The sequence below is a fragment of the Mesorhizobium qingshengii genome (assembly GCF_900103325.1).
Classification (GTDB): Bacteria; Pseudomonadota; Alphaproteobacteria; order Rhizobiales; family Rhizobiaceae; genus Mesorhizobium; species Mesorhizobium qingshengii.
On the sequence record NZ_FMXM01000003.1, the window covers coordinates 389,897 to 500,668 of the forward strand.

General features: G+C 64.4%; 112 protein-coding genes and 2 pseudogenes (2 of these 114 only partly in view). 73 read left to right on the plus strand and 41 right to left on the minus strand.

What is annotated here, in order from left to right; genetic code table 11:
- Window positions 1–828: the 3' portion of a cell division protein ZapE gene (gene zapE, locus BLS48_RS05655; protein WP_091576010.1), read on the plus strand. Its footprint begins 372 nt before the window's first position; 828 of the gene's 1,200 nt are visible here — the last part of the coding sequence; its start codon lies beyond the left edge, outside the window; its stop codon occupies window positions 826–828.
- A gap of 11 nt (window positions 829–839) precedes the next feature.
- Here the strand turns inward: zapE and BLS48_RS05660 are convergent, their stop codons facing one another.
- Window positions 840–1,268 carry a GNAT family N-acetyltransferase gene (locus BLS48_RS05660; RefSeq protein ID WP_091576011.1) on the minus strand — a complete coding sequence of 143 codons (429 nt, stop codon included), beginning with the start codon at window positions 1,266–1,268 and terminating at the stop codon, window positions 840–842.
- A gap of 215 nt (window positions 1,269–1,483) precedes the next feature.
- On the opposite strand from BLS48_RS05660, the gene mdh reads away from it, so the two are divergent.
- The 11 genes from mdh (at window position 1,484) to BLS48_RS05720 (ending at window position 14,021) form a co-directional block, all read left to right on the plus strand.
- The gene (gene mdh / locus BLS48_RS05665) at window positions 1,484–2,452 is read left to right on the plus strand and encodes a malate dehydrogenase (RefSeq protein WP_091576012.1); all 969 of its coding nucleotides are present in this window, start codon (window positions 1,484–1,486) and stop codon (window positions 2,450–2,452) included.
- Window positions 2,453–2,483: 31 nt separating this feature from the next.
- Window positions 2,484–3,677 (plus strand): ADP-forming succinate--CoA ligase subunit beta, encoded by a 1,194-nt coding sequence (sucC, locus tag BLS48_RS05670; protein ID WP_091576013.1) that lies wholly within the window; start codon window positions 2,484–2,486, stop codon window positions 3,675–3,677.
- 4 nt (window positions 3,678–3,681) lie between these two features.
- Window positions 3,682–4,053, plus strand: coding sequence for a cupin domain-containing protein (locus tag BLS48_RS05675; protein WP_091576014.1), 372 nt, complete (start codon window positions 3,682–3,684; stop codon window positions 4,051–4,053).
- Window positions 4,054–4,055: 2 nt separating this feature from the next.
- A complete protein-coding gene (locus tag BLS48_RS05680; protein ID WP_091576015.1) occupies window positions 4,056–4,553 on the plus strand; it encodes a DUF1579 family protein in 498 nt (165 codons plus the stop codon).
- An 11-nt stretch (window positions 4,554–4,564) separates the two neighbouring features.
- A complete protein-coding gene (gene sucD, locus BLS48_RS05685; protein WP_027031912.1) occupies window positions 4,565–5,467 on the plus strand; it encodes a succinate--CoA ligase subunit alpha in 903 nt (300 codons plus the stop codon).
- A 204-nt stretch (window positions 5,468–5,671) separates the two neighbouring features.
- Window positions 5,672–8,659 (plus strand): 2-oxoglutarate dehydrogenase E1 component, encoded by a 2,988-nt coding sequence (locus BLS48_RS05690; protein ID WP_091576016.1) that lies wholly within the window; start codon window positions 5,672–5,674, stop codon window positions 8,657–8,659.
- A 30-nt stretch (window positions 8,660–8,689) separates the two neighbouring features.
- Window positions 8,690–9,976, plus strand: coding sequence for a 2-oxoglutarate dehydrogenase complex dihydrolipoyllysine-residue succinyltransferase (gene odhB, locus BLS48_RS05695; RefSeq protein WP_091576017.1), 1,287 nt, complete (start codon window positions 8,690–8,692; stop codon window positions 9,974–9,976).
- A 119-nt stretch (window positions 9,977–10,095) separates the two neighbouring features.
- Entirely contained in the window at window positions 10,096–10,554 is a 459-nt protein-coding gene (locus tag BLS48_RS05700; RefSeq protein WP_425284657.1) for a hypothetical protein, read from the plus strand.
- Window positions 10,551–11,306: an SDR family oxidoreductase gene (locus BLS48_RS05705; protein ID WP_091576019.1), complete on the plus strand. Its 756-nt coding sequence runs from the start codon at window positions 10,551–10,553 to the stop codon at window positions 11,304–11,306. The genes BLS48_RS05700 and BLS48_RS05705 overlap by 4 nt, the downstream gene beginning before the upstream one ends.
- Window positions 11,307–11,330: 24 nt before the next feature.
- A complete protein-coding gene (gene lpdA, locus BLS48_RS05710) occupies window positions 11,331–12,737 on the plus strand; it encodes a dihydrolipoyl dehydrogenase (RefSeq protein ID WP_091576020.1) in 1,407 nt (468 codons plus the stop codon).
- 801 nt (window positions 12,738–13,538) lie between these two features.
- Window positions 13,539–14,021, plus strand: coding sequence for a DUF2867 domain-containing protein (locus tag BLS48_RS05720; protein WP_091576022.1), 483 nt, complete (start codon window positions 13,539–13,541; stop codon window positions 14,019–14,021).
- On the opposite strand, the gene BLS48_RS05725 is transcribed toward BLS48_RS05720, so the two are convergent.
- Complete coding sequence (locus BLS48_RS05725; protein ID WP_091576227.1) at window positions 14,018–15,091, minus strand: TraB/GumN family protein; 1,074 nt, start codon at window positions 15,089–15,091, stop codon at window positions 14,018–14,020. The two genes, BLS48_RS05720 and BLS48_RS05725, sit on opposite strands and share 4 nt — an antisense overlap.
- 135 nt (window positions 15,092–15,226) lie before the next feature.
- Window positions 15,227–16,165: a tyrosine recombinase XerC gene (locus BLS48_RS05730; protein ID WP_091576023.1), complete on the minus strand. Its 939-nt coding sequence runs from the start codon at window positions 16,163–16,165 to the stop codon at window positions 15,227–15,229.
- 172 nt (window positions 16,166–16,337) lie between these two features.
- Here BLS48_RS05730 and rimM point away from each other — a divergent pair, with 172 nt between their 5' ends.
- Both rimM and trmD read left to right on the plus strand, forming a co-directional pair.
- Entirely contained in the window at window positions 16,338–16,937 is a 600-nt protein-coding gene (gene rimM / locus BLS48_RS05735) for a ribosome maturation factor RimM (protein ID WP_091576024.1), read from the plus strand.
- Entirely contained in the window at window positions 16,934–17,632 is a 699-nt protein-coding gene (trmD, locus tag BLS48_RS05740) for a tRNA (guanosine(37)-N1)-methyltransferase TrmD (protein ID WP_091576025.1), read from the plus strand. The genes rimM and trmD overlap by 4 nt, the downstream gene beginning before the upstream one ends.
- Here trmD and BLS48_RS05745 read toward each other — a convergent pair.
- Entirely contained in the window at window positions 17,614–18,366 is a 753-nt protein-coding gene (locus tag BLS48_RS05745) for a sulfite exporter TauE/SafE family protein (RefSeq protein ID WP_091576026.1), read from the minus strand. The genes trmD and BLS48_RS05745 overlap by 19 nt on opposite strands.
- Before the next feature lie 311 nt (window positions 18,367–18,677).
- Here BLS48_RS05745 and rplS point away from each other — a divergent pair, with 311 nt between their 5' ends.
- The 9 genes from rplS to BLS48_RS05800 all read left to right on the plus strand — a co-directional run bounded on the left by rplS (window position 18,678) and on the right by BLS48_RS05800 (window position 27,288).
- Entirely contained in the window at window positions 18,678–19,199 is a 522-nt protein-coding gene (rplS, locus tag BLS48_RS05755; RefSeq protein WP_091576027.1) for a 50S ribosomal protein L19, read from the plus strand.
- Between the two features lie 137 nt (window positions 19,200–19,336).
- Window positions 19,337–19,771 (plus strand): organic hydroperoxide resistance protein, encoded by a 435-nt coding sequence (locus BLS48_RS05760; protein ID WP_091576028.1) that lies wholly within the window; start codon window positions 19,337–19,339, stop codon window positions 19,769–19,771.
- Complete coding sequence (locus BLS48_RS05765) at window positions 19,768–20,268, plus strand: MarR family winged helix-turn-helix transcriptional regulator (protein ID WP_091576029.1); 501 nt, start codon at window positions 19,768–19,770, stop codon at window positions 20,266–20,268. Before BLS48_RS05760 ends, BLS48_RS05765 begins: the two co-directional genes overlap by 4 nt.
- A 172-nt stretch (window positions 20,269–20,440) precedes the next feature.
- The gene (locus tag BLS48_RS05770; RefSeq protein WP_091576030.1) at window positions 20,441–21,238 is read left to right on the plus strand and encodes a transporter substrate-binding domain-containing protein; all 798 of its coding nucleotides are present in this window, start codon (window positions 20,441–20,443) and stop codon (window positions 21,236–21,238) included.
- 83 nt (window positions 21,239–21,321) lie between these two features.
- Window positions 21,322–22,134, plus strand: coding sequence for an amino acid ABC transporter permease (locus tag BLS48_RS05775; protein ID WP_091576031.1), 813 nt, complete (start codon window positions 21,322–21,324; stop codon window positions 22,132–22,134).
- A gap of 102 nt (window positions 22,135–22,236) precedes the next feature.
- Window positions 22,237–22,872, plus strand: a complete 636-nt coding sequence (locus tag BLS48_RS05780; RefSeq protein WP_091576032.1) for a class I SAM-dependent DNA methyltransferase — start codon at window positions 22,237–22,239, stop codon at window positions 22,870–22,872.
- Window positions 22,873–23,189: 317 nt separating this feature from the next.
- Entirely contained in the window at window positions 23,190–24,599 is a 1,410-nt protein-coding gene (gene leuC, locus BLS48_RS05790; protein WP_091576033.1) for a 3-isopropylmalate dehydratase large subunit, read from the plus strand.
- A gap of 199 nt (window positions 24,600–24,798) precedes the next feature.
- Complete coding sequence (locus BLS48_RS05795; protein ID WP_091576034.1) at window positions 24,799–25,995, plus strand: GGDEF domain-containing protein; 1,197 nt, start codon at window positions 24,799–24,801, stop codon at window positions 25,993–25,995.
- A 75-nt stretch (window positions 25,996–26,070) separates the two neighbouring features.
- Window positions 26,071–27,288: a GGDEF domain-containing protein gene (locus BLS48_RS05800; protein ID WP_091576035.1), complete on the plus strand. Its 1,218-nt coding sequence runs from the start codon at window positions 26,071–26,073 to the stop codon at window positions 27,286–27,288.
- 114 nt (window positions 27,289–27,402) lie between these two features.
- Here the strand turns inward: BLS48_RS05800 and BLS48_RS05805 are convergent, their stop codons facing one another.
- The gene (locus BLS48_RS05805) at window positions 27,403–27,765 is read right to left on the minus strand and encodes a hypothetical protein (protein WP_091576228.1); all 363 of its coding nucleotides are present in this window, start codon (window positions 27,763–27,765) and stop codon (window positions 27,403–27,405) included.
- A gap of 343 nt (window positions 27,766–28,108) precedes the next feature.
- On the opposite strand from BLS48_RS05805, the gene BLS48_RS05810 reads away from it, so the two are divergent.
- The 7 genes from BLS48_RS05810 (at window position 28,109) to BLS48_RS05840 (ending at window position 33,315) form a co-directional block, all read left to right on the plus strand.
- On the plus strand, window positions 28,109–28,546 hold the full coding sequence (locus BLS48_RS05810; protein WP_091576036.1) for a hypothetical protein: 438 nt from the start codon (window positions 28,109–28,111) through the stop codon (window positions 28,544–28,546).
- Window positions 28,547–28,792: 246 nt separating this feature from the next.
- The gene (gene sdhC / locus BLS48_RS05815; RefSeq protein WP_091576037.1) at window positions 28,793–29,212 is read left to right on the plus strand and encodes a succinate dehydrogenase, cytochrome b556 subunit; all 420 of its coding nucleotides are present in this window, start codon (window positions 28,793–28,795) and stop codon (window positions 29,210–29,212) included.
- Between the two features lie 2 nt (window positions 29,213–29,214).
- A complete protein-coding gene (gene sdhD, locus BLS48_RS05820) occupies window positions 29,215–29,610 on the plus strand; it encodes a succinate dehydrogenase, hydrophobic membrane anchor protein (RefSeq protein WP_091576038.1) in 396 nt (131 codons plus the stop codon).
- Window position 29,611: 1 nt separating this feature from the next.
- On the plus strand, window positions 29,612–31,450 hold the full coding sequence (sdhA, locus tag BLS48_RS05825) for a succinate dehydrogenase flavoprotein subunit (protein WP_091576039.1): 1,839 nt from the start codon (window positions 29,612–29,614) through the stop codon (window positions 31,448–31,450).
- 2 nt (window positions 31,451–31,452) lie between these two features.
- On the plus strand, window positions 31,453–31,890 hold the full coding sequence (locus BLS48_RS05830) for a DUF3052 family protein (RefSeq protein ID WP_091576040.1): 438 nt from the start codon (window positions 31,453–31,455) through the stop codon (window positions 31,888–31,890).
- A complete protein-coding gene (locus tag BLS48_RS05835) occupies window positions 31,890–32,669 on the plus strand; it encodes a succinate dehydrogenase iron-sulfur subunit (RefSeq protein WP_091576041.1) in 780 nt (259 codons plus the stop codon). Before BLS48_RS05830 ends, BLS48_RS05835 begins: the two co-directional genes overlap by 1 nt.
- A gap of 13 nt (window positions 32,670–32,682) precedes the next feature.
- Window positions 32,683–33,315 (plus strand): YceH family protein, encoded by a 633-nt coding sequence (locus tag BLS48_RS05840; protein WP_091576042.1) that lies wholly within the window; start codon window positions 32,683–32,685, stop codon window positions 33,313–33,315.
- Window positions 33,316–33,394: 79 nt separating this feature from the next.
- Here the strand turns inward: BLS48_RS05840 and BLS48_RS05845 are convergent, their stop codons facing one another.
- Window positions 33,395–33,820 carry an OsmC family protein gene (locus BLS48_RS05845; RefSeq protein WP_091576229.1) on the minus strand — a complete coding sequence of 142 codons (426 nt, stop codon included), beginning with the start codon at window positions 33,818–33,820 and terminating at the stop codon, window positions 33,395–33,397.
- Window positions 33,821–34,041: 221 nt separating this feature from the next.
- Between BLS48_RS05845 and BLS48_RS05850 the strand changes: the two genes are divergently transcribed.
- Together BLS48_RS05850 and BLS48_RS05855 are read left to right on the plus strand one after the other, a co-directional pair.
- The gene (locus BLS48_RS05850) at window positions 34,042–34,260 is read left to right on the plus strand and encodes a hypothetical protein (protein WP_091576043.1); all 219 of its coding nucleotides are present in this window, start codon (window positions 34,042–34,044) and stop codon (window positions 34,258–34,260) included.
- A 2-nt stretch (window positions 34,261–34,262) separates the two neighbouring features.
- Complete coding sequence (locus BLS48_RS05855) at window positions 34,263–34,619, plus strand: YciI family protein (RefSeq protein WP_091576044.1); 357 nt, start codon at window positions 34,263–34,265, stop codon at window positions 34,617–34,619.
- Window positions 34,620–34,628: 9 nt separating this feature from the next.
- Here BLS48_RS05855 and BLS48_RS05860 read toward each other — a convergent pair whose 3' ends face one another.
- Window positions 34,629–35,888, minus strand: coding sequence for a ubiquinone biosynthesis hydroxylase (locus tag BLS48_RS05860; RefSeq protein ID WP_167364956.1), 1,260 nt, complete (start codon window positions 35,886–35,888; stop codon window positions 34,629–34,631).
- 98 nt (window positions 35,889–35,986) lie between these two features.
- On the opposite strand from BLS48_RS05860, the gene tesB reads away from it, so the two are divergent.
- The 7 genes from tesB (at window position 35,987) to BLS48_RS05895 (ending at window position 44,240) form a co-directional block, all read left to right on the plus strand.
- Entirely contained in the window at window positions 35,987–36,847 is an 861-nt protein-coding gene (tesB, locus tag BLS48_RS05865; RefSeq protein WP_091576045.1) for an acyl-CoA thioesterase II, read from the plus strand.
- Window positions 36,848–37,156: 309 nt separating this feature from the next.
- On the plus strand, window positions 37,157–37,495 hold the full coding sequence (locus BLS48_RS05870) for a P-II family nitrogen regulator (RefSeq protein ID WP_013892292.1): 339 nt from the start codon (window positions 37,157–37,159) through the stop codon (window positions 37,493–37,495).
- 31 nt (window positions 37,496–37,526) lie between these two features.
- Complete coding sequence (locus tag BLS48_RS05875) at window positions 37,527–38,882, plus strand: ammonium transporter (RefSeq protein ID WP_091576046.1); 1,356 nt, start codon at window positions 37,527–37,529, stop codon at window positions 38,880–38,882.
- A 330-nt stretch (window positions 38,883–39,212) separates the two neighbouring features.
- Window positions 39,213–39,488: a hypothetical protein gene (locus BLS48_RS05880; RefSeq protein WP_091576047.1), complete on the plus strand. Its 276-nt coding sequence runs from the start codon at window positions 39,213–39,215 to the stop codon at window positions 39,486–39,488.
- A gap of 211 nt (window positions 39,489–39,699) precedes the next feature.
- Window positions 39,700–42,354: a DNA translocase FtsK gene (locus BLS48_RS05885; RefSeq protein ID WP_091576048.1), complete on the plus strand. Its 2,655-nt coding sequence runs from the start codon at window positions 39,700–39,702 to the stop codon at window positions 42,352–42,354.
- A 153-nt stretch (window positions 42,355–42,507) separates the two neighbouring features.
- Complete coding sequence (locus BLS48_RS05890) at window positions 42,508–43,188, plus strand: outer membrane lipoprotein carrier protein LolA (RefSeq protein ID WP_091576231.1); 681 nt, start codon at window positions 42,508–42,510, stop codon at window positions 43,186–43,188.
- 245 nt (window positions 43,189–43,433) lie between these two features.
- The gene (locus BLS48_RS05895) at window positions 43,434–44,240 is read left to right on the plus strand and encodes an exodeoxyribonuclease III (RefSeq protein WP_091576049.1); all 807 of its coding nucleotides are present in this window, start codon (window positions 43,434–43,436) and stop codon (window positions 44,238–44,240) included.
- Here BLS48_RS05895 and BLS48_RS05900 read toward each other — a convergent pair.
- The 3 genes from BLS48_RS05900 to BLS48_RS05910 all read right to left on the minus strand — a co-directional run bounded on the left by BLS48_RS05900 (window position 44,227) and on the right by BLS48_RS05910 (window position 46,106).
- On the minus strand, window positions 44,227–44,739 hold the full coding sequence (locus BLS48_RS05900) for a GNAT family N-acetyltransferase (protein WP_091576050.1): 513 nt from the start codon (window positions 44,737–44,739) through the stop codon (window positions 44,227–44,229). The two genes, BLS48_RS05895 and BLS48_RS05900, sit on opposite strands and share 14 nt — an antisense overlap.
- Before the next feature lie 6 nt (window positions 44,740–44,745).
- Entirely contained in the window at window positions 44,746–45,201 is a 456-nt protein-coding gene (locus tag BLS48_RS05905; protein ID WP_091576051.1) for a cyclic nucleotide-binding domain-containing protein, read from the minus strand.
- Between the two features lie 221 nt (window positions 45,202–45,422).
- Window positions 45,423–46,106 carry a response regulator transcription factor gene (locus tag BLS48_RS05910; protein ID WP_091576052.1) on the minus strand — a complete coding sequence of 228 codons (684 nt, stop codon included), beginning with the start codon at window positions 46,104–46,106 and terminating at the stop codon, window positions 45,423–45,425.
- Between the two features lie 144 nt (window positions 46,107–46,250).
- Between BLS48_RS05910 and BLS48_RS05915 the strand changes: the two genes are divergently transcribed.
- Window positions 46,251–46,787: a L,D-transpeptidase family protein gene (locus BLS48_RS05915; RefSeq protein ID WP_208604592.1), complete on the plus strand. Its 537-nt coding sequence runs from the start codon at window positions 46,251–46,253 to the stop codon at window positions 46,785–46,787.
- A gap of 38 nt (window positions 46,788–46,825) precedes the next feature.
- Here BLS48_RS05915 and BLS48_RS05920 read toward each other — a convergent pair whose 3' ends face one another.
- Window positions 46,826–47,083 carry a hypothetical protein gene (locus tag BLS48_RS05920; protein WP_091576054.1) on the minus strand — a complete coding sequence of 86 codons (258 nt, stop codon included), beginning with the start codon at window positions 47,081–47,083 and terminating at the stop codon, window positions 46,826–46,828.
- A 163-nt stretch (window positions 47,084–47,246) separates the two neighbouring features.
- Between BLS48_RS05920 and gcvA the strand changes: the two genes are divergently transcribed.
- Complete coding sequence (gene gcvA, locus BLS48_RS05925) at window positions 47,247–48,179, plus strand: transcriptional regulator GcvA (RefSeq protein ID WP_091576055.1); 933 nt, start codon at window positions 47,247–47,249, stop codon at window positions 48,177–48,179.
- Between the two features lie 25 nt (window positions 48,180–48,204).
- Here gcvA and BLS48_RS05930 read toward each other — a convergent pair whose 3' ends face one another.
- The 7 genes from BLS48_RS05930 to tsaD form a co-directional block, all read right to left on the minus strand.
- Window positions 48,205–48,969: a glycosyltransferase family 25 protein gene (locus BLS48_RS05930; RefSeq protein ID WP_244529520.1), complete on the minus strand. Its 765-nt coding sequence runs from the start codon at window positions 48,967–48,969 to the stop codon at window positions 48,205–48,207.
- Entirely contained in the window at window positions 48,970–49,386 is a 417-nt protein-coding gene (locus tag BLS48_RS05935) for a DUF1761 domain-containing protein (protein ID WP_091576056.1), read from the minus strand.
- Window positions 49,387–49,438: 52 nt separating this feature from the next.
- Window positions 49,439–50,137: a class I SAM-dependent methyltransferase gene (locus BLS48_RS05940; protein WP_208604586.1), complete on the minus strand. Its 699-nt coding sequence runs from the start codon at window positions 50,135–50,137 to the stop codon at window positions 49,439–49,441.
- Window positions 50,092–50,517 carry an EVE domain-containing protein gene (locus BLS48_RS05945; RefSeq protein ID WP_091576058.1) on the minus strand — a complete coding sequence of 142 codons (426 nt, stop codon included), beginning with the start codon at window positions 50,515–50,517 and terminating at the stop codon, window positions 50,092–50,094. The genes BLS48_RS05940 and BLS48_RS05945 overlap by 46 nt, the downstream gene beginning before the upstream one ends.
- A 100-nt stretch (window positions 50,518–50,617) precedes the next feature.
- On the minus strand, window positions 50,618–50,914 hold the full coding sequence (locus tag BLS48_RS05950; RefSeq protein WP_091576059.1) for a YciI-like protein: 297 nt from the start codon (window positions 50,912–50,914) through the stop codon (window positions 50,618–50,620).
- Between the two features lie 25 nt (window positions 50,915–50,939).
- Window positions 50,940–51,971 (minus strand): NAD(P)H-dependent glycerol-3-phosphate dehydrogenase, encoded by a 1,032-nt coding sequence (locus BLS48_RS05955; protein WP_091576060.1) that lies wholly within the window; start codon window positions 51,969–51,971, stop codon window positions 50,940–50,942.
- A complete protein-coding gene (gene tsaD, locus BLS48_RS05960; protein WP_208604593.1) occupies window positions 51,968–53,053 on the minus strand; it encodes a tRNA (adenosine(37)-N6)-threonylcarbamoyltransferase complex transferase subunit TsaD in 1,086 nt (361 codons plus the stop codon). The genes BLS48_RS05955 and tsaD overlap by 4 nt, the downstream gene beginning before the upstream one ends.
- A 226-nt stretch (window positions 53,054–53,279) precedes the next feature.
- Here tsaD and hemC point away from each other — a divergent pair, with 226 nt between their 5' ends.
- The 7 genes and pseudogenes from hemC to BLS48_RS05995 all read left to right on the plus strand — a co-directional run bounded on the left by hemC (window position 53,280) and on the right by BLS48_RS05995 (window position 60,434).
- Window positions 53,280–54,206, plus strand: coding sequence for a hydroxymethylbilane synthase (hemC, locus tag BLS48_RS05965; protein ID WP_091576062.1), 927 nt, complete (start codon window positions 53,280–53,282; stop codon window positions 54,204–54,206).
- Between the two features lie 2 nt (window positions 54,207–54,208).
- Window positions 54,209–54,925: a uroporphyrinogen-III synthase gene (locus BLS48_RS05970; protein ID WP_091576063.1), complete on the plus strand. Its 717-nt coding sequence runs from the start codon at window positions 54,209–54,211 to the stop codon at window positions 54,923–54,925.
- A gap of 110 nt (window positions 54,926–55,035) precedes the next feature.
- A complete protein-coding gene (locus BLS48_RS05975) occupies window positions 55,036–56,490 on the plus strand; it encodes a COG4223 family protein (protein ID WP_091576064.1) in 1,455 nt (484 codons plus the stop codon).
- Between the two features lie 10 nt (window positions 56,491–56,500).
- Window positions 56,501–58,099: a heme biosynthesis protein HemY gene (locus BLS48_RS05980; RefSeq protein ID WP_091576065.1), complete on the plus strand. Its 1,599-nt coding sequence runs from the start codon at window positions 56,501–56,503 to the stop codon at window positions 58,097–58,099.
- A 36-nt stretch (window positions 58,100–58,135) separates the two neighbouring features.
- Window positions 58,136–58,615: a tellurite resistance TerB family protein gene (locus tag BLS48_RS05985; RefSeq protein ID WP_091576066.1), complete on the plus strand. Its 480-nt coding sequence runs from the start codon at window positions 58,136–58,138 to the stop codon at window positions 58,613–58,615.
- Window positions 58,616–58,630: 15 nt separating this feature from the next.
- A pseudogene (locus tag BLS48_RS05990) lies at window positions 58,631–59,338 on the plus strand (glutamine amidotransferase); the annotation flags it as partial.
- Window positions 59,339–59,543: 205 nt separating this feature from the next.
- Window positions 59,544–60,434, plus strand: a complete 891-nt coding sequence (locus tag BLS48_RS05995) for an adenylate/guanylate cyclase domain-containing protein (protein ID WP_167364957.1) — start codon at window positions 59,544–59,546, stop codon at window positions 60,432–60,434.
- A 130-nt stretch (window positions 60,435–60,564) separates the two neighbouring features.
- Here BLS48_RS05995 and BLS48_RS06000 read toward each other — a convergent pair whose 3' ends face one another.
- The 7 genes from BLS48_RS06000 to BLS48_RS06030 form a co-directional block, all read right to left on the minus strand.
- Window positions 60,565–61,803 carry an MFS transporter gene (locus BLS48_RS06000; protein WP_091576068.1) on the minus strand — a complete coding sequence of 413 codons (1,239 nt, stop codon included), beginning with the start codon at window positions 61,801–61,803 and terminating at the stop codon, window positions 60,565–60,567.
- Window positions 61,804–61,964: 161 nt separating this feature from the next.
- A complete protein-coding gene (locus BLS48_RS06005; RefSeq protein ID WP_091576069.1) occupies window positions 61,965–63,065 on the minus strand; it encodes an aminotransferase class I/II-fold pyridoxal phosphate-dependent enzyme in 1,101 nt (366 codons plus the stop codon).
- A gap of 215 nt (window positions 63,066–63,280) precedes the next feature.
- Window positions 63,281–63,751: a Ros/MucR family transcriptional regulator gene (locus BLS48_RS06010; protein ID WP_091576070.1), complete on the minus strand. Its 471-nt coding sequence runs from the start codon at window positions 63,749–63,751 to the stop codon at window positions 63,281–63,283.
- A 215-nt stretch (window positions 63,752–63,966) separates the two neighbouring features.
- Window positions 63,967–64,671 (minus strand): ROK family protein, encoded by a 705-nt coding sequence (locus BLS48_RS06015; protein ID WP_091576071.1) that lies wholly within the window; start codon window positions 64,669–64,671, stop codon window positions 63,967–63,969.
- 12 nt (window positions 64,672–64,683) lie between these two features.
- On the minus strand, window positions 64,684–66,060 hold the full coding sequence (gene zwf, locus BLS48_RS06020; RefSeq protein WP_091576233.1) for a glucose-6-phosphate dehydrogenase: 1,377 nt from the start codon (window positions 66,058–66,060) through the stop codon (window positions 64,684–64,686).
- A 22-nt stretch (window positions 66,061–66,082) separates the two neighbouring features.
- The gene (gnd, locus tag BLS48_RS06025; RefSeq protein WP_091576072.1) at window positions 66,083–67,099 is read right to left on the minus strand and encodes a phosphogluconate dehydrogenase (NAD(+)-dependent, decarboxylating); all 1,017 of its coding nucleotides are present in this window, start codon (window positions 67,097–67,099) and stop codon (window positions 66,083–66,085) included.
- A 49-nt stretch (window positions 67,100–67,148) separates the two neighbouring features.
- Window positions 67,149–69,566 carry a glucan 1,4-alpha-glucosidase gene (locus BLS48_RS06030; protein ID WP_091576073.1) on the minus strand — a complete coding sequence of 806 codons (2,418 nt, stop codon included), beginning with the start codon at window positions 69,564–69,566 and terminating at the stop codon, window positions 67,149–67,151.
- Between the two features lie 239 nt (window positions 69,567–69,805).
- On the opposite strand from BLS48_RS06030, the gene BLS48_RS06035 reads away from it, so the two are divergent.
- The 9 genes and pseudogenes from BLS48_RS06035 to BLS48_RS06075 all read left to right on the plus strand — a co-directional run.
- Window positions 69,806–71,086, plus strand: a complete 1,281-nt coding sequence (locus tag BLS48_RS06035) for a sensor histidine kinase (protein ID WP_091576234.1) — start codon at window positions 69,806–69,808, stop codon at window positions 71,084–71,086.
- On the plus strand, window positions 71,086–71,820 hold the full coding sequence (locus BLS48_RS06040; protein WP_091576074.1) for a response regulator transcription factor: 735 nt from the start codon (window positions 71,086–71,088) through the stop codon (window positions 71,818–71,820). The genes BLS48_RS06035 and BLS48_RS06040 overlap by 1 nt, the downstream gene beginning before the upstream one ends.
- Window positions 71,821–71,989: 169 nt before the next feature.
- A complete protein-coding gene (locus BLS48_RS06045; RefSeq protein ID WP_091576235.1) occupies window positions 71,990–72,880 on the plus strand; it encodes an SMP-30/gluconolactonase/LRE family protein in 891 nt (296 codons plus the stop codon).
- 93 nt (window positions 72,881–72,973) lie between these two features.
- Window positions 72,974–73,987, plus strand: a complete 1,014-nt coding sequence (locus tag BLS48_RS06050; RefSeq protein WP_091576075.1) for an ABC transporter substrate-binding protein — start codon at window positions 72,974–72,976, stop codon at window positions 73,985–73,987.
- Window positions 73,988–74,036: 49 nt separating this feature from the next.
- The gene (locus BLS48_RS06055) at window positions 74,037–75,506 is read left to right on the plus strand and encodes a sugar ABC transporter ATP-binding protein (RefSeq protein ID WP_091576076.1); all 1,470 of its coding nucleotides are present in this window, start codon (window positions 74,037–74,039) and stop codon (window positions 75,504–75,506) included.
- 1 nt (window position 75,507) lies between these two features.
- Window positions 75,508–76,488 (plus strand): ABC transporter permease, encoded by a 981-nt coding sequence (locus BLS48_RS06060; RefSeq protein WP_167364958.1) that lies wholly within the window; start codon window positions 75,508–75,510, stop codon window positions 76,486–76,488.
- A 4-nt stretch (window positions 76,489–76,492) separates the two neighbouring features.
- Window positions 76,493–77,440, plus strand: coding sequence for an ABC transporter permease (locus tag BLS48_RS06065; protein WP_091576078.1), 948 nt, complete (start codon window positions 76,493–76,495; stop codon window positions 77,438–77,440).
- 401 nt (window positions 77,441–77,841) lie between these two features.
- A complete protein-coding gene (locus BLS48_RS06070) occupies window positions 77,842–79,914 on the plus strand; it encodes a 3-hydroxyacyl-CoA dehydrogenase NAD-binding domain-containing protein (RefSeq protein WP_091576236.1) in 2,073 nt (690 codons plus the stop codon).
- A gap of 31 nt (window positions 79,915–79,945) precedes the next feature.
- Window positions 79,946–80,154: pseudogene (locus BLS48_RS06075) on the plus strand (SDR family oxidoreductase); the annotation flags it as partial.
- A gap of 24 nt (window positions 80,155–80,178) precedes the next feature.
- Here BLS48_RS06075 and BLS48_RS06080 read toward each other — a convergent pair.
- The 9 genes from BLS48_RS06080 to BLS48_RS06125 all read right to left on the minus strand — a co-directional run bounded on the left by BLS48_RS06080 (window position 80,179) and on the right by BLS48_RS06125 (window position 88,116).
- On the minus strand, window positions 80,179–81,687 hold the full coding sequence (locus tag BLS48_RS06080) for an aldehyde dehydrogenase family protein (RefSeq protein ID WP_091576237.1): 1,509 nt from the start codon (window positions 81,685–81,687) through the stop codon (window positions 80,179–80,181).
- Between the two features lie 20 nt (window positions 81,688–81,707).
- Window positions 81,708–82,052: a cupin domain-containing protein gene (locus tag BLS48_RS06085; protein WP_091576238.1), complete on the minus strand. Its 345-nt coding sequence runs from the start codon at window positions 82,050–82,052 to the stop codon at window positions 81,708–81,710.
- A 23-nt stretch (window positions 82,053–82,075) separates the two neighbouring features.
- A complete protein-coding gene (locus BLS48_RS06090) occupies window positions 82,076–82,417 on the minus strand; it encodes a cupin domain-containing protein (protein ID WP_091576079.1) in 342 nt (113 codons plus the stop codon).
- 21 nt (window positions 82,418–82,438) lie between these two features.
- Entirely contained in the window at window positions 82,439–82,789 is a 351-nt protein-coding gene (locus tag BLS48_RS06095) for a cupin domain-containing protein (protein WP_091576080.1), read from the minus strand.
- Window positions 82,786–84,060 carry a glycosyltransferase gene (locus BLS48_RS06100; RefSeq protein ID WP_091576081.1) on the minus strand — a complete coding sequence of 425 codons (1,275 nt, stop codon included), beginning with the start codon at window positions 84,058–84,060 and terminating at the stop codon, window positions 82,786–82,788. Before BLS48_RS06100 ends, BLS48_RS06095 begins: the two co-directional genes overlap by 4 nt.
- A gap of 12 nt (window positions 84,061–84,072) precedes the next feature.
- Window positions 84,073–85,146, minus strand: coding sequence for an ABC transporter ATP-binding protein (locus BLS48_RS06105; protein ID WP_091576082.1), 1,074 nt, complete (start codon window positions 85,144–85,146; stop codon window positions 84,073–84,075).
- Complete coding sequence (locus tag BLS48_RS06110; protein ID WP_091576083.1) at window positions 85,143–85,934, minus strand: ABC transporter permease; 792 nt, start codon at window positions 85,932–85,934, stop codon at window positions 85,143–85,145. Before BLS48_RS06110 ends, BLS48_RS06105 begins: the two co-directional genes overlap by 4 nt.
- A gap of 183 nt (window positions 85,935–86,117) precedes the next feature.
- Entirely contained in the window at window positions 86,118–86,960 is an 843-nt protein-coding gene (locus BLS48_RS06120; protein WP_091576085.1) for an ABC transporter permease, read from the minus strand.
- A gap of 91 nt (window positions 86,961–87,051) precedes the next feature.
- The gene (locus tag BLS48_RS06125; RefSeq protein ID WP_091576239.1) at window positions 87,052–88,116 is read right to left on the minus strand and encodes a polyamine ABC transporter substrate-binding protein; all 1,065 of its coding nucleotides are present in this window, start codon (window positions 88,114–88,116) and stop codon (window positions 87,052–87,054) included.
- A 239-nt stretch (window positions 88,117–88,355) separates the two neighbouring features.
- On the opposite strand from BLS48_RS06125, the gene BLS48_RS06130 reads away from it, so the two are divergent.
- Genes BLS48_RS06130 through BLS48_RS06145 form a run of 4 tightly spaced genes read left to right on the plus strand, consistent with a single transcriptional unit; the run spans window position 88,356 to window position 93,280 of the window.
- On the plus strand, window positions 88,356–89,294 hold the full coding sequence (locus tag BLS48_RS06130; protein WP_091576086.1) for a GntR family transcriptional regulator: 939 nt from the start codon (window positions 88,356–88,358) through the stop codon (window positions 89,292–89,294).
- A 10-nt stretch (window positions 89,295–89,304) separates the two neighbouring features.
- Window positions 89,305–90,588, plus strand: coding sequence for a nucleotide disphospho-sugar-binding domain-containing protein (locus BLS48_RS06135; RefSeq protein ID WP_091576087.1), 1,284 nt, complete (start codon window positions 89,305–89,307; stop codon window positions 90,586–90,588).
- Window positions 90,589–90,593: 5 nt separating this feature from the next.
- A complete protein-coding gene (locus BLS48_RS06140) occupies window positions 90,594–91,976 on the plus strand; it encodes a glutamine synthetase family protein (protein WP_091576240.1) in 1,383 nt (460 codons plus the stop codon).
- 2 nt (window positions 91,977–91,978) lie between these two features.
- A complete protein-coding gene (locus tag BLS48_RS06145) occupies window positions 91,979–93,280 on the plus strand; it encodes an NAD(P)/FAD-dependent oxidoreductase (protein WP_091576088.1) in 1,302 nt (433 codons plus the stop codon).
- 253 nt (window positions 93,281–93,533) lie between these two features.
- Here BLS48_RS06145 and BLS48_RS06155 read toward each other — a convergent pair whose 3' ends face one another.
- Window positions 93,534–94,304 (minus strand): IclR family transcriptional regulator domain-containing protein, encoded by a 771-nt coding sequence (locus BLS48_RS06155; RefSeq protein WP_091576089.1) that lies wholly within the window; start codon window positions 94,302–94,304, stop codon window positions 93,534–93,536.
- A 117-nt stretch (window positions 94,305–94,421) separates the two neighbouring features.
- Here BLS48_RS06155 and BLS48_RS06160 point away from each other — a divergent pair, with 117 nt between their 5' ends.
- The 7 genes from BLS48_RS06160 (at window position 94,422) to BLS48_RS06190 (ending at window position 102,236) form a co-directional block, all read left to right on the plus strand.
- On the plus strand, window positions 94,422–95,279 hold the full coding sequence (locus tag BLS48_RS06160; protein WP_091576090.1) for a CoA transferase subunit A: 858 nt from the start codon (window positions 94,422–94,424) through the stop codon (window positions 95,277–95,279).
- Complete coding sequence (locus BLS48_RS06165) at window positions 95,276–96,082, plus strand: CoA-transferase subunit beta (RefSeq protein ID WP_091576091.1); 807 nt, start codon at window positions 95,276–95,278, stop codon at window positions 96,080–96,082. The genes BLS48_RS06160 and BLS48_RS06165 overlap by 4 nt, the downstream gene beginning before the upstream one ends.
- Window position 96,083: 1 nt before the next feature.
- Entirely contained in the window at window positions 96,084–97,289 is a 1,206-nt protein-coding gene (pcaF, locus tag BLS48_RS06170) for a 3-oxoadipyl-CoA thiolase (RefSeq protein WP_091576092.1), read from the plus strand.
- Between the two features lie 130 nt (window positions 97,290–97,419).
- Complete coding sequence (locus BLS48_RS06175; RefSeq protein ID WP_091576093.1) at window positions 97,420–98,451, plus strand: BMP family protein; 1,032 nt, start codon at window positions 97,420–97,422, stop codon at window positions 98,449–98,451.
- 277 nt (window positions 98,452–98,728) lie between these two features.
- Entirely contained in the window at window positions 98,729–100,240 is a 1,512-nt protein-coding gene (locus BLS48_RS06180) for an ABC transporter ATP-binding protein (RefSeq protein ID WP_091576094.1), read from the plus strand.
- Window positions 100,240–101,295, plus strand: a complete 1,056-nt coding sequence (locus BLS48_RS06185) for an ABC transporter permease (RefSeq protein WP_091576095.1) — start codon at window positions 100,240–100,242, stop codon at window positions 101,293–101,295. The genes BLS48_RS06180 and BLS48_RS06185 overlap by 1 nt, the downstream gene beginning before the upstream one ends.
- Window positions 101,292–102,236 (plus strand): ABC transporter permease, encoded by a 945-nt coding sequence (locus tag BLS48_RS06190; RefSeq protein ID WP_091576096.1) that lies wholly within the window; start codon window positions 101,292–101,294, stop codon window positions 102,234–102,236. Before BLS48_RS06185 ends, BLS48_RS06190 begins: the two co-directional genes overlap by 4 nt.
- 100 nt (window positions 102,237–102,336) lie before the next feature.
- Here the strand turns inward: BLS48_RS06190 and BLS48_RS06195 are convergent, their stop codons facing one another.
- Window positions 102,337–103,104, minus strand: coding sequence for an SDR family NAD(P)-dependent oxidoreductase (locus tag BLS48_RS06195; RefSeq protein ID WP_091576097.1), 768 nt, complete (start codon window positions 103,102–103,104; stop codon window positions 102,337–102,339).
- 201 nt (window positions 103,105–103,305) lie between these two features.
- On the opposite strand from BLS48_RS06195, the gene BLS48_RS35575 reads away from it, so the two are divergent.
- Entirely contained in the window at window positions 103,306–103,551 is a 246-nt protein-coding gene (locus BLS48_RS35575) for a hypothetical protein (RefSeq protein WP_167364937.1), read from the plus strand.
- Window positions 103,552–103,660: 109 nt separating this feature from the next.
- Window positions 103,661–104,608 (plus strand): LLM class flavin-dependent oxidoreductase, encoded by a 948-nt coding sequence (locus tag BLS48_RS06205; protein WP_091576098.1) that lies wholly within the window; start codon window positions 103,661–103,663, stop codon window positions 104,606–104,608.
- A gap of 23 nt (window positions 104,609–104,631) precedes the next feature.
- Here the strand turns inward: BLS48_RS06205 and BLS48_RS06210 are convergent, their stop codons facing one another.
- Window positions 104,632–105,306, minus strand: a complete 675-nt coding sequence (locus BLS48_RS06210; protein WP_091576099.1) for a cysteine hydrolase family protein — start codon at window positions 105,304–105,306, stop codon at window positions 104,632–104,634.
- A 268-nt stretch (window positions 105,307–105,574) separates the two neighbouring features.
- On the opposite strand from BLS48_RS06210, the gene exbB reads away from it, so the two are divergent.
- Genes exbB through BLS48_RS06225 form a run of 3 tightly spaced genes read left to right on the plus strand, consistent with a single transcriptional unit; the run spans window position 105,575 to window position 107,927 of the window.
- Entirely contained in the window at window positions 105,575–106,513 is a 939-nt protein-coding gene (exbB, locus tag BLS48_RS06215) for a tonB-system energizer ExbB (protein ID WP_091576100.1), read from the plus strand.
- A 26-nt stretch (window positions 106,514–106,539) separates the two neighbouring features.
- Complete coding sequence (gene exbD, locus BLS48_RS06220) at window positions 106,540–107,001, plus strand: TonB system transport protein ExbD (protein ID WP_091576242.1); 462 nt, start codon at window positions 106,540–106,542, stop codon at window positions 106,999–107,001.
- Window positions 106,998–107,927, plus strand: a complete 930-nt coding sequence (locus BLS48_RS06225) for a TonB family protein (protein ID WP_091576101.1) — start codon at window positions 106,998–107,000, stop codon at window positions 107,925–107,927. The genes exbD and BLS48_RS06225 overlap by 4 nt, the downstream gene beginning before the upstream one ends.
- Before the next feature lie 23 nt (window positions 107,928–107,950).
- Here the strand turns inward: BLS48_RS06225 and BLS48_RS06230 are convergent, their stop codons facing one another.
- The 4 genes from BLS48_RS06230 to BLS48_RS06250 all read right to left on the minus strand — a co-directional run.
- Window positions 107,951–108,271: a hypothetical protein gene (locus BLS48_RS06230; RefSeq protein WP_091576102.1), complete on the minus strand. Its 321-nt coding sequence runs from the start codon at window positions 108,269–108,271 to the stop codon at window positions 107,951–107,953.
- Between the two features lie 142 nt (window positions 108,272–108,413).
- Entirely contained in the window at window positions 108,414–108,665 is a 252-nt protein-coding gene (locus BLS48_RS06235) for a hypothetical protein (RefSeq protein WP_091576103.1), read from the minus strand.
- Between the two features lie 71 nt (window positions 108,666–108,736).
- Complete coding sequence (locus BLS48_RS06240) at window positions 108,737–109,795, minus strand: SagB family peptide dehydrogenase (RefSeq protein WP_244529522.1); 1,059 nt, start codon at window positions 109,793–109,795, stop codon at window positions 108,737–108,739.
- Between the two features lie 420 nt (window positions 109,796–110,215).
- A protein-coding gene (locus BLS48_RS06250) for a helix-turn-helix domain-containing protein (RefSeq protein ID WP_091576104.1) crosses the window boundary here: on the minus strand, window positions 110,216–110,772 show its 3' portion. The gene runs 193 nt beyond the window's last position; only the last 557 of its 750 coding nucleotides appear in the window; its start codon lies off the right edge, out of view; it ends in the stop codon at window positions 110,216–110,218.

The following is a 110,772-nucleotide window of genomic DNA, read 5'->3' on the forward strand; positions in this document are numbered from 1 at the left end:
AAGAATGGCAACGTCAAGGAGGACGATCCGATCCCGCCCGTGGCCAAGGCCCTCGCCGAGCAGGCCTGGGTGCTGTGCTTCGACGAGTTCTCGGTCACCGACATTGCCGATGCGATGATCCTGTCGCGGCTGTTTGCGGCGCTGTTCGCCAGCGGCGTGGTGCTGGTCGCGACCTCGAACGTGGCGCCGGAAAATCTCTATGGCGACGGGCTGAACCGCCAGCTTTTCCTGCCGTTCATCGGCATCCTGGAGCGGCACGCGCATGTGCTGTCGCTCGACACCGACAAGGACTACCGGCTGGAAAAGCTTGCCCGCACGCCGGTCTATGTCACGCCGGCCGATGCTGCGGCCGACCAGGCACTCGACGAGGCGTGGCAGGCCATGACGCACGGTGCGCCGACGGCCGAGACGTCCCTGACCGTCAAGGGCCGGCATGTGGCGATCCCGCGCTCTGCCGGCGTCGCGGCACGCTTCTCTTTCGCCGATCTTTGCGAAAAGCCGCTCGGGGCACGCGACTACCTGGCCATTGCCGGCCGGTTCTCGACCATCTTCATCGACCACGTGCCGGTGCTGGGCGAAGGCAGGCGCAACGAGGCCAAGCGCTTCATCCTTTTGATCGACACGCTCTACGATCACCATGTGCGGGTGGTCGTAAGCGCCGAGGCCCCGCCGCAGCAGCTTTACGTGGCCAAGCGGGGCGTCGAGGTGTTCGAATTCGAGCGCACGGCATCGCGATTGATCGAGATGCAGAGCCGCGACTGGCTGGAAGACTGGGCGGAGCGGCAGATGGCGAAGGCGCTGCCGGAAGCGCAGCAGGCGCAAGCCTGAGACGCCATTGCCTAAAGCTCATACACATACATGACGAACTCGTCCGCCGGCCCATGCGGCTCCTTGCGCGCTTCGTAAAGAGCACGGGCGGCGATGTTGTCGGGCTCGGTGCCGACCCAGGCCTCCTCGCAGCCATGCTCCCTGCCGATCGCGAACATCGCGTCGAGCATCTTTCGCGCGATGCCCTGGCGCTGGAAGGCCGGCGAAACGCCGACCTCGTCGACATAGAGTTCGCTCACCTTGTCTGGATGACGATGGAGGACCGCGGCGCATTGACCGACGACCACGCCGTCGGCCAGCGCCACGATCATGAAATGGCCGGGTTCGGCGAGGTAGGCAGCCAGCCGATCCGGCCTGACCGGCGCGTCGAACACATTCTCGGCGACCTTCATCACAAGGGCGTCATCGCCCGCCTCAAGCCTTATGATTTCCATCTTCATCGTGTAAATACTCCCAAGTCGGCTTATGAATTTTGACGTTTACGTAAATCCCAAACAGTCTAACCGATTGAAAATACTCGCTCCAAAATAATCGTTTGAATTTATCGCGCACCGGAGCTATTGGGTGCGGCGAAATCTCGCGGGTCCCCGCAACATTCCGGCCTCTTCCTCGACGCCGTATGGCGCCGTCACAGACAAAGGGAAAACATCCTCACATGGCACGCAACAAGATAGCGCTCATCGGCTCTGGCATGATCGGCGGCACGCTCGCACACATGATCGGCCTCAAGGACCTCGGCGACGTGGTGCTGTTCGATATTGCCGAGGGCATCCCGCAGGGCAAGGGGCTCGATATCGCGCAGTCGTCGCCTGTCGACGGGTTCGATTCCAGGCTGACCGGCGTCAACGACTATGCCGGCATCGAGGGCGCCGACGTCTGCATCGTCACCGCCGGCGTGCCGCGCAAGCCGGGCATGAGCCGCGACGACCTCCTGGGCATCAACCTGAAGGTCATGGAACAGGTCGGCGCCGGCCTGAAGAAATACGCGCCCAAGGCCTTCGTCATCTGCATCACCAATCCGCTCGACGCCATGGTCTGGGCGCTGCAGAAGTTTTCCGGCCTGCCGAAGAGCCATGTCGTCGGCATGGCCGGCGTGCTCGACAGCGCGCGCTTCCGCTATTTCCTGGCCGAGGAGTTCAAGGTCTCGGTCGAGGACGTCACGGCCTTCGTGCTCGGCGGCCACGGCGATTCCATGGTGCCGATGATCCGCTATTCGACGGTATCGGGCATCCCGCTGCCCGACCTGGTCAAGATGGGCTGGACCTCGAAGGAAAAGCTCGACCAGATCGTCCAGCGCACCCGCGACGGCGGCGCCGAAATCGTCGGCCTGCTCAAGACCGGTTCGGCTTATTATGCGCCGGCCGCCTCGGCGATCTCGATGGCCGAAGCCTATCTCAAGGACAAGAAGCGCGTGCTGCCCTGCGCCGCGCACCTCTCCGGCCAGTATGGCGTCAAGAACACCTATGTCGGCGTTCCCGTGGTGATCGGTGCCGGCGGCGTCGAGCGCATCATCGAGATCGACCTGAACAAGAGCGAGCAGAAGATGTTCGACAGTTCGGTGGCGACGGTGCAGGGCCTGACCGAGGCCTGCGTCAAGATCGCCCCGCATCTCGCCTCGAAGTGAACCCCCAGCAGTTGATCTGGAGACAATCCATATGAACATCCATGAATATCAGGGCAAGGCGCTGCTGAAGAGCTTTGGCGCGCCGGTGGCCGAAGGCGTGCCGGTGTTCAAGGCGAGCGAGGCGGAAGCCGCCGCCAAGGCGTTGCCCGGCCCGCTCTATGTGGTGAAGAGCCAGATCCATGCCGGCGGCCGCGGCAAGGGCAAATTCAAGGAGCTCGGCCCCGACGCCAAGGGTGGCGTGCGGTTGGCGAAGTCGGTGGCCGAAGTGGTCGCCAACGCCAACGAGATGCTCGGCCACACGCTGGTGACCAAGCAGACAGGTCCGGCCGGCAAGCAGGTCAACCGCCTCTACATCGAGGACGGCGCCGATATCGACCGCGAGCTCTATCTGTCGATCCTGGTCGACCGCTCGGTCGGCCGCGTTGCCTTCGTCGTTTCGACGGAAGGCGGCATGGACATCGAGGCGGTCGCGCATGACACGCCGGAAAAGATCATCACCGTCGCCATCGATCCGGAAAAGGGCGTGACGGCAGCCGATCTCAAGGCGCTCAACGGCGCCCTGAAGCTCGACGGCGACGCTGCCAAGGACGGCAATGCGCTGTTCCCGATCCTCTACAAGGCCTTCGTCGAGAAGGACATGAGCCTGCTCGAGGTCAATCCGTTGATCGTCATGAAGAACGGCCGGCTGCGCGTGCTCGACGCAAAAGTGTCATTCGACAACAACGCGCTGTTCCGCCACCCGGACGTGCTCGAACTGCGCGACACCACCGAAGAAGACGAGAAGGAGATCGAGGCGTCGAAGTACGACCTCGCCTATGTCGCGCTCGACGGCAATATCGGCTGCATGGTCAACGGTGCGGGCCTTGCCATGGCGACGATGGACATCATCAAGCTCTACGGCGCCGAGCCCGCCAACTTCCTCGATGTCGGCGGTGGTGCGTCCAAGGAAAAAGTGACGGCGGCGTTCAAGATCATCACCAAGGATCCGGCGGTCAAGGGCATCCTGATCAACATCTTCGGCGGCATCATGAAGTGCGACATCATCGCCGAGGGCGTGATTGCCGCGGTCAAGGAAGTCGGGCTGACGGTGCCGCTGGTGGTGCGCCTGGAAGGCACCAATGCCGAGCTCGGCAAGAAGATCATCAACGACAGCGGCCTGAACGTGGTTTCGGCCGACGATCTCGACGATGCAGCCAAGAAGATCGTGGCGGCGGTGAAGGGCTGATCTGGTGCCTCCGCACAAGATAAACCTGGTCGAGGCGGCGGATGCGAAGATCAAGAAGGTCTTCGATCCGCATATCGCCGGCGACGTCAACGAATCCCAGGTCAAGATCGCCAAGTTCGGCGACGTCTTCGACTGGCATGCGCACGATAATGAAGACGAAGCCTTCCTCGTGCTGCGCGGTCGCATCGCCATCGATTTTCGCGACGGCACGGTGGAGCTTGCCAGCGGCGAGTTCATCGTCGTGCCGCGCGCTGTCGAACACCGGCCGCGTTCGCTGAGCGAAGAGCCTGTCGTGCTGATGTTCGAGCCGGCGACGACGCTCAACACTGGCAATGCCAAGAGCGACCTCACCGTCGCCAACCTGAAGCGGCTCTGACCATGAACGCGGCGCCCTTCTCTTCGCTCTCGGCCGATCACCAGCGCCTGCAGGCACTGGTCGGCGCGTGGCGTGGCGAGGAAGAGGTGGCGGAAACACAATGGGCTGATCGCGGCCCAGCGAGTTCGGACGTGCTGGCAGAGGTACAGTTTGGCGGTCTGTTCGTGGTGCAGCGCTATCGTCAGCGCCGCGATGGCACGATTTCGTTCGGCGCGCACAACGTCTTCGGTTTCGACCAGCCGAACAGTCTCGTCACCATGCACCAGTTCGATTCGATGGGCTTTGTGCCGGCCGCACCCGCCACCGGCGCGTGGAACGGCAGCGAATTGGTCCTGGTGCGGTCGTCGCCACGCGGATCGGCCCGTGTCACCTACACTTTCGATACTGACAGCAACTATCGCATGCGGCTGGAATTCCAGCCGATCGGCAGCGACATTTGGCAAGACATGGTGAGCGGTGTCTACCAGCGCGTTTCACCTTCCTCGATCAACGGTTTTTAAAAAGGGCTCCCATGTCCATTCTCGTCGACAAGAACACCAAGGTGCTGGTGCAGGGCCTGACCGGCAAGACCGGCACGTTCCATACCGAACAGGCGCTGGCCTATCACGGGACCAAGATGGTCGGCGGCATCCATCCGAAGAAGGGTGGCGAGACCTGGACCGGCTCGAAGGGCGAGAGCCTGCCGATCTTCGCCACCGTCGCCGAGGGCAAGGCGAAGACCGGCGCCAACGCCTCCGTCGTCTATGTGCCGCCGGCGGGTGCCGCCGAAGCGATCCTGGAAGCGATCGAGGCCGAGATCCCGCTGATCATCTGCATCACCGAAGGCATACCGGTGATGGACATGATCAAGGTCAAAGCCAGGCTCGACCGCTCGACCTCGCGGCTGATCGGCCCGAACTGCCCGGGCGTGCTCACCCCCAATGAATGCAAGATCGGCATCATGCCCGGCAACATCTTCCGCAAGGGCTCGGTCGGCGTTGTTTCGCGCTCTGGAACACTTACCTATGAGGCTGTGTTCCAGACCACCAATGTCGGCCTCGGCCAGACCACCGCCGTCGGCATTGGCGGCGACCCTGTCAAGGGCACCGAGTTCATCGACGTGCTCGAGATGTTTCTCGCCGACGACGAGACCAAGTCGATCATCATGATCGGCGAGATCGGCGGTTCGGCCGAGGAAGACGCCGCGCAGTTCCTCAAGGACGAAGCCAAGCGTGGCCGCAAGAAGCCGATGGCCGGCTTCATCGCCGGGCGCACAGCGCCGGCCGGCCGCACCATGGGCCACGCGGGCGCGGTCATCTCCGGCGGCAAGGGCGGCGCCGAGGACAAGATCGCGGCGATGGAATCGGCCGGGATAAAAGTTTCGCCGTCGCCGGCCCGTCTCGGCACGACGCTGGTCGAGGCGATCAAAGGGTGAGAAACGATTGGCCGCTGGCCGACGAAAAGCCAATTGCTTGGCTTTTCGAGTTTCGAGCGCCCGGAGCGAAAGCGAAGGGCCGGAAATGGAATGAAGGCTGGCGACGGTTCGTTGGCCTTGAGGGGAAAAAGGACGGGTGAACCGTTCGACATCGCGGCAATGCCGCAAACGTAAGGAGACGGAGCACGGGCTCCGCTAAGTGACATGGCAAGACAAGATCAGGCCAACGACCAATTTTCGCTCACGTCTTTCCTCTATGGCGGCAACGCCGACTACATCGACGCGCTCTATGCCGCCTATGAGGACGATCCCGCCTCGGTCAATCCCGAATGGCAGGAGTTCTTCGCCGGGCTGAAGGACGACGCCGGCGACGTGCGCAAGAACGCCAAGGGCGCTTCCTGGGCCAAGCCCTCCTGGCCGCTGCAGGCCAATGGCGAGTTGGTGTCGGCGCTCGACGGCAACTGGGGCATCGTCGAGAAGCACCTGGAAAAGAAGGTCAAGGACAAGGCGGTCACCAGCGGTGTCGTCCTGTCCGACGCCGACGTGCACCAGGCGACGCGCGATTCGGTGCGCGCAATCATGATGATCCGCGCCTACCGCATGCGCGGCCATCTGCACGCCAATCTCGACCCGCTCGGCATCGCCAAGCCGCTCGAGGACTACAACGAATTGTCGCCGGAGAATTACGGCTTCACCGCCGCCGACTACGACCGGCCGATCTTCCTCGACAATGTGCTCGGGCTCGAATTCGGCACCGTCCGGCAGATGCTGGAGATCCTGACCCGCACCTATTGCTCGACGCTCGGCGTCGAATTCATGCACATCTCCGATCCCGAGGAAAAGGCCTGGATCCAGGCGCGCATCGAGGGCGCCGACAAGGAGATCACCTTCACCGCCACCGGCAAGAAGGCGATCCTGCAGAAGCTGATCGAATCCGAAGGTTTCGAACAGTTCGCGGACATCAAATACAAGGGCACCAAGCGCTTCGGCCTCGATGGCAGTGAAGCGTTGATCCCGGCGCTGGAGCAGATCATCAAGCGCGGCGGCCAGCTCGGCATGAAGGAGATCGTGCTCGGCATGGCGCATCGCGGCCGGCTGAATGTGCTTTCCCAGGTGATGGCCAAGCCACACCGCGCCATCTTCCATGAGTTCAAGGGCGGCTCGGCCGCCCCCGACGAGGTCGAAGGTTCGGGCGACGTCAAGTACCATCTCGGCGCCTCGTCGGACCGCGAGTTCGATGGCAACAAGGTGCATCTGTCGCTGACCGCCAACCCCTCGCATCTGGAAATCGTCGATCCGGTGGTGATGGGCAAGGCACGCGCCAAGCAGGATTATCTGTTTGGCCGCAGCCGCGAGGAGATCGTGCCGCTGGAGGAGCGCGCCAAGGTGCTGCCGCTCTTGCTGCATGGCGACGCCGCCTTCGCCGGCCAGGGCGTGATTGCCGAAATCCTCGGCCTTTCGGGCCTGCGCGGCCACCGCGTCGCCGGCACGCTGCATTTCATCATCAACAACCAGATCGGCTTCACCACCAATCCGCGCTTCTCGCGCTCGTCGCCCTATCCGTCCGACGTCGCCAAGATGATCGAGGCGCCGATCTTCCACGTCAACGGCGACGATCCGGAAGCGGTGGTCCATGCCACCAAGGTGGCGATCGAATTCCGCATGAAGTTCCACAAGCCGGTGGTGGTGGACATGTTCTGCTACCGCCGCTTCGGCCACAATGAGGGCGACGAACCGGCCTTCACCCAGCCGATCATGTATCGCAACATCCGCACCCACAAGACGACGGTGCAGATCTATGCCGACCGCCTGATTGCCGAAGGCCACATCACCCAGGCCGAATTCGACAAGATGAAGGCGGACTGGCGGGCGCATCTGGAATCGGAGTGGGAAGTCGGCCAGCACTACAAGCCTAACAAGGCCGACTGGCTCGACGGCGCCTGGTCGGGCCTGCGCACGGCCGACAACCAGGACGAAACGCGGCGCGGCAAGACCGCCGTGCCGGTCAAGACGCTGAAGGAAATCGGCAAGAAGCTGACCGAGGTGCCGAAGGATTTCGAGGCGCACAAGACGATCATCCGATTTCTCGAGAACCGCCGCCAGGCAATCGAGTCCGGCGAAGGCATCGACTGGTCGACGGCCGAGGCGCTGGCCTTCGGCGCCATCCTGCTCGATGGCAACCCGATCCGGCTGTCGGGCCAGGATTCCGAACGCGGCACCTTCTCGCAGCGCCATTCCGTGCTCTACGACCAGCGCGACGAAACCCGCTACATCCCGCTCAACAACCTGTCCGCCGCGCAGGCCGGCTACGAAGTCATCAACTCGATGCTGTCGGAAGAGGCGGTGCTCGGCTTCGAATATGGCTACAGCCTTGCCGAGCCGAAGGCGCTGACGCTGTGGGAAGCGCAGTTCGGCGACTTCGCCAACGGCGCCCAGGTGGTGTTCGACCAGTTCATCTCGTCGGGCGAGCGCAAGTGGCTCAGAATGTCGGGCCTCGTCTGCCTGCTGCCACATGGCTATGAAGGCCAGGGTCCGGAACATTCCTCGGCGCGGCTCGAGCGTTTCCTGCAGCTTTGCGCCGAAGACAACATGCAAGTGGCCAACTGCACGACGCCGGCCAACTACTTTCACATCCTGCGCCGGCAGTTGAAGCGGGACTTCCGCAAGCCGCTGATCCTGATGACGCCAAAGTCGCTGCTACGCCACAAGCGGGCGGTGTCGACGCTGCCGGAAATTTCCGGCGAGAGCTCGTTCCACCGGCTCTTGTGGGACGACGCCCAGCTGCTTCCCGGCCAGGCGATCAAGCTGGTCAAGGATTCGAAGATCCGTCGCGTCGTGCTGTGCTCGGGCAAGGTCTACTACGACCTCTACGAAGAGCGCGAGAAACGCGGCATCAACGATATCTACCTGCTGCGCGTCGAACAGCTCTATCCGTTCCCGGCCAAGGCGCTGATCACGGAACTGTCGCGCTTCCGCAACGCCGAGATGGTGTGGTGCCAGGAGGAGCCCAAGAACATGGGCGCCTGGTCGTTCATCGACCCGTATCTGGAGTGGGTGCTGGCGCATATCGATGCCAAGCATCAGCGGGTGCGCTACACCGGCCGTCCGGCTGCAGCCTCGCCGGCGACCGGACTGATGTCCAAGCACCTTGCCCAGCTCGCCGCCTTGCTCGAAGACGCGCTCGGCGAATAAACAGAACCCGACAAGAAACGGACAGGCACAATGGCTACCGAAATCCGCGTTCCCACTCTCGGCGAATCCGTCACCGAAGCCACCATCGGCAAATGGTTCAAGAAGGTGGGCGACGCCATTGCCGCCGATGAGCCCCTGGTCGAGCTCGAGACCGACAAGGTGACGGTGGAGGTGCCGGCCGCCGCCGCCGGGACGCTGAGCGAAATCACCGCCAAGGAAGGCGAGACGGTCGGCGTCGGCGCATTGCTGGGTTCGATTTCGGCCGGCGGGGACGCCGCCGCACCAGCGACCAAGCCGCAAGCGGTATCGCAGGCCTCGAGCCCCGACGCGGCGTCCACCGTCAAGCAGGCGGCAGTCGAAACCGCCAAGATCGCCGGCGACGCCGGCGCGGTCGAGGCACGCAGCATGCCGCCGGCACCGGCGGCGGCGAAGCTGATCGCCGAGAACAATCTGGCGGTCGACCAGCTCTCGGGTTCGGGCAAGCGTGGCCAGGTGCTGAAGGGTGATGTGCTCGACGCGATCGCCAAGGGCGCGCCGTCGCAGCCGGCCGAAACGCCCAAGGCGGCACCGGCGCCCGCACCGGTCACTGTCCGTGCGCCGTCCTCGGGCGACGATGCGTCGCGCGAGGAGCGCGTGCGCATGACCAAGCTGCGCCAGACGATCGCGCGTCGCCTCAAGGAAGCGCAGTCGACCGCCGCCATGCTGACCACCTTCAACGAGGTCGACATGTCAGCGGTGATGGCGCTCAGGACCAAATACAAGGACGTGTTCGAGAAGAAGCATGGCGTGAAGCTCGGCTTCATGGGCTTCTTCACCAAGGCGGTGACGCATGCGCTGAAGGAGATCCCTTCGGTCAACGCCGAGATCGACGGCACCGACATCATCTTCAAGAACTACGCGCATATCGGCGTCGCCGTCGGCACCGAAAAGGGCCTCGTCGTGCCTGTCGTGCGCAATGCCGACCAGATGTCGATCGCCGAGATCGAGAAGGATATTGGCCGGCTGGGCATCGCCGCGCGCGACGGCAAGCTGTCGGTCGCCGACATGCAAGGCGGCACGTTCACGATTTCCAACGGCGGCGTCTACGGCTCGCTGATGTCGACGCCGATCCTCAACGCGCCGCAGTCGGGTATTCTTGGCATGCACAAGATCCAGGACCGGCCGGTGGTGGTCGGCGGCCAGATTGTCATCCGTCCGATGATGTATCTGGCGCTGAGCTACGATCATCGCATCGTCGATGGCAAGGAAGCCGTGACCTTCCTGGTGCGCGTCAAGGAGAGCCTGGAGGATCCCGAACGGCTCGTGCTCGATCTCTGAGGTCTGGTGCTGATCCGGCCGTTGGGCTTGGGGCCGGAGGAAGGGATCTGCGCGGCAGAATGACGACTCGCTCCCTTAGCCTTTCCAAGGTGTTTTCGATCTCATCGATCGCGGCCGGCATGGCGCTGGCCGCGGCGAATGCCCATGCCGCCTGCCCGATCGAGCTTGCCGTCTATGGCGATGCGCAGAGCGGCAGCGAGATCGATTTTGCCCCGACCGGTACCTCGGCCACCGTCACCAACACGTTCCGGATGATCCTCGACAACAATGTCGTGCTGAACGGCATCGTCATGTGGAACGAAGGCGTGTCGCGGCCGAACGGCGCGCTGATGTACAAATGCCCAGAGGGCGATGTCACCGGCGGAGAGCTTGCCGCCTGCACGCCCTGGCATGGCGTCATCTATACGTCGGACGACAAGGGCAGCATCGGGCTGCTGCCGGCCGAAGGTGTCGATGCGCCGAAGACTCTGATCCTGCCGGATCTCGGTCCGGCGCTGCGTCAATCCTCGGCCTATGGCGGCAGCGGTTTTTCGAAAGTGCCTTGGGATGTGTTTGCCTTGAAGGGATGCCAGGAATGAGCGAGGCGCAAAAGGTGCTGCTGGTCACCGGCGGCAGCCGCGGCATCGGCGCCGCGATCTGCAGGCTCGGGTCGAAGGCCGGCTACCGCGTGGCGGTCAACTACGCCTCGAACCAGGCTGCCGCCGACGCGTTGGTCAGCGAAATCGAGGCGGCCGGCGGCGAAGCTTTTGCCGTCAAGGGCGATGTCGGTAGCGAGGCCGATGTCGTGGCCATGTTCGGCGCCGTCGACCGCGCCTATGGCCGGCTCGATGCTTTCGTCAACAATGCCGGCATCGTCGACGTCAAGGCGCGTGTCGACGAGATGGATGTTTCGCGACTGGAGCGCATGATGCGCATCAATGTCGTCGGCTCGTTCCTCTGCGCGCGCGAGGCGGTCAAGCGCATGTCGACCCGCCACGGCGGGCCGGGCGGATCGATCGTCAACATCTCGTCGGCAGCGGCGGTGCTGGGTTCACCGGGTGAGTATGTCGACTATGCCGCCTCCAAGGGCGCCATCGACACCTTCACCATCGGGCTCGCCCGCGAGGTGGCGTTGGAAGGTGTCCGGGTCAATGCGGTGCGGCCCGGCCTCATCGACACCGAAATCCACGCCTCCGGCGGGCAGCCGGACAGGATAGAACGGTTCCGCGACATACTGCCGATGAAAAGAGCTGGCACGGCGGATGAAGTCGCCGGCGCGGTTCTCTATCTTCTATCCGACGCCGCGTCCTATACGACGGGCGCGATCCTGAATGTAAGCGGCGGCCGCTGAGCCCCAATCAAGAAGGACAGTATCATGGCTTATGACGTCGTTATCATCGGATCGGGACCGGGCGGCTATGTCTGCGCCATCAAGGCGGCGCAGCTCGGGCTGAAGGTCGCGGTGGTCGAGAAGAACGCGACCTTTGGCGGCACCTGCCTCAACATCGGCTGCATTCCGTCGAAGGCGCTGCTCCATGCCTCCGAGATGTTCGCCGAGGCCGGCCATTCCTTCGACACGCTAGGCGTCGAGATATCCGCGCCGAAATTGAACCTGAAGAAGATGATGGCGCACAAGGATGCGACGGTGTCGTCGAACGTCAACGGCGTCGCCTTCCTGTTCAAGAAGAACAAGATCGACAGCTTCCGCGGCACCGGCAAGGTGGTTGCGGCCGGCAAGGTGTCGGTGACCGGCGAGGACGGCAAGGTCGAGGAGATCGAGACCAGGAACATCGTCATCGCCACCGGTTCGGACGTCGCCGGCATTCCCGGCGTCAAGGTCGACATCGACGAGAAGGTCATCGTGTCGTCGACCGGCGCGCTGTCGCTGGAGAAAGTTCCCGGCCATTTGGTGGTGGTCGGCGGTGGTGTCATCGGGCTTGAGCTCGGCTCGGTCTGGGCACGGCTAGGCGCCAAGGTGACCGTGGTCGAGTTCCTCGACACCATTTTGGGCGGCATGGATGGCGAGGTCTCCAAGCAGTTCCAGCGGCTGCTGTCGAAACAGGGTTTCGAGTTCAAGCTCGGCGCCAAGGTGACAGGTGTCGCCAAGGCCAAGAAGGGTGCGACCGTCACCTTCGAGCCGGTCAAGGGCGGTGCCGCCGAGACCATCGAAGCCGATGCGGTGCTGATCGCCACCGGGCGCCGCGCCTATTCCGACAGCCTTGGCTTGAAGGAAGCCGGCGTCGAGGTCGACGAGCGCGGCCGGGTCAAGACCGACGGGCATCTCAGGACCAATGTATCAGGCATCTACGCCATCGGCGATGTCATCGCCGGGCCGATGCTGGCGCACAAGGCCGAGGACGAGGGCGTCGCGGTGGCGGAAACCATCGCCGGCCAGGCCGGCCACGTGAACTATGACGTCATCCCGAGCGTCGTCTACACCAGCCCGGAAATCGCCTCCGTCGGCAAGACCGAGGAAGAGCTGAAGAAGGCCGGCATCGACTACAAGGCGGGAAAATTCCCGTTCAGCGCCAATGGCCGGGCACGCGCCATGCTGCACACCGATGGCTTCGTGAAGATCCTCGCAGACAAGACGACCGACCGCGTGCTCGGCGTGCACATCGTCGGCTTCGGCGCCGGTGAAATGATCCACGAGGCGGCGGTGCTGATGGAGTTCGGCGGCTCCTCGGAAGACCTCGCCCGCACCTGCCACGCGCATCCGACAATGTCGGAAGCGGTGAAGGAGGCCGCGCTGGCTACCTTCTTCAAGCCGATCCATATCTAGGGCGACTTCGTCATCCCAGGGCGGAGCAGGAGCGAAGCGACGCCACGGAGACCCTGGGGTCCATGCCGCGACGTCAGAGCGTCGCCGCGGTGCAGAATTCTGTCCTGCGGCATTCCTCGGCAGAGGTAGCGGCATGGCTCCTCGGGTCAAGCCCGAGGATGACGAACGCGTGGAGCCTCAGCCCAAAGCAAAACGGCCCGCTTTTCAGCGGGCCGTTTGTATTTGATGTCGAGCCTATCAGTTGGCCGGTGCGGCAGGAGCCGGTGCGGGGGCTGGCTCTGCCGGAGCAGGGGCCGCCGGTGCCGGAGCTGCGGGAGCCGGTTCGGCTGGCTTTGCCGGCTCGGCTGGCTTCATCGGTTCCGCAGGCGCGGGCGCGGGGGCCGGTGTGCTGGCCGCGGGCGGCTCGGCGGGTGCCGGATTCTCGCCGCTTCTTCCGAAAACATAATACGCGACAATGGCCAGAATAACGACGACCAGCGCAATCAGCCAGGGACTGCCGCCCCCGCCACTTGGCCTGGGAGTGTCGTTTGATGGATTCGCCATAAAAGTGTCCTCCGTGGATGAAAATGATCAATCAACAGCCATCAACGCGCAACCGTTGAATGGGTTTCACGCTAGGGGAGGAAAACGCCGAAAAGGCGACGCCTCGATCCCCCGCTGCCATGCGACTCAATTGACAGCGGTCACAGTATAGCTGGCTTTGCGGAAATCCTCGACCAGCCCCCGACGGACAGGCGGCGTTTCGCCACGCAGCGAGCCAAACCGACCGGTGCTATCGTCGGTTGCGAGGGATTTGCCGGTATGACGCCCACTGCACAGACTTTTCCCGACTCCGAAAGGGCTCTTGCCGGCGCCCAGTTCGCCGACCGATACGTGCTGACAACCGATGGTCTCGCACTGACCGCGATTGGCGCGGCAGAACGCGTCCTAGGGCGAACACCGCGATGGGTCGGCCGGCTCATGCTGCTACGCAACCTCGCCGTCAGGCCATTTGGGCTGAAAACGGGGCCAGAACCCGACGTCCCGCCGGAACGCAGGATCGGCATATTTCCGCTCATCAGCCAGGCACCCGGCAGGGTCGTCCTTGGTCTGGACGACCTGCATCTCGATTTCCGTATCCTGGTGGAGGTGAACGACCTCGGCGCGGGCCGGCAGGAGGTGGCCGCGTCGACGATCGTGAAGACGCACAACCTGCTTGGGCGGACGTATCTCGCCATCATCAAGCCGTTTCACCGGATCATCGTTCCGGCGATGCTGGCTCAGGTTTTGATCAAGGAGGGTTAAAGCCCCACCGCCGTGACAGTATAGCCTGCTTTGCGGAAATCCTCGACCAGCCCGTCCGGGCCGGACAAATGCAGTGCGCCGACCGCCATGAAGGCATTGCCTTTGGCAAGGATCGGTCCGGCATGGTCGACCATCACCTTGTTGCGGCTGGTGATCATGGTTTCCTCGAACGCCGCGTAGCTGCCGGCCTGGTCGCCTTTCGCGTCGGGAAGCACGGCGCGAAACAACGGCCAGAACATGCCGGTCTCGCCGTGCTGGTAAAGCACGATCATGGTCTCGTTGACGTCGTTGACCTTGTCGCCAAGCTTCACTGTATCGACGAGCCCTTTCATGTGAAAGGCGAGCGGCAGGGAGGCCATGGCGCGGAGCTGGCTGGCAGCCGTTTCCAACCCTTCCACCGGCTTGCCCGCGGCCTTGGCACTTTCCGCCAGCTTGACGTCGAGCACCGGTGCGCCGCCCGACTGGCGGGCGAGTTCGCATGCCGGCAGTGCCAGCATCGCCGACAGCAGCCACGGCTTCATCTTGGCGACCGTCAATGGCGGAATACCGCGCGCGTCGAGCGCGCTGTTCATGGCCGCGGCATCGTCCGGCGACAGCAACGACGACAGCGTCGTGTTGTCGGTGAACATCATCAGGTCCGGCTCCTTGAGCATCGCAGCCATCATCTTCTGCTTGTCGAGCACGTCGGTGGTCTCGATGACGATGGTGCCGGCGGCATCAAAGGCCGTCTGCGCGGCGGGCGGCAGCGCTGTCACGCGCGGGTCGGTCATGTGCATGGTGCCAAACAGGAAGGACGGCTTTTCGCCCGGCCTCTCCAGCTTCCACAGCAGGCCCTTGCCGTTCGGCGTGGCGGCGGCTTCGGCTTCGATCTTGCGGTAGGTGGCCGGATCGTCCTTCTGCAGGGCCGACAGCATGTCGGCGCCGGTGCAGGTCGGAATTTCGGCATGCGCCCTGCCGACTGCAAACAGCAGGGCGGCGAGGAAGGACAGGAAAAAAAGCACGTTGAGCGCCACGAGCAGCTTCAGCGAGATGAGAGCCGCGCGGTCGGCGACGGCGATGACGCGTTTCATGGCTCTATTTTCGCGCTCGACCATGATCTCTTCCCGAAAACCGGTCCACTTTTCCGGATCATGGTCTGGTCTAGGATCAAAAAGCGGCGAAACGGTTAACCTGCGTGGCGAAATTGTCTTGGACGAAGCCGCCGGTCACGCGCGGGGATGGGCGGACTCGTAGATTTCGAGCAGCCTCGCGGTGTCGACGCCGGTGTAGATCTGCGTCGTCGACAGGCTGGCGTGGCCCAGGAGTTCCTGGATGGTGCGCAGGTCGCCGCCGCGGCCGAGCAGATGCGTGGCGAAGGAATGGCGCAGCGCATGCGGCGTCGCCGTGTCGGGCAGGTTGAGCGCGGAGCGCAGTTTCGCCATGTCGCGCTGGACGATGGCCGGGTTGAGCGGACCGCCGCGGGCGCCGCGAAATAGCAGCCCCTTCGGGTCGAGATGATATGGACACAGCCGTCTGTATTCGGCAATCGCACGCAGCGCCACCGGCAGCACCGGCACCAGCCGCGTCTTGCCACCCTTGCCGGTGACCCGCAGCACGGTGTCGGCCGCCGACGCCAGATCGGCGCCGGCCAGGCCGAGCGCCTCGGAAATGCGCAGGCCCGAGCCGTAGAGCAGTGTCAGCACGGCGGCGTTGCGAGCAGCGATCCAGGGTTCCTCGGCCAGTTGGCCTTCGACGGACACGACATGCTTTGCATCGCTCGCCGTCAACGGTTTCGGCAGCGACTTGGGCTGGCGCGGGGCGCGCAGGGCCGTGGCGCCAGCGGCATTGACGAGGCCGCGCCGCTCGAGGAAACGCAACAGCGAACGGATGCCGGCCAGCCCGCGACCAAGCGTGCGGGCGCCGGCGCCGGCGTTGCGCCGGGCAGCGAGGAAGCCGCGCAGGTCGGCCGGGCGCAGATTGGCGATGTCGGCAATGCCGGGCGAGCCGCCGCAATGGCCGGTTAGAAAATGCAGGAACTGGCGGGTATCGCGCTCATAGGCTTCGACGGTCTCGGGCGACAGCCGGCGTTCGCGCGCCAGCATCTTCAGCCAGCTTTCGCGCGCCGCCTGCAGATCGGGTTTTGCCGGGATGAGGAATTCCTGCATGACATGCTTTCATTCTTTGTCTCATGCATGTCGTTGTCGCCAAAACCGGAGCCACTTTTGGGCGACATGCATTCCCGGCCACTTTCCTGCGGCCGGGTTAGGAAGCGGTGAAGAGCGCGTCATTGAAATGACAATCGGGGAGCGTTAGAGCAAAGCCAAAGGATTTCATGCCATGAACAAGCCCCAGAACCCTGTCCAGATGGCCGTGATCGGCGCCGCCCACGGCATCAAGGGCGAGTTGCGGGTGAAAACCTTCACCGGCGAGCCGCTGGCGCTGGCCGACTATGGACCGCTCTACGCCAAGGATGGCCGCGCCTTCCAGATCGTCGACATCCGACCCGCCAACACCGTCGTCGTGGTCCGCTTCAAAGGCATCAGCGATCGCAACGCCGCCGAGGCGCTGGCCGGCACGGAATTGTTCGTCGATCGCTCGGTGCTGCCGGACGATGACGAGGAGGACGAATTCTACCATGCCGACCTGATCGGGCTGGAGGTCCGGGACGACACCGGCGCTGACATCGGCAAGGTCGTCGCGGTGCACAATTTCGGCGGTGGCGACATCCTCGATGTGACGCTGGGCGGGCGCAAGGGCGTGCTGATCCCGTTCACGCAGGCCGCCGTGCCGCAAGTGTCGCTCGCCGAGGGTTTTGTCCGCGTTGATCCGGCAGCCGCCGGGCTCATTGAAGACGAGGATGGCGATGCGCCTGGCGAAGAAGGCTTCGACCCGAAGGGTAGGCCGCGCGGACCAAGGGACGCCGGGGGCAACCGGTGACGTTCAAGGCCTCGGTGCTGACGCTTTATCCCGAGATGTTTCCCGGCGCGCTCGGCCTGTCGCTGGCCGGGCGGGCGCTGGAGGCGGGCACATGGTCGCTTGAGGCGATCCAGATCCGCGACTTCGCCGCCGATCGTCACCGCACCGTCGACGACACGCCGGCCGGCGGCGGCGCCGGCATGGTGATGCGCGCCGACGTCCTGGCGAAAGCCATCGACCACGCCTCGCCGCCGGGCGATGCGCGGCCACGGTTGTTGATGAGCCCACGCGGCAAGCCGCTGACACAGGCGCGCGTGCGCGACCTGGCCGCCGGGCCGGGTGCGGTTATCCTCTGCGGCCGCTTCGAGGGTGTCGACCAGCGGCTGATCGAAGCTCGGAACCTGGAAGAGGTCTCGATCGGCGATTTCATCCTCTCGGGCGGCGAGCCGGCGGCCCTTGTTCTGCTCGACGCGGTGGTACGGCTGTTGCCCGGCGTCATGGGCAACGCGGTGTCTGGCGAGGAGGAAAGCTTCGAGAATGGCCTGCTCGAACATCCGCACTACACGCGGCCGCAGGAATTTGAAGGAAGGCCAATTCCCGAGGTGCTGATTTCCGGCAATCACAAGAAGATCGCCGCATGGCGGCGGGCGGAGTCGGAAGCGCTGACGAAGGAGCGGCGGCCCGACCTGTTGGTCGCTCAGCCTTTGGCAAAATAGTAAAAGGCGAGAAACAGGCCGACGGCGACGACGAAGCCGCGCACCACAGTCTGCGGCACGCGCCTGGCGATCCAGACGCCGGCATAGCCGCCGAGCGCGCCGCCCGGGATCATGATGATCGCCTGCGGCCAGGCAACGACGCCGCCCGAGACGAAGACGACGATCGCCACCGCGGCGATGACGATGGCCAGCATGTTCTTCAGCGCGTTCAGCCGGTGATAGTCGCCAGCCTGGGTCAGGCCGAGCGTGGCCAGCATCATCACGCCCATGCCGGCGCCAAAGAAGCCGCCATAGATGGCGGTGACGAACTGCGCCAGGGAGCCGGCCAGCGAGCCGACGGCCGCTTCGTGCCCCGGTTCTGGCGCCGGCTTCAGCCACGGCCCGGCGGCAAACAGCGCCGTCGCGCCCAACAGCAGCCACGGCACCAGGGCGCGGAAGGACGGGTTGTCGAGCGCCAGCAAGATCAGCGCGCCGGCCAGCGCGCCGGCCGCCGAAATCAGGCAGAGCAGCAGCGCGCCGCGCCAGAAATGCCTGATGTCGTCCGAGTAGGCGAGCGTCGAGGTGATGTAGCCTGGAAATTGCGTGACCGAGGAGGTGGCGTTGGCGACGATCGGCGGCAGGCCGACCAATGTCATGGCGCCGAAGGTGATGAAGGTGCCGCCGCCGGCGACCGCGTTGGCGGCGCCTGACAGAAAGCCCGCGAGGAAAAGCAGGATGGCATCGAAGAAAGACATGAGGAAGCCGCCGTGGAAAACTATGCCAGGCCCGGCTTAGGAAGCTTGGCACGTGGGCGCAACCCCGCACCGGAAGATTGCGATGATGGCACGCGCGCAAAAAAGACTCGGGCCAAGGCGTGACAAAGCGCTGAAATAGCTGTATGTGCCCGCCGAACCGGAAGAAGAATCTGCCGGACCCGTCAACAATGACGGTGTAGTCGCCCCTGCCCGATGTCTCAGGACAAAGGGCATAGCCGAGCGGTCAATGGAACTGCAAGGCGAGTGTCGGACGCTCTGACTGTCGGAAGAACAAGAAGTGGACTTTTGAGATGGATATCCTCCGTCAGCTCGAGGCCGAACAGGCCGCCAAGATCGAAGCCAAGCGCAAGCTTCCCGAATTCCAGCCCGGCGACACCGTGCGCGTCCAGGTCCGCGTGACCGAAGGCACCCGCACCCGCGTCCAGGCCTATGAGGGCGTCGTCATCGCCCGCGCCGGCTCCGGCTTCCAGGAAAATTTCACCGTCCGCAAGATCTCCTACGGCGAAGGCGTCGAGCGCGTGTTCCCGGTCTACTCGCCGATGGTCGAAGGCGTGGAGATCGTGCGTCGCGGCAAGGTGCGTCGCGCCAAGCTCTATTACCTGCGCGATCGCCGCGGCAAGTCGGCCCGTATTTCGGAAAACACCGGCGTGCGCGCCCGCAAGCTGAACGACGAGGAGCGCGATGCGCTGAACGCCGAGAAGGCCCGCATCGAAGCCGAGAAGGTGGCCGCCGCCGAGGCGCTGGCCGTCGAGAAGGCCGCCCAGGACGCCGCCGAGAAGAAGGCCGCCGCTGAAGCGACCCCGGCGGAATAAGGTTTTCGTCAGCATGTTCAAAAAGGCGGCTTCGGCCGCCTTTTTTCGTTTGAAGGCCATGCCTGGTCGGAATCGCTGGTTGACTCCAGTTACCTTGTACACTAATTAATCGTGTACAAGATAACTGGAGAAGCGAAATGCCCGCACTGTATTCCACCCAAGCCCGCGCCGTCGGCGGCCGCGCCGGTCATGTCCAGAGCGACGACGGCCTGCTCAGCCTCGACCTTGCCATGCCCAAGGAGCTTGGCGGCAAGGGCGGCGCCACCAATCCCGAGCAGCTTTTCGCCGCCGGCTACGCCGCCTGCTTCGAAAGCGCCATGCGCTTCATCGCCGGCAAGCAGAAGCTGCCGCTGCAGGACGCCTCGGTGACGGCCAATGTCAGCCTGCACGCCAACGCGCAGGGTGGCTTTGTGCTTGGCGTCTCGCTCACGGCCGAAACGAAAGGTCTTGATCAGGCGGCGGCGGAAGCGCTTGTATCGGCGGCGCACCAGGTTTGCCCCTATTCCAACGCCATCAAGGGCAACATCGAGGTGGCGCTTTCGGCAAAGGCGCTTCCAGCAAAGGCAGCATGACCACCAGAACGACACTCTCGCCCCTGGACGTCCCGGCGGATTTCGCCGGGATACCGAAGCTCGCGCAGCATCTCTGCTTCGCGCTCTATTCGGCGAGCGGGCTGATGACGAAGCTATATCGGCCGCTGCTCGAGCCGCTCGGCCTGACCTATCCGCAATATCTGGCCATGCTGGCGCTGTGGGAGCATGCGCCACGCACCGTCGGCGAGGTTGGCGAAACGCTGGGGCTGGATTCGGCAACGCTGACGCCGCTGCTCAAGCGCCTGGAGGCGAACGGCATGGTGACGCGCCGGCGCGATCCCGCCGACGAACGTCGGGTTCTGGTCGAGCCGACGCCCCAGGGCCAGGCGCTGCGCGAGAGCGCCAAGGCGGTGTCGGCGGCGATGCGGTGCCATTCGCCGCTCGATGACGACGAGCTCAAATCCCTGCATCACACCTTGACCCGGCTGATCGACGGGTTGCGTGAAGCCACTGCCTCCGCGCCGGACCACGATTGACGGGACCGCAAGGATCGTTCCGAAATCCGGGGAATGAAGGCACCGGAATCCGCTTTCGCATGAGCTGACGCAGCGGACCGTCTTGCATGGCGCTTGCGGAAAGCTAAAGTCGGCGCCGGATTTCCTGCAAGCCCGGCCCATGTCCGGGCCATTCAATTTCCGGGAGTGTGTCATGACCAAATCGAAACTGCTGCTGGCCGGCCTGCTTGCCCTCATCCTGGCGCCCGTCGCCGCCTTCGCGCAGGCGTTGCCCGATCTCGGCGGCAAGAAGGTGGTGGTGGTGACCGAAAACGCCTATCCGCCGCTGCAGTTCATCGACGCCAAGACGGGAAAACAGATCGGCTGGGAATATGACGCGATGAACGAGATCGCCAAGCGGCTAAATTTCAAGGTCGAGTACCAGAACACCTCCTGGGACGCGATGATCCAGGCGGTTTCCGACAACCAGTACAACATCGGCATGACCGGCATCACCATCAAGGACGACCGCAAGGAGAAGGTCGATTTCTCCGATCCCTACATGCGCTCGGAACAGTTCATGCTGGTGCGTGGCGACGAAAGCCGCTTCACCGACGCCAAGACGTTCGGCGCCTTCAAGGACGGGCTGATCGGCGCGCAGGCCGGCACGACGCCCTTCTACACCGCCGTCTACAGCGTGCTCGACGGCAATGAGCAGAACCCGCGCATCAAGCTGTTCGAGACCTTTGGCGCCACGGTGCAGGCGCTGAAGTCCGGCGACGTCGATGTCGTGCTGACCGACGGCACCGCCGGCAAAGGCTATGTCGACGCCTCGGAAGGCAAGCTGAAGCTGATCGGCGGACCGCTCGGCACCGAGGATTTCGGCTTCATCTTCCCGAAAGGGTCGGACCTGGTGAAGCCGGTCAACGCCGCGATCGCGGCGCTCAAGGCGGATGGGACGCTCGAGGCGCTCAACAAGAAATGGTTCCTCGACTACAAGATGGGGCAGTAGTCCGTCTTGTTGCGCGCATTGCATGAGGATCGCGCGCTAGAACTTGTAGCGGAACGCGACTGTCGTTTCGCCGGCAGCGCCTGATGGCAACGCCTGCATCTTCCTCCAAGGCCGACTTCCCGTGGTGGCTTGTCGTGGCCGGGGCCATCGCGATCGCGGCGGCCGTCTTCGTCGCGACGAGCAACCTCTACGCCCAGGTCTTCGCCACCGTCGCCAAGGGCATCGGCATCACCATTTTCGTCACGGTGGTCGCTTTCGCGCTGGCGTCGGCCATTGGTCTCGGCGTCGCGCTGATGGGGCTGTCGGGCTCGCGCTGGCTGCGCCAGATCGCCCGCTTCTATGTCGAGATCATCCGCGGCGTGCCGATCCTGGTGCTGCTGTTCTGGATCGCCTTCGCCGGCGCGCCGGCCTTCGTCGCGGCTTGGAACGCACTGACCGCGCCGCTGCAGAGTGCGGGTTTCTTCGGCGAACTTCTGGTGCGCGACGTATCGCTGTTGTGGCGCGCCATCATGGCGCTGACCATCGGCTATTCCGCCTTCATCTCTGAGGTTTTCCGCGCTGGCATCCAGGCGGTCGAGAAAGGCCAGATCGAGGCGGCGAAAGCGCTCGGGCTGAGCCGCTCGCAACGCTTCCGGCTGATCGTCTTTCCGCAGGCGATCCGCACCATCCTGCCGCCGCTCGGCAATGATTTCGTCGCCATGGTCAAGGACTCGTCGCTGGTCTCGGTGCTCGGTGTCGCCGACATCACCCAGATGGGCAAGATCTACGCCGCCGGCTCGTTCCGCTTCTTCGAAACCTATTCGATCGTCGCCTACATCTATCTCATCCTGACCGTCGGCCTGTCGCTTGCCTTGCGGGCGCTGGAGAAGCGGCTGCGCCGCCAGCATGAGGAATAGCGCGCGGCCAGGGATAGCGTTATCTTGGGGTTCATGCATGTCGTTTCTCCAAACCGCTGCGCACGTTTGGGCGACATGCATTCGCCGGGAGAAGCACGACCGATGATCGTCGACAAAGCCAATGCGGCGCTGGATTCCGTCTACACGGCCGATACGCCGGAAACGCTGGCCGAGGCCTACGCCGCCTGGGCGGCGACCTATGACAGCGAGACCGCCTCACTCGGCTATCTCCTGCCGTTCCTGATCACCGCCTGGGTGGCGCGTCATGTGCCGGCGGGCGAGGGGCCGCTGCTCGATGCCGGCTGCGGCACCGGCCTGTCGGGACCTTCGCTGAAGGCGCTCGGCTACGGCGACATCGCCGGGCTCGACCTCTCGGACGACATGCTGAAGATCGCCGGCAGCCGCAACGCCTACAGCGAACTGAAACAGGCGATGCTGGGCGGGCCGCTGCCATGGCCGGACGGCCATTTCCGCGCCTTCTTCTCGACCGGCGTGTTCACCATCAGCCACGCGCCGGCATCGGGCCTGCACGAGCTGGTGCGCATCACCAGAAAGGGCGGCCACGCCATCTTCACCGTGCGCGACCAGGTGTTCGAGAGCGGCGGCTTCCAGGCCGTGTTCGACGAACTGGCGCAAGCGAAGAAATGGCGGCCGGTCGAGCAAAGCCCGTGGTTCCGCTGCTATGCCATCGCCGAGCCGGACGCGCTGGTGAAGACGTTTGTGTTCGAGGTGCTTTGAGCGGAGCGTTCTTCCCTTCTCCCACAAGCTTCCCTTCTCCCACAAGGGGAGAAGGAAGAGCCACGCCAAGGCACGCCGCAATTGCCGAAAAGCCAAAACATTGGTATGAGCCACGCCATGGAAGAGCTTTTTGGCGATCCGGCCTACAAGGGTTTCGTGCTGCAGGACAGAAAACGCCTGCCGTCACGCTTCTCGGCGCGCGTCTGCGGCGCGCTGACCAGCCGACTTAGCTAGGCCGACCTGTCCAGGTCGTTGTGCCGGACCGAAGCTTGCCGGCGTCTGCTCTTTCCCATTCTCATATCGACGGATTTACGCACATGAGCGCACCGCGCACCCTCTACGACAAGATCTTCGACGACCACGTCGTCGACCGCCAGGACGACGGCACCTGCCTGCTCTATATCGACCGCCACCTCGTCCACGAAGTGACCAGCCCGCAGGCCTTCGAAGGCCTGCGCCTGAGCGGCCGCAAGGTCCGGCATCCGGAAAAGACGCTGGCCGTGGTCGATCACAACGTCTCGACCTCGCCCGAGCGCAAGTTCGGCATCAAGAACGAGGAAAGCCGCATCCAGGTCGAGGCGCTGGCCAGGAACGCCAGGGATTTCGGCGTCGAATATTATTCCGAAAACGATATCCGCCAGGGCATCGTCCACATCATCGGACCGGAGCAGGGCTTCACGCTGCCCGGCATGACCATCGTCTGCGGCGACAGCCACACCTCGACGCACGGCGCTTTCGGCGCGCTGGCGCACGGCATCGGCACGTCGGAAGTCGAGCATGTGCTGGCGACGCAGACGCTGATCCAGCGCAAGGCCAAGAACATGCTGGTGCGTGTCGATGGCCAGCTGCCGGAAGGCGTCACCGCCAAGGACATCATCCTGGCCATCATCGGCGAGATCGGCACCGCCGGCGGTACCGGCTACGTCATCGAATATGCCGGCGAGGCGATCCGCGCGCTGTCGATGGAAGGCCGCATGACGATCTGCAACATGTCGATCGAAGGCGGCGCGCGCGCCGGCCTGATCGCCGCCGACGAGACGACCTTCGCCTATGTCAAGGACAAGCCCCGCGCGCCCAAGGGCGCGGCCTGGGATGCGGCGCTCGAATACTGGAAGACGCTGCAGTCCGACGAGGGCGCGCATTTCGACAAGGTGGTCGTGCTCGACGCGGCGAAACTGCCGCCGATCGTCTCCTGGGGTTCCTCGCCCGAAGATGTCGTGTCCGTGCAAGGCATCGTGCCGAACCCGGACGATATCACCGATGAAAACAAGCGCACGTCCAAGCAGCGCGCGCTGGACTACATGGGCCTGACGCCCGGCACCAAGATCACCGATATCTCGCTCGACCGCGTCTTCATCGGCTCCTGCACCAACGGCCGCATCGAAGACTTGCGCGCCGTCGCCAAGGTGGTCGAAGGCAAGACGGTCAGCCCGCATGTCGATGCGATGATCGTGCCGGGTTCCGGACTGGTCAAGGAACAGGCGGAAGCCGAAGGTCTCGACAAGATCTTCCGCGCCGCTGGGTTCGACTGGCGCGAGCCGGGCTGCTCGATGTGCCTGGCCATGAACGACGACCGGCTGAAGCCGCATGAACGCTGCGCCTCGACCTCGAACCGTAATTTCGAGGGCCGGCAAGGCTTCAAGGGCCGCACCCATCTGGTGTCGCCGGCGATGGCGGCGGCGGCGGCGATCGCCGGTCACTTCGTCGACATTCGCGACTGGAAATAAGAGCGGATCCGCAAAGTCGATGCGCCTGCCAAACCCCGAACCGCCAGGCGGTTCGGGGTTTTCATTCGCCCGACACGGCGTTGCTGAGTTTTTATGGCGATTTCGGCTTGGTCTACCCCATCCATCGGCCTGCACTTAACCGCTTGTTGGGGCTTGCGCAGTAACATCTTCCCTACGTAAGCGGGGAAATCACAGTCGTTTGGACACGGGTCTGCTCATAGCGCTGCTCAACCCGATGATAGCGTTGGCGCTCGGCGCCGCGTTCCTCGTGCTGTGGTTCTATCAGCGCCATCGCCCCTATCTGGCGGTGCTGGCGGCGAGCTACGCGCTCGCGGCGGCCGGTTTCCTGTTCCAGCATTTCACCCTGCCCATTGGTTTGGCGCCGTCCAAGCTGCTCTCCAATCTATGCTTCTGCGTTGCCGGATCCTGTCTTTCCGGCGCCGTCGTGGCGCGTTATGGCCGGCGCGTGCCCTATGTCGGCATCGGCGTGCTGGCGGGTGGCGGCATTGCCGTTTTTTGCTGGTTCCTGTTCGTCCAGCCGGATCTGACATGGCGGATCCTTGCCATCAATTTCGCACTCGGCGGCATCAGCCTGCTGGCCGCCGCCGAATTGCGCACGGTGCGCGGCAATGGGCCGACGGAAAATATCCTGTTCGTGCTGGCGTTGCTCGCAGGGTTGAACTTCCTTGTGCGCACGCTGGCCGTCATCATCGCGCACGGACCTTTCGCGAACTATGACGATCTTTATGCCTCGTCCTACTGGACGACGGCGCTGCTGTCGCACGCGCTGTTGTCGCTGCTGATCGCGCTTTCCCTGTTCACGGCCGCCGCGCTCGACGTCATGAAGGCACTGAAGGTCGAGACTTACACCGACCCGCTGTCCGGTCTGCTCAACCGGCGCGGTTTCGAGGAGCGGGCGGGGCTCCTCCTGCAGCGTTGCGCCGCGGCCAAGGTTCCGGCCGCCCTGGTGCTGGCCGACCTTGACCATTTCAAGGCGCTCAACGATCTGCACGGCCATCCGGCGGGTGACCGGGTGATCGCCGACTTCGCCGCCAAGCTTCGATCGGCCGCCGGCGCGCGCGGCGCTGCCGGTCGCATCGGCGGCGAGGAGTTCGCCGTGCTCCTGCCATTGAGCGATCTCGCCGCCGCACGGTTGTTCGCCGAGGCCGTGCGCACGCTCTATTCGTCCGGCAGCGTCGACGGGCTTCCGCCCGGCACGCGGGTGACCGCCAGCTTCGGCGTGGCCGCTCGCAGCGGCGACGAGGCATTGGGGCCGCTGATGCGCCGTGCCGACGAAGCGCTCTACAAGGCCAAGAAGAACGGCCGCGACAGCGTGCGCCTGTCCTATGAGCGGCCGGAAACGATGTACGTGCAGGAGCCGCTCAAGACCGGCTGAGCCTGCACGGCAGGGCCGGCGTTAACGTCTTTTTCGCCCGTCGATGTTTAGGTGACGTACCGTGTGCGAAAAGATATGAGTGGCGCAAACTTCATCCTGTTGATCAATCTGTCGGTCGCCGGCCTGCTGGCAGCGTCGTTCATGGCGGTCGCGTTCCATGATGTCGGCCGCGCGCCGGCGCGCTGGCTGGCGTTCGGCTATCTCCTGGGCATGGCCTATTTCGCCGTCGAGTTCAGCATCCCCGCCTTCGCCAATGCGCGCCCGGTGGTCGTTGCCGCCTTCGCGGTCTTCCTTGGCGCCACCATCGCCTTCAATGGCGGGCTTGCCCGCAAATACGACGTGGCGCCACCGTGGCCGCCGATGCTGTTCTTCCTGTTCGTCACGACCGTCGCGGTCTACTTCGTGCAGGACTTGCCGCGCCAGTCGCTGGCCCGCATGATGGCCTACCAGCTTCCCTATGCCGTCATGCAGTTCGTCGGCCTCGCCATCGTCTGGTCGTCCAGGCAAAGGCTTGCCCGCCTCGACCGCATACTGATGGCCGTGCTGGCGGCAAGCGGCCTGCAGTTTGCCTCAAAGCCGTTCATCGCGCATGCTCTCGGCGGCTGGGGCGAAAACCCGCAGGCCTATGTGCAAAGCAGCTATGCGCTGGTGTCGCAGTCGCTCGGCACCGTCTTCGGCCTGGCGCTGGCGCTGCTGATGCTGGCCATCCTGGTTCGCGACGTGCTCGCCGAAGCGACATCGAAGTCCGAGACGGACACGCTTTCGCGTCTGCTCAACCGCGGCGGCTTCACGCGCCACGCGGAGCTGGCGGTGCTTGGCGCGGTGCGGCAAGGCGTGCCGGTCGCCCTGGTCATCGCCGATCTCGATCATTTCAAGAGTGTCAACGACAGTTTCGGCCATGCGTCCGGCGATCGGGTGATCGAGACCTTCGCCAGTTTCCTGCGCGAGGCCGCCGCCAGCCACCATGTCGCCGGCCGCATCGGCGGCGAGGAGTTCGCCATCATCCTGCCTGGAACCAACCTTGCCGCCGCGCGGCTGTTCGCCGAGGGCGCACGCAGTGCATTCGGCGCGCTTCCCATCGACGGCCTGCCGGTTGACAACCGCTGCACCGCGAGCTTCGGCGTTGCCGAACTTCATCCCAGCGAAGACTTTGCCGACCTGATGCGGCGTGCGGACCAGGCACTCTACCAGGCGAAGAACGCCGGCCGCGATTGCGTGCGTGTCTCCGCCGGACCGGTCAACGGCCAGTCGTCGGCCGCAATCAGCATCAGGGCCGATTCCGGCCGGAATTGATCCTGGCTCGCCCTGTCTTCCCGTTTGAGCATGATCTTTTTTGACGCAATTCCCAAGGGAAAGCGCTGTGCGCTTTTCCCGGGAAAACCGTTTCACACTTTTCCTGGGATTGCTCTAGCGGCAGGGGCTGAGTTCGGGCATCTCGCCTTCGGAGAGGCCATACATGTAGCTGCGGCCCTTCACGAACACCGGCGGCCGGTAGCAATCCCTGTAGCCGCTGATCTCGTCGGACTCGTTCTCATAGATTACCTTGGGCTGGCCGGCGCTGGTATAGTCCGACAACTGCTTGGCGAGCTTGCCCTCGCCGACCAGGATGCGCTTGTAGCCGGCGGCGCTGTGGATGACGAGATTGCCGAAGGAATCGGCGTAGACGTGATCCTGATGACGTGCCCCGGCGAGCGCTGGCGCCGCCTGGCCGACGACCGAAGCCGCCACAATGAGCGCCGCAAGGCGCGATCTGCCCGAGTTCGAACGCATGGCGTTCTCCATGTTAGAGGCCAAAGCGCGTCGCGACGCGCTTTCAGTCCTTGGTTGGATGCATGCCGTTGCCCCAGAACCGCTGGCGCGCCTTTGGGCGACATGCACGCCTCCTCGAATCAGAAATTAACCTTTTCTTAACCTTTGTTAAGAGGTTGGCGCGCTTCCCGGCCAGGTCTCATCAAACATGGTTAATTTCGGACTGGAGGGAAAACCGGGTGGCCATCATTCGGCCATGCTTGGCCGCACCATCGCGGCCGGCATCGAATGTAAAGGTGACGCTGGGGCAACCTTGATCTTGGCGTAGCATCGTGGCTAAGTCTGCCGCGCGGGAGGACAGCATATGGCGCTACGCCTGACGGTTTGGGTGTCCGTTTTCCCGTTGCTTGCTATCGTCGCAGCCTGTGTGCCGCAGGATGGCGCGCCGAAGGCGGCCAATACCCTATCGCCCGCGGTTTCTCCCGCGCCGGCCCAGCAGCCCATGGCAGCCGTGGCGCCCCCGGCATCCGCAACCAAGATCACCACCGACCTTACCACGCCGCGATCCACTGTGGGGATGGCAACCTATGGATGCGGCAATGGCAGCGCGATCACCATTCAGAATCTCGGCTCGTCGTTGCATGTGATCGAGCCGGATGGCGCGACCGAAGAGTTTGTAGCGTCGCCCGCCAACCAGTCCAGCCGCTACCAGGAGGCCGCCACGCATAACGCAATCGTGATCGACGGGCGTGAGGCGCTGGTGATGAAGAGGGGCTCGACGCCGCAGACCTGCAAGCGATAGGCCGCACGGCTAATGAGCAGCGTATGCTGCACTGCAGCGATATAGAACCGACTGCCGGCCATCAGCCCCTAATCGATTGAAGTCCGCGCCCGCCTTTTTGTCAGACTAAATGACGTTTCCAAAACGATTTTCTGGCTTTGACGCGGTGCAAAAAGAGCATTAGAAACCGGCTGTCCGAAGTCGCAACCGGAAGCGGCAATGCCGCATTCCAGCCTGAGGCTCCAGAGACGCCGAACTGGGGGAGCCATGAGCAAATCACCAGCCACCCGCGAATTTGCCAGACGTGAACGGCCGCTTTCGCCGCATCTGTCCGTGTACCGGCCGCCGATCACCATGACGATGTCGTTCATCCATCGCATCACCGGTGGGGCGCTCTATTTCGGCACGCTGCTGGTCGCCGTCTGGTTGATGGCGGCGGCAAGCTCGCAGGCGACGTTTGACTGGGTCGACTGGGCTTTCGGCACCTGGCTCGGCCGGCTCATCCTGTTCGGTTACACCTGGGCGCTGATGCATCACATGCTGGGCGGCATCCGCCATCTGGTGTGGGATACCGGCGCCGGCCTCGAGAAGCACACGGCCTCCAAGATCGCCTGGGCGACGCTGGCCGGCTCGATCCTGCTCACGCTGCTGATCTGGATCGTCGGATACATGGCGCGGGGAGCCTGATCATGGCCGGCAAAAACACTGACATGCGCACGCCGCTGGCGAAAGTCCGCGGCCTCGGCTCGGCCCGCGAAGGCACGCAGCATTTCTGGCGCCAGCGGCTCACGGCAATCGCCAACATTCCGCTGACGCTGTTCTTCGTCGGATTCCTGATCGCGCTGAACGGCGCTGGCTATACAGAGGTGCGGTCGGCGCTTGCTAATCCCTTCGTGGCGCTGGTGATGACCCTGGTGCTGGTCTCCGGGCTCTACCATATGCGGCTCGGCATGCAGGTGATCATCGAGGATTACATACATGGCGAGGGCATGAAGCTGGCGCTGATCGCGCTCAATACATTTTTCACCATAGCGGTCGGCGTCGCCTCGATCTTCGCCCTGCTCAAGCTGGCATTCGGAGGCTGAGTTGGCCAAGGACGCGAAAAACGCCAACACGGCATCGGCCTACACCTATGTCGACCACAAATTCGACGTGGTGGTCGTCGGCGCCGGCGGCGCCGGCCTGCGCGCCACGCTCGGCATGGCCGAACAGGGCCTGCGCACCGCCTGCATCACCAAGGTGTTCCCGACCCGCTCGCACACAGTGGCGGCGCAGGGCGGCATTGCTGCGTCGCTTGCCAATATGGGCCCCGACAACTGGCAATGGCATCTGTTCGACACCGTCAAGGGTTCGGACTGGCTGGGCGACATCGACGCGCAGGAATACATGGTCCAGCAGGCGCCCGCCGCCGTCTACGAGCTCGAACATTACGGCGTGCCGTTCTCGCGCACCGAAGAGGGCAAGATCTATCAGCGGCCGTTCGGCGGCATGATGATGAATTTCGGCGAAGGCCCACCGGTGCAGCGCACATGCGCCGCCGCCGACCGTACCGGCCATGCCATGCTGCACACGCTCTATGGCCAGTCGCTGAAGAACAACGCGCAGTTCTTCATCGAGTATTTCGCGATCGACCTGATCATGGAGCCGGACGGCACCTGCACCGGCGTCGTCGCCTGGAACCTCGATGACGGCACCATCCACCGCTTCTCGGCCAAGATGGTGGTGCTGGCGACGGGCGGCTATGGCCGCGCCTATTTCTCGGCCACCTCGGCGCACACCTGCACCGGCGATGGCGGCGGCATGGCCTCACGCGCCGGCCTGCCGCTGCAGGACATGGAGTTCGTGCAGTTCCATCCGACGGGCATCTACGGCGCAGGCTGCCTGATCACCGAGGGCGCGCGCGGCGAGGGCGGCTATCTCGTCAATTCCGAGGGCGAGCGCTTCATGGAGCGCTACGCGCCGTCGGCCAAGGACCTTGCCTCGCGCGACGTGGTGTCGCGCTGCATGACGCTGGAAATCCGCGAAGGCCGCGGCGTCGGCCCGAAGAAGGACCACATCTTCCTGCATCTCGACCATCTCGACCCGGCGGTCCTGCATGAGCGGCTACCCGGCATTTCGGAATCGGCCAAGATCTTCGCCGGCGTCGACCTGACCAAGGAACCGATCCCGGTGCTGCCGACGGTCCACTACAATATGGGCGGCGTGCCGACCAACTACTGGGGCGAAGTGCTCAATCCCACCGCCAAGAGCCCGGACCAGGTGTCGCCCGGGCTGATGGCTGTCGGCGAGGCGGGCTGCGCCTCCGTGCACGGCGCCAACCGGCTTGGCTCGAACTCTTTGATCGATCTGGTCGTGTTCGGCCGCGCGGCGGCGATCAGGGCCGGCCAGGTGATTGACCGCAACTCGGCGATCCCTTCGCCCAATGAAGCCTCGGTCGAGAAGATCATGGATCGTTTCGACCGGCTGCGCCACGCCAATGGCTCGACGCCAACCGCCGTGCTGCGCGAGAAGATGCAGAAGGCGATGCAGGAAGACGCGGCGGTGTTCCGCACCCAGGAATCGCTGGACAGCGGTTGCAAGCGCATTTCGCAGATCTGGACCGAGCTCAAGGACATCAAGGTGTTCGACCGCTCGATGATCTGGAATTCAGACCTGGTCGAGACGCTGGAGCTGGAAAACCTGATGGCCAACGCCATCACCACCGTCCATGGCGCCGCAGCGCGCAAGGAGAGCCGTGGCGCGCATGCGCGGGAAGATTTTTCGGCGCGCGACGACAAGACCTGGCGCAAGCACACGCTGGCCCGGCTCAACGAGGCCGGCAAGGTGACGCTCAGCTATCGGCCGGTGCACACCGAACTGCTGCTCAAGGAAGCCGACGGCGGTATCAACCCAGCCAAGATCGCGCCGAAGGCCAGGGTGTACTGACGATGGCGCTGGCGGCCTCTGGATATTCCGACACGCCCCTTCCGGCCAAGCTCGGTCTGAAGGACGGCATGACCGCCGCCTTCATCGCGCTGCCCCATGACCTCGACGATCTCGCCGACGCCGTTGACTTTGCTCGAGTCGACAGGCTGCCGGACTGGTCAGAGATTTCGGGCATTCGCCAGAAATACGATGCCGTTCATGCCTTCGCCCGGCAGCGTGCCGAGATCGAGGACCGCCTGGTCGATATCGAGGCGGCTATCAAGCGCGACGGCATGGTCTGGGTCTCCTGGCCGAAGAAGGCATCGAAAGTGCCGACCGACGTCACCGAGGGTGTCGTTCGCGCCGAGGCGCTGAAGCTCGACCTTGTCGACGTCAAGGTCGCCGCCGTGAATGAAATCTGGTCCGGGCTGAAGCTCGTCATCCGAAAGGACCGCAGGTAATGGTCGAACTGACGCTCCCCAAGAATTCGCAGATCAAGCAGGGCAAGACCTGGCCGAAGCCGGAGGGCGCCGCCAATCTGCGTGAATACCGCATCTATCGCTGGTCGCCCGACGATGACGAGAACCCGCGCATCGACACCTATTTCGTCGACATGGACGATTGCGGGCCGATGGTGCTCGACGCGCTGCTCTGGATCAAGAACAAGATCGACCCGACACTGGCCTTGCGCCGGTCCTGTCGCGAAGGCATTTGCGGTTCCTGCGCCATGAACATCGATGGCTCCAACACGCTCGCCTGCACCAAGGGCTGCGACGACATTTCCGGCGCCGTAAAAGTCTACCCGTTGCCGCATATGCAGGTGGTCAAGGATCTGGTGCCGGACCTTACCAATTTCTACGCCCAGCACGCCTCGATCGAGCCCTGGCTCAAGACGGTGTCGCCGGAGCCGGCCAAGGAATGGCTGCAGAGCCATGAGGACCGCGAGAAGCTCGACGGGCTCTATGAGTGTATCCTGTGCGCCTGCTGCTCGACCTCATGCCCGAGCTACTGGTGGAACGGCGACCGCTATCTCGGCCCGGCAACATTGCTGCAGGCCTATCGCTGGCTGATCGATTCCCGCGACGAGGCCAAGGGCGAACGGCTCGACAATCTGGAAGACCCGTTCCGGCTCTATCGCTGCCACACCATCATGAACTGCGCGCAGACCTGCCCCAAGGGCCTCAACCCGGCCAAGGCGATCGCCGAGATCAAGAAGATGATGGTCGAGCGGCGGGTATAGCGAGCCGATCATTATGACAGATACCGAATTGCCCGTTCTTTCTCCTGCCGAAGCGCGCGTGCTCGGTTGCCTGATCGAGAAGAAGGAACTGACGCCTGACGTCTACCCGCTGACGCTGAATGCAGCACTTGCCGCCGCCAACCAGAAGACGGCACGCGAGCCGGTGATGGCGCTGGAACAGACAGAGGTGCACCGGGCTCTGAAGCTGCTCGAGCAGAAGGGGCTGGTGCGGCAGATGTTCGGCTCGCGTGTCGAGCGCTACGAGCATCAGATGGCGCAGCGCTTCTCGCTGACCACGCCGCAGACCGCCTTGCTCGGCCTGCTCCTGTTGCGCGGACCGCAGACGGCGCATGAGCTCTTGGCGCGCAGCGAGCGCATGGCGCGGTTTTCGTCGATCGAAGACCTGCGCGGTGAACTCGACATGCTGATTGGCCGCCGGCCGCCGCTGATCCAGGAAATCCCGCGCGGGCCAGGCCAGCGTGAGGACCGCTACGTGCATCTCCTCGCTGGACCGGTGGACGTTGCAGCCCTTTCGGCGCAACGGAGTGCGCCGGCCACGCCTCACTCCGACCTGGAAGCGAGATTGGAGGCCCTGGAGCAGGAAGTCGCCGCACTTCGCGCCCGGCTCGACTCGCTGGGCGCCTAGATCTAGGTCATCCCTCTCTTCAGGATATCCGGCGCGCGCGCCGTTTATACGCGCCGGATTTCACACGGAATGCGCGTCCTCAGCCGAGCCTGGCGTCGAGCGAAACCTTGATGGCGCCGAGTGCCTTGGAGACCGGGCATTCGGCCTTGGCCTTCTCGGCCAGTTCCTTGAACTTGGTCGCATCGATGCCGGGCACCTTGCCGACCACCGTGAGGGCGCTGCCGGTGATGCCTGTGCCTGGGACCAGCGTCACCACGGCCTTGGCGTCGAGCTCGGCGGCGGGCGTGCCGTTCTCGGCCAGGAAATGAGAGAACTGCATGGCGAAGCAGCCGGCATGGGCCGCCGCGATCAGTTCTTCCGGATTGGTGCCGGATTTGCCGCTCTCGTCCTCGAAGCGCGCCTTGAACGAATAGGGCGTGCCCTTCAGGGTTCCGCTCTGGCTGTCGAGCGTGCCTTTGCCCTCTTTCAGATTGCCTTTCCAGACGGCGTTTGCGGTGCGGTCCATGAATTCCTCCTTGGCCTCGATTGCGCCGGCCCGGCGCCAGCGTTCCTCCCAACTATAGCGCGGGCGCGCGGGAAGGCCACCGCGCCATTCCAGCGAAAACCGCGACATCGGCGCGTCGGCGGCGAATCTTTTTCTGAAAATGCGCGTGCAAGAATGTCGACTTGCATCCAGCCCGACCGTCCTGCGGGCGGCCATAGTCTGGTGGCCGGATGGAGATTCACATGGACAGTCTGTTTTTCGCGCTGTGGAAGAGCCCATGCCGCAAGGCCGGGCGACAAGAAGACTTCTGGCTGCATCCGCCCCCGTCCGGTTTTGGCCGGCTGCTGGCGGCGGTCGCCATCATCGGGATCGCAGCATGCCTTCTCGACCATGCGGCGGGCAGCGCCCCGGCTGACACCTTGATCGCCTCAACCTATGGTTCGTCACAACAAGGGAGATAGAGATGCAGTATGTTTGCCTGGTCTATGGCGAGGAAAAAGATCTCTACGCGCTGACAGTCGAGGGATCGGCCAAGCTCGATGCCGACTCGCTGGCCTATGACAGGTCCCTGGAGCAGCGAGGCGTGCTGATCATCGCGCAGGCGCTGCAATCGGTGAGGACCTCGAAGACTGTGCGTCGGCGCAAGGGCAAGCGGCTGGTCACCGATGGCCCCTTCGCCGAAACCAAGGAGCAACTGCTCGGCTTCGTCATGATCGAGGCGAAAGATCTCGACGAGGCGCTGGACATTGCCGCCGGCATTCCGCTGGCCGAAATCGGCACCATCGAGGTCAGGGCGATCTACGAAATACCGGGATCATAGGCGAAGCGATCAGATCGCCTCGCCCTTCAAGAGGCGAGGCGTACCGCCGGACAGGCCCGATGCCTGGCGGATGAAGAACGCCTTCAGCCGCGGCATCCGTTCGACCAGACCGAGGCCGATGTCGCGGACGGTGCGCAGCGGGCCGATGTCGTTGGAAAACAGACGGTTCAGCACGTCCGTGGTGATGCCCATCTGCACGGTGTCGAAGCGGCGCCATTGCTGGTAGCGTTCGAGCACGTCGAGCGCGCCGATGTCCTGGCCGAGCCGGTCGGCCTCGACAATCACCTCGGCAAGCGCGGCGACATCCTTGAAGCCGAGATTGAGGCCCTGGCCGGCGATCGGGTGGATGCCGTGCGCGGCGTCGCCGGCAAGCGCGATGCGCGGCGCGACGAAGGCGCGCGCGAGGGTCAGGCCGAGCGGCCAGGCGCGTGGCTTGTCCGCGACGCGGATCTCGCCAAGCTTGAGGCCGAAGCGCTGCTCGAGTTCGTGCTCGAAGACGAGATCGTCGCCGGCAACCAGCTTGTCGGCATCCTGTGAGCGCTCGACCCAGACGATCGATGAGCGGTTGGTGCCGTCGTCGTCCGGTTTGAGCGGCAAGGTGGCGAACGGGCCGGCTGGCAGGAAGTGCTCTTCGGCGCGGCCGTTGTGCGGGCGTTCATGCGCCACCGTGCAGACGATGCCGGACTGCCCGTATTCCCATTTCACCGTCTTGATGCCGGCCATGTCGCGCAGCTTCGAGTTGACGCCATCGGCGGCAACCAGCAGCCGAGCCTTCAGCGCCGCGCCGTCGGCAAGATGCACTGATATGCCGGCACCGTTGGTTTCGAAGCCCTGCACGGCGACGCCTTCGATGATGTCGATGCCGAGTTCCTCCGCACTGCGGCGCAAGGCACCGTTCAGCACCTTGTTGGCGACCATATGCGCAAAGGGCTCGCCCGGCGCCACCTCGCCGTCGAAGGTCAGGAACACCGGACGGACCGGATCGGAGCTGCGCGAATCGGTGATGATCATCTCGGTGATCGCCTGCGCCCGCGGCGCGATCTCGGCCCACACGCCGAGCTGGTCGAGCATGCGGCAGGCGGCAGCGGCAATGGCTGAAGCGCGGCCATCCTTTTGCCAGGTGCCGGCGGGCGCGGCATCGACCAGCGCAACGGCAAGGCTCGGGCGCGCCTGCTTCAGCGACACGGCGGCGGCAAGCCCGACATAGCCGGCGCCGGCGACCAGGACATCGAGCCCGGACCTGGTATTCGCATCCGTCCTGGATTGCATCATCTTCGCTCCTTGCGCGCCGGCCTGGCATCCGCCCTTGACGGCTCGTCCTTCCTGTCGGAAACCCGCCATAGCATCCGGTGATGAGGTCACGAAACATGACGGCGGCCATGGACGAGCTTCTCGACATTCTCGACCTCGAGAGGCTGGAACACAATCTGTATCGTGGTCGCAGCCCCCAGGTGGAATGGCAGCGCGTATTCGGCGGCCAGACGATCGCCCAGGCCCTGGTGGCGGCGCAGCGGACCGTCGAGCCCGATCGCTACGTGCATTCGCTGCACGGCTATTTCATGCGGCCAGGCGATATCAAGGTGCCGATCGTCTACGAGGTCGACCGCATCCGCGACGGCGGCTCGTTCACCACCCGCCGCGTGCTGGCGATCCAGCACGGGCAAGCCATCTTTTCGCTGGAAGCCTCGTTCCAGGTCGACGAGAAGGGGCTCGAGCACCAGTTCGCCCTGCCCGACGACGTGCCGCCGCCGGAAGGGCTGCAGACGCAGCGGCAGCTGCTCGAGAAGGCCGAACGTGTACCGGAGGCGGTGCGCCGCTTCTGGGCACGGGAGCGGCCGCTGGAGCTGCGTCCGGTCAATCTCCAGCACTATGAAAGCCGCGACAAGCTGCCGCCCCGGCAGAATGTCTGGATCCGCCTTGCCGGGCCGGTTCCCGACGACCGCGCCCTGCAATCGGTGCTGCTCGCCTACCTGTCCGACATGACGCTGCTCGACACGTCGACCTTCGCGCATGGGCGCGGTCTTTTCGATCCCGATATCCAGGCGGCGAGCCTCGACCACTCGATGTGGTTCCACCGGCCGCATGCGCTCGACGGCTGGCTGCTCTACGCCCAGGACAGCCCGTCAAGCTCGGGATCGCGCGGCTTCAGCCGCGGCACCCTCTATGCACGTGACGGCACGCTGATCGCCTCGATGGCCCAGGAAGGGTTGATCCGGCTCAAGCGTTGAGCACCTGGGCGGCAGCTTCTTGTTTGAGCATGATCTTTCCGAAAACCGGGACCCACTTTCGGGGCCATGCTGCCAAAGCCGGCAAAATAGGCAATTTCGAAAAATTGCATAATTTTTAAGCACATGCCGTGCCGCAGATGCTGGCACCTTCTGCCTCCGATCGCTCCAATCCCTTTGTTTACAACAGGTTAATACACTGCTTCGGCAACTGGCACGGAGCTTGAATCCTCGTGGGCACTCTCCGGCTCTCCTTGGGATCGGTGCAGTCGTGCAAACGCGGGGGACCGCAACAGCAAAGGGTGAAACCTTATGAAAATCGTGATGGCAATCATCAAGCCGTTCAAGCTCGACGAGGTACGCGAAGCGCTTACCGCCGTCGGCATCCAGGGCCTGACCGTCACCGAAGTCAAAGGCTACGGACGTCAGAAGGGACACACGGAAATCTATCGTGGGGCGGAATACGCGGTCAGCTTCCTGCCGAAGATCAAGATCGAGGTCGCGGTCAGCTCCGACATGGTCGACAAGGCCGTCGAAGCCATCACCGCGGCGGCCAAGACCGGCCAGATCGGCGATGGCAAGATCTTCGTTTTCGGCATCGATCAGGCGGTGCGCATCCGCACCGGCGAAACAGACACCGACGCGCTCTGAGCGGCGAAAACGTATTCCAATGGAGAGTTCAATGAATATTCCTTCCACCTTGAAGACGACGGGACGCGCCGCCCTTTTGGGCTCGCTCGCTCTCGCAGCATTGGGCACGGTTGCCGCCTTCGCACAGGAAGCGGCCCCCGCCGCTGCGGCTGCCGCGCCGGCTGCCGCTCCCACCCCGGTGCTCGATACCGGCAACACCGCCTGGATGCTGACCTCGACGGCCCTCGTGCTGATGATGACCATCCCGGGCCTGGCGCTGTTCTACGGCGGCATGGTGCGCAAGAAGAACGTGCTGGCCACCATCATGCAGAGCTTCGCCATCACCTGCCTGGTGACGGTGCTGTGGTTCATGTTCGGCTACTCGCTGGCCTTCTCCGACGGCGGCGGCATGAACAGCTATCTCGGCGGCACCTCGAAATTCTTCCATCACGGCATCACCACTGCCTCGCTGTGGCTGCCGGGCGTCGCGAACATTCCTGAATTCGTCTTCTCGATGTTCCAGATGACCTTCGCCATCATCACTCCGGCGCTGATTGCCGGCGCCTTCGCCGAGCGCTTCAAGTTCTCGGCGCTGCTGATCTTCATGGCGCTGTGGCTGCTCGTCGTCTATGTGCCGATCGCGCATTGGGTCTGGGGCGGCGGCTTCCTCGGCACGGCTGGCGTGCTCGACTTCGCCGGCGGCACGGTCGTCCACATCAACGCCGGTGTCGCCGGTCTCGTCTGCGCACTCGTGCTTGGTAAGCGCGAAGGCTACGGCACCACCAACATGGCGCCGCACAACCTGGTCTATTCGGTGATCGGCGCTTCGCTGCTGTGGGTCGGCTGGTTCGGCTTCAACGCCGGTTCGGAGCTCGCGGCCGACGGCCTCGCCGGCGCCGCCATGCTCAACACCCAGGTTGCCACCGCGGCCGCGGCGCTGGCCTGGATGTTCGCCGAATGGATCGTCGCCAAGAAGCCCTCCGTGCTCGGCATCATCTCGGGCGCCGTTGCCGGCCTGGTCGCGGTGACCCCGGCTTCCGGCTTCGTCAACCCGACCGGCGCCTTCATCGTCGGCATCGTCGCCGGCGTCGTCTGCTACCTCTCGGCGGTCAAGGTGAAGCACATGTTCGGCTATGACGACTCGCTCGATGCCTTCGGCGTGCATGGCGTCGGCGGTATCATCGGCGCCCTGCTCACCGGCGTGCTGGCCGATCCGGCGATCAACAGCCTGTCGTCGGGTGCTTCGCTCGGCAAGCAGATCTACGGCGTCGCCGTCACCATCATCTGGACGGCGATTGCAACCTTCGTGATCCTCTACATCGTCAAGGCGCTGGTCGGCCTGCGTCCGACGACCCAGGAAGAGGTCGAAGGTCTCGACATTTCCCAGCATGGCGAAGTGGTGCCGTAAGGCCAGCTTAGCCAACAGGGCCGGCGGAACCCTCCTCCCGCCGGCCCTGTCTGACTCCAGACGATTCCGAACGGAAAGCCGCTGTGCACTTTTCCCGGAATTGCTTCAAGAGATCCCGTCGTGACGCTCCCGAAAGGAGTTCACGCATTGAGGCCCGGATCGCATCCGGGCCTCCTTTTTTTGGTAAAACCTTCCGGCCATGCCCCTGGTTCGTGCAATCACGTTCGCGTGAAGAAGATTTCTGAAGAAACATCGACCGCCCTTGCCCCGTACTTTGAGGACGATCGTCGTTCTGACGCTCGTACAAAACGACAGGGAAGGAATCATCTCATGAAACTCAAGAACATCTTCCTCGGGGCACTCGCTCTTTCCATGGTCAGTGGCGTTGCGTTGGCAGGCGCTCTTGACGAGCCTGACAACATGGCGCCGTTCTTCACCGATACCGGCATGAAGACCATGAAGTCCGAGGCGGATTTCAAGGCGGCCTGGGCTTCGACGGCCAAGGACAAGCAGGACTTGATGATGAAGGAATGCCAGGACGCGGCGATGAGCAAGCCTCACGCCGAATTCTGCGCCAACCTGATGGCGTATGCCGGTCACAAGTGATTGCGCGAGATCGGGTCCGGACGGGCCCGATCGTCGCGTCATTGCCATGAAAAGATGGCGGGCTTCGCGGCCCGCCATCTTCGCTCTGGAAGGAGGCGCCGGTAAAAAGCCATGGTTAATGCGCCCTTAACCTTCCCACCGATAGTCTGGCATCCGAATCTGCCGGAGTGCGCCATGCACCCGCGCGAGGCAATGACAGACGGGGAAGAGCATGCGTTCAGGGGCTTCAGCACCGCTCGCGCTGACCGATACGGGGCACGGCATGCAGGCGTTCGCGCGGCGTCAGGTCGGCCGGCTGGTCGGCGTGGGACTGTTCGCGCTGGTTGCCTTCGGCGTCGCCAGCCTTGCTACCTGGAACGTCGCCGACCCGAGTTTCTCGCACGCGACAAACAACACCGTCACCAACGCCATGGGCTATGCCGGCGCGGTGTTCTCCGACCTCGCCATGCAATTCTTCGGCCTCGCCGCGGTCGCGGCGCTGGTGCCGGCTGTCGTCTGGGGATTCCTGCTGTTTTCGGCGCGCGGTGTCGACAGGCTGCCCAGGCGCGGCTTGTCGTGGTTCGGCTTTGCCCTGCTGGCCGCTGCAATGGCCGGCTGCGTGGTGCCGCCAAAGACCTGGCCGCTGCCGACCGGCCTCGGCGGCGTGTTCGGCGACATGGTGCTGAAGATCCCCGCCGTTGTCATCGGCGGCTATCCGACCGGGCTGGTAGCCAGCATCATCGCCATCTTGCTGGCGGCACCGGCGCTGTGGCTCTTCGCCCATGGTTCGGCGCTGATCGGACGCAAGAACGGCTTCGCCGTCATGGAGGACGAGCCGGCCGCGGATCCGCGCGAGGACGACCTTCTGTTCGACAATGACGAGGACGAAGGCGACGAAGGCATCCTGGCGCTTGGCGCCATCACCCACTGGTGGCTGTCACTGCGCGCCTGGATGCATCGCCGCGCCATGCGCCGCAGGCAGGAGCGGGACGAGTACGAGCCGGAGATGGAGCAGCGCTCCACGGCCTGGCGGCGCGCCGCCGAACGGGTCGAATCGGCCGAGTTCGCCGAATCGCGGATGAGCCAGGACGGCCGCGCCCGCGTCGAGCCGGAATTCTTCGCCGCCATGGTCAATGACCGCAGCGCCTCGCTCGACCCCGACGATGCCGATGTGTTCGAAGCCGATGACGACTTGGATTTCGAGCCCGCCAGCCAGCGGCGCGCGGCGCCGACCGCCAGGGTCCAGCAAATCCGCTCCGATGCCGCCACCCGCGTCGAGGCGCCGGCGCCGCGTCCGGCTCCTGGCGCCCGCGTCCAGCGCGAGGCGCAGACATCGCTGATCGGCTCGGAAAAGTTCGAAATGCCGTCGCTGCATTTCCTGTCCGAGCCGAAGAACGTGGTGCGCGATGCCAGCCTGTCCAAGGACGCGCTGGAGCAGAACGCGCGCCTGCTCGAGGGCGTGCTGGAGGATTTCGGCGTCAAGGGCGAGATCATCGCCGTCCGCCCCGGTCCGGTGGTCACCCTCTACGAGCTCGAACCGGCGCCCGGCATCAAATCGTCGCGCGTCATCGGCCTGTCCGACGACATCGCGCGCTCGATGAGTGCGATCGCCTGCCGCGTCGCCGTGGTGCCCGGCCGCAACGCCATCGGCATCGAACTGCCGAACGCCAAGCGCGAAACCGTCTATCTCCGGGAAATCCTGGCCAGCCGTGACTTCGAGACGACGAAGGCCAAGCTGGCGCTGGCGCTGGGCAAGACCATCAATGGCGAGGCGGTCATCGTCGATATCGCCAAGATGCCGCACGTGCTGGTCGCCGGCACCACCGGCTCGGGCAAATCGGTCGCAATCAACACCATGATCCTGTCCTTGCTTTACCGGCTGAAGCCGGAAGAGTGCCGGCTGATCATGATCGATCCGAAAATGCTGGAACTCTCGGTCTATGACGGCATCCCGCACCTGTTGACGCCGGTGGTCACCGATCCGAAGAAGGCGGTGGTGGCGCTGAAATGGACCGTGCGCGAGATGGAGGACCGCTACCGCAAGATGTCGAAGGTCGGCGTGCGCAACATCGACGGTTTCAATGCCCGTGTCAGCCAGGCGGACAAGAAGGGCGAAAAGATCTCGCGCACCGTGCAGACCGGCTTCGACCGCCAGACCGGCGAGGCGATCTACGAGACCGAGAACCTCGATCTCGAGCCCATGCCCTATATTGTCGTCATCATCGACGAAATGGCCGACCTGATGATGGTCGCCGGCAAGGACATCGAAGGTGCCGTGCAGCGCCTGGCGCAGATGGCGCGTGCCGCCGGCATCCATGTCATCATGGCCACGCAGCGCCCGTCGGTCGACGTCATCACCGGCACGATCAAGGCCAATTTCCCGACCCGCATCTCCTTCCAGGTGACGTCGAAGATCGACAGCCGCACCATTCTGGGCGAGCAGGGCGCCGAGCAGCTGCTCGGCATGGGCGACATGCTCTACATGGCTGGCGGTGGACGCATCCAGCGCGTGCACGGCCCGTTCGTCGCTGATGAAGAGGTCGAAAGGATCGTCGCGCATCTGAAACTGCAGGGCGTGCCTGAATATCTCGACGCCATCACCGAGGACGACGGCGAGGACGACGACGAGCCGTCCGGCAAGGGGGGCTCGGGAAGTGGCGGCGGCAACAGCAATTTCGAGGATTCCGACGATCCATACGATCAGGCGGTTTCCGTGGTGCTGCGTGACGGCAAGGCTTCCACCAGCTATATCCAGCGCCGGCTGGGCATCGGCTACAACCGCGCCGCCTCGATCATCGAGAAAATGGAGAAGGAAGGTATCGTCGGCCCGGCCAACCACGCTGGCAAGCGCGAGATCCTGGTGCCGACCGAAGATGACAAGTTCTGACCGGGAGGCCTTGCCTTCGCGACATCGTCCTGTTCGGCAACCTTGAACCTTTCAGGACGTTGAAGCGACTGAGGGGCGTCCGATCGCCAAACTTCAGCCCAACTGGGGGTCCAAGGACCAGAACAACTCAGGAATCAGATGAGAGTGACCGACATGAAAAATGTTTCTTCAGCGCTCAGCGATCTTGCTCCCAACCGACGCCAACTGCTTGGCCTCGGCCTGGCGTTTGCAGGGGCTGCGGCCTTCAATGTGGTGCCCGGGTTCCAGTTGCTGGCCTCGGCGCAGGCGGCCGTGCCACAGGCCGCGCAGAAGATCGCCGACCATTTTTCCTCGGTCAAATCGATGAGTGGCGAATTCGTGCAGTTCGGCCCCAAGGGCGAGCAGACCGGCGGCAAGTTCTTCCTGGAGCGGCCGGGCAAGATCCGCTTCAACTATGATGGTGCCTCGAATTTCAAGGTGATTTCAGACGGCAAGTCGGTGGTCATCCTGAACAAGAAGCTCAACACGTCCGATCTCTATCCGCTGTCGAAAACGCCGCTGAAACTGCTGCTCGACAACAGGATCGACCTCTCCGGCGACCGCGTCAAAAGCGTCAAGGAGGAAGACGACCTCACCACGATCCAGCTCGCCGACAAGTCGGTGTTCGGCAATGCCAGGATCACCATGATGTTCGATCCGAAAACCTATGATTTGCGCCAATGGACGATCACCGATGCGCAAGGCAAGGACACCACGGTGATGATCTTCAACACCAAGGAAGGCGTCAGCTTCGCGCCCGACACCTTTGCCATCGACTATACGGCCAACCGCGAGCTGAACACCAAGACGCGGTAGATTCAGGTGAGGCCGGCCTGCAAATGGCGGTTTCCTGAGCTTCCGGTGCTCACGTACTTCAAGTACGCTCCGCGCCGGTTCTGGGAAACCACCTTGTTTGGTCGCTTCGCGCCCGTCTTCGACTCCGACTCGGCCTGACCTGAATCCCAGCTGCCGCTGGTGCAAGAGGAAGCAGCACGCGCATGCTGGCTTGTCTTTGCGGCGCGCGGCTGGCAGTAGTTCGGGACCTCTTTCCGGACCGCCGCATGCCCTTTTCCATCGCCACCTGGAACATCAATTCCGTCCGTCTGCGCATGCCGATCGTCGAGCGCCTGCTTGTCGAGCATGCGCCCGACGTGCTTTGCCTGCAGGAAACCAAGGTTCCCGACGAGCTGTTTCCCGAGAAGGCGTTCCGCAAGCTCGGCTACGAGCACATCGCCTTCCATGGCCAGAAGGGCTATCACGGCGTCGCGACGGTGGCGCGGCGGCCGATCGAGGTGGTCGAGAAGCGACGCTTCTGCGAGATCGAGGACAGCCGCCACCTCTCGGTGACGGTGCGAGCCGGCGGCAAGGCGATCCTGCTGCACAATTTCTATGTTCCGGCGGGTGGCGACGAACCGGATCCCGTCATCAACAGGAAGTTCAAGCACAAGCTCGATTTCGTCGCCGAGATGAATGCCATCCGGGCCGAGCATGACGAGGTGTCGGGCTCGGTGCTGGTCGGCGACCTCAACATCGCCCCGCTCGAGCACGATGTCTGGTCGCACAAGCAGCTGCTCAACGTGGTCAGCCACACGCCGGTCGAGACGGAGAGTTTCGAGGCAATGCGGCTGGCCGGCAACTGGGTCGACCTGATGCGACTCAACGTGCCGCATGAACAGAAGCTCTACACTTGGTGGAGCTATCGCGCACAGGACTGGGAAGCGTCGAACCGCGGCCGGCGGCTCGACCATGTCTGGTCGTCGCCAAATCTGGTGCCCGATTTTGCCGGTTACGAGATCCTGCGCCCGGCGCGCGGCTGGGAGCGGCCGTCGGACCATGTGCCGGTGATCGCGCGTTTCAACCTGGACTAGCTTTGGACGCCTGGGGTCGGCGCTGTTCCCATTCGGGCCGCAGCTGCGCCATGATCAGCTCGTCGCGATGCACACCGTGGAAAAACGCGCTGCCGCGCGCAATGCCTTCGGCCGTGAAGCCGACAGCCTCGTAGGCGCGCCGGGCGCGATGGTTGTCGGGGAACAGGCCGATGCAAAGTCGATAGGCATCGGTCTCGACGAAAACCCGGTCGATCACGGCGGCCAGCAGCACCCTGCCATGGCCCTGTCCCGGCACGACGACAGCGATGCGCTTGACCAGTGTCACGCGCTCGGCCGAAGCCCATTGGCGAAGGATGGCAAAGCCTATCGGCGCCGAACCGTCGACACCGACAAAATAGGCATGGCTGCCGTCGACCATGGCTTCGCGGTGACGCGCTTCGTCCCAACGCCCGACAACGGCGTCATAGCCTTCGCCCCGTTCGGTGGCCATGATGAAGGGCAGGTCTGTTTCGGTGGCGCGAAGCAGCTGGAAGTCCATGAGCGCCTATCCGGAAAAGCGCGGCGCCAGCTTTTCGATGCGGCGGATCATTGTCTGGAAATCCTCCAGGATGCGCTGATGCAATTGCACCGCGACTTCCGGGTATTCCTCGAGGATGCGGCGGAACATCTTGCGGCTGAGCCGTATCACTTCCGAATCGATCTCGGCCGACGCGCTGGTCAACCGGTTGGTGTCGGCGATCAATGCCAGTTCGCTCAGCATCGTGCCGGGGCCGGCCGTGCCGATCGGGATGCGTTCGCCATCCTGCTCGCGATAGAGCACGATGCGCCCGCTGACCACGATATAGGCCGAATCGGCCTCGTCGTCCTCGCGGTAGAGCTTGTGGTCGGCCTGCAGCAGGGTGGTCTCGGCGCCGAAGGCGAGCAGGCGCAACTGTTCCTGCGTGAAGCCCTCGAAGAGCCTCACGGCGGACAGGATGCGGATGTCGTCATCCAGCGCCATCTAGCTGTGTCCCCGAACGGTCAGTCCAATCCCTCCTCTAGAGCGCCGCGCGTGCTCTTGAACGCGCAAAGGACGCTCTAACATTTTTCAATCTGCGCATCGTGCTTTCCAAAATCGAATCCGATTTTTGGGCCGATGCGCGGAGTCGATCCAGAACCCCCACCAACCGGATCGTACCCGAAAGCGGCCCCGCCTCGGCCGCTCATTGGATAATGAAATGTTTAAGGAACCAGCTTGTAGCCGCCGCTTTCTGTCACAAGAATTTCCGCATTGGAAGGATCACGCTCGATCTTCTGGCGCAGCCGGTAGACATGGGTTTCCAGCGTGTGCGTGGTGACGCCCGAATTGTAGCCCCAGACTTCCTCGAGCAGCACATCGCGCGTCACCACCTTCTGGTCGGCGCGATAGAGATATTTGATGATCGAGGCTTCTTTCTCCGTCAGCCGCACCTTGGCGCCGCGCGGGTCGATCAGCAGTTTCTGGCTGGGCTTGAAGGTATAGGGGCCGACCGAGAAGGTGGCATCCTCGCTCTGTTCATGCTGGCGCAATTGCGCGCGGATGCGCGCAAGCAGCACGGCGAAGCGGAACGGCTTCGTCACATAGTCGTTGGCTCCGGCCTCGAGACCAAGGATCGTGTCGGAATCGGTATCGTGGCCGGTCAGCATGATGATGGGCGCCTTGTAGCCGCCCTTGCGTAGGATCTTCACCGCTTCGCGGCCATCCATGTCGGGCAGGCCGACATCCATGATGAGCAGATCGATGAGGCCGCCGCGCGCCGCGGCGACGCCTTTTGCCGCAGTCGATTCCTGCAGCACGTCGAATTCCTCGTAAAGGGACAATTGCTCGACCAGCGTGCCGCGCAGGTCGTCATCGTCGTCGACGATCAGGATGGTGCGTGAAGTCATGGATCAATCCGTTGTTTTGAAAAGAAAATTCAGTTGACCACTGCCTGTTTATGCGGAAGCTGACCGGCACAACAGCCGATCACAGTGATTTGTTCCGTGGCACGATCATACAAGAAAAAACGCGAGCGCAATGCAGCCGGCGCAATTTTGCCAAAAGGGCTGCGCGTGCTGACCGTGCGGGCCAGGCCCGGCCATCCAAGCCAGGGCCTGCTGCAGGCCGGCGCAACGGTATTTGCCTGTGCGCTGGGGCGTGGCGGCATCTCGGCCGACAAGCGCGAAGGCGACGGCGCCACGCCGCTCGCCTCGATGCGGATCCTGTCCGGCTATTTCCGGGGAGATCAGTTCTCCGGCGGTCGCAAGACCCGCCTGGCGATGACGCCCATCGGGCCCGATCTCGGCTGGTGCGAAGTGCCTGACGATCGCAACTACAACCGGCCGGTCAAGATCCCCTATGGCGCCAGCCACGAACGCATGCGGCGCGACGACCGGCTCTATGACGCCTGCCTGGTGCTCGACTGGAACCTATCGCCGCGCCGGCGTGGCCGCGGTAGCGCCATCTTCTTCCACCTGGCGCGCCCCGGTTTCACGCCGACGCAAGGCTGCGTCGCGGTGACGGCACGCACGATGGCGCGGCTCTTGCCGCTGCTGTCGGATCGGACGGTGATGAGGGTGGTGCGGTAGGCAGTAGGCACAGGCGTCGGTGCCGCCTTGATTTTCCCCTACTGCCTTACTGCCCTACTGCTTATTCCCTTAGGACGCTGCCAGCCTATGTCGAGAAGACCCAGCCGGCCCATCTCACGGTCCGTAGCCCGCGCAATGTCCTTGCGCCTGGCGCCAACATCGCGCAGCTGGCGATCGGACAGGTCCTCGACGTTCTGGTGCGGAAGGTTGACCGCGACCCTGGCTTGACGCAGCCAGTCGAGGGTGGCGGTCAGCCAGGCCGGCCGGGCAGGAGCAGAGTTGAGAGCGTGCGACATGACATGATCCGTTCACCGGACATCAAATCCGGTTTGATGGTGTTTCTGTAAACGCATCATGCCCGATTGAAATCCAAGCAGGAAACGAGTAGTTTTTTCCCTATCATCAAGTTTTATTTGAGGATGGAGACGCTGTGGGCCGCTTCGACCAGGTCACGCTCTGATGGCAACCCTGCTGCCGGGAACCCGGGCGCTCAGGATGCTGGAGGCAGCGGCCCGGCATCTCAATTTCACTCGCGCCGCCGACGAGCTCGGCCTGACGCCGGCCGCCGTCAGCCACCAGATCAAGGAAATCGAGGATCAGCTCGGCATCGTGCTTTTCACGCGCACCAGCCGCACCATCCGGCTGACGGAGGCGGGTACGGTGCTGTTCGAGGCCGCGACCGACGCGCTCGACCTGCTTGGCCGGGCCGCCATGCGGGCGCGCAAGATGGCGCGCGGGACGGAATTTCTGAAGGTGACACTGGACGCGCAGTTCGCGGCCAAATGGCTGATGCGGCGCGTCGAGGATTTCCGCAAGCAGAGGCCGGGCATCGAGCTCAGATTCGACATCGCCTACGGATTGCGCGATTTCGACCTCGACGACGTCGATGTCGGCATCCGCTTCGGCGCCGGCAAATATCCGGGGCTTTGCGCGCACCGCCTGTTCGACAACATCATCATTCCGGTATGCAGCCCGAGTCTGCTGAAATCCGGACCGCCCTTGCGGGAGCCGCGCGATCTCTTCAACCATACGCTCGCCCATATCGAATGGGCGCGCCAAGGCGTGACATGGCCGAACTGGCGGATGTGGATGGCTGCGGCCGGTGTCGATGATTTCGATGACAGTCGCACCGTCGTCTTCGGGACGTCCACGGATGCGGTCCAGGCGGCGCTCGACGGCAACGCCGTCGCGCTCGCCGATTTCGCCATGGTGGCAAACGACCTTTCCGAGGGCCGGCTGGTGCGGCCCTTCGAACTCAGCATCAGGGTCGCGCCGGAATTCGCCTACTTCCTGGTCTATCCCCAGGCCACGGCTGACGATCCCCGCATCGTCGCCTTTCGCGAATGGATTCTGGAGGAAGTGGCCAAGACGCGAACCACGGACAAGGCATAGGCACGGCCGTTGCCTGTCCTTTCGCTCAAGAGCGGGCGTTGTGGCCGAAGATCATGCGGTTGTACTTCTTCCAGTTCCATTGCAGTTTCTTGTACAGCAGCGGACGGAATTTGCCGGCAACCGAGGTCTGGAAAGCGCCGTTTTCGCTGCCTTGCTCGGCAATCGGCCGTTCGAACCACAGCATTTCAATCCCCAGCTCGTCGTCCATTTGTTCGATCTGATGATCGATCGGCCTGGATATCTTGTTCTGGGCGATCCAGGCGCAACGAGCTTCGGCGACGGGGCGGGTGATGAGGTAGGAATCGGCGCATCTGGCATGGAGCGCCGGATAAAGCTTCTGGCCCCTCCGCAATTTCCAGCTCGGCGTGTAGTAGTTGCTGCCATTGCCAAGGTAGATGACGGCCTTGCGCGTGGGGTCGCCGAGTTCGGTCAGCCCTTGCCGGAACTTGGCGACAAAGTTGCGGGCGAGGAACACGTCGTCCTCGAAAACCAGGCAATAGGGCAGGTCGGTCTCGAGGAAATCGCGCCAGATGCCGACATGCTTCAGCGCCAGCGAGACGCGCGCCGGGTGGACAAAGTCGGGGGCAATCAGCTCGGCGCGGATTTCAGGGGTGACCTCCGGCTGGTCCCAGTCGGTGTAGAAGTAAACGGGAACCCCGCGCCGCTCGAACTCCTTGACGATGTGCCGGCGCCGGTCCTCGTAGCCTTGCTTGACGTGACAAACCCGGGTGAACACCAGGTCGCGGGGGAATCCGGATTCGTCCGCCAGCATCAAAGCACCGCCGTTCATTCAGCTTGCCGCGGCGCCGAACCAGCCGATCACCGCGCCGATGATCAGCAGCACGCCGAGCCAGTGGCCGCCGTCGATGACGGTCAGGTCCCAGCCGAAATTCTCGTAGCGATGGTTGACCGAGAGCGTTGTCGCGACGAAACCCAGCCAAAGCACGAAGCCGAAGACCAGTCCGGCGAGCCATGTCGGCTCGCCGCCGGTCATCGCCCCGACGACCAGGGCCATTATGTAGGCCATGACCAGTTCGGCGATGAAGCTGATGACGAAGGGCAGCGGCGATTTCTTCATTGTCGCCGGATCGAATTTCGCGGCCTTCAGCCACGGCTTGCTCAAGGCCATGTACCAGGCGGCGCCGAACAACCACGCCACCACGGCGGCGGCGACCACCGCCAGCCAATTCACTGCTGAAAAATCCATGAGCTTGCCCCTCCAGATGCAGATTTATGGAAACGCCTGTTCGGCGACGGCGTCAAGCAAACCGCCAGACGGTCGTGCGCTTGACCAGGGAATCTTCCAATGCTCGCGTGACGGCGACTTCATAGACCGCGAGTGGTTCCAGCCCCGCCTTCGGCATATACGACCGGCCGGGATCGCCGACGAGGATCTCGGCGCCGCGCGCCTTGAGTGTCGCGAACCACGGCATCAACCGGTCGGCGAAGGATTTGTCATAGAAAACGTCGCCGGCCAGGATCACGTCCCAGCCCGCGTCGGTCCCGATGCAATCCGTGCCTAGGAAGTCGATCCGGACGCCGTTCGCCTCGCCATTGAGACGGATCGCGGTTGCGCAGAAAGGATCGATGTCGGCGGCGACCACCTCGGCGGCACCCACCCGGGCGGCGGCGATGGCGACAAGGCCGGAGCCGGAAGCGAAATCGAGCACGCGCTTGGCCCGCACTGTGTCGGGATTGTCGATGACATAGCGCGCAAGACCCTGGCCACCGGCCCAGGCAAATGCCCAGAAGGGCGGTGGCAGCCCGATCTCGACCAGCTCATCCTCGGTCCGCTGCCACAAATCATGGGCTTCGTCGGCAAGGTGCAGAAGAAGTTCCGGCACGTGCGGCGGCGCCATCAGCGCCGTGTTGTCGAGGATGAACTGCTTGGCGCTGTTTGGCGTGAGCGCCGTCACGGGGCGGGTGTCAGGCCGCCCATGCGGCAGACTTCCTTCCATTCGGCCGGCGTCACCGGCTGCACCGAAAGCCGCCCGAGCCGCACCAGCGCCATTTCGGCAAGCTTCGGATTGGCCTTGACCTGTTCCAGCGTCGGCGGGTTCGGCACATCCTTCAAGGCGCGGATGTCGACGCATTCCCAGCGCGGATCATCCGACGTGGTGTCGGGATGGGCAAGCGCGCAGACCTCGGCGATGCCGACCACGTTGAGCCCCTCGTTGGAATGGTAGAAGAAGCCGAGATCGCCGATCTGCATTGCCTTCATGTTGTTGCGCGCGGCGTAGTTGCGCACGCCATCCCATTGCGTGCCGGCCTTGCCCTTGGCCTTCAACGCCTCGAAGGAGAAGACCGAGGGTTCGGATTTGAACAGCCAGTAGTTCATTTGCTCCTCCTAGACTCTTTGTCTTGACGCAATTCCGGACGGAAAACCGTTTCACACTTTTCCTGGAATTGCTCCGGCGTTCGCTCGCCGTCGACCGGAATTAACTAGCCGCCGGCTTGTTGAACGTCCAGTTCCACTGGCGGATTTCGACGCTTTCGAACAGCCCGGCCCTGGCGTACGGGTCAGCAGTCGACAAGGCCTGTGCTGCGGCCAAGTCCGGCGCCTCGACGACCACGAGGCTGCCGTTGGGCTTGCCTTCGGCATCGAGGAACGGACCGGCAAAAGCCAGCTTCTTGTCGCCGTTCAATCCTTCCAGAAAGGCAACATGCGCGGGCCGCGTGTCGAGGCGCACCTGTAGGCTTCCGGGCTTGTCCTTGCAAATCAAAGCGAACAGCATGGTCTTCTCCTGGTCGAGGGATCAATCAATCGTTGGTTTCGGTCTTCAGCGGCCGGGTCATCAAGGCGGTCACAGCCTGCTGGATGGTGATGGTGCCGTCCAGTATGGCCGCTACGGCGGTGATGATGGGCGCATCGATGTTGCGCTCGCTGGCGATGCGGGCAGCGATTGCGGCCGTCGGCACGCCCTCGGCCAGTGGCAGTCCTGCAAGCGGCTTGCCTTGCCCGAGCGCCAGCCCATAGGCGAAGTTGCGCGATTGGGCGGAGGAGCAGGTGAGCAGCAGGTCACCAAGGCCGGAGAGCCCCATCAGGGTTTCGGGCCTGGCGCCGAAAGCAGCACCGATGCGGCGCAGCTCGACGAAACCGCGCGTCACCATGGCGGCCTGGGCGCTGGCGCCAAGCCCGGCGCCGGTGACCGCGCCGGCGGCGATGGCGAAGACGTTCTTCAAGGCGCCGCCGATCTCGACACCGATAAGGTCGTCGCTCGAATAGCAGCGCAGGTTCTCGGCGGAAAAGCGGGCGGCGAGGTCGGCGGCCAGAGCTTCGTCGCGGGCGGCCACCACCACCGCCGTCGGCAGGCCTCGGGCGACATCGGTGGCGAAGCTCGGGCCCGACAGGGCGGCGACGGGATTTTGCGGCAGGATTTCCTCGACGATCGCCGACAGCAGGGCACCGGTGTCGCGCTCGATGCCCTTGGCGCAGAGAACGAGCGGAATGCCGGCCGGCATATGGCCTTTCGCGAGCGCCAGCGTTGCCCGCAGTGACTGCGCCGGCGTCACCGCCAGCACGCAATCAGCGCCAGCGAGCGCTGTCTCGATGTCGCTCGTCGCCTCGATGCCGGGCGCGATGGCGATGCCGGGCAGATAGCGCGGGTTCTCGCCACGGCCGATAGAGGCGACGGTTTCCGGGTCGCGCGCGAACAGCCGCACCGAGTGGCCGGCGCGCAGCATGGCGAGTGCCAGCGCCGTCCCCCAGGCGCCGCCGCCAAGGACAGTGACGCGCCAGCCGCTTTTGCCCGGACTATTCATGTCTCGACTGCTCAGGGCCCGATCATTCATGCCTTGGCTCCACGCCGGCCGGAACCGACCATCGGCGTCGAGATGCCGTCCAGCGGCCAGCGCGAGCGCGGCACGAAGTCGAAGCCGTTCTCCTGCGCCATGCCTTCGCGCAACCGTTCGATACCGGCCCAGGCGATCATCGCCGCATTGTCGGTGCAAAGCTTCAGCGGCGGCGCGACGAAGGTGAAGCCAGCCTCGGCGCACTGGCGTTCCAGCGTCGCCTTGATGGTCCGGTTGGCGGCGACACCGCCGGCGACGACCAGCGCCGGATCTTTCGTGCCCGGAAATGTTTCGCGAAAGCGCGAAAGCGCACGCGCGACGCGGTCGGCCAGCGCATCGGCGACCGCCGCCTGGAACGAAGCGCAGATGTCGGCGACATCCTGGTCGCTCAAGGGGGCGATGGCGGTCGCCGCCTGGCGCACGGCGGTCTTCAAACCGGAGAAGGAGAAGTCGGGCTGCGCCGAACCCTTCATCGGGCGGGGAAAGGCAAAGCGCGAGGCATTGCCGGCCTGTGCCGCCTTTTCGACATTCGGTCCGCCGGGATAGGGCAGGCCGAGCATCTTGGCCGTCTTGTCGAAGGCTTCGCCGAGCGCGTCGTCGATGGTGGTGGCCCAGCGCTGATAGTCGCCGACGCCGCGCACGGCGAGGATCTGCGTGTGGCCGCCGGAGACCAGCAGCAGCAGATAGGGAAAATCGAGCCCGTCGGTCAGCCGTGCGGTCAAGGCATGGCCTTCGAGGTGGTTGATGGCGATCAGCGGCTTGCCCGCGGCGGCGGCGATCGCCTTGGCCGTCATCAGCCCGACAATCAGGCCGCCGACAAGGCCGGGGCCGGCGGTCGCGGCGATGGCATCGATGTCGGCGAGGTCAACGCCCGAATCGGCAAGGGCAGCCTCGACGATGCCGTCCAGTGCCTCGACATGGGCGCGCGCGGCGATCTCGGGCACGACGCCGCCGAACGCGGCATGCTCCTCGATCTGGCTGAGCACGATGTTGGACAGGATTTTTGGCGCGGCATCGCCGTCCAGCGCCACGACGCTGGCGGCGGTCTCGTCACAACTCGTCTCGATGCCCAGAACGCGGATCAATTGGTCGCTGTCCCCAGAGATTGTATCGTCGGGCTTTCCCCGTTAGGAGGTCTGCCGATATTCAGGTGATGCCGGCCTGCGAATGGCGGTTTCCGCGCTTGCGGTGCTCACGTACCCGAAGGTACGCTCCGCTCCGGTTCCCGGAACCACCATTTTCGGCTCGGCCTGACTTGAATCTCGACAGACCTCCATTTGCCCGGGGGGTTATCACGGACCGCGCGCCATGCAAACAATCTTGAGAATCGGAACACGCGGCAGCCCGCTGGCGCTGGCGCAGGCGCATGAAACGCAGGCGCGGCTGATGGCCGCGCATGGCCTGCCGGCGGCGTCGTTCGAGGTCGTCGTCATTTCGACCAGCGGCGACCGCATCCAGGACCGGCCGCTGTCGGAAGCCGGCGGCAAGGGGCTGTTCACCAAGGAGATCGAGGAGGCGCTGCTCGCACGCCGGATCGACATCGCCGTGCATTCGTCGAAGGACATGCCGACACAACTGCCCGACGGCCTGGAACTCAGTGCCTTCCTGCCGCGCGAGGACGCGCGCGACGCCTTTGTCGGCAAGGCGGCGAAGACGATCGCCGACCTGCCGCAAGGGGCGAAAGTCGGCTCGTCGTCGCTGCGGCGGCAGGCGCTGATCCGCAGGATGCGGCCGGATCTCGACGTGGTGATGTTTCGCGGCAATGTGCAGACGCGGCTGCGCAAGCTTGACGAAGGCGTCGCCGCCGGCACGATCCTCGCCCATGCCGGGTTGAAGCGGCTCGGGCTCGACCATGTCATCACCGACCTCATGCCGCTCGACATCTTCCCGCCGGCGCCGGGGCAGGGCGCGATCTGCATCGAGAGCCGCATCGGCGATCGTGACGCGGACAAGATGCTGGCGGCCATCCATGATAGGCCGACCGGACAGGCGCTGGCCTGCGAACGTGCCTTTCTGGCGGCGCTCGACGGCTCCTGCCGCACGCCGATCGCCGGCCATGCCATCATCGAGGCCGAACTGCTGTCTTTCGCCGGGCTGATCATCTCGCCCGACGGCACGCAGTCGCACACCGTCGAGCTGCAGGGCCCGGCCCAGGACGCCGCCCGCATCGGCGCGGAAGCCGCCGGGACGGTGCGGGCGAAGGCCGGCGAAAAGTTCTTCGACGGCTGGGCCTGACGATGCTTCGCGTTCTGGTGACGCGGCCGGAACCGGGCGCATCGCGCACGATGTCGCTGCTGCGGGACAGGGGCTTCGAGCCGATCCTGTTGCCGCTCACCGAGACCGTTGCAATGCCTGTCGCCGCCGATCTGCCCAAGGCCGGCGCCGCGGCGGTTGCCATCACCAGTGCGAATGCCGTGCGCCATGCGCCGAAAGAAGTCATCGCGGCGCTTGCCGCCTTGCCCTGTCATGCCGTCGGCAAGAGGACCGCGGAAGCGGCGCTCAAGGCAGGGTTCTTGTCCGTCAGCGTCGGCCCAGGCGATGCCGAAGCCTTGGCTGACAGCCTGGCCGGCGATGTCCCGGGCAAGACCGTCGTCTATCTCTGTGGACGGGTGCGGTTTCCGGCGTTCGAACAGAGGCTGGAAGCGGCTGGTGTCCCGGTCCAGGCCGTCGAGACCTATGACACGCTCGCGATTGATTATCCGGACGACGCCGTGCTTGCGCGCCTCTCCGGTCAACCCGCGGACGCGGTGCTGCTCTATTCGGCCAAGGCGGCTCAGACGTTACAGGCCCTGACCTCGCGGCCCACTCTGCAAAGGCTCTTTGAAAAAACATGGTTTTTCGCTCTTTCCGCGCGCATCGCCGCCGCCCTTGACAATATCGCCGGCGAGAGACTCCGCGTTGCCGAACGGCCCGATGAGGAAACGCTGCTGGCACTTTTGCGGGCGCGGCGCTGAGCCGCGTCATCACACCGCCCCTTTTCACCGCTTGGTGATGTGCTAGACCCTTTCTGAACCATCAAGCGCCGCCCGGCGTTGAGACGAAGCGAATTTTGCGGAGCCCAGGCATGGTCAAGACGCCGAAGATGCGACACTCGAAAAGCCGGCGGGAGCCGGTGACCATCGAACTCGAGCCCGGTGCAGTCTCGCGCATCGCCGACGAGGACGCCGCCAAGCCGCAAGCGGTCGCCGAAGAAACGCCGGCCGAAATTCCCGACGAGCCGGTGCATGCCGACCAGACCGATCTCGAGCCCTGGGAGCATGCCGATGCTGCTGCCGCAGGGGCGACCGAGGCAGACGCGCCGACCGATGCCGGAACCAAAGCCACCGAACCGGAGATGCCCTATCCCGGTTCGGATGCGCCGCCTCCTCGCGCCAAGGCTTTTGACTACAGCTTTGAGGACGCAACCACCCGGACCGCCGAGACCAAGGAGGCGCCGGGGAAAGCCGAGGCGAGGAGCGAATCGATGGCAGTGCAGCCGAAGCGTGGCGGCCTCAACGGCATCGCCGCCGGCATCATCGGCGGTGTCATCGCGCTGGTCGGCGCCGGTGGCCTGCAATTCGCCGGCCTGCTCGGCGCGCCTGGCTCCGGTTCCGGGGTTTCGCTCGATGGCGTCAATGGCGAGATCGCTTCGCTGAAGACCGAAATTGCCGGGCTGAAGGAGACAAGTGGCAACACCGACGCGTCGGCCAAGGTGGACGGGCTGTCGGCGGCGCTCAATCAGGTCAAGACGGACATCGCGGCGCTGAAATCGATGGTCGAGTCCGGTGGAACGGGCGACACCGCCGGGCTTGCCGCACTGGGTGACAAGGTCAAGCAGATTGAAACCGCGGTCGCCGCGCTTGGCAAGGCCGGCAACGCGGCTCCTGTCGATCTCGGCCCGCTCAACGAGAAACTGGCTGGTCTCGATGCGCTGGTGAAATCAGCCGGTGAGGCGGCGACAGCGCAGGATGGCCGGCTCACCGCGCTCGAACAGTCGGTGTCGCAGCTTTCCGGCAAGGTCGAGGCGCAGGCCGGACAGCCGAAGATCGCGCTCGCCATTGCCGCGTCGGCTTTGAAGTCGGCGCTCGAACGCGGCGCGCCGTTCGCGGCTGAACTCGATACGTTTGCCGCGATCTCGCCCAACGCGCCTGAGATCGCAACCTTGCGCCCCTATGCCGAAAAGGGTGTCCCGACCCGCACGGAGATCGCATCGCAGATGGATGCCGCCGCCAACGCGATGGTCGCCGCCGCAACGCCTGTCGATGAGAATGCCGGCCTGCTGCAGAACCTGCTGTCGAGCGCCGAATCGCTGATCAAGGTCAGGCCGATCGGCGCCGTCGAGGGTGCCGGCGCGCCGGAAACCGTCGCGCGCATCGAGGTTGCGGTCAATCAGGGCGACTATGCCAAGGCGCTCAGCGAGTATGATACGCTGCCGCAAGCCGCCAAAGCCGCAGGCGCCGACTTTGCCGGCAAACTGAAGGCGCGCATCGAGGTCGAAACCCAGGTCGACGCGCTGATCTCCGGCGCGATGAAGGCATGAGGGCAACACAATGATCCGCCTGCTCGCCTTCCTCATCGTCGTTTTCGCGCTCGGACTGGGTTTTGCCTGGCTGGCCGACCGGCCGGGCGACATGGTCGTCACCTTCAATGGCTATCAATACCAGGTCAGCCTGATGGTGGCGGCGGTGGCCATCGTTGCCGTCGTTGCCGCGGTGATGATCTTCTGGTGGCTGGTCAAGTCGCTGTGGAACAGCCCCTACACCATCTCGCGCTATTTCCGCGTGCGCCGCCGCGACCGTGGCTATCAGGCGCTGTCGACCGGCATGATCGCCGCCGGCGCCGGCGACGGCGCGCTGGCCCGCAAAAAGACCAAGGAAGCAGCCAAGCTGATCCGTTCCGACCAGGAGCCGCTGATCCATCTGCTCGAGGCGCAGGCCTCGCTGCTCGAAGGCGATCATGAAGGCGCGCGGCAGAAGTTCGAGAGCATGCTCGACGATCCTGAAATGCGGCTGCTCGGCCTGCGCGGGCTCTATCTGGAAGCCGAACGTCTCGGCGACCGCAACGCCGCCCGGCATTACGCCGGCCGCGCCGCCGCCGTGGCACCGCAACTGGCCTGGGCGGCCGAATCAACGCTGGAAGAGCTGACCGCGCGCGGCGATTGGGACGGGGCGCTGAAACTGGTCGACGCGCAGAAATCGACGCGGCAGATCGAACGCGACGCCGCCAACCGCCGTCGCGCCGTGCTGTTGACCGCCAAGGCGCAGGCGCTCGCTGGCAGCGATCCCACTGCTGCCAGGACCGCGGCGATCGAGGCCAACCGGTTGCGTCCGGACTTCGCGCCCGCCGCCGTTGCCGCCGCCGCCGCGCTGTTCAAGCAGAACGACGTTCGCAAGGGCTCGAAAATCCTCGAGACGGCGTGGAAGGCCGAGCCGCACCCGGAGATCGCCGAGCTCTATACCCATGCAAGGCCGGGCGATGCCGTGCTCGACCGCCTCAACCGGGCGAAGAAGCTGCAGGAGATGAAGAAGAACCACGCGGAGTCGTCGATGACGGTGGCGCGCGCCGCTCTCGACGCGCAGGATTTTTCGACCGCCCGCCGCGAGGCCGAGGCCGCCATCAGGATGGACCGCCGCGAGGGCGCCTATCTGCTCCTGGCCGACATCGAGGAGGCCGAGACCGGCGACCAGGGCAAGGTGCGGCAGCTCTTGTCCAAGGCGGTGCGGGCGCCACGCGATCCGGCCTGGGTCGCCGACGGCGTCGTTTCCGAGCGCTGGGCGCCGGTATCGCCGGTCACCGGCAGGCTCGACGCCTTCGAGTGGCGGGCGCCGATGGAGCGGCTCGGTCAGCTGATCGACAGCCACGATGATGCACCAGCCGGTCCGGTACCGGTCATTGAAGCGCTGGCAAAGCCGGCCAGCGAAAGGCCGGTCGAGGTGATCGATGACACCGGTCCGCGCGAGGCAGCGGGCAAGGAAGCCGAGAACCACGAGGACCAAGTCAGGCCGATCACAGCGGCAGCCTTCGCCGCGGTGCCGGCCGATGCCGAGGCCGTCGAGCCGGCCGAGGAACTTGCGCGGCTGCCGGACGATCCCGGCGTCGATCCGGATGAGGAAGCGGAAAAATCGCCGCGCCGGTTCCGCCTGTTTTGAACCGGGTCGATTGTCCGGCTATTTGGGAATGAATTGATGTTTGAACGCGTTCTATCATTTCTGAAGGATTTGCCGACCGGCTCCGGCGCGCGCGCCAGCACGGACGACCCGCGCATCGCCGCGTCGGCGCTTCTCTACCATGTGATGAATGCTGATGGTGTGCGCCAGGATGTCGAGTGGGAACGGTTCAAGGCGGTGCTGGGGGAGAGCTACTCGATCAGTGGCGCCGAACTCGAAGCGCTGGTCGCCGCCGGCGAGCGGGCCGACAATGAAGCGATCGATCTCTATGCCTTCACCAGCGTGCTCAAGCGTCACCTCGATGCCGATGCGCGCAGGGCGTTCATCGGCCTGATGTGGGAGATCGTCTATGCCGACGGCGAGCTGCACGAGTTGGAGGACAACACCGTGTGGCGCGTCGCCGAGCTGATCGGCGTCGAACGCCGTGACCGCGTCGAGGCGCGCCGCAAGGCGGCGGCGCAGGCACCAGGCGCCACAGGAACATCCGCAGACGAATAGGGTTTTCGCCTTCCCATGCCGCCCAGAACGAGTTCGAAGCCCAGGATCCTGATCGTGTTGCATCAGGAGAATTCGAGCCCCGGACGCGTCGGCCACATGCTCATGGAAGAGGGTTTCGATCTCGACATCCGTCGTCCGCCGCTTGGTGATGTCTTGCCGGAAACGCTGGATGGCCATGCCGGCACGGTGGTGTTCGGCGGGCCGATGAGCGCCAATGACGAGGACGAATTTGTCCGCCGCGAGACCAACTGGCTGGAGATACCGCTCAAGGAGAACCGGCCTTTCCTCGGCATCTGCCTGGGCGCGCAGATGCTGGTCAACCATCTCGGTGGCAGGGTCGAGGGTCACGGCGAAGGGCTGGTCGAGATCGGCTGGTATCCGCTGAAGGCGACCGAAGCCGGCAGGAAACTGATGCACTGGCCGGAGATGGTCTACCAGTTCCATCGCGAGGGCTTCTCGCTGCCTCGCGACGCGACGCTGCTGGCGACGGCGGAGACCTACCCCAACCAGGCTTTCCGCTATGGCGACAATGCCTGGGGCATCCAGTTCCATGGCGAACTGACCCAGATGATGATGCAGCGCTGGGTGGTGCGCGGCGCCCACCGTTTCGAGCTGCCAGGCGCGCAGCCCGGCCGCGATCATCTCGGCGGCCGGCTGATCTGGGACATGCATCTCAAGCGCTGGCTGGACGAATTCCTGCGCATGATCTTCGGCAAGCCGGCTGTGGGCAAGAGTAAAACCCAATTACTCCGAACGGCCGAGCTTGACCCAAAGGCGACTCACGTCTGGCGTGGACGTCCGCTTTGCGCCTGTCCGTCCGTGACGATCGCCCGAAGCATCGCCCCGGTCCCCAAGCGCGCAAGTAGATATGTTGCAGACAACCTCGTGTGTTATACACGCTGGGCTTTTCGGGTCGGACACAAGATCGATGGATCAGGAAACGCTTCTTGCCGCAGTCCTCTTAGCTGATGTCGTGGGCAGCACGCCCCTCTATGAGCGCATCGGCGACGATGCCGCTTTGCTGCAGCTTTCAGACTGCCTGGACGCAATGCGGGCAATCGTCTCCCAATACGGTGGTGACTTCATCTACTCGAAGGGCGATGACGTACTCAGCCTTTTCGAGAGCCCGGAGATGGCGCTGGCGGCCGTTTGTCAAATCAGCCACCAACTGACGAAAGGGCCGTTGCTCGCTCGTATCGGATTGCATTTCGGGCCGGTCATTCGCGCACGCGGCGCGGTATTCGGTGACGTTGTCAATGTTACCGCAAGGTTGTCCACCACGGCCAACCCCGGGGAGGCGCTGATCAGCCAGAGCTTCTTCGAAGCCCTTTCCGCGGGCAGCCGCAAGGGCCTGCGGCTCCTCGACAAAATGGACTTCAAGGGAAAGCAGGAACTCTTCGATGTCTATACCTTGTGGAGCAGCGATGGGGTCCTCAATACTCAGGTCGCCACCCGTGGCGCCACCACCGATAGACGCTCAGTCCCGCCGCGGCAAATTCATCTGGTCATCCGCTATAGAGATCAGTTGCGATCGTGTCGAAACAACGAATCCGTGACAATCGGCCGATCTGCGGAATGCAATATTATCGTCGAGCGGCCCTGGGTGTCGAGGCGCCACGCGACCTTCACCATTTCGAATGGCAGGGCCCGGCTTGTCGAACGAAGCTCTTCGGGCACATTTGTGTCGATGGGACCCGGCCCTGAAGTATTCGTACGTCGCGAAGATATTCTCCTCTTCGGCTCCGGCGTCATCTCGCCTGGACTGAAGTCGTCACTCGGCGACGCCCAGGTTCTTCACTACGAAATTGTCTCGGACTGACCCGGCCGGAGCCGCGACCGGTTTCGAGCTGGTTCGCTGACGCCGTCGATGCCGCGCCCTATCTTTTGACAGCCATTGAGATCAACCATTCAAAGCTGGGGGCCAAGGACGGCCTGGATCCGGCGTTGAATCAGTTTCGCCCGTCGAGATGGCGGACCTTGCGCAGTTGCGGGAACAGCACCATCCACAGCCCGGCGACGGCGATCGCGCCGACGCCGCCGATCACGACAGCCGGCACCGTGCCGATCAACGCCGCCATCATGCCGGCGCGGAATTCGCCCAGCTCGTTGGAAGCGCCGACAAAGACCTGGTTGACGGCGTTGACGCGGCCACGCACATGGTCGGGCGTCCACAGCTGGATCAAGGTCTCCCGGATGTAGACGCTGAACATGTCGGTGGCGCCAAGGCAGACGAGTGCGACGATCGACAGCCAGGTGATGGTCGACAGGCCGAATAGCACGGTGAAGGCGCCGAACGACGCGGCGGAGCACAGCATGATCATGCCGGCGTGGTTGCGGAGTGGATGGCCGGCCAGCCAGATGGCGACGCAGATGGCGCCGACGCTGGGTGCCGAGCGCAGCAGGCCGAGGCCCCAGGGGCCGAGCTGCAGGATGTCGCGCGCGTAGATCGGCAGCAGCGCCGCAGCGCCGGACAGAAGCACGGCGAACAGATCGAGCGAGATGGCGCCAAGCACGATCTTTTCGCTCCAGATGTAACCGAAACCGGCAAACAGGGTCTGCATCGTCGGCTTGTCGGTCTCGCTGCGCTGCGCTGGCCTCGGGATGGTGAAGATCAACACCCCCGCCGCAAGGATGAGCGCAGCGGCGGTGCCGTAGGCGACTTCCGCCGACACGCCGTAGAGCAGGCCGCCGGCGACCGGCCCGACGATGGTCGCGGTCTGCCAGGCCGACGAATTCCAGGCGATGGCGTTGGCGAAATCCTCAGATGGCACCAGATTGGCGAACAGCGAGGCGGAGGCCGGGCCGAAAAAGGCGCGGGCGACGCCGAACATGGCGAGCACGGCGAAGATCGGCAGCGGTCCGCTGATGCCGCGCAGCGTCAGGGCGAGCAGCGCCAGGGCACAGATGGCTTCGAGCAGCACCGCCAGCGCCATGATCAGCCGGCGGCCGAAGCGGTCGGCGACGACGCCGGTGACCAGCACCAGCACCAGCGACGGCAGGAACTGGACGATGCCGACCAGACCGAGATCGAGCGGGTCGCGGGTCAGGTCATACATCTGCCAGCCGACCGCGACGGAAACGATCATGGTGGCGAATGTGGTGAGGAAACGCGCCGCCCAATAGCTCAGGAAGGATCGGTGGCGGAACGCGGCGTAGCGCTGGTCCGGCGAGGTTTGTGCGGCAGTCATGGATTGAGGCCCCGTTGCGATGGCATCGGTTGGCGGGGCACTTCCACGATGGGCGCTGGTCCGACCAATGGAACTTCTAACAAAGTTCGCGGCGGGATGTGCGTCAAAATCAGCGCGCGATCAATAAATTTTCGGCTTGTCCGGCGGATTGCACGCGAGGTTTACCCGCGCAGCACGGCGGAAATGGCGTCGAGCCCGCCCCTCAACTCGGCTTCCGTCGGCCAGCCGAAACCGACGCGGAAGAAGCGTTTTTCCATTTCGAACCAGTGGCCGGGCCCGACATAGGTGCCGTGGTTTTCCAGCAGGTTGACGTAGAATCGGTCGAGGTCGAAGCCGGCATCGACATTCAAGCGGGGAAAGCCGACAACGCCACCTTCCGGCCGCACCCAATCGACCAGCGGCTCGTTGTCGATCCAGGCCTGGACGATGTCGCGGCGCCTGGCCATTTCGGGCAGCAGCGTCGCCAGAAAGGCGTCCCGGCGCTGCAGCATGCCGCGCGCGATGCCTTCGTCGATGACGCTGCCGCAGATGCCGATCTGCTCCTTGGCGGCGAGGAATTTTTCCTGGAGCGCCGCATCCCTGGTGATCAGCCAGCCGATGCGGATGCCGGGAATGCCGAAGGCCTTGGACAGCGACGAGACGCTGATCGCCCGCGGGCTCAGCGAGGCCGCCGAGGGCAGGCGCTTGCCATAGGAGAGATCGCGGTAGGTCTCGTCGACCAGCAGATGGCAGCCGCTAGCCTCGGCGAGCGCGACCAAGGCATCGAGTTCAACCCGGCTCATCATCGTGCCGGTCGGGTTGTGCGGGCAGGTGACGCTGATCAGCCTGGTGTTCGGCCGCATCGCCGCCTTGACACGTTCGACATCGATGGCGAAGCCTTCCTCGAAGGCCAGGTCGACAAAGCCGATAGCGCAGCCGATCGCCCTCGGGGTTTCGATGTTGGTGGCGTAGTTGGGCCTGATGACGACGAGATGATCGTTCGCCGACAAAAGCGAAGTCGAGATGATGAACAGCGCGCCGGCGGCACCAGCGGTGACCAGGACATCATCCGGCGAGACGCCGGCGTCCTGCGCCGCGATCAGCGCGCGAAGGTCCTTGTCGCCGCGATGTTCGCCATAGAACAGCGTGAGATCAGGCAGCGACAGGCCGATATCGGAGAGCTTCTGGTCGGCGATCGAACTTTCGGAGAGATTGTGGCGGATACGGTCATAGCCGTACTCTTCCGGCGCCTCTTTCTCGATCACCATCCTGGTGTAGTTCATCGCTTCACCCCCAACGAAACCGTCCGGTCCATCCAAGCCACAAAAACGTGAAGCCTGCCAAGGCGGATTCGCCGGCAGGCTTCAATCAATCCATTGGCTCAGCGCCGAACTGCCTGAAGCGCGTCGCGTCGAGGCGGGTTCAGGCGACGCGCTTCAAGTCTTTTGTTTTATGCATGTCGTTGTCCCAAACCGCCGTGCACTTTTGGGCGACATGCCTAGGCCGAGGCCTTGGCCTTCCTGCCTTTGGTGCCCTTGGCGGGTACCTTCACAGGGGCGGCCTTGCGGCCGAGGCCGATCGACTTCGCCAGCAGCGAGCGCGAGGCCGCATAGTTGGGGGCGACCATCGGGTAGTCCGCGGGCAAGCTCCATTTGGCGCGGTAGGCGTCCGGCGTCAGACCGAAATGCACGCCGAGATGACGCTTCAGGGATTTGAACTTCTTGCCGTCTTCGAGGCAGATGATGAAATCCGGGGTGACCGACTTCTTGGGGTTGACCGCGGGGACCAGCGGCGCCGCCACCGGGACCACCGGCTTGCCGAGCCCACTTATCGACGTGCTGACGCTGGCGATGAGATCGGGCAGGCCGGAAGCGGGCAAGCGGTTCTTCTCGACGTAAGCGGAAACGATGTGAGCGGTCAGTTCGAGAAGGTCGATGTCTTTACGGGCGCTGTCGTGGTCGTCGGTCAATCTATCTCTCCGTCCAAGGCGAATGACCCTGAAAATCGGATTCGATTTCCGGAAAGGATCATGCGCAAATCAAAATGCTACCGCGTCGTCTGGGCGTCCGCGGGACGAACTGCGTTATCGTGGCGCGGAATTCCTAGTCGGCAAATCTGCACAACGCAATGACTTGGTGTGGCGACACACATTATTTTGAACAACTATACTAAACAGTAACAATATCAGATGATCAACGCCTTGTCGCGCCACAAGCGAAACCCGCCTTCGAAGGCGCGTGTGTTATCGCCGCGTCTGCTGTCGGCGGGCAATTCATCGAGCTTGTCGACATTGCCGCCGCCAATGACGACATAGTCCGGCTGCATGGCGGCGCGGAGCCGGTCGACGACGTCGAAGACATGTTTGCGCCACTTCTTCTTGCCGCGCTTTTCCAGGCCGCGTTCGCCGACATAGTCCTCGAAACTCTTGCCATTCTTGTAGGGAAGGTGGGCGACTTCCATCGGCTGGGCGACATTGTCGACGATCATCGCCGCGCCAAGACCAGTTCCCAGCCCAAGGAACAGCATGCGCCCGCCCTCGTAACTGCCGACTGCTTGCATCAGCGCGTCATTGACCACCTTCACCGGTTTGCCGAATTGCGCGGCGAAATCGTAGCCGGCCCAACCCTTGCCGAGATTGGCGGGGTCGGCCAACGGCCTGTTGTGGGTGACCGGGCCAGGATAGCCCATCGAGATGACGTCGTATGACAGGCCCTCGGCGAGCTTCGTCACCGCATCGGCCATCTGCTGCGGCGTCAGCCCGGGACCGGAGTCGGCGCGGCGCTCCGCGCCGCCGGCGCTGGTCAGGATCTTGACGTGCGAACCGCCGATATCGATCGAAAGCACGATCTTTTCGACATCCGATGCTGGTTGCTTCACCGCTTTGGCCATCGCATCATCCTCTCACTTCACCGGATCGATCCAGCCGTTGGGCGGCCCGAACCCGCTCATGACATCGGCGGGCCCCCATGTTCCCGGCTCGTAGATGTGCGGCGGCGTGGTGTCGCCAAGCACCGGGCCGACGATGCGCCAGGCAAGTTCGCTGGCGTCTTGGCGGGTGAACAGCTGACCATTGCCGTTCATGGCGTCGCCGATCAGCCGCTCATAGGGCGGCATGTCGGCCTTGCTGTCGTCGAGCGCCGTCAGCTCGACCTGCTCGCCGATCATGTCGTCGCCGGACGCCTTGCGCTGGGCGCCGATGGCGATCACCACCTGCGGATCGATGCGGAAGCGCACGTAGTTCTGGTCGGCCGGCGTGATCCGATCGAAGACGTCGAGCGGCGGCCGCTTCAGCCGCACCACCACCTCGGTGACATGAACCGGCATGTTCTTGCCGGCGCGGATGAAGAACGGCACATCCCGCCAGCGCCATGTGTCGACGAAGAAGCGCACCGCCGCGAAGGTTTCGACCGGCGAATTCGGCGCCACGCCAGGCTCGGTGAGATAGCCCTTGAACTGACCGCGCACGACATCGTCTTTCGTCAGTGTCCGGATCGCGCGCAGCACCTGCACCTTCTCGTCGATCAGGTCGTCGGCGGAGCGGCCGACCGGCGGCTCCATGGCCAGCAGCAACAGGATGTTGAGGAGATGGTTCTCGATGACGTCGCGGATGCAGCCGACATCGTCATAGAAGCGGCCGCGCCCCTCGATGCCGAAATCCTCCGCCATGGTGATCTGCACGCTTTCGACGAAGTTGCGATTCCAGATCGGCTCGAGCAAGGAATTGGCGAAGCGGAAATAGAGCAGGTTCTGGATCGCTTCCTTGCCGAGATAGTGGTCGATGCGGAAGATAGACTGTTCGTCGAACACAAGGTGCAGCACCCGGTTGAGCCAGCGCGCCGATTGCAGGTCGTGGCCGAACGGCTTTTCCACCATCAGCCGCGCGCCATGCGCCGTGCCCGATTGCTCCAGCCCCTGGACGACCGTCTCGAACATGGTAGGCGGCACCGCCATGTAGTGCAGCGGCCGCTGGGCGCTGCCGAGCGCGCCCTTCAGCCTTTCGAAAGTGGCCGGATCGCGATAGTCACCGCTGACATAGCGAAGCAGGGACGCGAGCTTGGCGAACACCTTTTCGTCGATCTTGCCGAGCGCATGGACGATGCCGTCGCGGGCGCGCGCCTGCAACTGCTTCAAATCCCAGGCATCGAACGCGACGCCGATCACCGGTTCGGTGAGCGTGCCCTTGGCGACCATCTGGTAAAGCGCTGGAAATATCTTCTTGTGGGCGAGGTCGCCGGTGGCGCCGAAAAGCACCAGCGTGTCGGACCGTTCCTGGCTCATGAGCGTGTCTCCCCTGCCGCCGTCACGAGCCGGCCTTCGGCTTCTCGACATGGCCGCCGAACGCATAGCGCATGGCGGACAACAGCTTGTCGGCGAATTCGGATTCGCCTTGCGAGGAGAAGCGGTCGAACAGCGCGGAGGACAGCACCGGTGCCGGCACGCCGGTGTCGATCGCCGCCTTCAGCGTCCAGCGGCCTTCGCCGGAATCCGAGACGCGGCCGCCAAAGTTCGCCAGCGATGCATCTGACTTCAGCGTGCTGGCGGTGAGGTCGAGCAGCCATGAGCCGATGACACTGCCATGCCGCCAGACCTCGGCGACGTTGGCGAGGTCGATGTCGAACTGGTAATATTCGGGGTTCTGCAGCGGACTGGTCTCGGCATCGGCGTCGCGCTTGACCTTGCCGGCATTGCCGGCCTTGAGGATGTTCATGCCCTCGGCATAGGCGGCCATGACGCCGTATTCGATGCCGTTGTGAACCATCTTGACGAAATGGCCGGCACCACTCGGGCCACAATGGAGATAGCCGAAGGGTGCGGTGCCGGCGGCCTTGTCCGGGGCAGGCGCGCCGGCATCGGCGCCGGGCGCCAGCGTGGCGAATATCGAATCGAGATGCTGGACCGCTTCGTCGGGGCCGCCGATCATCAGGCAGTAGCCGCGATCGAGACCCCAAACGCCGCCGCTGGTGCCGACATCGACATAGCTCAGGCCCTTATCCCTGAGCCTGGCCGCGCGATCGACATCGTCATGATAATAGGAATTGCCGCCATCGATGATGATGTCGCCGGGTTCCATCAGGGCCGCCACCTGATCGACGATCTTGCCGGTGATCGCGGCCGGCAGCATCAGCCAGACACAGCGCGGCTTGGCGAGCTTGCCGACGAATTCCGCCATCGATGCCGCTCCGGACGCGCCGTCGGCCACCAGGGCCGCCACGCTGGCGGGGTTGATGTCGTAGACGACGCATTCGTGGCCGTCGCGCATCAGGCGCCGGACCATGTTGGCGCCCATCCGGCCCAGTCCCATCATTCCGATCTGCATGGTTTCGTCCCTGTTTCCTAGAGATTTGCTGGGTTTGGAGAGGAAGGATCTACCGGCTATCCTGCTCGGCTGACATGACGGAGAAGTCGACATTCTCCCAATCGCCGGTGCCGGGCCAGAAAAAAGTGAAAGTGAGTGTGGTTCCGCTGGGGAGGCTGGCCGTGGGTAGATCGGCTACGTGAATGCCGAAAGCGTTCTCTCTTGTCTGGCTGTCGTGGGCGGTTACCCAATTGTCGGTGCTCCAGTGGACGGTCGCAGCGGCCAACAGCTCGATGCGCAGCGTCTTGCCCACGGGGAGCGTTCGGATCTTGTGGTTGAACCGCCAAGTCCTGAACGGCGATACGGTCCCGTCCTCGATGTAGCGCTTGACGCCTTGCGGCGGCATGTCGAAGACCGTGCCGTCGCGCAGCGAGCGCAGCAGCTTGATATGCTCCGAATGTGCCCAGACCAGCGGCATGGCGCTGCCCGAAGGGTGACCATGCAGCAGTTCGCGCTCGGTCAGGTCGGCGCCGTCCCAGACCTGCTCCGGCAACAGGCCGCCAAGCCCGGCCGAGCCTTCCAGCGCCGCCAGCAGGCTGGCCGCCTTGTCCATGCGCCCCGCCGCCAGCTCGTAATGGGCGCGTTCGCCGGCGAGCAACGGCCAGGGCCGGCCCTGGCCGGTTCCGTCGAAAGGCGCGCCGTCTTCGTGCTCGCCATAGCCGTCACCATTGTAACGATACCAGAGCGGTCCTTGCGGCAGGTCGCAGCGCAATTGCGCATCGATGACCTTGGCGGTGTCGATCATCCGCGGATCGTCGGCCGCCCTCAACCCGAAGCGGACGAGCGCCAGCGCGTCGGGGCTGACAATTTCCTCGGCGGGCCGATCCGTATCGCCGGGAGGCCGGTTCTTTATCGGGACATAGCCGTCCTTCGGCGAGCCGGCCTCGGCGCTGTCGGGTGGCGCGATGCGGACGTAGTAACCATCGACGCCGGTTTCCTCGCAGATTGCCGTGCCGGTGACGTAGGTCCAGCGCTCGACCTGGTCATTCCAGCCATCGGCGGTCTCGCGCAGATAGGTTGCCGCGTCTTCCTTGCCGCAGGCGTCGAGCAGGTCTGCCGCGGCAAGCAGTGCCGCGATCTCGACGGCAAGCGTGAACGGGCTGTAGCCGGCATCTTCTTCCCATCGGTCCTCGCCGGTGACGGGTCCGTTGCGCACGACATAGGTGGCGGCGCGCTCGATCATCGGCAGGAAGGCGGAGACCCTGGCGCGCGGCAAGTGCCCGGCGCGGTGCAATGCGTCGGCCAGCAGCAGCGGAAAGGCGCATTCGTCCATCTGGATGCCGGGCCAATAGGCCGACCCGTCGAGCCAGGCGTTCTGCGGCCAGTGGCCGTCCGGTTGCTGGATGGAGCGCAGATAGCCAAGAATCCGCAGTGCCGACGCGGCATCGCCGGCGGCGAGAAAGGCGCCCGCCGTTTCGACCAGATCGCGCGGCCAGACCAGATGGTAGCCGCCGAGATCGTCGTCGCCCTTGTTGAAGCCCCACGGGATCGACAGGCTGGCGACCGCGGCGCCCGGCACGGCGGTCGAGCGGTGCGTCGCCAGAACCGCGGTCGAGACGCGATAGAAGTTGATCCCGGATTCGCCATGCCGGTCCAGCGGCAGCAGGCCGGCCTGCCAGGTGCGCCAATTCCGGACGTAGGACCTGGCTGTCGCCGCAAAGCCGCGCTTCAGGCTGGCGAAGGCATTTTCAGCAGCCTCGTCAGGGGTCGCGCCAAAGCCAAGAGCCAGCAAAGCCGTTGTCTTCGCGCCGGAAAAGCCGATTTCGCCGGTCAGCGCGACATTGCCGTCCTCCGCGCGTTGGCAAGCCGGGTCAAGCTTGCCGGCATGATTGAGTTGCTGCCAGCCATCGGAGAAGCCGACATAGCCGGCCGAGCAGCTTGCCCATGGCAGCGACGAGGCCAGCGCCAGGCAGATGCCGCGCCCCGAGGCAAACAGCACCGGCTTTCCCTTGTGGTCGCCGACCCAAGCGGTGTTACCCATGCCGGCGTTGACCAGATGCGGCGCCAGCAAGGCGTAGACCCGGTAGTCGCTTGGCACGCCCTTCAGCGCCGTGAAGGTGATCTCCTGCAGCAGGGCGGGGCGGGCCGGGTCGGCGAGGATGCGCTTTTCGATCCGGTAGGCGCCGTCGGTCGCGGTGTTGACCAGCCGGTAGGCGGGCACACCGTCCTCGAACGGTTCGATGGCGTGCGCGGCATGGCGTTTTTCTTCCGAGAAGTAGCCGTCGGGGCCGGTGACGATCAGGCCCAGGTCGCGCGTGCAGGCGCTGTCGACGCGCGGATAGTAGACCTCGTTGAGAATGCCGTGGCTGATCGTGAACCAGATCCGGCCGGCCGGTGAAAGGGAGGTTCCGACGCCGCTCTTGGCGCTTGACGTCCAGCGTGCCGGAATTCCCGGGGCGCCCGGAGCAACGGTTGGCGTCACTGGCATTCTGTTTCGGTCTCCTGGCCCCTTCCCTAGACCAGGACGCGAACCCATTTCAATCATTGCACCGCGAGTTGATCGACTGTCGCAAAGAGGGCGTCGTTGACAGCACCGTTCGTAGATGTCCACTATTCCCCCGGCAGGGAGGCCCGGCGAAAATCGCGGATCGGCAGCACGCTCGGGCACGGGAGCGTCGCGGCTGGCCCGGCGTGGTCCGTTCAGTTGTCATGGGAGGTCTCAAAACCATGTCGGATGTGTCTCCTATGCTGATCGACCGGCTGCTTGCTATTTCGCGGGCGCTGGCCGGCCACATCGATACCGGTACGGCGTTCCGTGCAACGGCCATCGAGATCGGTACGCTCATTCCGCACAATCATATCGATCTGGCGGTGCTGTCGCATGATCGGCGCATGCATGCCTGCTATGAAGCCGGCTTCCACACCAGCTGGAGCGAGCTGTCGCAGCATCCGGTAGAGGGCAGCCCGATCCGAACGGTGCTGTGGGGCGAGGTGCCCTATCTGCTGGCGGACGATGCACTTTTCGACCAGCGCTTCCACTTCACGGGGGCATTCGACGAACCGATCTTCGCCGCAAGGCTGCGCAGCCGCATCATCGTGCCACTCAGGGCGCGCGGCGGCATCATCGGCGCCCTCAACATCAGCCGGCATGAGGCCGGCTGTTACACGCTTGCCGATGTCGAGGTCGCCCAGCAATGCGCCGACCTGATCGCGCCCTATATCTTCGCGCTGATCCAGACCGAGGAGGCGCGCCGGGCCATGCTTGCCGAGAGCGAAGCGCGCAATCGCGTCGAACTGCTGCGAGTCGGCGCCTCGCAACTGACCGAAGGCATGGAGCGCGAGCGCCGGCGCATGGCCATGGACCTGCACGACCAGACGCTTGCCGACCTCGCCCGCATCGCGCGCCAGCTTTCGGCCTTGCGCGGCCAGGGCGTGGCGCGGGCGGCGCAGCTTGCCGACCTCGAGCAGGAGGTCGCCGGCTGCCTGACGGAACTGCGCCACATCGTCGACGACATGCGGCCGAGCGTGCTCGAACTGTTCGGCCTGCGCGACGCGGTCGAGGCGCATCTCAACCGCAGCGTCGCCAGGGCCAAGCCGCCGATTGCCGTGCGCATCGCCGACACCAGCGACGGCAGCGCCGACAACCTGCCCGAGCCGGTCCGCACCGCGCTCTACAGGATCGTGCAGGAAGCGATCAACAATGCGGTCCGCCACGCCGCGCCGCGCCGCATCGACGTGCTGCTGGCGTCGACGGCGAGCATGCTGCGGGTGATCGTGACCGATGACGGCCAGGGATGCGGCACTGTTGATCCGGCCGCCCATGGCGGCATTGGCCACATGCATACGCGGGCGGCTCTTATCGGGGCGCGGCTGCGCATCGGTCAAGCCGGCCGCAAGGGCGGCGGCACGCGTGTCGTCATCGAGATAGACCGCCAGCCGTCCCGGCAATTGCCTGACGCGGCGGCTGCAACAGCGCCCGATCAGCAGGCCGTGCCGGAGGGTGTGTGATGCTTGTGATGATCGCCGAGAATGACGGGCTGCACCGCACATTCGCGCGCCGCACCGTCGAGCAATTGTGGCCCGGTGACGTCGAGGTGATAGAGGCGAGCGACGGCGAGGACGCCATCAACCTCGCCGCCGCGCGCGAGCCGCCGCATGTCGTGCTCGACCTGCAGATGCCGAAGGCGACGGGAATCGAGGTTGCCAGGGCGATCTGGAACCGCCGCGCCGGCACGCACATCCTGTTCTGGTCGAATTTCGCCGACGAGGCCTATGTACGCGGGGTGGCACGCATCGTGCCGCCTGGTTCGGTCTATGGCTATGTGCTCAAGTCGGCGACGGAGGAGGGCATGCGGTCGGCCCTGCGCGGCGTTTTCCGCGAAGGCCATTGCATCATCGACCGTGAGATACGCGGCATCCAGCACCGCGTCCAGGATCGGTTCGAGGGCATCACCGACGGCGAATATGAAAGCCTGATCGACATCGCGCTCGGCCTGACCGACCGCGCCATCGCGGCGCGTCGCGGCCTGTCGATCCGTGGTGCCCAGAGCCGCATCAAGCATGTCTACGACAAGCTCGGCATCGTGCCGGCGGAGGACGGCGCAAGCGACGCTTCCGTGTTCAATTCGCGGACGCGGGCGATCTATCTCGCCATGGCGCGCGGCCTGATCAACATCGACGCGCTGCGCCGCGAGCAGGACCGGCTCGATGCCTGGCTGGCGCAGGCTCCGCCGGATCACTAATTCCAACCGCCGCGACTGTGCAAACGCACAGTCGCCCGTGCGCTTTGACCCCTATCGCCACGCCGGCACCGCAACTACGCTCGACCTCATAAGAAGATTATATCGGGGAAGCGCTCATGCCATTCGTCACCATGCGGATACGCACGGCTGTTGGCGCCGGGAGCCAATGATGTCGGCGCTGGCGCGACCCCGCCACTCCGGCTTCGACGACGTCGTCGGCGATGCGACGATCGAAATGCTGGCGAGCGGCTTCGGTTTCCTCGAAGGGCCGGTGTGGCACCCCTACGAGAAATGGTTGGTGTTCAGCGACATTCCGGAAAGCCGCATCTACCGGCGCCACGCGGAGGGCGAGATCGAGTTGTTGCGCGAGCCGAGCCACAAGGCCAATGGCAACACGCTGGACCGCCAGGGGCGGCTGGTCACTTGCGAGCACGCGACGAGCCGCGTGACCCGCGCCGAGCCCGACGGCAGCACGACGGTGCTCGCCACGCACCACCAGGACAGGCAGCTCAACAGCCCGAACGACATCGTCGTTGCCACCGGCGGATCGATCTACTTCACCGATCCGGGCTACGGCAGGATGGAATTCTATGGCGTGCCGCGTCGCCAGGAGCTGCCGTTCCAGGGCGTCTACCGCATCGATGGCGACGGCGCCCGGCTGACGTTGCTGGCCGACGATTTCATCCAGCCGAACGGCCTTTGCTTCTCGCTGGACGAGTCGCGGCTGTTCATCAACGACACCGAGCGCGGCCATATCAGGGTGTTCGGCGTCGAGCCGAACGGCGACCTCAACGGCGGCGCGGTGTGGGCCGTGACCGAGGGCGATGGACCGGGAGCGCCCGACGGCATGAAGATCGACAGCCGCGGCAATCTCTATTGCACCGGCCCCGGCGGTATCCACGTCTTCGACGCGTCGGGTGCCATCCTGGGCGTCATCCGGACGCCGGAGAGCTGCGCGAATTTCACGTTCGGGGACGACGATCTGAGGAGCCTCTTCATCGCCGCGTCGACATCGCTTTACCGGCTCAGGGTGCGCGTGCCGGGATTAAGACTGTTTTGAGCTCGCGACCATCCGTGCTCAAATCAGGTTGGGAGTGAGGCCGGGATCAAAGCCGGCAGGAACTGTAGCAGTCAACATCTGGGAGGATACGACATGAAGAAACTACTCGTCTTGAGCGCTCTGGCGGCAATGCTCGCCTCGGGCACGGCACTTGCCGACACCAGTGGTAAGAAGATCGCCTTTTCCAACAACTATGCCGGCAATTCGTGGCGGCAGGCGATGCTCGACAGCTATGGCATCGTCACCAAGAAAGCGGTGGCCGACAAGGTGGTTGGCGCCGCCGACATCTTCACCACCGCCGACAAGGAGGTGCCGACGCAGGCGGCGCAGGTGCAGAACCTGATCCTGCAGGGCTACGACGCGATCGTCATTAACGCCGCTTCGCCCGACGCACTCAACGGCGCCATCAAGCAGGCCTGCGACGCCGGCATCGTGGTCGTCTCCTTCGATGGAACCGTGACCGAACCTTGCGCCTACCGCGTCGTCGTCGACTTCAAGGACATGGGCAAGCAGGAAGTCGAACAGATGGCCAAGTTCCAGCCCAAGGGGGGCAATCTGCTGGAAATCCGTGGCCTTGCCGGCACCTCTATCGACGATGCCATCCATGCCGGCATCCTCGAAGGCGTTGCAGCCCATCCCGAGTTCAAGATCGTCGGCTCGGTGACCGGCGACTGGGATCAGACCACCGCGCAGAAGGCGGTCGCGACCATCCTGCCATCGCTGCCTGACGTCGTCGGCATCGTCGACCAGGGTGGTGACGGCTATGGCGCGGCACAGGCCTTCGCCGCCGCCGGCAAGCCGCGCCCGACGATCATCATGGGCAACCGCCAGGACGAGCTGCAGTGGTGGAAGGAGCAGAAGGACAAGGACGGCTACCAGACCTGGTCGGCTTCGATCGCACCCGGCGTGTCGTCGCTCGCCTTCTGGGTGGCGCAGCAGGTGCTCGACGGCCGCAAGGACATCCCGCACGATCTGCTGGTGCCGTATCTGGCCTTCACCCAGGACGATTTCGAGGCCGAGCTGCCGAAGATCGTCAAGGGCGGCGTAGCCAGCCACGAATACACGCAGGAAGACGCCATCGCGGCCATCAAAGCCAACATCAAGTGAGTGTCGCGGCAGCGTTGCCGTCCGTATCGCCGAGCGGATATCGTTGAGCATGCCTGAAGGGAACGCTGACATCATCAGACTGAGCGGCGCCGAAAAGCATTTCGGCGCCGTTCGCGCCCTGGGCGGCGTGGATTTTCACGTCGGTCCCGGCGAGTGCGTCGGTCTCGTCGGCCACAATGGCGCCGGCAAGTCGACACTCATGCACATGGTGGCGGGCACCTTGACGCCCGACAGCGGCAGAATCGGCGTGCATGGCGACATCGAGGACAACTACTCGGTGTCGCGGGCGCAGCAGCTCGGCATACGCTGCGTGTTCCAGGAATTGTCGCTGTGTCCCAATCTCAGCGTCGCCGAGAACACGCGCATCAACCACGCTTCGTTGCGCGGCTTCGGCTGGCGGCGCAAGGCGGCCGAGCTGATCGCCGCCAAGCTCGACGAGATCTTTCCGGGGCATAGCATTTCGGCGTCGGACATTGTCGGCGACCTGTCGATCGGCCGGCGGCAGATGGTCGAGGTGGCGCGCGCCTTTACGGTCACCCAGGATCGGCTCGACCTTGTCATACTCGACGAGCCGACATCGTCGCTGGACGCGCATACGGCCGGCCAGTTGCTGGCCTTCGTGCGCCGCTTCGTCGCCGGCGGCAAAAGCTGCATCCTGATATCGCACGTGCTGGGCGAGGTGCTGCGGAATGCCGATCGCATCGTGGTGATGCGCGACGGCAAGGTGGTTGTCGCCGACGCCGCCAGTGCCTTCGACCGCGACCGGCTGGTGACGGCGATGGGCGGGGCGGAAGCGCGCCAGAAGGCCGCGGCGCAAGTCGCCGCCGCCAAGCCCGAGGCTAGTCCGCTGCGGGTGCGGGCCCGTCCCGCCGCGCAGAAGGACGGCAACGAACTTGTCGCCCGCGCAGGCGAAATCATCGGCCTTGCCGGGTTGGCGGGACATGGACAGACTGACCTGCTGCTGGCGATCTTCGCGGCTGCGTCGCGCGCCCGGGCCGGCATCGAGGTGACCGCGCCGGTGGCGCTGGTGGCCGGCGACCGCCAGTCGGATGGTATCTTCCCGCAATGGTCGATCGCGCAGAATATCGGCATCCGCTCGCTGGCACGCCTGCGCAACGGGCTGTTGATCTCGCCGCAGCGTGAGGCCGAACTCGCCGAGTTCTGGCAAAAAAAGATCGGCATCCGCACGCCGGACATGAACAACAACATTTTCTCGCTGTCGGGCGGCAACCAGCAGAAGGCGCTGTTTGCCCGTGCGCTCGGCTCCGACGCACAGATCGTGCTGATGGACGACCCGATGCGCGGCGTCGATATCGGCACCAAACTGGAGGTCTACGACCTCGTGCGCGAAGAAGCCCGCAATGGCCGTACCTTCCTCTGGTACACCACGGAAACCGAAGAGCTCGACAATTGCGACCACATCTATGTCTTCAAGAACGGCCGGATCGTCGCCAATTTGCGGCGCGACGAATTGACCGAAGAGAAGATCATCCAGTCCTCGTTCGGCGATGCGGCCTGAGATGACTGCCGCCAGCGTAGACACCGGCCTTAAGACTTCCTCCGAGCGCGGGGCGCTGGCGCGTGCCCGCCTGCTGCGCGGGCTGCTGCCGGCGCTGTCGCTGGCGCTGGTGCTGATCGCCATCGCCTGGCTCAACCCTCGCGCGATCAGCTATTTCGGCTTCAGCCTGATGCTCAACCTGGCGATCCCGATCGCGCTGGCGACGATCGCGCAGATGTTCGTCATCGCCGGCAACGAGCTCGACCTGTCGATCGGCACCTTCGTCGGTTTCGTCGGTTGCGTCACGGCGACATGGCTGAAGGACGCTCCGCTCATCGGCGTCGCCATCCTGCTCGGTTCGATCGGCGTCTATGCGCTGCTCGGCGCGCTGATCCATCTGCGCAACCTGCCCTCGATCGTGGTGACGCTCGGCATGAGCTTCGTCTGGCAGGGTCTGGCCATTCTCGTCCTGCCCAAACCTGGCGGCAAGGCGCCGGACTGGCTGCTGGCGATCATGGCGTTCAAGCCGCCTTTCGTCCCGTTCCCGATCATCGCGGCGCTGCTGATCGGCCTCATCGTTCATTTCGGCCTGATGCGCACCTCCTACGGCGTGATCCTGCGCGGCTCCGGAGGCAATCCGGCGGCGCTCGGGCGTGCCGGCTGGTCGCTGCTCAAGACCAAGATCGTGCTGTTTTCGCTGGCGGGCCTGTTCGGCGTGCTGTCCGGCATGGCGCTGATCGGCATCACCACCTCGGCCGATGCCAATATCGGCAATGGGTACACGCTGCTGGCGATCGCCGGCGTCATCCTCGGCGGCGGCGAATTCGTCGGCGGCCGGGTGTCGCCGATCGGCGCGGTGCTTGGCGCGCTGACGCTGGCGCTCGCCGCATCGCCGCTGCTCACCTTCATGCACATTCCGCCCGACTGGCAGGTGGCCGCCAATGGCGCCATCCTGATCATCGTGCTGGCGGCGCGGGTGCTGATCAGCCGCAGGGAGAGGTGAGGCAATGGTATCGGTGAAGGCGCTGCTCGGCAGACCCTGGATATGGTCGTTCCTCGGCGCCGTGCTGGTGTGGCTGGCGACGATCGTCTTCACCGGCGGCTATGGCGCCGGCGGCATGGTCACCGCGGCCCTGTCGCTGGCGGTGTTCACCGTCATCGTCGGCGTCGGCCAGATGTTCGTCATCACGCTTGGCCCAGGCAATGTCGACCTGTCGTTGCCGGCCAATATCGGGCTTGCCAGCGCCGTCGCCATGAAGGTCATGGACGGCAGCGATACTATGATCGCGGTCGGGCTGCTGGCGGCGCTCGCCACGGGCGCCGCGATCGGTGTCGTCAATTACCTGCTGATCTGGGCGCTGCGCATTCCGCCGATCATCGCCACGCTGTCGGCCAGCTTCATCATCCAGTCGATCGACATCAGCTATGGGCGCGGGCTGCAGATCAAGCCGCCGCCCGGCTTCGCCGATTTCGCCAACTGGCAGGTGCTGGGCATTCCGGTGCTGGCGATCCTCACCGTGCTGTTCACCATCGGTGCGGCAATAGCGCTGCAGCGCATGATCTATGGCCGCTCGGTGCTGGCAATCGGCCAGAACATACGCGCCGCCTGGCTCGCCGGCGTCAATGTCGGCCGCATCCGCTTCCTCACCTACACGTTGTCGGGGGCGCTCGGCGGCATCGACGGCGCGCTGCTTGCCGGCTATTTCCGCGGCGCCAATGTCGATATCGGCAACGAGTATCTGCTGGCGTCCATCGCCGTCGTCGTCATCGGCGGCACGTCGGTGGCCGGCGGCAAGGCCAACGTGCCCGGCGTCTGGGGCGCGGCCCTGTTCCTGGTTCTGCTTTTGACCATGCTCAACACGTTCGGCGTCAGCGCCGGCGTGCGTCTGCTGCTGACCGGGCTGATCATCGTTGGCGTGATCACGGCGGCGGGTGGGCAGAAGGCCTTGCGTTAGTTGTGATGTCGCAGAACGTTGATGCTGGTGGGACAGCACACCCCTCTGTTCTGTCGGACATCTTTCCTTTGGAGGATGTCCGGCGGCAGCACCTCCTGGCGTGGCGGACGCGCCGTCCACGCCGCGTTACCGGAGATGGTGGCGGCGGAGGCTGCCGGGTGATGCCGGCCTGCGAACGGCATTTTTCTGCGCTTCCGGTGCTCACTCACCTAAAAGTACGCAGCGCGCCGGTTCTCGAAAACCACCATTCTCGGCTCGGCTGACCTGAATCCCAACACACCCTGGGCACTTTCAAGGCCGGTAATCATTGTGCCAGGCCGGCATCCGGTTCCCATCCGCGTCATGGCGCTGTAAATCCCGTTCGCGCGGTCTTGGCCGCTCACCAATGCTGGGAGGTTTTGTTGTCCGATTTCCTGAAGGTCAGTCGCGACGGTGATGTCGCCATCGTCATCATCGACAATCCGCCGGTCAACGCGTTGAGTTTTCATGTCCGCGACCCGTTGATGCAGGCTTTGGTCGCCTTGCGCGATGATGCTTCGGTCGCGGCTATTGTCATCGCTTGCGCCGGCCGGACTTTTGTCGCTGGCGCAGACATCACCGAGTTCGGCAAGCCGATACAGCAGCCCGATCTGCGTGCCATTGTGGCCATGCTGGAGACCATCGCCAAGCCGACGGTCGCCGCCATCCACGGCACCGCGCTCGGCGGTGGGCTGGAACTGGCGCTCGGCTGCCATTTCCGCGTCGCCGATGCCGGCGCCAAGCTCGGCCTTCCCGAGGTGAAGCTCGGCCTGCTGCCGGGCGGCGGCGGCACGGTGCGGCTGCCGCGTCTTGTCGGCGCGGTGAAGGCGCTCAAGATGATCGTTTCCGGTGCGCCGATCGGTGCGGCCGAGGCGCATGCCGCCGGTCTCGCCGATGCCGTCTTCGAAGGCGATCTGACCACGCATGCGGTGAACTTCGCCAGGGAAATGGCCCGCATGGGTGGTCCCTTCACGCCGGTGCGCGATCGCGATGAGGGGCTTAGGGAAACCGACCTGGTGGCTTTCGACGCCGAGGCAACGGATCTTGCCAGGAAGGCGCGTGGCCTCGAAGCGCCGATCGCCTGCGCGCAAGCGGTGCGCAATGCCGTCACGCTGCCCTTCGACGAGGCGCTGGCGGCGGAGCGCGAGCTCTTCGTGAAGCTCGTCGCCAGCGACCAGTCGCGCGCCCATCGCCACCTGTTCTTCGCCGAACGTGAGGCAGCAAGGGTACCCGGCAAGGACACGCCCAAGCGCAGGATCGCCCGCGTCGGCGTCATCGGCGCCGGCACGATGGGCGGCGGCATCGCCATGGCTTTCGCCAATGGCGGCTATCCCGTGACTTTGCTGGAAACCAGCCATGAAGCATTGCAGCGCGGGCTGGCGACCATCGAGAAGAACTATGCCGTCTCCGTTTCGCGCGGTTCATTGACCGAAGACGCCAAGCGGCAGCGGTTCGCGCAGTTCAAGGGTTCCACCGACTATGCCGATCTCGCCGATTGCGACCTGATCGTCGAGGCGGTGTTCGAGGATATGGCGGTCAAGAAGGAGGTTTTCGGCATGCTCGATACGGTGGCCAAGCCGGGCGCGATCCTCGCTACCAACACCTCCTATCTCGACATCAATGAAATCGCCGCCTCGACCTCGCGTCCGGAGGATATGCTCGGTCTGCATTTCTTCTCGCCGGCCAATGTCATGAAGCTGCTGGAGATCGTGCGGGCCGACAAGACCGCGCCCGATGCGCTGGCCACTGTGGTCGATCTGGCGCGGCGGATCGGCAAGGTGGCCGTCGTCGTCGGCGTCTGCCACGGCTTCGTCGGCAACCGCATGCTGGCGGCGCGTGGCGCCGAATCCGAAGCGCTGCTGCTGGAGGGTGCCACGCCGCGCCAGATCGACCAGGCGTTCACCGATTTCGGCTGGCCGATGGGGCCGTTCCAGATGGGCGATCTCGCTGGCCTCGACATCGGCTGGCGCAACCGCAAGGCGCGCGGCCAGACGGCCGTGATCGCCGATACGCTGTGCGAACAAGGGCGGTTCGGCCAGAAGACTGGCCGTGGCTTCTATCTCTATGAGAGCGGCGCTCGCACACCGGTCCCGGATCCCGAGGTTGAGGCGCTCATCCGCGACAAGGCCGCCGAGAAGGGCATCGCGCCGCGTGCGATCGGCGCCGCGGAGATCATCGAGCGCACGCTCTATCCCCTGGTCAACGAAGGCGCGAAGATTCTAAGGGAAGGGATAGCGGCCCGCGCGTCCGACATCGACGTCGTCTGGGTCAACGGCTACGGCTTTCCCATCGGCAAGGGCGGCCCGATGTTCTGGGCTGGTCTCGAAGGGGCGGGCAAGATCATCGAGCGGCTCGAATACTGGCATCAGCGGACTGGCAAGGATGTGTTCAAGCCGGCACCGTTGCTGAAGCGAATGGCCGAGACCGGCTCCTGGGAAGCCGGCGCGACAGCCTGATCAAACGCTGATTGGGGGCTGGAGGAATACCGCGAACGTCACGTCCAAACATGCGGCGGAGGCAGTGACGCGGCAGATGTCGCTCGGCCATGCCCAGCACAATGTCCGCGTCAACGCACTCTGCCCAGGCTGGGTCGACACCCCATTCAACGAACCGTTCATCGCCCGGATGGGCGGACGCGAGTGATCGAGCGCTACGTCCGCACCAAGATTCCGGTGGAACGCTGGGCCGCCTTAGACACGGATGCCTCGACGGCTTCTCGCTCACACGTGCTTGCGGCCGCCGGTCTCGCGGAACCAGCTGTCGGGATAGGGGTACCACCATTCCTGGATTGCCGGCTTGTGGTCGATGATGACCATCTTCGAGCGGCGGAAGGCGTCCAGCCCCTGGCGTCCAAGCTCGCGGCCGAGGCCCGAGGCCTTCCAGCCGCCGAAGGGCAGGGCGTCATTGTCGATCAGCGGATTGTTGACCCAGACCATACCGGCCTCGAGCCGTTCGGCCGCCTCATGCGCCTCGGCGAGGTCGGTGGTGAAGACCGAGGCACCGAGCCCGAACGGGCTGTCGTTGGCAAGCCGGATCGCTTCCTCGAAATCCTTGACCCGGCAGATCGCGGCGACCGGCCCGAAGCACTCTTCGCGCACGATCGCCATATCCGGGGTGACGCCGGTGAGGATGGTGGGCTCGTAGAACCAGCCTACATTGTGCGCCGGTGGGATGCGCCCGCCGGTGACCGCCTTGGCGCCGTGCGCGATGGCGTCGTCAACCAGGCGCATGACCTTGGTCCGCGCGGCTTCGCTGACCAGTGGGCCGATCTCGGTCTTGTCCATGCCGTTGCCGATGCGCAGCGCGCGCGTCCTTTCGGCGAACAGCGCGACGAAGCGGTCGTGCACGGCGTCGACGACGAAGAAGCGCTCGGCCGAGGTGCAGACCTGGCCGGTGAGGTGGAAGGCGGCGGTGACGCTGCCAGCCGCCGCTATGTCGAGCGGCGCGTGTTGGCTGATGATCAGCGGATCGCTGCCGCCGGCCTCGATGACGCACGGCTTCATGCGTTCGGCGCAGGCCACCGCAACCGCCTTGCCGGCGGCGACCGAGCCGGTGAAGGCGACGGCGTGGGTGCGATCGGAAGCGATCAGCGACTGCGCGGTGGCCGCGCCGCCTGGCAGGCAGGAAACAAGGCCCTCCGGCAGGGAGCGGAACATGGCCATGTAGTCCAGCGTCGACAGCGTCGTCGCCTCGGCCGGCTTGATCACGCAGGCATTGCCGGCGGCAAGTGAAGCGGCCACCGTCCAGCACATCAGCAGGATCGGAAAATTGTAGGGCATGATGTGGACGGAGACGCCATAGGGCTCGTAGCGCGCATACTGGAACGAACCGGCCTGCGTCGTGCCGGCGATCTTGCCGGCGTCGTCGCGCGCCATCTCGGCATAGTAGCGGAAGATCGGCGCGCAATTGGCGATCTCGCCGATGGCTTCGGGATAGGGTTTGCCCATCTCGCGCACCATCAGCTCGGCGCAGCGTGTGAAGTCTGCCGCCTCGATGGCATTGGCGACGGCATGCAGGTGCTTTGCCCGGCTCTTGGCGTCGAGCCTTTTCCAGGCGGCCTGCGCCTTGGTCGCGGCGGTAAGCGCGGCGTCGATTTCACTATCTGTAGCGGCCGAGATCGCGCCGACGGTTTCGAGCGTCGCCGGATCGATCACCGGTTTCGTCGCGCCGGCCATCGGCCGGTAGTTCGGATTGACGAAGAACGCCGGCCGGTCAGGGGAGAAATGCATGGACATCCTCTCGGATCCGCTCAGCGGATCATGTAGACCTTCTTGATCGTCTCATGGACGGTGCAGACGCCTTTCCAGTCCTGCGGAAAGAAGGCTGCCGTGTCCGGCTCGATCTCGATCACCTCTCCGGATTCATGCACATAGGTACAGCGGCCTTCGAGGAAGTGGCAGAACTCGTCGCGGGTGACGTGGCAGTGCCATTTGCCGGGCGTGCAGACCCACAGGCCGCATTCGGAGCGGCCTTCCGGCCCCTTGTGCAGCAGCTTGCCCGAGGTGTGGGATTGCCCCTCGATCATGGTCGGGATGACGCCCCAGTCGACGAGGTCGGTGATGGCGAGCGGGGATTGCATGATCAGCGTGGTCATATCGATTTCCTTGAAATGGCTGCTTACCGGCACATGAAGGCCTTGGTCAGCGTTTGCGTGATGATGGAGATGCCGGTCCAGCCGGCAGGGAAGAACACGAGCGTGCCGGCCTCAACCGGAATTTGCTCCCCATTCTCATGGACATAGCTGCCGTGACCCGACAGGAAGTGGCAGAACTCGTCGGCGGCGAAGGTGACCTTGCGGGTGCCCGGCGTGCAGCACCACAGGCCGCATTCGCTCGACCCGTCCGGGGTTTTCGAGAGGATCCGTCCCGAAACGCGAGGCGCGCCGGCGAGCGTGTTGGCCCCCGCGCCCCAATCCTCCAGTTCAACGCTTGAGGCCTTCGGCCAGTGCGGTGTCGACATGTGATCAAGTTCCGTTGCCGTTCAAGCCAGCATGTAGACGTTGCGCATGGTCTCATGCACGGTGCATTCACCCGTCCAGCCGGCTGGGAACATGACCACGGTCCCTGTGGAGACTTCTATCACTTCGCCGACATCCGACCTGTAGGTCGCGCGACCGGCGACGAAATGGCACAATTCGTCGCGCGGGATGCTCAGGCGCCAGCGTCCTGGCGTGCACACCCAGATGCCGGATTCCGGCCGGTTGTTCGGTCCCTTGTGCACCAGCCTGCCGGTCGAATGCGAAGCGCCGTCCAGCGCGTCCGGCTGGGCGCCCCAGTCGACGAGATCGGTGCGGGTGGAGGCCTGGTGGAGGTGCGGGGCGGAGGAGGTCACAGCAGCGCCTCCAGCAACCCGGCCGCCTTCTCGGGCCCGTTCTGCGCGTGCATCTGCGCCGAGGTCTTCGCCAGTTTCGCCTTCATGGCCGGGTCGGTCAGGCAGGCTTCGATCCTGGCGATCAGCTCGGCATCGCTCCAGTCGTAGCGCGGCATGCCGAAGCCGTGGCCGGTTTCTTGCACGCGGGTGGCGTTGTCATGCCCGTCCCAGACATAGGGCATGATGATCGCCGGCTTGCCGAAATAGAGGCACTCGGTGAACGAGTTGTTGCCGCCATGATGGATCACCGCGTCGACCTGCGGGATGACCGAAGGTTGCGGGAACCAGCTCTCGACGATGACGTTGCCGGGCACGTCCGTGTACTGGTCCTTGTAGCCGCCGACATTGACCAACGCGCGGTAGCGCGTCTTGCCCAGAGTCGTGATGATGCGCTTCAACAGCTCGACATCGCCGGCCCCCAGGCTGCCGAAGGAGACATAAAGCAGCGGTCCGTCATTGTTTTTCGCGAAGGTCGGTACCGTGTAAGGTTTCTCCTGCCGCACGCAGCCTTCCAGATACTGGAACTTTGCCGGGTCGAGCGGATGGCGGCGCTTGAATTTCGCCGCCTCGGGATAGAGCAGCAGGTTGAGATAGGGCGAGGCCTCGAAGAACTGGCCGATCGGATAGGGTGCTTCGTTGTTGGCGGTGAGGAAGGCGTTGAAGTCGTCATGGATCGGCTTGATCACCGCATTGAAGTGATCGCGGTAGCGCTGGTGCCCGGCATGGTCGTTCTCGCCGCAGCCCGACAGATGCGGCGGGATGTCCTCGTCCTCGATCTCGTTTTCCGAGCAGGAGATGACGCGCACCCACGGCTTGCCGAACTGCTTGATCGCCGGGAACAGGATGACGTTGTCGACGCAGATCACGTCAGGCTTGATGGCGGCCAGAACGCGCGGCAGATCCTTCTGCGCCCATTTGGCGCTGTCGACGATCGCCGTCCAGCAATCCTTCACATAGTTGTCGACCTGGTCGTAGGGCGACTTGCGGAAGTTCGGGATGTGGCCGTTGATGAAATCCTCCCAGAACTTGGCCATCTGCTCGGGCGGCATCGGCTCGGACAGGTTCACCGGATGGGCCTCGAAGCCGTAGCCCTTGTAGACATCGACGAAGCCGGGGTCGGACAGGAAAACCGCTCTGTGGCCGCGCGCCTCGACCGCCTGGGCGATGCCAACGGAATTGAGCGCCGGGCCGTAGGCCGCTTCGGGAAAGAACGCGATCGTCTTCTGCGCCATCAAGCTTCTCCTCTATTCTGCGAAAATTCTGACATCGGCGGCGTCCCAGCCGAGTTCGACCTGATCGCCCGACGAGACCGGCCGGCGGTCGGCCGCATCGGCGGTGACGCGCACCAGGAATGGTTTTGGCGACAGGGGCGTGCGGACATGCAGCTGCAGGTCGAGCCCGTGATAGGCGAGCGCCTCGACCGTGCCGGTGGTGCGGTTGGCGGTCTGAATCTCAGGGAACAACCGGATGCGTTCGGGCCGCACTGAAGCAACGGCGGAAGCACCGGGCGGAAGCGCGGCGGGAACCTTGCCGGCGATGCGCGCGCCATTGCTCGCCATAACGCCATCGGTGGCGACCTTGCCGGGCACGAAGTTCATGACGCCGATGAAGTCGGCGACGAAACGGTCGGCGGGATGTTCGTAGACCGTGTGCGGGGTGTCGCACTGCAGCAGTTTGCCATCTCTGAGCACCGCCATGCGGTCGGCCATGACGAGCGATTCTTCCTGGTCGTGGGTGACGATGACGAAGGTGATGCCGACCTCGTGTTGCAGGCGTTTCAGCTCAAGCTGCATGGCGCCGCGCAGTTTCTTGTCGAGCGCGCCGAGCGGCTCGTCGAGCAACAGCAGCCGGGGCCGCTTGACCAGCGCCCGGGCTAGCGCGACGCGCTGCTTCTGGCCGCCGGACAATTGCTCCGGCTTGCGGTCGGCGAAGGGGACGAGTTCGGTCGTTGCCAGGATGGCGTCGACACGCGAGCGGATTTCGGCTGCCGGCAAACGCTCCATCTCCAGCCCATAGGAGACATTGGCGCGGACGCTCATATGCGGGAACAGCGCGTAGGATTGGAACATCAGGTTGACCGGTCGCTTGTTGGGCGGGGTCCTGGCGATGTCGCGGCCGTCGAGCAGGATGCGCCCGTCGCTCGGCGTCTCGAAGCCGGCCAGCATGCGCAACAGCGTGGTCTTGCCGCAGCCCGATGGGCCGAGCAGCGCGAAGAATTCATTCTCGCGGATGTCGAGCGAGATGCCGTCGACGGCGGTGACCCGGCCGAAATTCTTCGACACATGATCGATGGCCAGCAGCGTGCGGGGTTCGCTCATTGGCCGATGATCCCACGGTTGAGCCGCTGCGACAGGGTCAGCGCGGTGATCGAGACCGCCATGACGATGGTCGCCAGAGCGTTGATCTCCGGCGTGATGCCGAAGCGGATCATTGCGTAGATCTGCATCGGCAGCGTGGTCGAGGCGCGCCCGGCACCAGCAGTGAAGAAGGCTATGATGAATTCGTCCACGGAGAGCGTAAAGGCGAGCAGCGCGCCGGCGATCACCGCCGGCAGGATGACCGGCAAGGTGACCCGCCGGAAGGTGGTGAGTGCGGAGGCGCCGAGGTCGGCGGATGCCTCGACGATCGACCAGTCGAAACTCTTCAGCCGGGCGCGCACCACCGAACAGACGAAGGCGAGGTTGAAGACGACATGGGCAAGGATGATGGTGTGCAGCCCCATGGTGAAGTTGAGCATCGAAAAGAACGACAGCAGCGCGATCGCCAGTACGATGTCGGGAATGATCATCGGCGCGAAGATCAGCGCCTCGAGGCCCTTGCCATATTGCCGGCGCATCTCGACGCCGATCGCCAGCAGCGTGCCGAGCAATGTGGCGATCGCGGTCGAAACCAGCGCCACGATCAGCGTGTTGAGCGCGGCTGAGAGGATGGCGGAATTGCCGGCCAGCGAGACATACCATTTCAGCGAAAAGCCGGACCATGCTGTCGGCAGCCCGCCTTCATTGAAGGACAGCGCCACGAGCACGGCGATCGGGATGTAGAGGAAGGCGAAGACGAGAACGAGGATTGTCCGCATGCCGAGGGCACGGGCGAAGGAATGAGTCATCGTTGCCCTCCGAAAACTAGGAGGCAAGCGAACGACCAGCGTCCTTCTCCCCGTTCACGGGGAGAAGATGCCGGCAGGCAGATGAGGGGCAGCGCCAAGTGTCGCAAAGGCTCGCGCCGCCCCTCATCCGCCCCTTCGGGGCACCTTCTCCCCGTGAACGGGGAGAAGGGAAGGAGAGCACGCTCAGCCATCGGCGTTGCCTTTGGCCTCAGCGGCGCGGCCCGAAGCGCGGTCGGCGGCGAGCGCCTGCGCCATCAGCACCAACAGCATGATAGCGATCAGCGCCATGGCGAGGGCCGCGCCGAAGGGCCAGTCGTTGGCGGTCAGGAACTGGTCGTAGACGAGATTGCCGATCATCTGGAAGCGGCCGCCGCCGAGCAGTGCCGGCGTGACGAAGTTGCCGATCGACAGCACGAAGACGAAGACGGCGCCGGCGGCGATGCCGGGCACGGTCAGCGGCAGGATGACACGGCGAAAGGTAGTCATCGCAGAAGCGCCGAGGTCACGCGAGGCCTCGGCGAGTTCCGGGTTGAGGCGCGACAACGGCGCGTAGCAGGCGAGGATGACGAAGGGCAAATAGCTGTAGACCAGGCCGGCGATGACCGCGCCTTCGGTGTAGAGCATCGATGGCGGCTCGCCGGTATAGCCGAACCAGCGCAGCAGCTGCGTGATCAGCCCTTCCCGGTTGAGCAGCACGATCCAGGCATAGGTGCGGATCAGATAGTTGGACCAGAACGGCAGTACGGCGAAGAACAAGAACACCGGCTGCAGCCGGCGCGGTGCGGCTGATATCGCGTAGGCGGCGGCATAACCGATCAACACCGCGATCAGCGTGGCGGTGCCGGCGATGCGTGCCGATTTGAGGAAGATACCGGCATAGAGCGGGTCGAAGACCAGCCCGAAATTCTCCAGCGTGAAGGTGTATTCGATGCCGCCATAGATGCCGCGCCGGAAGAAGGCGAGCGCCAGCACCAGCGCGCACGGCACCACCATCAGCGCGGTCAGCCAGACCAGCGCCGGGGCCATCAGCAGGGAGGAGCGAAGTCGGGTCTGGGACAATTTCTGATACCGCTCAAGGCCGGCGGCAGAAGTGCCACCGGCCGTGATGTCTGGCCGTTTACTGCGCGGCCTTGATCTCGCTGACGATCTTCGAATAGTCGCGCTGGGCGTCGCCGACGTCACGCAGTTGTTCGAACTTGACGAGATCGGCCACCGGCATCGCCATGTTGGGGAATTTCGCCAGGAAATCGGCGGGCAGGCTTTCCATGGCCGGTTTGTTGGGCACCTTGTAGTCGATGTTCTGTGCCGCCCAGGCGTGGTTCTTGGCGTCGAGCATGAAATTGATGAACTGGAAGGCGGCATCCTTGTTGGCGGACGCCTTCATCACCACCATCGTGTCGACCCACAGGTCGGAGCCTTCCTTGGGGATGACGTACTTGATCTCGGGCTTCTCGGCGATGCCATAGTTGCACCAGCCGTCCCATGCCTGCACCATCAACGCCTCGCCTGAGACCAGCTTCGAATAGAAGGTGGTGTCGTCATAGGCGAGCAGGGTTTTCTTGGCCGAGATCAGCAGGTCCTTGACCTCGGCCATCTTGGCCGGATCGGTCTCGTTGACGGAAAAACCCTTGTCGAGCTGGCCGGCGGCCAACAGCCAGCGGTCGGTCGCCAGCATGGTGGTCTTGCCCTTGAGATCGTCCGAGGGAGCGAGCAGGTCGCTCCAGCTCGTCGGTGCGACCTTCACCAAATCCGATCGGTAGCAAAGGCCGGTCGTGCCCCAGGTGTAGGGCACGGAGAATGTGTTGCCGACATCGTGCGGCAGCTTGGTTGCCTGGGGATAGAGGTTGGCGAGGTTGGGCACCTTGGCGTGGTCGATCGGCTCGGTAAGGCCGAGCTTGTTCAGCACTTCGGCGAAGGGTGAGGAGACGAAGACCACATCATAGCCCTTGCCGCCAGCGGCGATGAGCTTGCCCATGATCTCTTCATTGGTGGCGTGCACCACCACTTCGCCGGAAACGCCGGTCGCGGTCTTGAAGGCGGCCATGGCATCCGGCGCCATGTAGCCGTCCCAGTTGGAAATGACGAGGTCGGCGGCCATCGCCGGCGCAGACAGCGCCAAGGCCAGGCCGAGCGCGATTGAAGACGTTCTCAGCGCACGGCGCCGCAGGCTGGTAGCGGTCATGACAGACTCCCATTCCGGTTGATCGTCGAATTTCATTCGTCGGACCAACGCTTGCGACCCGTGCCGCTGCCTCGATCCTGTTCCCCGGTCTTTTTCTCGCCGATTACATTGACAGTACTATTGCAGAAAAAAGTACGTCAATCCATAATTTGCCAAGCGACCGAGGAATCTGGCCGATTGCGTCCGCGCGGGCGATCGGTCAAATCAATCCGGCCCCATTCGTTCCACCGAGACCAGTCATGCAAACCGCAGCCCGACGACCTCGCACCAACCACCTCGATCTGGCGCAGCGCATCCTCGATGTGGCGCGCCAGCGCGGCTTCGAGCCCGGTGCACGGCTGCCGGAGCAGCAGATCGCCTCATTGTGCAATGTCTCGCGCACGCCGGTGCGGGCGGCGCTCAGTCTGCTCGCGGACCGGGGCGTCGTGCGCTGGGAGGCGGATTCCGGTTATCATCTGGCCATCGACCTCACCGCGCAGCCGACGATTGCCGCAGAGCTGCCTGTTACCGAGGAGGACGAGCTGGCCGAAGCGATCCTGCGCGACCGCTCGGCACGGCGGCTGGACCAGACGGTGACCGCCGCGGGGCTCATGCGGCGGTATAATGCCGAGCGCAAGACGGTACTAAAAGCGCTTAACAAACTGACGGAAGAAAATCTGCTGGACCGTGCACCCGGCCAGTCCTGGCTTTTCCGCCGCGCGCCTGACGATCCGGAGGCGCAAGGCGAAAGCTATGAATTCCGCTTGCTGATGGAGCCGGCAGCCATCCTGACGCCCGGCTTCCGGCTGGACGGAGCGCGGGCGGCGGCGCTGCGCCAGGGCATGGAAGCGTTGGCGGCGCTACCGGACTCCGCCTTCGACACGCGCGAGTTCCAGCGGCTCGACATCGATTTTCACGGCATGATCGCCGAGGGCTGTGCCAACCGCTTCGTTGCCGATGCGCTGGCGGGTCACCTCAGGCTGCGCCGGCTGCCGGGCATCTATGGCAGCGTCAATGTCTTTCGCTTGCGGCAATCGCTGCGCGAGCACCTGAACATACTCGACCATCTCGAAAGCCGGCAGTATGAGGTGGCTGCCGACCTGCTTCGCGTTCACCTGCGGCTTTCCCGCACTCAGCGACCACAAGCGGCCAGCCGCGGGGCCCCCGCGCTGTTCGGCATGATCAGCCGGCCGGAATGACGAGGATTAATTGACGCGTAAAGCCAGCCCGACCATCGCGCTGTTTCCCGAGGCGAGCTTCGGCGCGGCGCTGAATTGCGTCGGCATCGCGCAGGCCTTGCGTGCGAGGGGCGCCCGGCCGGTGTTCATCTGCCATGCCGGCTTCTCCGGCGTCTTTGCCGACTACGGCTTTCAGGAATACCAGTTGCCGACCGACGAGCCGCTGAGCGACAGCGAGCGCCAGAGCTACTGGCAGGCCTTCGTGCGCCGGCACCTGCCGCATTTCAGGCTGAGCCCGATCGACCAGCTGGAAACCTATGTCGCGCCGACCTGGCAGGCGATCGTCGATACCGCGGTCAATGCCGAGGCGCCGCTGCGCCAATTGCTGGCGCGGCTGAAGCCGGACGCGGTGGTGCTCGACAATGTCATCATGTTCCCGGCGATAGAAACCGCGGGCTGTCCCTGGGTGCGCGTCGTCTCCTGCGCCGAGACGGAATTGCCTGACGCCAATGTGCCCCCCTATCTCTCGGGGCTTGGCACAGACGATCCGCAACGCGCGGCGTTCGAGGCCCGCTATCTCTCGGCTTCGGCGCCGGCGCACGACCGATTCAACCGTTTTCGCGTCGACGCCGGCCTGGCCCCATTGCCGAAGGGTCTGTTCCTGGAAACCTCGCCGGACCTCAACCTCCTGCTGACACCGTCGATCGTGCGCCGCGAGCGGGCCGAGCCGCTCGACCCGGCCCGCTTCGTCTATCTCGAAGGCTGCGTGCGTTCGGAAGGGCCGTTCGAGGTGCCGGTGTTCCCACGCAACGATGGGCCGTTGGTCTATATGAGCTTCGGCAGCCTCGGCGCCATGGATGTCGGACTGATCCAGCGCATGCTGGCCGTCTTCGACAGGCTGCCGGCGCGTTTCATCGTCAATGCCGGCGGCCTGCGCGACGCCTACCGCGCGGTGCCGGACAATGTCTATCTCGACGCCTGGTTTCCGCAGCCCTCGGTGGTGGCGAAGTCGGACCTGTTCATTCACCACGGCGGCAACAACAGCTTTTGCGAGGCGCTGCGATTCGGCGTGCCTTCGCTGATCATGCCCTATTGCTGGGACGGGCATGACAATGCCCGACGCGCCGAGGAGACCGGCGTCGGCAACCACATCAGCCGTGATGGCTGGACGGAAGACGTACTTGAGAGAGCCATTCTCGGCCTGCTGGCCGACGATGCGATGCGCGCCCGCCTCAGGGACAATGCAGCCCAGATGGCGCTGAAACCCGGAACGGACGTGGCCGCGCAAGCCATACTCTCCCTGATACGGACATGAACGAAATGCCTGACAAATACACGACGAATACCGCGACCTTCAACGGCCACGATCCCAAGGCCTGGCTGGCCCAGCACGGCATCAACGAGGTCGAGTGCCTGGTGCCTGACATGAATGGCGTGCTGCGCGGCAAGGCGCTGCCGACGGCCAAGTTCCTCAAGGCGCTGGAGGACCGCGCGCTGTATCTGCCGAGCAGCGCCTTCCTGGTTAGCATCGACGGCCGCTATTCCGGCTCGATCGATGAGGGCTTTGCCTATTCGGACCCGGACATGCGCATGGTGCCGGATGTCTCGACGCTCTGCCTGGCGCCGGCTGGGGCTGCGGGCAAGGCCTATGTCTTCGCCGATGCGTTCCATATGGACGACCGGCCATGGATGGCCTCGCCGCGCCATGTGCTGCGGACCGTGCTCGATCTCTATCGCCAGCGCGGCTGGCGGGCGGTGGTGGCGCCGGAGCTCGAATTCTATCTCACCGCGCCCAATCCCGATCCCGACCAGCCGCTGACCGCGCCGGTCGGCGCCAATGGCCGCGCCGAGGGTGTGCAGCATCCCTATGACATGGCGGCGCTCGAGGAGTTCGAGCCGGTGCTCCGGCGTATCTATGATTACGCCGCGGCGGCCGGATTGCCGCTGGACACACTGATCCATGAGTCGGGCACCGCACAGCTGGAAATCAACTTCCTGCATGGCGACGCGCTGCCGCTGGCCGACAAGGTGCTGCTGTTCAAGCGGCTGACGCGGCAGGCTGCGCAGCAGTGTGGCATGCATGCCACCTTCATGGCCAAGCCCATCGCCGCACAGGCCGGCAGTTCGATGCATCTGCACATGTCGGTCATCGACGACGCCGGCAAGACGCTGTTTGCCGGCGGCGACGATGCCGACACCGAGGTGTTCGGCCATTTCATCGGCGGCCTGCAGAAATATGTCCCCGAGATCATGCCGTTGTTCGCGCCCAACGTGAACTCGTTCCGCCGCATCCGGCCGAACCACAGCGCGCCGGCGAACATCGAGTGGTCGCACGACAACCGCTCCTGCGGACTGCGCGTGCCGGCCGGTGGCCGCGCCGCAAGACGGGTGGAGAACCGCTTACCGGGTGCCGATTCCAATCCCTATCTGGCGATCGCCGGCTCGCTGCTCGCCGGCTATCTCGGCGTCGAGCAGAAGCTGGCGCGCTCGGCCGAGGCGTCGGGCAATGCCTACAAGATCAAGAGCACGCTGCCGAAAACCATGGAGGAGGCGCTGGACCGGTTCGCGGCCTGTGACCCGGTGCGGAAACTGCTCGGCGAGGATTTCTTCCAGACCTATCTGCGCGTCAAGAGCGTCGAACTCGATCTGTTCCAGAGCGTGGTGACGAGCTGGGAACGCGACCACCTGCTCTTAAAGGTGTGATCATGGCCTCAAGTTCAACGGGTTTCAATTCGGGTCTCGATATCGGCAAATCCTACTATGTCGCCACCGCCAATCCGGCGCCGGACCATCCGGCTCTTGTCGGCGATGTCGAGGCCGACCTCGTGGTTGTCGGCGGCGGCTGTACCGGCCTGTCCGCGGCCCTTCACGCCGCCGAGCGCGGGCTGAAGGTGGTGCTGCTCGAAGGCGGCAAGATCGGCTGGGGGGCTTCCGGCCGCAATGGCGGCCAGATGATCCCCGGCCTGCGCAAGGGCGCCAAGGGCCTGGTCAAGCTCTACGGGCCTGAACGGGCGAAGGTGCTGTTCGATCTCGCCTTCGAGGCGCGCGGGCTGGTGCTCGACATCATCGAGCGCCATGCCATCGATTGCGACCTGCGGCTGACCGGCCATCTGGTCGGCGCGGTCAACAGCTCCGATCTCCGGGATCTGGAAGAAGAGGCGAAATGCCTCGAGAGCGTGATGAAATTCCGCGACGTCGAGATCCTGTCGGCGGCGGACGCCCGGACCAAGGTCGACACGCCCTATCATGGCGCGATGTACGAGCCGCTGGGCGGCCACATGCATCCGCTCAACTACACGCTCGGGCTTGCCCGGGCGGCGGTCGCGGCCGGCGTCACCATCCATGAGAATTCGGTGGCCACGCGGCTGGAGCGCGAGCCTTCGATCCGGGTATCGACATCAAAGGGTTCGATCAGGGCCAGGCATGTCGTGCTGGCGGGCGACGCCCTGCTCAATGGGTTGGAGCCGCGCGTCAACAGCCGCATCATGCCGGTCGGCAACTACATCGTCGCCACCGAGCCGCTGGAAGGCAAGCGCAATGTCATCCCGGCCAATGTCGCGGTGTCCGACACGCGCTTCGTCGTCAACTATTACCGCATGTCGGCCGATGGACGCCTGCTGTTCGGCGGCGGCGAGCGCTACACGCCGTCGCCGCCGGCCGACATTGCCGGCTTCGTGCGGCCGCACATGGAAGGCACCTTCCCACAGCTCAAGGGCTGCCGCATCGATCATGCCTGGGGCGGGCTGGTGTCGGTGACGACGTCGCGGCTGCCGCATGTCGGGCACTATGGCGAGGTCTATTTCGCGCATGGCTATTCCGGCAAGGGCGTCATCCTGTCGACGCTGTCGGGCAAGCTCTTGGCCGAAGCGATCACCGGCGATGCTTCACGGCTCGACCTGTTCTCGACGCTCACGCCCATGCCGTTCCCCGGCGGCACGGCGCTGCGCGGCCCGCTCTACGTGCTCGGCATGCTGTGGTACGCCATGCGGGATCGGATCAAGCATTGAGGGGCACGAGCCTCCGGCTTTGTATCAAAGGAAATGCTACGTCGGCGCGGCCCCTCACCTGCCTGCCGGCATCCTCTCCCCGTATAGTGACGGGGAGAGGGGCGCTGTCATCGATGGTTTCGCCAATCACCAACGGTACAAGAAAAAGCGATGGCGTTGCGGCCAGCCACTTTCTCCCCGTTCCACGGGGAGAAATGCCCGGCAGGGCAATGAGGGGCGGCGCCGAGGTCACCCACTCAAGCAAAAGGCCTTCTTAGACGACGAAGAAATCCTCGATGCGTTGCCTGGCTCCAAGCAGCGCGGGCAGGATTTCCCGTTCCATTTCCGCGACGGTGAATCGCGCCGACTGGGTCGAGACGTTGATTGCCGCGGCCGTGCTTCCTGAGCCGTCGCGGATCGGCACGGCGATCGAGCGCAGGCCGAGTTCCAGCTCCTCGTCGACGATGGCAAAGCCGTCCGCCTTCGCCTTGCCGATGACGTCGGCCAGCACATGCCTGTCGGTGATCGTCTTCGGCGTCCGCCGCTCGATGGTCGCCTGGCTGAGGAACGTGTCGAGTTCCCCCGGCGCTAGTCCGGCCAGCAGGACACGCCCCATCGAGGTGCAATAGGCGGGCAGGCGGGTACCGACATCCAGCGACACGCTGAGGATGCGGCGGCCGGGAATGCGGGCGACGTAGACGACATCCTGGCCCGACAGGATGGCAGCCGAACAGGCTTCGTTCAGCTGTGTAGCCACCGCGCGCATGATCGGCGCGGCGAAGCTCCACAGCGAGCCGCCGCCGAGCCAGGTGCGGGCAACCGTCAGCAGGCGCGGCGACAGCGAAAACACGCGGCCGGCTTGGGTGGCATAGCCGGTGGCGACAAGCGTCAGCAGAAAGCGGCGGGCGCCGGCACGGGTCAGGCCGGCTTCCTCGGCCATTTCGGTCAGCGTCATGCCCGAGGGGTGGCGGGCGAGGATTTCCATGACGGCGAGGCCGCGCTCGAGCGAGCCAACATGGTCACGGGAAGCGGTCTCTTCGTCCATCGAACCTCCGCGGAAGGTGTTGTCGTCCGGATTGACTCCGCGCCCTCAATCGGCATAAAAGTATCGCATATAGAACATATGTTCGCAATACGAACTTTGAATCCCGGAGCACGTTGGATGGTCAAGTTCCTGCCGCTCAAACAGGCCGTCGCGGAGAACCTGAATGATGGCGATACGGTCGCCTTCGAGGGCTTCACCCATCTGATCCCGACGGCGGCGGCGCACGAGGCGATCCGCCAGGGTTTTCGCGACCTGACTTTGATCCGCATGACGCCGGACCTGATCTACGACCAGATGATCGGCATGGGCATGGCGAAGAAGATCGTCTTCTCCTATGTCGGCAACCCCGGCGTCGGCCTGCTGCGGCGCGCCCGCGATGCCATCGAGAACGGGTTTCCGCGTTCGATCGAGATCGAGGAGCACAGCCACGCCGGCATGGCCAATGCCTATGAGGCTGGTGCGGCCGGCCTGCCCTGCGCGGTGTTTCGCGGCTATCGCGGTGCCGGCCTTGCGGCGGTCAATCCGAACATCAAGTCGGTCACTTGTCCGTTCACCGGCGAAGTGCTGGCCGCCGTTCCCTCGATCCGGCCTGATGTCACCTTCATCCATGCGCAGAAGGCCGACCGCAAAGGCAATGTGCTGGTCGAAGGCATCATCGGCATCCAGAAGGAAGCTGTGCTGGCGGCCAGGCGCGCGGTGGTGACGGTGGAGGAAGTGGTCGACAATTTCGACGATTTGCACCCCAATCTGACCGTCCTGCCGCGCTGGACGATCGCGGCGATTGCCGTCGTGCCCGGCGGCTCGCATCCGTCCTACGCGCATGGCTATTATGCGCGTGACAACGCCGCCTATCTGGAATGGGACGAGATCGCCGCCGACCGTGAAAAATTCCGGGCGTGGATGCAGGCGAACGTGATCGAGAAGAGTGCCGACGATTTCGCGGCCCGGGTCGAGCATCTGAGGAAAGCGGCATGAGCGACAATCAGAACCCCTTGGGCTTCACCCCCAACGAGATGATGACGATCGCCGCCAGCCGCGCGCTCCGGAATGACGACGTCTGTTTCGTTGGCATCGGCGCGCCCTCCGCCGCCTGCAATGTGGCGCGGCTGACGCATGCGCCTGACATCACGCTGATCTACGAGAGCGGCACGATCGGGACCGCACCCGACGTGCTGCCGCTGTCGATCGGCGACGGCGAATTGTGCGAAACCGCGGTCACCACCGTCGCGGTGCCGGAAATGTTCCGCTACTGGCTGCAGGGCGGGCGCATCTCGATCGGTTTCCTCGGTGCGGCCCAGCTCGACAAGTTCGGCAACATCAACACCACCGTCATCGGCGACTATTTCCATCCCAAGACCAGGCTGCCCGGCGGCGGCGGCGCGCCGGAAATCGCGACGTCGTCGAAGCAGGTCTACATCACCATGGCGCAGACCAAGCGCGGCATGGTCGAGAAGATCGACTTCTTCACCTCCTTTGGCCATGGCGAGGGCGGCGACCATCGCAAACGCCTGGGCATCGACACTGCTGGCCCGACACTGCTGATCACCGATCTCGCCATCTGGAAGCCGGATCCGGTGACCAAGGAATTCACGGTTGGGTCGCTGCACCCCGGTGTCACGCGCCAGCAGGTGCAGGAGACCTGTGGCTGGGTCGTTAAGTTCGCCGAGGCGCTTGACGAAACGCCGGCGCCAAGCGAACTCGAACTCAGGACATTGCGCGACCTGCAGGCCCGCACCAAAGCGGCGCATGAGGGAACCGGAAAAGAGAAAGCTGCCTAGCATGGCCGAGGCCTATATCTGCGATTACATCCGCACGCCGATCGGCCGCTTTGGTGGGTCGCTGTCCTCCGTGCGTGCCGACGACCTCGGCGCCATCCCGCTGAAAGCGCTGGTCGAGCGCAATCCAGGCATCGACTGGCAGGCGGTCGACGACGTCGTCTATGGCTGCGCCAACCAGGCCGGCGAGGACAATCGCAACGTGGCGCGCATGGCGCTGCTGCTGGCCGGCCTGCCGAAGGAGGTCTCCGGCTCGACCGTCAATCGCCTGTGCGGCTCCGGCATGGATGCGCTGACCATCGCAGCTAGAGCCATCAAGGCCGGCGAGGCGGAGCTGATGATTGCCGGCGGCGTCGAATCGATGAGCCGCGCTCCCTTCGTCATGCCCAAGGCCGAGACAGCGTTCTCACGCAATGCCGAGATTTACGACACCACCATCGGCTGGCGCTTCGTCAACCCGCTGATGAAGAAACAGTACGGCGTCGATTCGATGCCGGAGACCGGCGAGAATGTCGCCGAGGATTTTTCCGTGTCACGCGCCGACCAGGATGCCTTTGCCGTGCGCAGCCAGGACAAGGCAGTCGCAGCGCAGGCAAATGGCCGGCTGGCGAAGGAAATCACCCCGGTGACCATCCCGCAGCGCAAGGGCGATGCGGTTGTCGTCTCCAAGGACGAGCATCCCCGTGCCGGCACCACAGTCGAGGCACTGGCCAAGCTGCCGACGCCGTTCCGCCAGGGCGGCACGGTGACGGCCGGCAATGCCTCCGGCGTCAATGACGGGGCGGCGGCACTGATCGTTGCCTCGGAAGCGGCCGCAAAGAAGTATGGCCTGACGCCGATCGCTCGTATTCTCGGCGGTGCTGCCGCCGGCGTTGCACCACGCATCATGGGCATCGGCCCGGCGCCGGCGACGCAAAAGCTTTGCGCGCGGCTTGGCCTGACACCAAAGCAGTTCGATGTCATCGAGCTCAACGAAGCCTTTGCCTCGCAAGGCATCGCCGTGCTGCGCCAACTCGGCATTGCCGAGGATGCCGGGCACGTCAATCCGAATGGCGGCGCCATCGCGCTCGGCCATCCCTTGGGCATGTCAGGCGCCCGCATATCGGGCACGGCGGCGCTGGAGCTGCACGAGCGCGGCGGCCGCTACGCGCTGGCAACCATGTGCATTGGCGTTGGCCAAGGCATCGCCATTGCGCTCGAGCGGGTTTGACCAACAGTTCTTTCCGGCGCGTCGTCAAATTTGACCATGTGGACAAAAGTCTAGCGTCGTTCCATAGTTCGCCGTCTGACATTTTCACGAACGGCCGGCTCGACACGGCTGTCGAACAGAGGGGAATGCAATGGAAAACCGGAAGAACAAATTCCAGATAAAACGCGAAGGGCTTTCGCGACGCAACGTGCTGGAGCTGGGCGCGCTTGGCCTAGCCGCGGCCATGCTGCCGGGCGCCGCCTTCGCCAAGGACAAGAAGCTGAAAGTGGCGGCGATCTTCGCCACGCCGATCGAGGAGCCGTGGGACAACCAGATCCATGTCGCCCTGCAGAAGGCCGAGAAGGAACTCGGCATCGAGTACAAATGGTCTGAAAAAGTGCAGACCGCCGATTTCAGCCGCGTCATGCGCGAATATGCGCAAGGCGGCTACCAGCTGGTGCTGGGCGACGCCTTCGCCGCCGAGCGCGAATCGCGCCGCACCGCCAAGCAGTTCCCGAAAACCGCCTTCCTGTTCGGCTCGGGCGCTGGCCCGGCGGAACCGAATTTCGGCGTCTTCGACAACTGGATCCACGAGCCGGCCTATCTCTCCGGCATGATCGCCGGCAAGATGTCGAAGTCGGGCACGATCGGCGCTGTCGCGGCGATGGGCATTCCGGAGGTGAACCGGCTGGTCAACGCCTTCTTCGCCGGCGCCAAGGAGGTCAATCCGAACATCAAGAAGAAGGTCGCCTTCATCGGCTCGTTCTTCGATCCGCCGAAGGCCAAGGAAGCGGCCGTCGCGCAGATCGACGCCGGCGCCGACGTGATCTACGCCGAGCGTTTCGGCGTCATCGAAGCGGCGGCCGAGAAGAAGATCCTCGCCATCTCTAACATGTCCGACCAGTCGAGCCTCGGCCCCGACACGGTCATCACCGGCCCGGTCTGGGACATGTATCCAACGGTCGAACAGGCGATCAAGCTGGTCAAGGCCGGCGTCTTCACCGCGCAGGATTATGGCGACTTCTCGCGCATGGCCAAGGGCGGCTCCTATCTGGCGCCCTACCACAAGTTCGACAAGACGCTGCCGGCAGACGTCAAGGATCTGGTCGAGAAGAAGAAGGCCGAAATCCTCGAAGGCAATTTCCGCGTCGACGTTGACGAGAACACGCCCGTTTCGGATTGATCTTTCACCCTCCCCCTTGTGGGGGTGAGTGGCCGGTTCGCGAAGCGAATTCATCGTGCCAGTGGCACGATGAAAGGCCAGCGAACGCCGGGACGCTGCGAAGCAGCGGGGACCCGGCAGGTCTCGCCAGTTGTCAGCCTGGCCCTTCGCAGGCTCAGGGCGTTCGAAGCTCGAAAAGCCAAGCAATTGGCTTTTCGTCCGCTGTGCGGACCGCTTCTCACCCCCACAAGGGAGAGGGTGAACCCGCGCAAACGTGACCTCTCAACGGGAAAAACCCTTGCCCGCTCCACTCATCGAAATGCGCGGCATCACCAAGAGCTTCGGCGCCGTCAAGGCGAACGAGGCCGTTGATCTCAGCGTTGCACCGGGCGAGATCCTCGGACTGCTCGGCGAGAACGGCGCTGGCAAGACGACGCTGATGAACGTGCTGTTCGGCGCCTATGCGCCGGACGCCGGCGAGATCCTCATCCAGGGCGAGCCGGTGCGGATCACCAGTTCGGCCGACGCGCTGGCCGCCGGCATCGGCATGGTGCATCAGCATTTTCATCTGGCGCCGCGACTGACGGTGCTGGAAAATCTGCTCATCGGCATTCCCGGCAAATCGGGACGGATCGACCGCGTCGGCGGTCTGGCCCGTCTCGCCGAGATCGGCCGCCAGCATGGGCTGACACTCGATCCCGACCTGCCGGTTTCGGCGCTGTCGGTCGGCGAGCAGCAGCGGCTCGAGATCGTCAAGGCGCTGTTTCGCGGCGCCAGGCTGTTGATCCTCGACGAGCCGACGGCGGTGTTGGCGCCGACGGAAGTCGACGGGCTGTTTTCGGCGTTGCGGTCGATGGCGGCGCAGGGTCTCGGCATCATCTTCATCTCGCACAAGCTCAACGAGGTGCGGGCGCTGACGCATCGCTGCACGGTGCTGCGGCACGGCCGCGTCGCCGGCCGCGTCGACGACCCGGCCAACACGACATCGGCCGCAATGGCGCAACTGATGTGCGGCCACGAGATCGTGCCGCCGGCAAGGGGGCCATCGACGCCCGGTGTGGAGGTGCTGACGCTCGAAGGTATTTCCACCTCGCAGCATTCGGGCACGCCGTTGCGCGACGTATCGCTTTCCGTCCGCGCCGGCGAGATCCTCGGCATTGCCGGCGTGTCGGGCAATGGCCAGCGCGCGCTGGCGGAGGTCATCTCCGGCGTGCGTGCGCCCGATGCCGGCCAGATGACGATCGCCGGCCAAAAAGTCTCGCGGTTCTCGCCGCGCGAGGTGCAGGCGCTTGGTCTCGGCCGTATCCCGGAAGACCGCATGACCACCGGTCTGGTCACCAATCTGCCGCTCGCCGATTCGATGGTGCTACCGCGCATAGGCACAGCGGCGTTCAGCAGGAAGGGCCTGCTCAAGCCGGATGCGATCCGCGCCTTCGCCGAGGCACAGATCAAGGCCTATGATATCAGGTGTCCCGGGCCGATGACCCGCGCCGGCGCGCTGTCCGGCGGCAATCTGCAGAAAGCGCTGCTGGCGCGCGAACTGGCCTTCGATCCGAAGGTGCTGATCGTCTCGCAGCCGACACGTGGCCTCGACATCGGTGCCGCCCGTTTCATCCACGAAAAATTCCTCGACATGCGGGCCAAGGGCTGCGGCATCATCGTCATTGGCGAGGATCTCGAAGAACTGCTCGTGCTCTGCGACCGCATCGCGGTGATGTATGAGGGCCGCATCGTCGGCACGCTCGACAGCGCCGATGCGACGATCGCGCGGCTTGGCCTGATGATGACCGGGGCGGAGGGCCATAGCTGATGTTCCGCCTGGAAGTCCGCACCTCGACACCCGCCTGGTTCAACCTCGCGCTGCCGCTGCTGGCGATCGGCGCCACACTCGTGCTGTGCAGCGGCCTGATCGCGCTGGCCGGCGCCGGCGTCCTCGAAGCCTATGGCGTGATGTTCACGGCCTCGCTCGGCGACAGCTACGCGATTACCGAAACGATGGTGCGCGCCGCACCGATGATCTTCACCGGGCTGGCGGTGGCCGTCGCCTTCCGGGCCAAATTCTGGAACATCGGCGCCGAGGGTCAGTTGCTGGCCGGCGCGGTGGCCAGCTGCTTTGTCGGCGCCATCCCGATGCCGGGGCCGCTGGCCATGGTCTTGATGGCGGTGGCGGGTGCCGCGGCCGGCGCCGCCGTCGCCCTCGTCCCCGCGACGCTGCGGGTGAAATTCAAGGTCGATGATGTGGTCAGCTCGCTGCTGCTCAACTCGGTCATCTACTACGCGCTGATGGCGCTGATCGAAGGGCCGTGGAAGGATACGTTCAGCGGCTATCCGATCTCGCCGCCGATCGAGGATTCGGCCAATTTCCCGGTGCTGCTCGAAGGTACGCGGCTGCATCTCGGCGTCGTCGTGGCGCTGATCGCCGCACCTTTGATCTGGTTCCTGATCGTGCGCACGACGCTCGGCTTCAGGATCAGGGTCACCGGCGAAAACCCGGAAGCGGCGCGCTATGGCGGCATCAATGTCGAACGCGTGCTGCTGTCGACCGCGCTGCTGTCCGGCGCGCTGGCTGGACTGGCCGGCGTCGGCGAGGTCGGCGGCGTGCATTTCCAGGTGATGAGCGACATCTCGCCGGGCTACGGCTATTCCGGCATCGTCGTTGCCATGCTGGCGCGGCTCAATCCGTTGGGCGTGGTGCCGGCGGCGATCTTCCTCGCCGCCGTGATGACCGGCGCCGAGGCGATGTCGCGCGCGACCGGCGTGCCGGCCTTCCTCAGCGACGTCATCCAGGGCACCGCCTTGCTTGCCATGCTGGTGGCGCTGCTGTTCACCGCCTACCGCATCCGCCGCGTCGGAACTGCCAGATGAGCGCGGTGTTCGAACAGATCTTCCAGGTCGGCTTCCTCGCCGCCATCATCCGCATCGCCACGCCGCTGGCGTTTGCGACGCTCGGCGAAATGTTCTCCGAGCGCTCCGGCGTGCTCAATCTCGGCATCGAAGGCATCATGCTGCTCTCGGCGATGACCGGCTTCACCGCCACCAGCCTCAGCGGCAGCCTGTGGCTCGGCGTGCTGGTGGCGGTGCTCACCGGCATGCTGATGGGCGCGCTGCATGCGCTGTTCACGGTGGCGCTCGGCCTCAGCCAGCATGTCTGCGGCATTGGCGTCACGCTGTTCTCGTCGGGCCTCGCCTATTTTCTCTACCGGCTGATCTTCGGCCAGCAATCGGTGCCGCCCAACATCAAGGGGTTCGAGACGCTGCCGGTTCCGGTCCTCTCCAGCATTCCGGTGCTCGGGCCTGCGGTGTTCAACCAGTTCTCGCTGGTCTACATGGCGATGCTGGCCATACCGCTCGCCGCCTTCGTGCTCTACCGCACGCCATGGGGCCTGTCGGTGCGCATGGTCGGTGAAAATCCGCGCGCCGCCGATTCCGCCGGTGTCAGCGTCATCGCCACGCGCTTCCAGGCGGTCATCCTTGGCGGCGCGCTGATGGGACTGGCCGGCGCCTTCCTGTCGATGGCGCAGTTCAACGCCTTCACCTTCGGCGTCGTCTCCGGGCGCGGCTGGGTGGCGATTGCGCTGGTCGTGTTCGGCCGCTGGGATCCGTGGCGCTCGGCGGGCGCGGCCCTACTGTTCGCCTTTGTCGATGCCTTGCAGCTGCGCATGCAGGCAAGCGGGCTCGGGCACATCCCCTACGAAGCGTTCCTGATGCTGCCCTTCATCTTCACCATCGTCGCCATGGCGGTGATGTCGCGCAACGCGGTGGCGCCATCGGCGCTGCTCAAGCCGTTCCGAAGGGAGGAAAGGTAGACGAGTAGGACTTGGTGTCTTTTCCTCTCCCCCCGATCGACGGGGTAGAGGAAGGGCGCCAAGCTGCCCCTGGGACGAAGAACCGGGACCGCGGGACGCCTCACATGGCCGTAAAACCGTTATCCACGAACAGATACGCGCCGTTGACGAAGCTGGCCTCGTCGCTGGCGAGGTAAAGCGCTGCCTTGGCCACCTCTTCCGGCTCGCCGATCCGGCCCTGCTGCGCCGCAAGGGCCGCGTCGGAGACATCGACGCCGAGCCGGCCCAGATCGGCGACCTCGCGCAGGCCGTGCGGTGTGCGGATGAAGCCCGGGCAGACCGCGTTGCAGCGGATGTTGCGGTCGCGGAACTCGACGGCGATGGCGCGGGCGAACATGTGGCAGGCGCCCTTGGTGGTGTCGTAGAGCACCTCCATCGGCGTCGCCGCAACCGCCGAGATCGAAGAGGTGCAGACGATCGAGCCGCCGCCAGCCGCAATCATGCCGGGCAGCACCGCGCGCGTCATCAGGAACATCGAGCGCACATTGACGGCATGCAGCCAGTCCCATTCCTGAACGGTGGTCTCCAAGAAGGGTTTGATGACGATGGTGCCGGCATGGTTGAAGAGCACGGTGACCGGACCGAGTTTTTCCGTCGCGCCCTTCACGGCAGCCTCGACCTGCGCTTCGTCGGACACGTCGGCGACAAAGTGCTCGGCAACGTGGCCGCGCGCGCGGATCACCGCGGCTGTGGCGGCGGCCGCCTCGCCGTTGCGGTCGATGATCGCCACCTTGGCGCCTTCCGCCGCGAACAGCTCCGAGGCCGCCCCGCCCATGCCCGTCGCGCCGCCCGAAATGATGGCAACCTTGCCGGCCAGTCTTGTGCCCATTTTCCCGCTCCCCTGTTTGATGATTTTCGTTTGCTGGTTTGGCGATTCTATCGCGCGCGCACCGGGCGGCCAATGCACCAAGTGGGTGCAGTGAGAACAAGAATATAGGCCCATTCAGCCGCGCAGGGAGACCATGGAAATGCGAGGTCGATCGGCGGCCAAGATAGCCATCTCAGCAAACGAGAACCAATTTGAGACTATATGGGAGAAAATTATTCTGCTTTTGGCTCAAAAATAGCAATCGACAAAGTCTACAAGTTTTATAGATTAAGCGGCGAGACGGAGGTCGATATGTCCTATATCCAGAACGCTCAGACTGACGGCAACGGCCAGCGGCTGGCCAATGCCCCGACTTTTCGCCCGGCCTATGCCGGAGCTTTCGCCTATCTCGTATTTGCCCTTGCGTTCGTGTTCACCGGGGCAGTTGTCCTGGGCCTTATTCCCTGAGTCGTCGGATCGACCGGGGCTAGCCGCCCACCGCTTCTAGTCAATCGGAGTTGAATGAACCGAATCCTCGGTGCGCTTTTGCGCGCCTGACGTAACGGAGGAGATGGCAATGCCGATCGAGTTCACGCATGTTCCCGGCAAAACGCACCCTGCCGACACTACGGCTCCGTTCTTCTATGATTTCGCCGAAACCGCGACCAAGCTTGGGCTGATCGAGGACAGCGGCTTCCGCAAGATCGTCGTCGACGATTCGGCCGGACTGCTGACCAACATGGATCTTGCCGCCCAGGTGCTCGATCGCACCTCGTCGCTCGAAGTCGTGCTCACCCACTGGGCGGGCGTGGTCGAACCGACGGTGGCGGCGCGCCAGCTGGCATCGATCGACAGGAAAAGCGGCGGACGTCTGGCGCTCAGGATGATCGGCGAGCCGTTGAGCGACGACGATGCCGAGACACGGCCGGCCGGGCATAAGGTCGTCTGGCAGCGCATCGACGAATATCTGGTGCTGCTGAAGCGGCTGTGGTCGAACGACCGCCCCTTCGACCACGAAGGCGCGTTCTACAGCATCAAGGGCGGCTATGTGCCTCGCAAGGGTCCTCACGGCGCCGACCTGACCATCCGCATGGGCGGGCAATCCGGCACGGCGCTCAAGGTGGCCGGCCGGCATGCCGATGTCTTTGAACTGGCGGAGGGCTCGATCGAGGAGGTCCGGCAGTTGATGGAGCGGGTGCGTGGCGCCGCCGCCGAACACGGCCGGGCGAGCAAGCTGCGCTTTGCGCTTCCGGTCAGGATCCACCGGGGTGTTTTCACCACCGGCCACAAGGCGGTCGACGTTTCCGGGCCGCCGGCCCAGGTCGCCCTGTCGCTGCTTGCCTATGCCGGGCTCGGGATCGATGAATTCATGCTTGTCGGCGTCGACACGCCGCGCGAGATCGCAACGGTCGGCCGGGAAACGATCGCCTTGTTGCGCAACTCCCTGGCGCGTCGCGAAACCGACGAATTCCAGCCCGGGGCGTTTGCGTCTCGCACCAGGCCGGAGACGCGTGCAGCGGGTTGATAGATGCCGTGGCGGCCCTTGAACTAGCCTGTCGCGTCGGTCAGCCGTGACAGGGCTTCGATGACGGCGGCGGAATCAGCCAGCGCGCCGAAGACGCCGTCCTCGACCGTCACCATGTGAAGCGCGGCTTCGTGCGCCTGCCTGTCACCGCTGGCGCAGGCATCCGAGATCGTCAGGCACTGAAAATTGCGGTCGCAGGCCTCACGCAGCGTGGTGTGGACGCACACATCCGTCGTGCATCCTGAAAACAACAGATGCGTGATGCCTTGCGCGCGCAGGACAAGCTCGAAATCCGTATAGGTGAAGGCGCTGTTGCAGGTCTTGTCGACGATGATGTCCTGCGGCGCGACGTCGATCTCTGGAACGATCTGAAAACCTGGGCCCGAGCGCAGCAGGATTTCGGTGCCTTCGAGACCGGCGCGCTTGCGGCGCCATTTCTCGTAGGGCGTCATGTCGGCCATATCAGCCCTGTAACCCTGCCTTGTGTGGATGATCGTCAGGCCGGCCCCGCGGGCGGCGGCGATCAGCCGGCTCACCGTCGGCAGGATCGCCCTTAGCGGCGACGGATCATAGCCCTGCCTGGCGAAGTAGCCCGTCGTCGACAGGAAATCCTGCTGCAGGTCGATGACGATCAGCGCGGTGCTTTCCGCAACAAGTCTGCCGTCATAGGGGAAATCGAAGGGCCTCGCCTTGATCATCAGTGGTTCTCTCCTCACCCATCGTGAGGTCCATCCTGACCGGCGAAGTTGCTGCCGTCCACCCATGCAGCAGCCCTAACGCGAAGAAGCGAGATGCTGGGCGACGGCCAGCCGCCGGTTAGACGCCGCCGGCACGTCACGACGATTTGTTGACTGTTGAAGTCTTCTTCAATGTTGACTAGCAATTTCATGTTTTATAGTCAACCGGACAACTCGCTCGCCGAAGCCCGGATCTGGAAATGCGGGCGGCCGCACTGGAGAGAAGCTGTTGTCGAGAAATGGTCTGCTGGCGGCGTTGGCCGCATCCGTGATCCTGTCGGCCGGTAGTGCGGCCGCCCAGGGGCAATCGGGCGCTGCTGCCCGCGCGATCGAGGCGCCCACCGCACCTGCTGCAGCACCTGCTGCTGCCCCTCCAGCAGCGGCGGCGCCCGTGCAACAGCAGCCAGGCATCCAGCCGGTCGCCAGTTCGCCAGTCGAGGCCGGACCGTCGACGGCGATGGAGCTGACCCTGCCGCATGATCTGTCGCCGTGGGGCATGTTCATGGCGGCCGATATCATCGTCAAGGCAGTGATGATCGGACTGGCCTTTGCCTCCCTCGTCACCTGGACGATATGGCTGGCCAAATCGTTGGAGATTTTCAGTGGCAAGCTGCGCATCCGACGCGCCGTCCGGGCCATCGGCGATGCCGCGACGCTCAAGCAGGCCAGCCGCGCGCTCGACCGCAGCGGCGGGCCCGGCGCGCTTCTGGTGCGGGCGGCCGAGGAGGAGACCGCGCTTTCGGCCGGTGCGCTCAACCATGTCCGCAGTGACGGGCTGAAGGAGCGGGTCACCTCGCGCCTGTCGCGCATCGAGGCCGCGGCGTCGCGGCGCATGTCGCGTGGCACCGGCGTGCTGGCGACGATCGGCTCGACGGCGCCCTTTGTCGGCCTGTTCGGTACCGTCTGGGGCATCATGAACGCGTTCATCGGCATATCGCAGGCGCAGACCACCAATCTCGCCGTGGTCGCTCCCGGTATTGCCGAAGCCTTGCTGGCTACGGCGATGGGCCTCGTCGCGGCGATACCGGCCGTCGTCATCTACAACGTCTTCGCGCGCTCCATAGCCGGCTACCGCCAGATCCTCGCCGACGCGTCGGCGGGCGTCGAACGGCTGGTCAGCCGCGATCTGGATTTCCGCGCCGTCTCGCCGACGACGGCAGCGGGATGATGGCGGCGCAGCAGCGGAGCAACGCCATGGCAGGCAGAATTCGACAGACCATGGACGACGAGCTCGAGGAGAGCCATGAGATCAATGTCACGCCGTTCATAGACGTCATCCTGGTGCTGCTTATCATCTTCATGGTCGCCGCACCGCTGGCAACGGTTGATGTCAACGTCGATCTGCCGGGCTCGACCGCAACGCCCGCGCCACGACCCGAGACACCGCTGTTCCTGACGTTGAAGGAAGATCTGACGCTGGCGATCGGCAACGATGCCGTGTCACGCCCGGCTTTCGCCGCCACGCTGGACAGCAGAACCAGGGGCGACAAGCAGACGCGCATCTTCCTTCGCGCCGACAAGTCGGTCGGCTATGGCGACCTGATGCAAGTGATGAACCTGCTGCGCGGCGCCGGCTATCTGAATATCGCGCTGGTCGGCCTGGAAACATTGCCCGCGGCCGCCGCCCCGGCCGCCACTGGAGCGGCGTTGCCATGACGCCATCGGCTGCCTTGCCCATGGTGGAGCTTTCGCGTTTCGGTTGGCGCGATATTGGCTTGTGGGCAGGCGCGGCCCTACTGGTCCTTGGAGCCCATGTCGCGGTTGCCTATGCCGTGCAGAGCTTCAGCCTGGTCGACGAATCGGATGGCGGCCCGCCGCCGGCCCAGGTGATCGAGATGGCGCCGATGGTGGCAATGCCGGCTGTGGAAGAACAGATTGCCGCGCTGGACGCGGTGACGCCCGATCAGACCGAGCCGGAGGCGGCACCGGAAAAGCCGGTGGAACAGATGCCGGTTGTCGAACAGGAAGCGGTTCCGCCCGACGAGACCGAACCCGTCCAAACCGACGTGGCTGAACAGGCCGACCAGCCGCCGTTGGAGGAAGTCGTCCCCGATATTGTCGAGACCGTCGCGCCCGACGTGATCATTCCGCTGCCGCAGGCGAAACCGGTCGAAGCGCCCAAGGAAAGGAAACCGGTTGAAGCCAAGGCGAAAAAGCCTGTCGAGAAGCCCAGGCCGCGGCCAAGGAAGGAGAAGGCGGTGCCGCCGAAGACGGCAACCGTCGCCAGTGCCGACGCTAGGCCGGCGGCCAAGACAGCCGCGCCGAAGTCGGCCGAAACGGCTTCGCGATCGGGCGTGAACCCCGCCAGATGGAACTCCAGCCTGGCGGCCTGGATCAGGCGGCATACGCGCTATCCGAGTGCGGCGAGGGCCCGACGCGTGGAAGGCGACGTGAGGGTCACATTCACGATCGATTCTTCCGGGCGCGTACTGTCCGCCCGGATGGCTCGTTCTTCCGGCGACCCGGATCTCGACCGTGCGGCGCTCGCCGTGCTTCAGGGCGCCACGGTGCCGGCGCCACCGGCGGAACTCGGTTCCCGTGTCAGCCGTACGGCCCCCTTCGTGTTCAGCCTGCGCAAATAGGGGCCGGAGCAGGGATCAGCCGATCAATAGCGCTGCGACAGGCACAAGGCCTCGACCTGTTCCAGATAGAAGCGGCATTTCGTGCGCAGGATCCTGAGGTTCGGGTCGTCGGCACCATTGATGTCGATGGTCCGCATCATGAAGTCAAAATGGGCATGAAAGGCGTCCACCGCGCCCCAGAGACTGTCGGCCTGGCAGGTCTCGGCGATTGCCATCGAGATGAGTTGGCGGGCCTCGACCCGCGCGGCATCCGGCGATGGCGGCCGCCCGGCGATCAGGGCGTCAAGCCGGCTGAAAATGCTTTCCCTGACATCAATGCCTCTGATGTTGACAGTCATGTTCATTGGCGAGGTCCCCCTGAATTCCGAGAAAAGCGTGTGACGGTCTTCCGTCTGGAATTGCGCAAAAAACGACTGATTGGAGCGGGTTCAACGATTCTGTCGGACAACGCCAGCCGCCGCGCATGCGGCTGACGATTGCATGCCGCTACGCTCTCCTCGGCTGGGCGCGATTGTCTTTTGCGTGCAGCTTGGAGTGCAGCGGGTTGCCGCTGAACTGCGCATGCCTCGCCGGCCGTGCGCCGCGAAGAGCGTCGAAGGCCTCGGCATAGGCCATGCCCAAGAGATAGGAGATCATCGGAAAGCGGCTTGCTTCGGCCATCTGCACCAGCTCGTTGGTCATCGACGAAATATATTGAAGGCTGTCTATCTCGGACTGGCGTAAGGACTGATTTGACACGTGCTGCTCCTGTCGTGATCGGGTGGAACTCAGGGAACGTAGTACTGGCCGTTCTGGACATACTAAGTCGACTAATTGATCGATTGGCCCACTGAAGACGGGCATGTTTGCGGAGTCGAGATGGTCAAGGCATAGACGGGCGCGTCGGTGAGGCGGTCCAGGCCGAGCAGGCGCTTGATTGCCGAATGACTGAGCGCGGCCGTGGGGCACGCCGACAAGCCATGATTGGTCGCCGCCAGCATGATGTTCTGGCCGATATGGCCGGCCTCGATCAGCACGACACGATAGGCGTTGGCATCCTCGTACTTCCACATAGTGCGATCGAGCTTCGCGCACAGCAGGATCAGGCATGGCATGGCGTCCGCCCACTCCTGCCCGCCGACCAGTTCGGAGATCTTCGGCAGGTGGTTTGCGGAAATCCTGCCAAGGTCGTGATCGGCGGCGGAATAGTGGTAGACGCCGGGTTCGAGACCTTCGACCGCCTGCGCGACCACATAGGCCTCATAGGGATTTCTCGCGCCGCCGGAAGGCGTCATGCCAAGCGGCAGGGCGCCGACGCAGTTGGTGGTCTCGCCGGTAATGCCCATGCCTGCAAACAGGCAGTCGGAAAGCTGTTCCGACGTGATGGTGGGCGTCGCCGCCGTGCGGTTGGTGCGGCGCCGCGCCATCAGGGCGAGAAGTTCGTTGTCTTCCAATGCGTTCGGCAGGCGAATGGCGCCCGGGGAATTCCTGAGCAGGAGGTCCGGCTGCGGCGTGTGAACGGCGCGTTCGATCTGCCGCTCTTCCGCCTGCTCGATGGTCATGAACTCGCTGTCCTGCACGCAGAAATGCATCAGCGCGGTCGGAATGCCCCAGTTCCATTGTCCGGTGAACTGCGCCTCCTGTTCGGCGAGCGGCGATCCGGCGGTCACCAGGGCGGAAAAATCGAGCAACCGGGGAACGACAGCCTTCAGTTCGGACTTCGACCATCCATGGGCGCGGGCGATATCCGCTATCGACGCCCATTTGTCCCACGAAGCGAGAAGACCGATCACCTCGGGGCCGCATTCAAACACGTTCCTGGTCAGGAAATTGCACCCGGTGACCTTGTTCGGTCCAGGGTAGAAAACAAGCGTTTTTGAAGAGCGCATTTTCATGATGCTGAATGCCGTCCGTGGAGCCGAGGCGCCGACGAGCAAACCGCTCATCGGCGCCGAACGACTTCAGCGCTTGTTGTAGTGCATGCCCTGGGAAAAGAAGGCGGCCTGCGTGCCGGCGGCAATCGTCAGCTTCGGAGCCGTGTTCACTTTCTTCGCCATTTTCATCCCTTTCCTGACCCCCATGGGATCTGTTGAAAGACCCCCAAAAACGGGATCCGCAACAAGAAAGGTAAGTTCGAAAGAGTTAGCGGGTTATTAAAATAGCAGTAAATCTGCTATCCGAAGAACACGTCGTGAATTATATTTCTTTGCTGGAAAGTGTAAAAAATCGATTTTACTCAAACACAGAGTAAACTATCGTTGGTGTACGCTTTTTCGGTGTATCTTGTTCATATTTAGCGTAAGCCATGGCTAGCCCAACCCGTCGCGGGCGAGACTGACCACGAGCGGGTCGACGCCCGGATCGTCGAGCCTGATGACATGCGCCATTTTGATCGCTTGTCTTGGCGGGATGTTGGCTACGTCCTGCCGCATGATGACGGACACGAATGCTGGCCCGGCCTCCGTCAGAAGCATGGCCTTGCCGGTCAGCACCGGCTCCGAGATGGGAGCCCACTGCACGGAGATCAGCGACGGTTCGCCGGTCTGGCGGCGATTGATTCCGCTGAAATAGATCCAGTTCAGGCGTGCGATCGCCACACCATAGTGGTTGCCGCGCGCACGCGCCCAGGTCGACCCCTGGCGCTCCGACCATCCGGTGACCCGTCGGAACGTGACCAGCTCGACGTCACGCCGCACGAACGTCACCGACCGCATCAGGAGGTCGGGATGGGTCGGGATCGAAAAATAAGTGAAATAGGTGCCCCCCGCGATCGATGGACTGGGAGGGCGGATCATCTGTTTGAACAGCGCCTCGGAAATCGGCGGCAGGCCGCTGGCCGCTGGCTCGGGGGTGTCGGGATACTGGT

What these genes read in the sequence shown, in the direction of transcription:
- BLS48_RS05660 (WP_091576011.1), bottom strand. Translation starts at nt 1,268, where the DNA reads ATGAAGATGGAAATCATAAGGCTTGAGGCGGGCGATGACGCCCTTGTG.
- mdh (WP_091576012.1), top strand. Translation starts at nt 1,484, where the DNA reads ATGGCACGCAACAAGATAGCGCTCATCGGCTCTGGCATGATCGGCGGC.
- sucC (WP_091576013.1), top strand. Translation starts at nt 2,484, where the DNA reads ATGAACATCCATGAATATCAGGGCAAGGCGCTGCTGAAGAGCTTTGGC.
- BLS48_RS05680 (WP_091576015.1), top strand. Translation starts at nt 4,056, where the DNA reads ATGAACGCGGCGCCCTTCTCTTCGCTCTCGGCCGATCACCAGCGCCTG.
- sucD (WP_027031912.1), top strand. Translation starts at nt 4,565, where the DNA reads ATGTCCATTCTCGTCGACAAGAACACCAAGGTGCTGGTGCAGGGCCTG.
- BLS48_RS05690 (WP_091576016.1), top strand. Translation starts at nt 5,672, where the DNA reads ATGGCAAGACAAGATCAGGCCAACGACCAATTTTCGCTCACGTCTTTC.
- odhB (WP_091576017.1), top strand. Translation starts at nt 8,690, where the DNA reads ATGGCTACCGAAATCCGCGTTCCCACTCTCGGCGAATCCGTCACCGAA.
- BLS48_RS05700 (WP_425284657.1), top strand. Translation starts at nt 10,096, where the DNA reads ATGGCGCTGGCCGCGGCGAATGCCCATGCCGCCTGCCCGATCGAGCTT.
- BLS48_RS05705 (WP_091576019.1), top strand. Translation starts at nt 10,551, where the DNA reads ATGAGCGAGGCGCAAAAGGTGCTGCTGGTCACCGGCGGCAGCCGCGGC.
- lpdA (WP_091576020.1), top strand. Translation starts at nt 11,331, where the DNA reads ATGGCTTATGACGTCGTTATCATCGGATCGGGACCGGGCGGCTATGTC.
- BLS48_RS05720 (WP_091576022.1), top strand. Translation starts at nt 13,539, where the DNA reads ATGACGCCCACTGCACAGACTTTTCCCGACTCCGAAAGGGCTCTTGCC.
- BLS48_RS05725 (WP_091576227.1), bottom strand. Translation starts at nt 15,091, where the DNA reads ATGAAACGCGTCATCGCCGTCGCCGACCGCGCGGCTCTCATCTCGCTG.
- BLS48_RS05730 (WP_091576023.1), bottom strand. Translation starts at nt 16,165, where the DNA reads ATGCAGGAATTCCTCATCCCGGCAAAACCCGATCTGCAGGCGGCGCGC.
- rimM (WP_091576024.1), top strand. Translation starts at nt 16,338, where the DNA reads ATGAACAAGCCCCAGAACCCTGTCCAGATGGCCGTGATCGGCGCCGCC.
- BLS48_RS05745 (WP_091576026.1), bottom strand. Translation starts at nt 18,366, where the DNA reads ATGTCTTTCTTCGATGCCATCCTGCTTTTCCTCGCGGGCTTTCTGTCA.
- rplS (WP_091576027.1), top strand. Translation starts at nt 18,678, where the DNA reads ATGGATATCCTCCGTCAGCTCGAGGCCGAACAGGCCGCCAAGATCGAA.
- BLS48_RS05760 (WP_091576028.1), top strand. Translation starts at nt 19,337, where the DNA reads ATGCCCGCACTGTATTCCACCCAAGCCCGCGCCGTCGGCGGCCGCGCC.
- BLS48_RS05765 (WP_091576029.1), top strand. Translation starts at nt 19,768, where the DNA reads ATGACCACCAGAACGACACTCTCGCCCCTGGACGTCCCGGCGGATTTC.
- BLS48_RS05770 (WP_091576030.1), top strand. Translation starts at nt 20,441, where the DNA reads ATGACCAAATCGAAACTGCTGCTGGCCGGCCTGCTTGCCCTCATCCTG.
- BLS48_RS05775 (WP_091576031.1), top strand. Translation starts at nt 21,322, where the DNA reads ATGGCAACGCCTGCATCTTCCTCCAAGGCCGACTTCCCGTGGTGGCTT.
- BLS48_RS05780 (WP_091576032.1), top strand. Translation starts at nt 22,237, where the DNA reads ATGATCGTCGACAAAGCCAATGCGGCGCTGGATTCCGTCTACACGGCC.
- leuC (WP_091576033.1), top strand. Translation starts at nt 23,190, where the DNA reads ATGAGCGCACCGCGCACCCTCTACGACAAGATCTTCGACGACCACGTC.
- BLS48_RS05800 (WP_091576035.1), top strand. Translation starts at nt 26,071, where the DNA reads ATGAGTGGCGCAAACTTCATCCTGTTGATCAATCTGTCGGTCGCCGGC.
- BLS48_RS05805 (WP_091576228.1), bottom strand. Translation starts at nt 27,765, where the DNA reads ATGCGTTCGAACTCGGGCAGATCGCGCCTTGCGGCGCTCATTGTGGCG.
- BLS48_RS05810 (WP_091576036.1), top strand. Translation starts at nt 28,109, where the DNA reads ATGGCGCTACGCCTGACGGTTTGGGTGTCCGTTTTCCCGTTGCTTGCT.
- sdhC (WP_091576037.1), top strand. Translation starts at nt 28,793, where the DNA reads ATGAGCAAATCACCAGCCACCCGCGAATTTGCCAGACGTGAACGGCCG.
- sdhD (WP_091576038.1), top strand. Translation starts at nt 29,215, where the DNA reads ATGGCCGGCAAAAACACTGACATGCGCACGCCGCTGGCGAAAGTCCGC.
- BLS48_RS05830 (WP_091576040.1), top strand. Translation starts at nt 31,453, where the DNA reads ATGGCGCTGGCGGCCTCTGGATATTCCGACACGCCCCTTCCGGCCAAG.
- BLS48_RS05835 (WP_091576041.1), top strand. Translation starts at nt 31,890, where the DNA reads ATGGTCGAACTGACGCTCCCCAAGAATTCGCAGATCAAGCAGGGCAAG.
- BLS48_RS05840 (WP_091576042.1), top strand. Translation starts at nt 32,683, where the DNA reads ATGACAGATACCGAATTGCCCGTTCTTTCTCCTGCCGAAGCGCGCGTG.
- BLS48_RS05845 (WP_091576229.1), bottom strand. Translation starts at nt 33,820, where the DNA reads ATGGACCGCACCGCAAACGCCGTCTGGAAAGGCAATCTGAAAGAGGGC.
- BLS48_RS05850 (WP_091576043.1), top strand. Translation starts at nt 34,042, where the DNA reads ATGGACAGTCTGTTTTTCGCGCTGTGGAAGAGCCCATGCCGCAAGGCC.
- BLS48_RS05855 (WP_091576044.1), top strand. Translation starts at nt 34,263, where the DNA reads ATGCAGTATGTTTGCCTGGTCTATGGCGAGGAAAAAGATCTCTACGCG.
- BLS48_RS05860 (WP_167364956.1), bottom strand. Translation starts at nt 35,888, where the DNA reads ATGCAATCCAGGACGGATGCGAATACCAGGTCCGGGCTCGATGTCCTG.
- tesB (WP_091576045.1), top strand. Translation starts at nt 35,987, where the DNA reads ATGACGGCGGCCATGGACGAGCTTCTCGACATTCTCGACCTCGAGAGG.
- BLS48_RS05870 (WP_013892292.1), top strand. Translation starts at nt 37,157, where the DNA reads ATGAAAATCGTGATGGCAATCATCAAGCCGTTCAAGCTCGACGAGGTA.
- BLS48_RS05875 (WP_091576046.1), top strand. Translation starts at nt 37,527, where the DNA reads ATGAATATTCCTTCCACCTTGAAGACGACGGGACGCGCCGCCCTTTTG.
- BLS48_RS05880 (WP_091576047.1), top strand. Translation starts at nt 39,213, where the DNA reads ATGAAACTCAAGAACATCTTCCTCGGGGCACTCGCTCTTTCCATGGTC.
- BLS48_RS05885 (WP_091576048.1), top strand. Translation starts at nt 39,700, where the DNA reads ATGCGTTCAGGGGCTTCAGCACCGCTCGCGCTGACCGATACGGGGCAC.
- BLS48_RS05890 (WP_091576231.1), top strand. Translation starts at nt 42,508, where the DNA reads ATGAAAAATGTTTCTTCAGCGCTCAGCGATCTTGCTCCCAACCGACGC.
- BLS48_RS05895 (WP_091576049.1), top strand. Translation starts at nt 43,434, where the DNA reads ATGCCCTTTTCCATCGCCACCTGGAACATCAATTCCGTCCGTCTGCGC.
- BLS48_RS05900 (WP_091576050.1), bottom strand. Translation starts at nt 44,739, where the DNA reads ATGGACTTCCAGCTGCTTCGCGCCACCGAAACAGACCTGCCCTTCATC.
- BLS48_RS05905 (WP_091576051.1), bottom strand. Translation starts at nt 45,201, where the DNA reads ATGGCGCTGGATGACGACATCCGCATCCTGTCCGCCGTGAGGCTCTTC.
- BLS48_RS05910 (WP_091576052.1), bottom strand. Translation starts at nt 46,106, where the DNA reads ATGACTTCACGCACCATCCTGATCGTCGACGACGATGACGACCTGCGC.
- BLS48_RS05920 (WP_091576054.1), bottom strand. Translation starts at nt 47,083, where the DNA reads ATGTCGCACGCTCTCAACTCTGCTCCTGCCCGGCCGGCCTGGCTGACC.
- gcvA (WP_091576055.1), top strand. Translation starts at nt 47,247, where the DNA reads ATGGCAACCCTGCTGCCGGGAACCCGGGCGCTCAGGATGCTGGAGGCA.
- BLS48_RS05930 (WP_244529520.1), bottom strand. Translation starts at nt 48,969, where the DNA reads ATGAACGGCGGTGCTTTGATGCTGGCGGACGAATCCGGATTCCCCCGC.
- BLS48_RS05935 (WP_091576056.1), bottom strand. Translation starts at nt 49,386, where the DNA reads ATGGATTTTTCAGCAGTGAATTGGCTGGCGGTGGTCGCCGCCGCCGTG.
- BLS48_RS05940 (WP_208604586.1), bottom strand. Translation starts at nt 50,137, where the DNA reads ATGGAAGGAAGTCTGCCGCATGGGCGGCCTGACACCCGCCCCGTGACG.
- BLS48_RS05945 (WP_091576058.1), bottom strand. Translation starts at nt 50,517, where the DNA reads ATGAACTACTGGCTGTTCAAATCCGAACCCTCGGTCTTCTCCTTCGAG.
- BLS48_RS05950 (WP_091576059.1), bottom strand. Translation starts at nt 50,914, where the DNA reads ATGCTGTTCGCTTTGATTTGCAAGGACAAGCCCGGAAGCCTACAGGTG.
- BLS48_RS05955 (WP_091576060.1), bottom strand. Translation starts at nt 51,971, where the DNA reads ATGAATGATCGGGCCCTGAGCAGTCGAGACATGAATAGTCCGGGCAAA.
- hemC (WP_091576062.1), top strand. Translation starts at nt 53,280, where the DNA reads ATGCAAACAATCTTGAGAATCGGAACACGCGGCAGCCCGCTGGCGCTG.
- BLS48_RS05970 (WP_091576063.1), top strand. Translation starts at nt 54,209, where the DNA reads ATGCTTCGCGTTCTGGTGACGCGGCCGGAACCGGGCGCATCGCGCACG.
- BLS48_RS05975 (WP_091576064.1), top strand. Translation starts at nt 55,036, where the DNA reads ATGGTCAAGACGCCGAAGATGCGACACTCGAAAAGCCGGCGGGAGCCG.
- BLS48_RS05980 (WP_091576065.1), top strand. Translation starts at nt 56,501, where the DNA reads ATGATCCGCCTGCTCGCCTTCCTCATCGTCGTTTTCGCGCTCGGACTG.
- BLS48_RS05985 (WP_091576066.1), top strand. Translation starts at nt 58,136, where the DNA reads ATGTTTGAACGCGTTCTATCATTTCTGAAGGATTTGCCGACCGGCTCC.
- BLS48_RS05995 (WP_167364957.1), top strand. Translation starts at nt 59,544, where the DNA reads ATGGATCAGGAAACGCTTCTTGCCGCAGTCCTCTTAGCTGATGTCGTG.
- BLS48_RS06000 (WP_091576068.1), bottom strand. Translation starts at nt 61,803, where the DNA reads ATGACTGCCGCACAAACCTCGCCGGACCAGCGCTACGCCGCGTTCCGC.
- BLS48_RS06005 (WP_091576069.1), bottom strand. Translation starts at nt 63,065, where the DNA reads ATGAACTACACCAGGATGGTGATCGAGAAAGAGGCGCCGGAAGAGTAC.
- BLS48_RS06015 (WP_091576071.1), bottom strand. Translation starts at nt 64,671, where the DNA reads ATGGCCAAAGCGGTGAAGCAACCAGCATCGGATGTCGAAAAGATCGTG.
- zwf (WP_091576233.1), bottom strand. Translation starts at nt 66,060, where the DNA reads ATGAGCCAGGAACGGTCCGACACGCTGGTGCTTTTCGGCGCCACCGGC.
- gnd (WP_091576072.1), bottom strand. Translation starts at nt 67,099, where the DNA reads ATGCAGATCGGAATGATGGGACTGGGCCGGATGGGCGCCAACATGGTC.
- BLS48_RS06030 (WP_091576073.1), bottom strand. Translation starts at nt 69,566, where the DNA reads ATGCCAGTGACGCCAACCGTTGCTCCGGGCGCCCCGGGAATTCCGGCA.
- BLS48_RS06035 (WP_091576234.1), top strand. Translation starts at nt 69,806, where the DNA reads ATGTCGGATGTGTCTCCTATGCTGATCGACCGGCTGCTTGCTATTTCG.
- BLS48_RS06040 (WP_091576074.1), top strand. Translation starts at nt 71,086, where the DNA reads ATGCTTGTGATGATCGCCGAGAATGACGGGCTGCACCGCACATTCGCG.
- BLS48_RS06045 (WP_091576235.1), top strand. Translation starts at nt 71,990, where the DNA reads ATGTCGGCGCTGGCGCGACCCCGCCACTCCGGCTTCGACGACGTCGTC.
- BLS48_RS06050 (WP_091576075.1), top strand. Translation starts at nt 72,974, where the DNA reads ATGAAGAAACTACTCGTCTTGAGCGCTCTGGCGGCAATGCTCGCCTCG.
- BLS48_RS06055 (WP_091576076.1), top strand. Translation starts at nt 74,037, where the DNA reads ATGCCTGAAGGGAACGCTGACATCATCAGACTGAGCGGCGCCGAAAAG.
- BLS48_RS06060 (WP_167364958.1), top strand. Translation starts at nt 75,508, where the DNA reads ATGACTGCCGCCAGCGTAGACACCGGCCTTAAGACTTCCTCCGAGCGC.
- BLS48_RS06065 (WP_091576078.1), top strand. Translation starts at nt 76,493, where the DNA reads ATGGTATCGGTGAAGGCGCTGCTCGGCAGACCCTGGATATGGTCGTTC.
- BLS48_RS06080 (WP_091576237.1), bottom strand. Translation starts at nt 81,687, where the DNA reads ATGCATTTCTCCCCTGACCGGCCGGCGTTCTTCGTCAATCCGAACTAC.
- BLS48_RS06085 (WP_091576238.1), bottom strand. Translation starts at nt 82,052, where the DNA reads ATGACCACGCTGATCATGCAATCCCCGCTCGCCATCACCGACCTCGTC.
- BLS48_RS06090 (WP_091576079.1), bottom strand. Translation starts at nt 82,417, where the DNA reads ATGTCGACACCGCACTGGCCGAAGGCCTCAAGCGTTGAACTGGAGGAT.
- BLS48_RS06100 (WP_091576081.1), bottom strand. Translation starts at nt 84,060, where the DNA reads ATGGCGCAGAAGACGATCGCGTTCTTTCCCGAAGCGGCCTACGGCCCG.
- BLS48_RS06105 (WP_091576082.1), bottom strand. Translation starts at nt 85,146, where the DNA reads ATGAGCGAACCCCGCACGCTGCTGGCCATCGATCATGTGTCGAAGAAT.
- BLS48_RS06110 (WP_091576083.1), bottom strand. Translation starts at nt 85,934, where the DNA reads ATGACTCATTCCTTCGCCCGTGCCCTCGGCATGCGGACAATCCTCGTT.
- BLS48_RS06120 (WP_091576085.1), bottom strand. Translation starts at nt 86,960, where the DNA reads ATGGCCCCGGCGCTGGTCTGGCTGACCGCGCTGATGGTGGTGCCGTGC.
- BLS48_RS06125 (WP_091576239.1), bottom strand. Translation starts at nt 88,116, where the DNA reads ATGACCGCTACCAGCCTGCGGCGCCGTGCGCTGAGAACGTCTTCAATC.
- BLS48_RS06130 (WP_091576086.1), top strand. Translation starts at nt 88,356, where the DNA reads ATGCAAACCGCAGCCCGACGACCTCGCACCAACCACCTCGATCTGGCG.
- BLS48_RS06140 (WP_091576240.1), top strand. Translation starts at nt 90,594, where the DNA reads ATGCCTGACAAATACACGACGAATACCGCGACCTTCAACGGCCACGAT.
- BLS48_RS06145 (WP_091576088.1), top strand. Translation starts at nt 91,979, where the DNA reads ATGGCCTCAAGTTCAACGGGTTTCAATTCGGGTCTCGATATCGGCAAA.
- BLS48_RS06155 (WP_091576089.1), bottom strand. Translation starts at nt 94,304, where the DNA reads ATGGACGAAGAGACCGCTTCCCGTGACCATGTTGGCTCGCTCGAGCGC.
- BLS48_RS06160 (WP_091576090.1), top strand. Translation starts at nt 94,422, where the DNA reads ATGGTCAAGTTCCTGCCGCTCAAACAGGCCGTCGCGGAGAACCTGAAT.
- BLS48_RS06165 (WP_091576091.1), top strand. Translation starts at nt 95,276, where the DNA reads ATGAGCGACAATCAGAACCCCTTGGGCTTCACCCCCAACGAGATGATG.
- pcaF (WP_091576092.1), top strand. Translation starts at nt 96,084, where the DNA reads ATGGCCGAGGCCTATATCTGCGATTACATCCGCACGCCGATCGGCCGC.
- BLS48_RS06175 (WP_091576093.1), top strand. Translation starts at nt 97,420, where the DNA reads ATGGAAAACCGGAAGAACAAATTCCAGATAAAACGCGAAGGGCTTTCG.
- BLS48_RS06185 (WP_091576095.1), top strand. Translation starts at nt 100,240, where the DNA reads ATGTTCCGCCTGGAAGTCCGCACCTCGACACCCGCCTGGTTCAACCTC.
- BLS48_RS06190 (WP_091576096.1), top strand. Translation starts at nt 101,292, where the DNA reads ATGAGCGCGGTGTTCGAACAGATCTTCCAGGTCGGCTTCCTCGCCGCC.
- BLS48_RS06195 (WP_091576097.1), bottom strand. Translation starts at nt 103,104, where the DNA reads ATGGGCACAAGACTGGCCGGCAAGGTTGCCATCATTTCGGGCGGCGCG.
- BLS48_RS35575 (WP_167364937.1), top strand. Translation starts at nt 103,306, where the DNA reads ATGGGAGAAAATTATTCTGCTTTTGGCTCAAAAATAGCAATCGACAAA.
- BLS48_RS06205 (WP_091576098.1), top strand. Translation starts at nt 103,661, where the DNA reads ATGCCGATCGAGTTCACGCATGTTCCCGGCAAAACGCACCCTGCCGAC.
- BLS48_RS06210 (WP_091576099.1), bottom strand. Translation starts at nt 105,306, where the DNA reads ATGATCAAGGCGAGGCCCTTCGATTTCCCCTATGACGGCAGACTTGTT.
- exbD (WP_091576242.1), top strand. Translation starts at nt 106,540, where the DNA reads ATGGCAGGCAGAATTCGACAGACCATGGACGACGAGCTCGAGGAGAGC.
- BLS48_RS06225 (WP_091576101.1), top strand. Translation starts at nt 106,998, where the DNA reads ATGACGCCATCGGCTGCCTTGCCCATGGTGGAGCTTTCGCGTTTCGGT.
- BLS48_RS06230 (WP_091576102.1), bottom strand. Translation starts at nt 108,271, where the DNA reads ATGAACATGACTGTCAACATCAGAGGCATTGATGTCAGGGAAAGCATT.
- BLS48_RS06240 (WP_244529522.1), bottom strand. Translation starts at nt 109,795, where the DNA reads ATGCGCTCTTCAAAAACGCTTGTTTTCTACCCTGGACCGAACAAGGTC.